The sequence below is a fragment of the Komagataeibacter sp. SM21 genome (assembly GCF_041402665.1).
GTDB lineage: Bacteria > Pseudomonadota > Alphaproteobacteria > Acetobacterales > Acetobacteraceae > Komagataeibacter > Komagataeibacter saccharivorans.
Window position 1 is genome coordinate 56823 of record NZ_JBGLOV010000005.1, and the last position, 112738, is coordinate 169560.

At 64.6% G+C, this 112738-nt stretch carries 112 protein-coding genes and 1 pseudogene (1 of these 113 running past the window's edge); 77 read left to right on the forward strand and 36 right to left on the reverse strand.

Annotated elements, in window-relative coordinates:
- The first annotated feature begins 337 nt into the window (after positions 1 to 337).
- On the forward strand, positions 338 to 1378 hold the full coding sequence (locus tag ACBR42_RS06860; RefSeq protein ID WP_371207566.1) for an NAD-dependent epimerase/dehydratase family protein: 1041 nt from the start codon (positions 338 to 340) through the stop codon (positions 1376 to 1378).
- Positions 1379 to 1458: 80 nt separating this feature from the next.
- Here ACBR42_RS06860 and ACBR42_RS06865 read toward each other — a convergent pair whose 3' ends face one another.
- The 3 genes from ACBR42_RS06865 to ACBR42_RS06875 all read right to left on the reverse strand — a co-directional run bounded on the left by ACBR42_RS06865 (position 1459) and on the right by ACBR42_RS06875 (position 3813).
- Entirely contained in the window at positions 1459 to 2418 is a 960-nt protein-coding gene (locus tag ACBR42_RS06865; RefSeq protein WP_102323833.1) for a DMT family transporter, read from the reverse strand.
- An 88-nt stretch (positions 2419 to 2506) separates the two neighbouring features.
- Entirely contained in the window at positions 2507 to 3004 is a 498-nt protein-coding gene (locus tag ACBR42_RS06870) for a YbaK/EbsC family protein (protein WP_371207657.1), read from the reverse strand.
- 92 nt (positions 3005 to 3096) lie between these two features.
- Positions 3097 to 3813 carry a YoaK family protein gene (locus ACBR42_RS06875; protein ID WP_371207567.1) on the reverse strand — a complete coding sequence of 239 codons (717 nt, stop codon included), beginning with the start codon at positions 3811 to 3813 and terminating at the stop codon, positions 3097 to 3099.
- Positions 3814 to 4012: 199 nt separating this feature from the next.
- Here ACBR42_RS06875 and ACBR42_RS06880 point away from each other — a divergent pair, with 199 nt between their 5' ends.
- The 4 genes from ACBR42_RS06880 to ACBR42_RS06895 all read left to right on the forward strand — a co-directional run bounded on the left by ACBR42_RS06880 (position 4013) and on the right by ACBR42_RS06895 (position 7156).
- Positions 4013 to 4162, forward strand: coding sequence for a hypothetical protein (locus ACBR42_RS06880; RefSeq protein ID WP_371207568.1), 150 nt, complete (start codon positions 4013 to 4015; stop codon positions 4160 to 4162).
- 104 nt (positions 4163 to 4266) lie between these two features.
- Positions 4267 to 5241 carry an isopenicillin N synthase family dioxygenase gene (locus tag ACBR42_RS06885; protein WP_371207569.1) on the forward strand — a complete coding sequence of 325 codons (975 nt, stop codon included), beginning with the start codon at positions 4267 to 4269 and terminating at the stop codon, positions 5239 to 5241.
- Entirely contained in the window at positions 5238 to 6005 is a 768-nt protein-coding gene (locus tag ACBR42_RS06890; protein ID WP_371207570.1) for an alpha/beta fold hydrolase, read from the forward strand. Before ACBR42_RS06885 ends, ACBR42_RS06890 begins: the two co-directional genes overlap by 4 nt.
- Complete coding sequence (locus ACBR42_RS06895; RefSeq protein ID WP_102323828.1) at positions 6002 to 7156, forward strand: BMP family ABC transporter substrate-binding protein; 1155 nt, start codon at positions 6002 to 6004, stop codon at positions 7154 to 7156. The genes ACBR42_RS06890 and ACBR42_RS06895 overlap by 4 nt, the downstream gene beginning before the upstream one ends.
- Before the next feature lie 85 nt (positions 7157 to 7241).
- On the opposite strand, the gene ACBR42_RS06900 is transcribed toward ACBR42_RS06895, so the two are convergent.
- The 5 genes from ACBR42_RS06900 to ACBR42_RS06920 form a co-directional block, all read right to left on the reverse strand.
- On the reverse strand, positions 7242 to 7754 hold the full coding sequence (locus ACBR42_RS06900; RefSeq protein WP_371207571.1) for a DUF1543 domain-containing protein: 513 nt from the start codon (positions 7752 to 7754) through the stop codon (positions 7242 to 7244).
- 148 nt (positions 7755 to 7902) lie between these two features.
- On the reverse strand, positions 7903 to 9282 hold the full coding sequence (locus ACBR42_RS06905) for an amidohydrolase family protein (RefSeq protein WP_371207572.1): 1380 nt from the start codon (positions 9280 to 9282) through the stop codon (positions 7903 to 7905).
- 404 nt (positions 9283 to 9686) lie between these two features.
- On the reverse strand, positions 9687 to 10196 hold the full coding sequence (locus ACBR42_RS06910) for a cupin domain-containing protein (RefSeq protein ID WP_371207658.1): 510 nt from the start codon (positions 10194 to 10196) through the stop codon (positions 9687 to 9689).
- Positions 10197 to 10277: 81 nt separating this feature from the next.
- Positions 10278 to 11372 (reverse strand): sorbosone dehydrogenase family protein, encoded by a 1095-nt coding sequence (locus ACBR42_RS06915; RefSeq protein ID WP_371207659.1) that lies wholly within the window; start codon positions 11370 to 11372, stop codon positions 10278 to 10280.
- A gap of 65 nt (positions 11373 to 11437) precedes the next feature.
- Positions 11438 to 13978: an HWE histidine kinase domain-containing protein gene (locus tag ACBR42_RS06920; protein WP_371207573.1), complete on the reverse strand. Its 2541-nt coding sequence runs from the start codon at positions 13976 to 13978 to the stop codon at positions 11438 to 11440.
- Here ACBR42_RS06920 and ACBR42_RS06925 point away from each other — a divergent pair.
- Complete coding sequence (locus ACBR42_RS06925; protein WP_146220133.1) at positions 13957 to 14199, forward strand: hypothetical protein; 243 nt, start codon at positions 13957 to 13959, stop codon at positions 14197 to 14199. The two genes, ACBR42_RS06920 and ACBR42_RS06925, sit on opposite strands and share 22 nt — an antisense overlap.
- 13 nt (positions 14200 to 14212) lie before the next feature.
- Here ACBR42_RS06925 and ACBR42_RS06930 read toward each other — a convergent pair whose 3' ends face one another.
- On the reverse strand, positions 14213 to 14461 hold the full coding sequence (locus ACBR42_RS06930; protein WP_146220134.1) for a hypothetical protein: 249 nt from the start codon (positions 14459 to 14461) through the stop codon (positions 14213 to 14215).
- A 200-nt stretch (positions 14462 to 14661) separates the two neighbouring features.
- Between ACBR42_RS06930 and ACBR42_RS06935 the strand changes: the two genes are divergently transcribed.
- Both ACBR42_RS06935 and ACBR42_RS06940 read left to right on the forward strand, forming a co-directional pair.
- On the forward strand, positions 14662 to 17217 hold the full coding sequence (locus ACBR42_RS06935; protein ID WP_371207574.1) for an EAL domain-containing protein: 2556 nt from the start codon (positions 14662 to 14664) through the stop codon (positions 17215 to 17217).
- Positions 17218 to 17270: 53 nt separating this feature from the next.
- Positions 17271 to 18374: an N-acetylglucosamine-6-phosphate deacetylase gene (locus ACBR42_RS06940; RefSeq protein WP_371207575.1), complete on the forward strand. Its 1104-nt coding sequence runs from the start codon at positions 17271 to 17273 to the stop codon at positions 18372 to 18374.
- Positions 18375 to 18429: 55 nt separating this feature from the next.
- Here the strand turns inward: ACBR42_RS06940 and ACBR42_RS06945 are convergent, their stop codons facing one another.
- Entirely contained in the window at positions 18430 to 19308 is an 879-nt protein-coding gene (locus tag ACBR42_RS06945) for a DMT family transporter (RefSeq protein ID WP_371207576.1), read from the reverse strand.
- A gap of 368 nt (positions 19309 to 19676) precedes the next feature.
- On the opposite strand from ACBR42_RS06945, the gene ACBR42_RS06950 reads away from it, so the two are divergent.
- The 6 genes from ACBR42_RS06950 to ACBR42_RS06975 all read left to right on the forward strand — a co-directional run bounded on the left by ACBR42_RS06950 (position 19677) and on the right by ACBR42_RS06975 (position 30205).
- Entirely contained in the window at positions 19677 to 21011 is a 1335-nt protein-coding gene (locus ACBR42_RS06950; protein ID WP_371207577.1) for an ATP-dependent RecD-like DNA helicase, read from the forward strand.
- Positions 21012 to 21585: 574 nt separating this feature from the next.
- Complete coding sequence (locus tag ACBR42_RS06955; RefSeq protein ID WP_371207578.1) at positions 21586 to 23793, forward strand: EAL domain-containing protein; 2208 nt, start codon at positions 21586 to 21588, stop codon at positions 23791 to 23793.
- A 35-nt stretch (positions 23794 to 23828) separates the two neighbouring features.
- Entirely contained in the window at positions 23829 to 25574 is a 1746-nt protein-coding gene (locus ACBR42_RS06960; RefSeq protein ID WP_102323816.1) for a bifunctional diguanylate cyclase/phosphodiesterase, read from the forward strand.
- 375 nt (positions 25575 to 25949) lie between these two features.
- The gene (locus ACBR42_RS06965) at positions 25950 to 26408 is read left to right on the forward strand and encodes an Rrf2 family transcriptional regulator (RefSeq protein ID WP_102323815.1); all 459 of its coding nucleotides are present in this window, start codon (positions 25950 to 25952) and stop codon (positions 26406 to 26408) included.
- A gap of 220 nt (positions 26409 to 26628) precedes the next feature.
- Positions 26629 to 28944 carry an FdhF/YdeP family oxidoreductase gene (locus ACBR42_RS06970; protein WP_371207579.1) on the forward strand — a complete coding sequence of 772 codons (2316 nt, stop codon included), beginning with the start codon at positions 26629 to 26631 and terminating at the stop codon, positions 28942 to 28944.
- A gap of 34 nt (positions 28945 to 28978) precedes the next feature.
- A complete protein-coding gene (locus ACBR42_RS06975) occupies positions 28979 to 30205 on the forward strand; it encodes a molybdopterin molybdotransferase MoeA (protein WP_371207580.1) in 1227 nt (408 codons plus the stop codon).
- Between the two features lie 17 nt (positions 30206 to 30222).
- Here ACBR42_RS06975 and mobB read toward each other — a convergent pair whose 3' ends face one another.
- Complete coding sequence (mobB, locus tag ACBR42_RS06980) at positions 30223 to 30753, reverse strand: molybdopterin-guanine dinucleotide biosynthesis protein B (protein ID WP_371207581.1); 531 nt, start codon at positions 30751 to 30753, stop codon at positions 30223 to 30225.
- A gap of 96 nt (positions 30754 to 30849) precedes the next feature.
- On the opposite strand from mobB, the gene mobA reads away from it, so the two are divergent.
- From mobA to ACBR42_RS07005, 5 genes are all read left to right on the forward strand, one after another.
- A complete protein-coding gene (gene mobA / locus ACBR42_RS06985) occupies positions 30850 to 31476 on the forward strand; it encodes a molybdenum cofactor guanylyltransferase (RefSeq protein WP_110548286.1) in 627 nt (208 codons plus the stop codon).
- A 408-nt stretch (positions 31477 to 31884) separates the two neighbouring features.
- Positions 31885 to 32271 (forward strand): glycerol dehydrogenase, encoded by a 387-nt coding sequence (locus ACBR42_RS06990; RefSeq protein ID WP_102323813.1) that lies wholly within the window; start codon positions 31885 to 31887, stop codon positions 32269 to 32271.
- A 14-nt stretch (positions 32272 to 32285) separates the two neighbouring features.
- On the forward strand, positions 32286 to 34469 hold the full coding sequence (locus ACBR42_RS06995; RefSeq protein WP_110548275.1) for a pyrroloquinoline quinone-dependent dehydrogenase: 2184 nt from the start codon (positions 32286 to 32288) through the stop codon (positions 34467 to 34469).
- 183 nt (positions 34470 to 34652) lie between these two features.
- Positions 34653 to 35690 carry an MYG1 family protein gene (locus ACBR42_RS07000; protein ID WP_118963359.1) on the forward strand — a complete coding sequence of 346 codons (1038 nt, stop codon included), beginning with the start codon at positions 34653 to 34655 and terminating at the stop codon, positions 35688 to 35690.
- 9 nt (positions 35691 to 35699) lie between these two features.
- Positions 35700 to 36236, forward strand: coding sequence for a GNAT family N-acetyltransferase (locus ACBR42_RS07005; protein ID WP_371207582.1), 537 nt, complete (start codon positions 35700 to 35702; stop codon positions 36234 to 36236).
- Here ACBR42_RS07005 and ACBR42_RS07010 read toward each other — a convergent pair.
- Positions 36233 to 36712 carry a hypothetical protein gene (locus ACBR42_RS07010; protein ID WP_371207660.1) on the reverse strand — a complete coding sequence of 160 codons (480 nt, stop codon included), beginning with the start codon at positions 36710 to 36712 and terminating at the stop codon, positions 36233 to 36235. The two genes, ACBR42_RS07005 and ACBR42_RS07010, sit on opposite strands and share 4 nt — an antisense overlap.
- Positions 36713 to 36725: 13 nt before the next feature.
- Here ACBR42_RS07010 and ACBR42_RS07015 point away from each other — a divergent pair, with 13 nt between their 5' ends.
- Entirely contained in the window at positions 36726 to 36854 is a 129-nt protein-coding gene (locus ACBR42_RS07015) for a hypothetical protein (protein ID WP_371207583.1), read from the forward strand.
- Positions 36855 to 36915: 61 nt separating this feature from the next.
- Here the strand turns inward: ACBR42_RS07015 and ACBR42_RS07020 are convergent, their stop codons facing one another.
- Positions 36916 to 37980, reverse strand: coding sequence for a Dyp-type peroxidase (locus tag ACBR42_RS07020; RefSeq protein ID WP_371207584.1), 1065 nt, complete (start codon positions 37978 to 37980; stop codon positions 36916 to 36918).
- A 116-nt stretch (positions 37981 to 38096) separates the two neighbouring features.
- Between ACBR42_RS07020 and fdhD the strand changes: the two genes are divergently transcribed.
- The 3 genes from fdhD to ACBR42_RS07035 all read left to right on the forward strand — a co-directional run bounded on the left by fdhD (position 38097) and on the right by ACBR42_RS07035 (position 40328).
- Complete coding sequence (gene fdhD, locus ACBR42_RS07025; protein ID WP_371207585.1) at positions 38097 to 38969, forward strand: formate dehydrogenase accessory sulfurtransferase FdhD; 873 nt, start codon at positions 38097 to 38099, stop codon at positions 38967 to 38969.
- A gap of 76 nt (positions 38970 to 39045) precedes the next feature.
- The gene (locus ACBR42_RS07030) at positions 39046 to 39714 is read left to right on the forward strand and encodes a GIY-YIG nuclease family protein (protein WP_102323806.1); all 669 of its coding nucleotides are present in this window, start codon (positions 39046 to 39048) and stop codon (positions 39712 to 39714) included.
- Positions 39715 to 39776: 62 nt separating this feature from the next.
- Positions 39777 to 40328 carry a DNA-3-methyladenine glycosylase I gene (locus ACBR42_RS07035; RefSeq protein ID WP_371207661.1) on the forward strand — a complete coding sequence of 184 codons (552 nt, stop codon included), beginning with the start codon at positions 39777 to 39779 and terminating at the stop codon, positions 40326 to 40328.
- A 101-nt stretch (positions 40329 to 40429) separates the two neighbouring features.
- Here ACBR42_RS07035 and ACBR42_RS07040 read toward each other — a convergent pair whose 3' ends face one another.
- From ACBR42_RS07040 to ACBR42_RS07060, 5 genes are all read right to left on the reverse strand, one after another.
- Positions 40430 to 40822 carry a hypothetical protein gene (locus ACBR42_RS07040; protein WP_110548280.1) on the reverse strand — a complete coding sequence of 131 codons (393 nt, stop codon included), beginning with the start codon at positions 40820 to 40822 and terminating at the stop codon, positions 40430 to 40432.
- Positions 40823 to 40948: 126 nt separating this feature from the next.
- Positions 40949 to 41134 carry a hypothetical protein gene (locus ACBR42_RS07045; protein WP_371207586.1) on the reverse strand — a complete coding sequence of 62 codons (186 nt, stop codon included), beginning with the start codon at positions 41132 to 41134 and terminating at the stop codon, positions 40949 to 40951.
- A gap of 113 nt (positions 41135 to 41247) precedes the next feature.
- Positions 41248 to 41538: a hypothetical protein gene (locus ACBR42_RS07050; protein WP_132303880.1), complete on the reverse strand. Its 291-nt coding sequence runs from the start codon at positions 41536 to 41538 to the stop codon at positions 41248 to 41250.
- A 52-nt stretch (positions 41539 to 41590) separates the two neighbouring features.
- Positions 41591 to 41881 (reverse strand): hypothetical protein, encoded by a 291-nt coding sequence (locus ACBR42_RS07055; protein ID WP_257997532.1) that lies wholly within the window; start codon positions 41879 to 41881, stop codon positions 41591 to 41593.
- Positions 41836 to 42117 carry a DUF333 domain-containing protein gene (locus ACBR42_RS07060; RefSeq protein ID WP_132303884.1) on the reverse strand — a complete coding sequence of 94 codons (282 nt, stop codon included), beginning with the start codon at positions 42115 to 42117 and terminating at the stop codon, positions 41836 to 41838. Before ACBR42_RS07060 ends, ACBR42_RS07055 begins: the two co-directional genes overlap by 46 nt.
- 155 nt (positions 42118 to 42272) lie before the next feature.
- Here ACBR42_RS07060 and ACBR42_RS07065 point away from each other — a divergent pair, with 155 nt between their 5' ends.
- The 3 genes from ACBR42_RS07065 (at position 42273) to ACBR42_RS07075 (ending at position 46820) form a co-directional block, all read left to right on the forward strand.
- On the forward strand, positions 42273 to 44264 hold the full coding sequence (locus ACBR42_RS07065; RefSeq protein ID WP_371207587.1) for an esterase/lipase family protein: 1992 nt from the start codon (positions 42273 to 42275) through the stop codon (positions 44262 to 44264).
- A gap of 104 nt (positions 44265 to 44368) precedes the next feature.
- Entirely contained in the window at positions 44369 to 45343 is a 975-nt protein-coding gene (locus ACBR42_RS07070; RefSeq protein ID WP_102324236.1) for a DUF4105 domain-containing protein, read from the forward strand.
- A 193-nt stretch (positions 45344 to 45536) separates the two neighbouring features.
- The gene (locus tag ACBR42_RS07075) at positions 45537 to 46820 is read left to right on the forward strand and encodes a DEAD/DEAH box helicase (RefSeq protein WP_371207588.1); all 1284 of its coding nucleotides are present in this window, start codon (positions 45537 to 45539) and stop codon (positions 46818 to 46820) included.
- 181 nt (positions 46821 to 47001) lie between these two features.
- Here the strand turns inward: ACBR42_RS07075 and ACBR42_RS07080 are convergent, their stop codons facing one another.
- The 3 genes from ACBR42_RS07080 to ACBR42_RS07090 form a co-directional block, all read right to left on the reverse strand.
- The gene (locus ACBR42_RS07080) at positions 47002 to 48246 is read right to left on the reverse strand and encodes an alanine--glyoxylate aminotransferase family protein (RefSeq protein ID WP_371207589.1); all 1245 of its coding nucleotides are present in this window, start codon (positions 48244 to 48246) and stop codon (positions 47002 to 47004) included.
- A 137-nt stretch (positions 48247 to 48383) separates the two neighbouring features.
- Positions 48384 to 50729: a TonB-dependent receptor gene (locus ACBR42_RS07085; protein ID WP_371207590.1), complete on the reverse strand. Its 2346-nt coding sequence runs from the start codon at positions 50727 to 50729 to the stop codon at positions 48384 to 48386.
- An 85-nt stretch (positions 50730 to 50814) separates the two neighbouring features.
- Complete coding sequence (locus ACBR42_RS07090; RefSeq protein WP_371207591.1) at positions 50815 to 52083, reverse strand: cation:dicarboxylate symporter family transporter; 1269 nt, start codon at positions 52081 to 52083, stop codon at positions 50815 to 50817.
- Positions 52084 to 52464: 381 nt separating this feature from the next.
- Here ACBR42_RS07090 and ACBR42_RS07095 point away from each other — a divergent pair, with 381 nt between their 5' ends.
- Together ACBR42_RS07095 and ACBR42_RS07100 are read left to right on the forward strand one after the other, a co-directional pair.
- Positions 52465 to 53154, forward strand: a complete 690-nt coding sequence (locus tag ACBR42_RS07095) for a GntR family transcriptional regulator (RefSeq protein WP_102323797.1) — start codon at positions 52465 to 52467, stop codon at positions 53152 to 53154.
- A 147-nt stretch (positions 53155 to 53301) separates the two neighbouring features.
- Positions 53302 to 53910 carry a glutathione S-transferase gene (locus ACBR42_RS07100; protein ID WP_371207592.1) on the forward strand — a complete coding sequence of 203 codons (609 nt, stop codon included), beginning with the start codon at positions 53302 to 53304 and terminating at the stop codon, positions 53908 to 53910.
- A gap of 594 nt (positions 53911 to 54504) precedes the next feature.
- Here the strand turns inward: ACBR42_RS07100 and ACBR42_RS07105 are convergent.
- Positions 54505 to 55158, reverse strand: coding sequence for a MucR family transcriptional regulator (locus tag ACBR42_RS07105; protein WP_371207593.1), 654 nt, complete (start codon positions 55156 to 55158; stop codon positions 54505 to 54507).
- Positions 55159 to 55779: 621 nt separating this feature from the next.
- Between ACBR42_RS07105 and ACBR42_RS07110 the strand changes: the two genes are divergently transcribed.
- The 8 genes from ACBR42_RS07110 (at position 55780) to ACBR42_RS07145 (ending at position 63483) form a co-directional block, all read left to right on the forward strand.
- Positions 55780 to 56799, forward strand: coding sequence for a glycosyltransferase family 2 protein (locus ACBR42_RS07110; RefSeq protein ID WP_165927271.1), 1020 nt, complete (start codon positions 55780 to 55782; stop codon positions 56797 to 56799).
- A gap of 473 nt (positions 56800 to 57272) precedes the next feature.
- Positions 57273 to 58874, forward strand: coding sequence for a flavin monoamine oxidase family protein (locus ACBR42_RS07115; protein ID WP_102323792.1), 1602 nt, complete (start codon positions 57273 to 57275; stop codon positions 58872 to 58874).
- Between the two features lie 5 nt (positions 58875 to 58879).
- The gene (locus tag ACBR42_RS07120) at positions 58880 to 59302 is read left to right on the forward strand and encodes a cytochrome c (RefSeq protein ID WP_371207662.1); all 423 of its coding nucleotides are present in this window, start codon (positions 58880 to 58882) and stop codon (positions 59300 to 59302) included.
- A 4-nt stretch (positions 59303 to 59306) separates the two neighbouring features.
- Positions 59307 to 59828 (forward strand): RidA family protein, encoded by a 522-nt coding sequence (locus tag ACBR42_RS07125; RefSeq protein WP_371207594.1) that lies wholly within the window; start codon positions 59307 to 59309, stop codon positions 59826 to 59828.
- A gap of 180 nt (positions 59829 to 60008) precedes the next feature.
- On the forward strand, positions 60009 to 61073 hold the full coding sequence (locus ACBR42_RS07130) for an alkene reductase (protein WP_371207595.1): 1065 nt from the start codon (positions 60009 to 60011) through the stop codon (positions 61071 to 61073).
- Positions 61074 to 61197: 124 nt separating this feature from the next.
- Positions 61198 to 61644, forward strand: a complete 447-nt coding sequence (locus ACBR42_RS07135; RefSeq protein WP_110547855.1) for a MarR family winged helix-turn-helix transcriptional regulator — start codon at positions 61198 to 61200, stop codon at positions 61642 to 61644.
- Between the two features lie 46 nt (positions 61645 to 61690).
- The gene (locus tag ACBR42_RS07140) at positions 61691 to 62263 is read left to right on the forward strand and encodes an isochorismatase family protein (RefSeq protein WP_110547818.1); all 573 of its coding nucleotides are present in this window, start codon (positions 61691 to 61693) and stop codon (positions 62261 to 62263) included.
- The gene (locus ACBR42_RS07145) at positions 62260 to 63483 is read left to right on the forward strand and encodes an MFS transporter (protein WP_207918738.1); all 1224 of its coding nucleotides are present in this window, start codon (positions 62260 to 62262) and stop codon (positions 63481 to 63483) included. The genes ACBR42_RS07140 and ACBR42_RS07145 overlap by 4 nt, the downstream gene beginning before the upstream one ends.
- Positions 63484 to 63544: 61 nt before the next feature.
- On the opposite strand, the gene ACBR42_RS07150 is transcribed toward ACBR42_RS07145, so the two are convergent.
- Positions 63545 to 63973, reverse strand: coding sequence for a DOPA 4,5-dioxygenase family protein (locus tag ACBR42_RS07150; protein WP_102323788.1), 429 nt, complete (start codon positions 63971 to 63973; stop codon positions 63545 to 63547).
- 232 nt (positions 63974 to 64205) lie between these two features.
- Positions 64206 to 65174 carry a S24 family peptidase gene (locus ACBR42_RS07155; protein ID WP_102324233.1) on the reverse strand — a complete coding sequence of 323 codons (969 nt, stop codon included), beginning with the start codon at positions 65172 to 65174 and terminating at the stop codon, positions 64206 to 64208.
- A gap of 74 nt (positions 65175 to 65248) precedes the next feature.
- Between ACBR42_RS07155 and ACBR42_RS07160 the strand changes: the two genes are divergently transcribed.
- The gene (locus ACBR42_RS07160) at positions 65249 to 66118 is read left to right on the forward strand and encodes a bifunctional DNA primase/polymerase (protein WP_371207596.1); all 870 of its coding nucleotides are present in this window, start codon (positions 65249 to 65251) and stop codon (positions 66116 to 66118) included.
- A gap of 40 nt (positions 66119 to 66158) precedes the next feature.
- Here the strand turns inward: ACBR42_RS07160 and ACBR42_RS07165 are convergent, their stop codons facing one another.
- The gene (locus ACBR42_RS07165; RefSeq protein WP_371207597.1) at positions 66159 to 66512 is read right to left on the reverse strand and encodes a hypothetical protein; all 354 of its coding nucleotides are present in this window, start codon (positions 66510 to 66512) and stop codon (positions 66159 to 66161) included.
- 226 nt (positions 66513 to 66738) lie between these two features.
- Here ACBR42_RS07165 and ACBR42_RS07170 point away from each other — a divergent pair, with 226 nt between their 5' ends.
- The 3 genes from ACBR42_RS07170 to ACBR42_RS07180 all read left to right on the forward strand — a co-directional run bounded on the left by ACBR42_RS07170 (position 66739) and on the right by ACBR42_RS07180 (position 69326).
- Positions 66739 to 68106, forward strand: coding sequence for a VapE domain-containing protein (locus ACBR42_RS07170; protein WP_371207598.1), 1368 nt, complete (start codon positions 66739 to 66741; stop codon positions 68104 to 68106).
- A 244-nt stretch (positions 68107 to 68350) separates the two neighbouring features.
- Positions 68351 to 68710 carry a hypothetical protein gene (locus tag ACBR42_RS07175; RefSeq protein WP_371207599.1) on the forward strand — a complete coding sequence of 120 codons (360 nt, stop codon included), beginning with the start codon at positions 68351 to 68353 and terminating at the stop codon, positions 68708 to 68710.
- 31 nt (positions 68711 to 68741) lie between these two features.
- Positions 68742 to 69326 carry a hypothetical protein gene (locus ACBR42_RS07180; protein ID WP_371207600.1) on the forward strand — a complete coding sequence of 195 codons (585 nt, stop codon included), beginning with the start codon at positions 68742 to 68744 and terminating at the stop codon, positions 69324 to 69326.
- Between the two features lie 105 nt (positions 69327 to 69431).
- Here ACBR42_RS07180 and ACBR42_RS07185 read toward each other — a convergent pair whose 3' ends face one another.
- Positions 69432 to 69620, reverse strand: a complete 189-nt coding sequence (locus ACBR42_RS07185; protein ID WP_371207601.1) for a hypothetical protein — start codon at positions 69618 to 69620, stop codon at positions 69432 to 69434.
- Between the two features lie 72 nt (positions 69621 to 69692).
- On the opposite strand from ACBR42_RS07185, the gene ACBR42_RS07190 reads away from it, so the two are divergent.
- Positions 69693 to 70778: an EamA family transporter gene (locus ACBR42_RS07190; protein WP_371207602.1), complete on the forward strand. Its 1086-nt coding sequence runs from the start codon at positions 69693 to 69695 to the stop codon at positions 70776 to 70778.
- Positions 70779 to 70979: 201 nt separating this feature from the next.
- Here ACBR42_RS07190 and ACBR42_RS07195 read toward each other — a convergent pair whose 3' ends face one another.
- On the reverse strand, positions 70980 to 71750 hold the full coding sequence (locus tag ACBR42_RS07195; protein ID WP_371207603.1) for a CatB-related O-acetyltransferase: 771 nt from the start codon (positions 71748 to 71750) through the stop codon (positions 70980 to 70982).
- A gap of 344 nt (positions 71751 to 72094) precedes the next feature.
- Between ACBR42_RS07195 and ACBR42_RS07200 the strand changes: the two genes are divergently transcribed.
- The 3 genes from ACBR42_RS07200 to ACBR42_RS07210 all read left to right on the forward strand — a co-directional run bounded on the left by ACBR42_RS07200 (position 72095) and on the right by ACBR42_RS07210 (position 75024).
- Positions 72095 to 73165, forward strand: coding sequence for a hypothetical protein (locus ACBR42_RS07200; RefSeq protein WP_371207604.1), 1071 nt, complete (start codon positions 72095 to 72097; stop codon positions 73163 to 73165).
- Between the two features lie 163 nt (positions 73166 to 73328).
- Positions 73329 to 73724 (forward strand): terminase small subunit, encoded by a 396-nt coding sequence (locus tag ACBR42_RS07205; protein WP_102323782.1) that lies wholly within the window; start codon positions 73329 to 73331, stop codon positions 73722 to 73724.
- Entirely contained in the window at positions 73708 to 75024 is a 1317-nt protein-coding gene (locus tag ACBR42_RS07210) for a phage terminase large subunit (protein ID WP_371207605.1), read from the forward strand. Before ACBR42_RS07205 ends, ACBR42_RS07210 begins: the two co-directional genes overlap by 17 nt.
- Here the strand turns inward: ACBR42_RS07210 and ACBR42_RS07215 are convergent.
- Both ACBR42_RS07215 and ACBR42_RS07220 read right to left on the reverse strand, forming a co-directional pair.
- Positions 75021 to 76241, reverse strand: a complete 1221-nt coding sequence (locus ACBR42_RS07215) for a glycosyltransferase family 4 protein (protein ID WP_371207606.1) — start codon at positions 76239 to 76241, stop codon at positions 75021 to 75023. The two genes, ACBR42_RS07210 and ACBR42_RS07215, sit on opposite strands and share 4 nt — an antisense overlap.
- A gap of 87 nt (positions 76242 to 76328) precedes the next feature.
- Entirely contained in the window at positions 76329 to 76922 is a 594-nt protein-coding gene (locus ACBR42_RS07220; protein WP_132303908.1) for a DUF2726 domain-containing protein, read from the reverse strand.
- A 118-nt stretch (positions 76923 to 77040) separates the two neighbouring features.
- Here ACBR42_RS07220 and ACBR42_RS07225 point away from each other — a divergent pair, with 118 nt between their 5' ends.
- The 16 genes and pseudogenes from ACBR42_RS07225 to ACBR42_RS07300 all read left to right on the forward strand — a co-directional run bounded on the left by ACBR42_RS07225 (position 77041) and on the right by ACBR42_RS07300 (position 90550).
- A complete protein-coding gene (locus ACBR42_RS07225; protein WP_371207607.1) occupies positions 77041 to 78453 on the forward strand; it encodes a portal protein in 1413 nt (470 codons plus the stop codon).
- 29 nt (positions 78454 to 78482) lie between these two features.
- The gene (locus ACBR42_RS07230) at positions 78483 to 78983 is read left to right on the forward strand and encodes a hypothetical protein (RefSeq protein WP_162900489.1); all 501 of its coding nucleotides are present in this window, start codon (positions 78483 to 78485) and stop codon (positions 78981 to 78983) included.
- Positions 78984 to 79435: 452 nt separating this feature from the next.
- Positions 79436 to 80788 (forward strand): annotated as a pseudogene (locus ACBR42_RS07235) (DUF4043 domain-containing protein).
- A 131-nt stretch (positions 80789 to 80919) separates the two neighbouring features.
- A complete protein-coding gene (locus ACBR42_RS07240) occupies positions 80920 to 81396 on the forward strand; it encodes a hypothetical protein (protein WP_102323776.1) in 477 nt (158 codons plus the stop codon).
- A complete protein-coding gene (locus ACBR42_RS07245) occupies positions 81396 to 82046 on the forward strand; it encodes a hypothetical protein (RefSeq protein WP_371207608.1) in 651 nt (216 codons plus the stop codon). Before ACBR42_RS07240 ends, ACBR42_RS07245 begins: the two co-directional genes overlap by 1 nt.
- Before the next feature lie 150 nt (positions 82047 to 82196).
- Positions 82197 to 83069 (forward strand): hypothetical protein, encoded by an 873-nt coding sequence (locus ACBR42_RS07250; RefSeq protein ID WP_371207609.1) that lies wholly within the window; start codon positions 82197 to 82199, stop codon positions 83067 to 83069.
- A 63-nt stretch (positions 83070 to 83132) separates the two neighbouring features.
- Positions 83133 to 84620 carry a phage tail protein gene (locus ACBR42_RS07255; protein WP_371207610.1) on the forward strand — a complete coding sequence of 496 codons (1488 nt, stop codon included), beginning with the start codon at positions 83133 to 83135 and terminating at the stop codon, positions 84618 to 84620.
- Positions 84621 to 84695: 75 nt separating this feature from the next.
- Positions 84696 to 85127 (forward strand): hypothetical protein, encoded by a 432-nt coding sequence (locus tag ACBR42_RS07260; protein WP_371207611.1) that lies wholly within the window; start codon positions 84696 to 84698, stop codon positions 85125 to 85127.
- Between the two features lie 26 nt (positions 85128 to 85153).
- Positions 85154 to 85465, forward strand: coding sequence for a hypothetical protein (locus tag ACBR42_RS07265; RefSeq protein ID WP_102323771.1), 312 nt, complete (start codon positions 85154 to 85156; stop codon positions 85463 to 85465).
- A 47-nt stretch (positions 85466 to 85512) separates the two neighbouring features.
- Positions 85513 to 85638: a hypothetical protein gene (locus ACBR42_RS07270; protein ID WP_258373527.1), complete on the forward strand. Its 126-nt coding sequence runs from the start codon at positions 85513 to 85515 to the stop codon at positions 85636 to 85638.
- Positions 85631 to 87016 (forward strand): hypothetical protein, encoded by a 1386-nt coding sequence (locus ACBR42_RS07275; RefSeq protein ID WP_371207612.1) that lies wholly within the window; start codon positions 85631 to 85633, stop codon positions 87014 to 87016. Before ACBR42_RS07270 ends, ACBR42_RS07275 begins: the two co-directional genes overlap by 8 nt.
- A 151-nt stretch (positions 87017 to 87167) precedes the next feature.
- The gene (locus ACBR42_RS07280; protein ID WP_102324228.1) at positions 87168 to 88085 is read left to right on the forward strand and encodes a hypothetical protein; all 918 of its coding nucleotides are present in this window, start codon (positions 87168 to 87170) and stop codon (positions 88083 to 88085) included.
- 17 nt (positions 88086 to 88102) lie between these two features.
- Positions 88103 to 88312 (forward strand): hypothetical protein, encoded by a 210-nt coding sequence (locus tag ACBR42_RS07285; RefSeq protein WP_102323769.1) that lies wholly within the window; start codon positions 88103 to 88105, stop codon positions 88310 to 88312.
- Positions 88309 to 89472: a hypothetical protein gene (locus tag ACBR42_RS07290; RefSeq protein WP_110547832.1), complete on the forward strand. Its 1164-nt coding sequence runs from the start codon at positions 88309 to 88311 to the stop codon at positions 89470 to 89472. The genes ACBR42_RS07285 and ACBR42_RS07290 overlap by 4 nt, the downstream gene beginning before the upstream one ends.
- Positions 89465 to 90142 carry a phage baseplate assembly protein V gene (locus ACBR42_RS07295; protein WP_282759895.1) on the forward strand — a complete coding sequence of 226 codons (678 nt, stop codon included), beginning with the start codon at positions 89465 to 89467 and terminating at the stop codon, positions 90140 to 90142. Before ACBR42_RS07290 ends, ACBR42_RS07295 begins: the two co-directional genes overlap by 8 nt.
- A 45-nt stretch (positions 90143 to 90187) precedes the next feature.
- Complete coding sequence (locus ACBR42_RS07300) at positions 90188 to 90550, forward strand: phage tail protein (protein ID WP_102323766.1); 363 nt, start codon at positions 90188 to 90190, stop codon at positions 90548 to 90550.
- Positions 90551 to 90579: 29 nt separating this feature from the next.
- On the opposite strand, the gene ACBR42_RS07305 is transcribed toward ACBR42_RS07300, so the two are convergent.
- Positions 90580 to 90885 carry a hypothetical protein gene (locus tag ACBR42_RS07305; protein WP_102323765.1) on the reverse strand — a complete coding sequence of 102 codons (306 nt, stop codon included), beginning with the start codon at positions 90883 to 90885 and terminating at the stop codon, positions 90580 to 90582.
- 331 nt (positions 90886 to 91216) lie between these two features.
- On the opposite strand from ACBR42_RS07305, the gene ACBR42_RS07310 reads away from it, so the two are divergent.
- The 11 genes from ACBR42_RS07310 to ACBR42_RS07360 all read left to right on the forward strand — a co-directional run bounded on the left by ACBR42_RS07310 (position 91217) and on the right by ACBR42_RS07360 (position 99699).
- Positions 91217 to 91687, forward strand: coding sequence for an Hsp20/alpha crystallin family protein (locus tag ACBR42_RS07310; RefSeq protein ID WP_243705267.1), 471 nt, complete (start codon positions 91217 to 91219; stop codon positions 91685 to 91687).
- Positions 91688 to 92047: 360 nt separating this feature from the next.
- Positions 92048 to 93172, forward strand: coding sequence for a baseplate J/gp47 family protein (locus ACBR42_RS07315; RefSeq protein ID WP_132303928.1), 1125 nt, complete (start codon positions 92048 to 92050; stop codon positions 93170 to 93172).
- A gap of 1 nt (position 93173) precedes the next feature.
- Positions 93174 to 93830 (forward strand): hypothetical protein, encoded by a 657-nt coding sequence (locus ACBR42_RS07320; RefSeq protein WP_371207663.1) that lies wholly within the window; start codon positions 93174 to 93176, stop codon positions 93828 to 93830.
- Positions 93827 to 95278, forward strand: coding sequence for a hypothetical protein (locus ACBR42_RS07325; RefSeq protein ID WP_118963328.1), 1452 nt, complete (start codon positions 93827 to 93829; stop codon positions 95276 to 95278). Before ACBR42_RS07320 ends, ACBR42_RS07325 begins: the two co-directional genes overlap by 4 nt.
- A 94-nt stretch (positions 95279 to 95372) precedes the next feature.
- Positions 95373 to 97142 carry a hypothetical protein gene (locus ACBR42_RS07330; RefSeq protein ID WP_371207613.1) on the forward strand — a complete coding sequence of 590 codons (1770 nt, stop codon included), beginning with the start codon at positions 95373 to 95375 and terminating at the stop codon, positions 97140 to 97142.
- Between the two features lie 18 nt (positions 97143 to 97160).
- Positions 97161 to 97445 (forward strand): hypothetical protein, encoded by a 285-nt coding sequence (locus ACBR42_RS07335; RefSeq protein WP_102323758.1) that lies wholly within the window; start codon positions 97161 to 97163, stop codon positions 97443 to 97445.
- Between the two features lie 64 nt (positions 97446 to 97509).
- Entirely contained in the window at positions 97510 to 97935 is a 426-nt protein-coding gene (locus tag ACBR42_RS07340) for a hypothetical protein (protein ID WP_102323757.1), read from the forward strand.
- Positions 97932 to 98423, forward strand: coding sequence for a hypothetical protein (locus tag ACBR42_RS07345; RefSeq protein WP_371207614.1), 492 nt, complete (start codon positions 97932 to 97934; stop codon positions 98421 to 98423). The genes ACBR42_RS07340 and ACBR42_RS07345 overlap by 4 nt, the downstream gene beginning before the upstream one ends.
- Position 98424: 1 nt before the next feature.
- On the forward strand, positions 98425 to 98793 hold the full coding sequence (locus tag ACBR42_RS07350) for a hypothetical protein (protein ID WP_371207615.1): 369 nt from the start codon (positions 98425 to 98427) through the stop codon (positions 98791 to 98793).
- Positions 98794 to 98998: 205 nt separating this feature from the next.
- A complete protein-coding gene (locus tag ACBR42_RS07355) occupies positions 98999 to 99568 on the forward strand; it encodes a hypothetical protein (protein ID WP_371207616.1) in 570 nt (189 codons plus the stop codon).
- The gene (locus ACBR42_RS07360) at positions 99565 to 99699 is read left to right on the forward strand and encodes a hypothetical protein (RefSeq protein ID WP_257997525.1); all 135 of its coding nucleotides are present in this window, start codon (positions 99565 to 99567) and stop codon (positions 99697 to 99699) included. Before ACBR42_RS07355 ends, ACBR42_RS07360 begins: the two co-directional genes overlap by 4 nt.
- Before the next feature lie 13 nt (positions 99700 to 99712).
- Here the strand turns inward: ACBR42_RS07360 and ACBR42_RS07365 are convergent, their stop codons facing one another.
- Positions 99713 to 99898, reverse strand: a complete 186-nt coding sequence (locus ACBR42_RS07365; RefSeq protein ID WP_102323753.1) for a hypothetical protein — start codon at positions 99896 to 99898, stop codon at positions 99713 to 99715.
- 59 nt (positions 99899 to 99957) lie between these two features.
- Here ACBR42_RS07365 and ACBR42_RS07370 point away from each other — a divergent pair, with 59 nt between their 5' ends.
- The 4 genes from ACBR42_RS07370 (at position 99958) to ACBR42_RS07385 (ending at position 104804) form a co-directional block, all read left to right on the forward strand.
- The gene (locus tag ACBR42_RS07370; protein WP_371207617.1) at positions 99958 to 100755 is read left to right on the forward strand and encodes a hypothetical protein; all 798 of its coding nucleotides are present in this window, start codon (positions 99958 to 99960) and stop codon (positions 100753 to 100755) included.
- A gap of 53 nt (positions 100756 to 100808) precedes the next feature.
- Positions 100809 to 101441 (forward strand): hypothetical protein, encoded by a 633-nt coding sequence (locus ACBR42_RS07375; RefSeq protein ID WP_371207618.1) that lies wholly within the window; start codon positions 100809 to 100811, stop codon positions 101439 to 101441.
- A 300-nt stretch (positions 101442 to 101741) separates the two neighbouring features.
- Positions 101742 to 103025 carry an NAD(P)/FAD-dependent oxidoreductase gene (locus ACBR42_RS07380; protein WP_102323750.1) on the forward strand — a complete coding sequence of 428 codons (1284 nt, stop codon included), beginning with the start codon at positions 101742 to 101744 and terminating at the stop codon, positions 103023 to 103025.
- Between the two features lie 84 nt (positions 103026 to 103109).
- Positions 103110 to 104804, forward strand: coding sequence for an alginate export family protein (locus tag ACBR42_RS07385; RefSeq protein ID WP_371207619.1), 1695 nt, complete (start codon positions 103110 to 103112; stop codon positions 104802 to 104804).
- Positions 104805 to 104807: 3 nt separating this feature from the next.
- Here ACBR42_RS07385 and ACBR42_RS07390 read toward each other — a convergent pair whose 3' ends face one another.
- Complete coding sequence (locus tag ACBR42_RS07390; protein ID WP_371207620.1) at positions 104808 to 106403, reverse strand: glycosyltransferase family 9 protein; 1596 nt, start codon at positions 106401 to 106403, stop codon at positions 104808 to 104810.
- Between the two features lie 20 nt (positions 106404 to 106423).
- Positions 106424 to 107815 carry an FAD-binding oxidoreductase gene (locus ACBR42_RS07395; protein WP_371207621.1) on the reverse strand — a complete coding sequence of 464 codons (1392 nt, stop codon included), beginning with the start codon at positions 107813 to 107815 and terminating at the stop codon, positions 106424 to 106426.
- 363 nt (positions 107816 to 108178) lie between these two features.
- Between ACBR42_RS07395 and ACBR42_RS07400 the strand changes: the two genes are divergently transcribed.
- The gene (locus ACBR42_RS07400) at positions 108179 to 108721 is read left to right on the forward strand and encodes a thioredoxin family protein (RefSeq protein ID WP_371207622.1); all 543 of its coding nucleotides are present in this window, start codon (positions 108179 to 108181) and stop codon (positions 108719 to 108721) included.
- A gap of 204 nt (positions 108722 to 108925) precedes the next feature.
- Here the strand turns inward: ACBR42_RS07400 and ACBR42_RS07405 are convergent, their stop codons facing one another.
- The 3 genes from ACBR42_RS07405 to ACBR42_RS07415 all read right to left on the reverse strand — a co-directional run bounded on the left by ACBR42_RS07405 (position 108926) and on the right by ACBR42_RS07415 (position 111888).
- Positions 108926 to 109291: a DUF4112 domain-containing protein gene (locus tag ACBR42_RS07405; RefSeq protein WP_371207623.1), complete on the reverse strand. Its 366-nt coding sequence runs from the start codon at positions 109289 to 109291 to the stop codon at positions 108926 to 108928.
- A gap of 68 nt (positions 109292 to 109359) precedes the next feature.
- Positions 109360 to 109680, reverse strand: coding sequence for a SelT/SelW/SelH family protein (locus ACBR42_RS07410; RefSeq protein ID WP_371207624.1), 321 nt, complete (start codon positions 109678 to 109680; stop codon positions 109360 to 109362).
- 105 nt (positions 109681 to 109785) lie between these two features.
- Positions 109786 to 111888 (reverse strand): catalase, encoded by a 2103-nt coding sequence (locus tag ACBR42_RS07415; RefSeq protein ID WP_282759922.1) that lies wholly within the window; start codon positions 111886 to 111888, stop codon positions 109786 to 109788.
- Positions 111889 to 112125: 237 nt separating this feature from the next.
- On the opposite strand from ACBR42_RS07415, the gene ACBR42_RS07420 reads away from it, so the two are divergent.
- Positions 112126 to 112738 carry the 5' portion of a creatininase family protein gene (locus ACBR42_RS07420; protein WP_371207664.1) on the forward strand. The gene runs 176 nt beyond the window's last position, so the window shows 613 of its 789 coding nt (coding positions 1–613); its start codon is at positions 112126 to 112128; its stop codon lies beyond the right edge, outside the window.

The following is a 112738-nucleotide window of genomic DNA, read 5'->3' on the forward strand; positions in this document are numbered from 1 at the left end:
GAAGCTGTCGCCTCATTTGCGATATTTTATGAGTAATGATTTTTTATACTGTTCTGACGATGCCCTTTGAAGACTGTTCCATGCTGGCCCCGACGCACGAAGTAATTTCATGGAACATGGTGTTGAACATCGCATATCATGTTTCCGTGCCGTGCTTTCTATTTTAGGCGCTATCGGAACAGAAAAGGATTGGGCCGTATTTTTGTGAAACAACGGCGCGTCAAAGGCATTTTACAAAATCCCGTCTGGTTCATGCGAAAGGGATTCATCACGAAAATGATAGCCCTGCGCGGAATGCCAGCATGTATTATTCCGCCCCTCACAAGGAGACACGGGCATGGTTTACAAGGCACTGGTGGCAGGGGCTAACGGCATTATCGGCAAGGCCCTGCTTGAAGTCATGGCCACGACACCCGACTGGGAAGGGCGGGGTCTCTCCCGTAGTCATGGGGATGTTCGCGCTGACCTGACCGATGCCGGACAGACGCGAAAGGCGCTGGAAGCCGCAGCGGACTGCACGCACCTGTTTTACGCAGCCTACGGCCCCGGTGGCGGACTGGCCGAGGAGGATGCGCGCAATTCGGTCATGCTGCGGAACCTGCTGGATGGGCTGAAGCATGCGGGCGCGTCGCTGAAGCGTGTTGTCCTCTATCAGGGCGCCAAGGTGTATGGCGTGCATCTCGGCCCGGTTGCAACGCCATTTTATGAAGACGAAAACCCGCGGCCGATCGGCCCAAACTTCTATTTCACCCAGCAGCGCGAATTGCAGGCACGCCATGAAGCCGGTGGCCCGCAATGGACAATCCTGCGCCCCGATGTGGTTGTGGGCGACGCTGCTGGCAACGCGATGAATATTGCTACTGTCATAGGGGCCTACGCTGCGATCTGCGCAGCGGATCAGGCGGCATTCCGGTTTCCGGGGTCATATCGGACATATGACGGGTGTCTGGCGCAGGTCACGGATGCCCATGCGCTGGCGCGGGCAAGCCTGTGGGCGGCAACGTCCGATGCGGCGGCTGGTCAGGCGTTCAACTATGTGCATCCGCCTTTCCGGTGGCGTCGCATATGGGAACGTCTGGCCCGGCATTTCGGCCTTGAGGTGGGCGAGCCTATCCCGTTCTCGCTGGCCGGACACATGCCCGCACTGACCCCGATATGGGATCGGATCGGCAGGGATCTGGTGCAGCCCGATTTCGCCCGGGCCGTTGGCTGGGGATTTGGGGATTTCGTGTTCGGAACGGAAGCCGATGTCGTATCTGACATGACGAAAATCCGGCTGGCCGGATATACGCAGGATGCCGATCCGCTGGCGGTTCTGATCAGTGCGATTGAACGCCAGCAGCAACAGGGCGTGATCCCGCGCATCGGGGCGGGCTAGCGGCCTCTTTCACCACTCGCTCCATATCTCTGGGGTAGGGGGCTACGCCGTCGCGGCGATCCCCGGTCGCCCGCAGCGTGTCAGCTTTTGTCGTAGCGAACGGATGCCGTGCCCGGACTGCCCGAAACCTGCCTGTCCTGTGCCGCGCGGATGCGGGCCTGCCTGCGGTCCGGGTGGCCCCATGTGTTCATGATGATCACGCCCGTCATCACAACCGCACCACCCAGTAGCGTGCGCAGGCCGGGGATCTCACCGGTCAGGATAAAGGCCAGCACCATCGTCACGGGGGGCAGGGTATACAGCAGCGCCGAACCACGCGCCGCCCCCATATGGCCGATTACGAATGTCCACGCCCCGTACCCCAGCGCGGCAGGAAAAACCGCCAGTTCAACCACCGCCGCCGTGCAGGACCACGGGGCGTTCGGCAGGATGGAACATGCCCGGGGCAGCCAGGGCAGCAGCAGTATCGCCCCCGCGATCAGGATGTAGCATATGCCCGGCAGGCCGCCGTAACGCTGGATCACCTGCCGCAGCATGATGATGTAGATGGCCGAACACAGGGCCGCCCCAAGCACGAAGGTTGCCCCCGAACCGAACGCGATGCCACCGGCCTGCCCACCCGCGATCAGGATCACGCCGGAAAAGCTGAGCAGCGATCCAATCCAGCCCCAGCCATTCAGCCGTTCGCCCAGGACCGGCATGGCGATCAGCGCGGTCATCAGTGGCGCGGATGCGATCAGCAGGCTTGCCGCACCGGAGGAAACCGTGACTTCCCCCATGTTGAACAGCACATTGTACAGCGAGATGCCAATCCCCGCGCAGGCCAGAACACGCGGCACGTCGCGCAGCGCCGGGGGCGGGATGCGGTTATATGCCAGCCATGCCCCGGCCAGAAGGGCGGCGAGGGCATAACGTATGGCCGCAAGCGGTACCGGCGGCATGTCCCGCAACGCGATCCGCACGACAGGATAGGCACTGGACCAGGACAGGATGGCCGTCGCGGCGGCAAGGGGCAGCACGCGGGTTGCAAGCTTGTTCATGTCGTCCGCATAGCAGGATTCGAAACGGGACGATAATGGATTTGGCGTGTGGGCCACCACGCTGTCACCCCGGCCCCCGTGGCTGGCCTTATGCGGCAGGGGGCGCGGGCGGGGCTGAAATCTCGGCTACCTGCGCATTCACCACCTTTTGCGCGTCCGCCGGGGCAATGCAGACCACCAGTCCCTGATCGCCCGCGTTGATGTAGACCTGCGGCTGCGCCATGGCGTCGGCTGACAGGACGACGGGCATTTGCTGCGCCTGACCGAACGGGCTGGTGCCGCCGGAGCGGAAACCGGTCAGATCCGCTGACTTTTCGGGGTTCATCATCCGCGCGTTACGACCGCCAAACAGGGCCGCCACCTTCTTGAAATTCACCTTGTGATCCGCAGGCACCACAAGGCAGACGGGCGTGGTGCGATCGACTTCCACCACCAGTGTCTTGAGCACGCAGGCCGGGTCCACACCGATGGAGGACGCAGCCTGCATGCCGATCAGGCCGCCGCCCGGTGCGTATTCATAATCATGCACCGTGAATGCTACGCCGGTGGTGGACAGGAATTCGGTAGCCGAGGTCTGTTTCATGATGCCTCACGCGCGCTGGACGGGTCGCGGGCCATGCCCGCCATTTCTGGCACCAAGGATAAACTGGCACCGCGTGGCATGCAACCGCACGCCCGTCAGTCCCGCCGCAGCGTGCGCACAACCCCGGGCAGCGCTAGCGCAATCAGCATCACACCCATAAGCGGCAGTACCATCACCCCGCACCAGCGGTAAGACAGCGCGCCCGCAATACCCCCCAGTGCGAAGGACAGCACGATTGCCCCATGCAGCCGCAGCCGTTCGCGCACCCGCATGGCCGTTGCATCCGCCCATGGGGTGCGGCGGTGTTCAAGCCACTGGGCCAGTTCTATGCCCAGATCGGTCAGCATGCCGGTCATATGCGTGGTGCGGACCCGCGCGCCGGAAATATGGGTAACGGTGGCGTTCTGCAGGCCCATCAGAAAACTCAGCCCATAGGCCAGCATCCGTGTGGCCTGCCGCGCGGGCAGAAAATCGGCGGTCGCCCCCAGCGCCACCAGCATCATGCCCTCCAGCACGATGCCGCAGGCATAGACCGCATGGAGGTGATGCCTGCGTCCTGCATTGACCAGCAGCGTGGCTGAAATCCCACCCACGACGAATGCGGCGATCAGACCAAGGCAGGACAGGACGGACACCGCCCCGCCACCCAGAACATCAGCAGCCAGCGCCGACAGGTTGCCGGTCATGTTGGCAGAATAGTACCCCACCACAAGAAAGCCGGTCACGTTGATCGCCCCCGCCATCGCCGCCAGTGTGCAGCCCAGCCGCAGGTCGGTACTGATACTGCGTGATGTCCCTTCGTGAACCAGCATTGTCCCTGTCCGCCCGTGCGGGGTGTCGGCATCCGGCCCGCATGGCCATGCCCTCCCGCCGCCGGTTGCGATGTGGCGGCCCCGATACGGATTGTTATCACATCATGCCACGCGCCCGACCCGCGCACAACCGGGGCAGGGCGCGGGTATGGCAGTATAACGGATGTGAAATGCCCCTTAACCTGAATGCCCACACGCCATGTTACCGTCGGGCGGCATGGTGCGGGGCAATAATATCGGAATGGACGGAAGGCTGGATTTCCGGCGTTCCAGTCCCGCAACGACCCTGCCTTACCCCACAATGGCGCATGCCACTATTGTCAAAACCGGCAGGCTGGTGGAAAACTGATGATGACCAGCAGGCGGATATGGCCGCTGGACTGTTGACCTGGGGTGCGCGGTCTGTCTGGGGGGCGGATCGTGCGGCCTGCATATCAAACCGGGGGAATAACAATGTCTGAACAGTCATGTGCAGCGGCATGGCAGGGTCTTCCTGTCATATCGGTTGCGGGCCTGCGCGCGGATGATCCCGCCCGGCGGCAGGAAGTGGGTGCAACCTTGCACGAAGCATGCCGCGACATGGGCTTTTTCTACTGTGTCGACCATGGCGTGCCAGCGGACCTGATTGCCGCGGTATTTGAACAGTCGCGCCAGTTCTTCGCGTTGCCGGAAACCCGCAAGGAAGCACTGAACAAGAACCGCTCGACCTGCAATCGCGGTTATGAACCCCTGCGCGACCAGACGCTGGAACCCGGCACGCCGCCGGACCTGAAAGAAGGGTTCTATATCGGCCCGGAAAAATCACTTTCCGATCCCGCCGTGGTGGCCGGACGCTTCAATCAGGGACCGAACCAGTGGCCGCAGGACATGCCGCGGTTCCGCGCCGTCATGATGGAATACAGCGCGGCCATGACTGCGCTGGGCGAACAGCTCATGCGCGGGATCGCCCTGTCACTGGGGCTGGCGGAAGATTATTTCGCCACTTTCTGTCATGACCCGCTGACCACGCTGCGCCTGCTGCATTATCCGCCTCAGCCCGCCAAGGCCCCGCCGGGACAGAAGGGGGCAGGTGCCCATACCGATTTCGGCGGGCTGACGCTGCTCCTGCAGGATGACAGCGGCGGGTTGCAGGTGCGCGCGCCGGACGGAAACTGGCTGGACGCCACGCCCATTCCCGGCAGCTTCGTCGTCAACCTGGGCGACATGATCTCGCGCTGGACCAATAACCGCTACCGCTCCACCCTGCATCGCGTCATCAACACATCGGGGCGGGAACGGTATTCGGTGCCCTTCTTCCATACCGGCAATCCCGACCAGATGGTCGAGTGCCTGCCCGGCTGTCTTGCCCCCGGTGAAAGCCCGCTCTGGCCGCCGGTAACGGTGGAAGACCATCTGCGGACCATGTATGACCGGACTTACGGTCGATGAAGGACATATCCGGCCCGTCCGCCGTCATCCTGATCCATGGCGCATGGCAGGGAAGCTGGGCCTGGCAGCGTTTCATGGATGTATGGGCGACGCGCACCGCCATTCCCGCCCATGCCGTCGATCTGCCCGGTAATGGTGTGGATGGCACGCCCGCGCGGGATGCCACGCTGGCGCGTTACGTGGCGCATGTGGCGGAACTGATGGACATGATCGGCACGCCCGTCCACCTTGTCGCCCATTCCGGGGGCGGGGTTGTCGCCTCCGCCGTGGCGGAACGCTTTCCCGCGCGCGTGCGCTCCATCGCCTATCTTGCGGGCATGATGCTGCCCGATGGCATGGGCTTCGGGCAGGTGGTGGAACGGATGGTGCCGCAATACCCGGCGGCGACCGGCATCAACCCCTACCTGCGCTGGCCCGAACCCGGCATGGTGTCCGTTGTCCCGCCCGAGGCGGCCGTGGCCATCTTTCTGCAGGACTGTCCGCCCGATGTCGCCATCGCCGCGTCACGCAGGCTGACACCGCAGGGGCTGGGCGGGCTGGACCTGCGCGCATCCCTTACGGCAGCGCGTTTTGGCACGGTTCCCCGCCTGTATGTCGAGGCGACTGGCGACCGTTCGGTCATCCTGCCCGTGCAGCGCCGGATGCAGGCCCTTGTGCCCGGCGCGCAGGTCATTACCATGGATACGGGACACGCCCCGCAGGTTGCGGACCCTGTGGGCACGGTAGACCATCTCCTTCCCTTTATTGAAAGACACGGCGCATGATCCTGCCGCGCAGGCACCTGCTGGCCACGGCCGGGGCTGCCCTTTCCACCGGCCTTGCGCCACGACGGGGCCTTGCCGCCCCATCCGGCCCACAGTCAACGGCGCAGATACTGGCCGATCTTGCCGCCCCCTATGCCAGTATGCCGCCCCTGCCGCCGGTAGCGGAGGAGGACGCCCTGCTGGCCATGGGCTATGTCGGACCGACCAGTGATGGCGGCTGGACCGAAATGCACCATGTCGCCCTGCAGGCGGTGCGCAGGGAATTCCCGCGCCTGCGCACGGTCTATGTGGAAAGCGTGCCCTATTCCGCCGATGCCACCCGCCTTTTGCGTGAATTCGTGGCCGAAGGCGCGCAGATGGTCATGACCGGCGCGGATTATGGCGACTTCCTGACCGATGTTGCCGCCCGCGCGCCCGATACCGCCTTCGTGCAGTGCGACGGGCGGGCCGTGAAACGCAACGTATCATGGTATTATATCGCGCACTGGTATGTCAGCTACGTGATCGGGGTTGCGGCGGGGCTGCTCAGCAAGACGGGCAAGCTGGGCTTTATCGGCGCGTTCCCGCTACCTTCGGCCTATGCCGGGGCCAATGCGGCGCTGATGGGCGCGCGCACGGTCAACCCGGACGCCACGATGCAGGTCATCACCATCAACGCATGGTTCGATCCGCAGGCCGCCATTCAGGCCGCCAACGCACTGGCGGACAAGGGATGCGACTTCCTGTTCGGCATCATGGATGAGGCAGGCTACCTGCATGTGGCGCAGGAACGGGGCCTGTGGGCCGCGATGTGGAACAAGGACATCCGCCAGTTCGGGCCGGATGCGTATGTGGCCTCCGTCGTGCTGGACTTCGCGCAGTTCTACATAGCGCAGGTCCGTGCGCGCCTTGCGGGCACATGGCGGCCCGTACCGCAACTGCTGATGATGGGTCAGGGCGTTGACCGCGACCCGTGGGGCAGGCGCGTGCCACAGGATGTGCGTGATAAGGCCGATGCGGTGCGCAGCCGTATCATGAACGGCTGGTCCCCCTTCGTCGGTCCCCTGCGTGACCAGCACGGCACGCTGCGCCTTGCGCAAGGGGAGGTCATGAACGACCTCGAACTCTATCACTGGAACTGGGCGGTGGACGGCGTAAGCGGTCTGCCATAGCGCCCGCTGCCGCATGCGGGGCCGCCGGTTGTGGCGGCCCGCATGGTCCGGGCGTAAGTTTGCGGCCGGGTTTACCCGTAGCGGGTCAGACCCATATCACGCCCTGAAATATCGCCCTGACCGGCTGGCCGGACGGATTGGGGTTCAGGTGGACGTACTGGCCCTCAAGCGCGTCGATCAGCACGCAGTCATCCACTTCCATCAGATTGTCCTTGTGCTGGTGTTTGTAATCGACCAGCAGCGTGTTCCTCGCCTTGCGTTTGGCGTCTTCCTCATTTTCCGCGACGAAGAAGGCGAACTGGTGATCCTCGCGCAGCCTGCCGGGCAGATAGCCGCCCATGTTTACAAAAAACAGCCTGCTGGAACCCGCAGGCTTCTCGGGGGAGAGGGTTACGTCATGGCCGTCGGCCCAGTCCACGATGCCGTATGCGTCGATATGCAGGCCCTTGCGCGTGCCGTACCATTTTTCGGCCATGATGGGGTAGGCGTCTTCCGGCTTCCTTACGGCGGCGAACTGTACGTCATGCACTTCAATATTCGCGCCCGGCGCCGACCCGCCAAGGTAGAACACGAACAGTTTCGTTTTTTCCCCGTCCATCCGATTGATGCCTTTCGTCGTGCCCCGGTCATCCGGTTGGCATGATTTCCCGTTTTTACGAAATTGTTTCGATATGATTACATGATGCCAGCAACGGCACAATGGCCGTACCGCCGCGTGGCGCCATCATATTGGCCCGATGCCCCGGTCAGTCCGGGGCTGCGTCAGTTCCATGCACCTGCCGTCCCGCGACCCATACGGTGCGGATATTGGGGCGGCCCATGTTGCACAGGATCTGCTGGGCCACATCCTCCGCCGCGCCATCCTCGCCATGGATGGGGGGCAGGATGTTGCTGCCCGGTGCCGTGCGGTCGATTTCGATGGCGTCGAATGCCATGCCGACCTCAAGCTGGCCTGCGGCAATCCCCAGTGCTTGCGCACCCCCGCGCGTGGCCAGCCACAGCCCTTCGGCAAAGCTGATGCGGGAACCGGGCCGCCCCCGTTGTGCCTGCGGGCGTGCGGGATCGTTACCCGTATCCAGCATGCGGGCCGCAGTGACCGCCATGGCGGCATTGACGGCTACGGAAGGCGAGTAACCGCCGGAAATATCCGTGCCCAGGCCCACATGCACGCCTGCCTGCCATGCCGTGCGAAGCGGCAGCACCCCGCCTGCGAAATAGGCATTGGATAGCGGGCAGTGCGCGATGGCCGCCCCGCGCGCCTGCACCAGCGCCATGTCATCCTCGGTCATGAAACACGAATGGGCCAGCACCGTGCCCGGGCGCAGCAGCCCGAAACGGTCCAGCGCAACGGTATCGTTTACTCCCGTGCGCTGGCGCACGTAATCATGTTCCCAGTCGCTTTCCGAACAGTGGGTCTGGATCAGGCAGTCTTCTTCCGCCGCCATGACGCCCAGACCATGCAGCAGCCCGTCCGTGCAGGCGGGAATGAAGCGTGGCGTGACCATGGGGCGCACCAGTCCGCTTTCATTGCCCGGCAGCGCACGCACGGCGTGGATGAAGCGCCGGGTGGCGGCAAGGGCCTGTTCCACGCTGGTATTGCGGTAGCCTTCGGGGCACAGTTCGGGATCGTCCATCGCCACCAGCCCCACATGGGCGCGCAGGCCATGGCGCAGGCAGATGCGTGCAAGCAGCAGGCTGCTGTCTTCATGAATGGTGGCGAAAAAGACCGCCGTGGTTGTGCCGTTGGCCAGCAGGGTGGTGACCATTTCCTCATAGACCGGGCCGGCGAAGTCCGGGTCGGCAAAGCGGGCTTCAAGGGGGAAGGTGCGCTGTTCCAGCCAGTCACGCAGCGGCAGGTCCAGCGCGCGGCCCATCTGCGGCCATTGCGGGGCATGGACGTGCAGGTCGGCAAAACCGGGCATGAGCAGTTGCCCCGGCCCCAGCGTGCGCACCGGTATGCCGCTGCGCGCGGCGTGGGCCAGCAGGTCGGCGGCGGCGGGGGTATCATGTGCATGACGGGCGGCAATGCGGCCATCCGCGGCCACATGCACCACATCGCGGCCCATGCCGACCCGTGTTGCGCTGACCGGCGTAAGAACCGTGCCCTGTATGATGAATTCACCCATTCCCGCACCTCTGCTTTCCTGTATCGCGGGCCGCTCCCGTCCGGGGCCGCCCGCATATGTTTTACAGGTCGTAACAGTATGCCGCGATGGCGGCTGTGCATATGGCCCTGTCAGGGGTAGGGCGCAGAAATCCACACCCATGCGAAAGATCATTGAATTTACAAGATAAATTCAATTCCTAAGGTTTTTTCCACAGGGTTATCTTTCCGACTATCCCCGGAATCTGTGGATAAGAATATGACCGATGGTCAGAACTTCTGCGCTATCCGCTGATAACTGTAGTGGAAGGAAAGGTCAGGTTCGTAATCGTAACGAATTGCGATGCAGGTCTGTCCCTGATTGTCCCGTGTGCTCCGTAATCTGGTGCTTCTACCTCCTCCAACCAACCGGATGGGACTAAGCGCCTAGCGATAACGGCAGGGCTGGTTGATGACCGGGGCGCTGGCGGTCTGGATGACCATAAGGGTAACGGGTCCATCGCCGATATTGCCTGCATCATGGCCCTTGCGGCCACGGTAGGGGCCGGTTTCCATCGGGCGGACGTTCTGGTCTTCTCCGAACAGGATATCGCCGGGGCCCATCTCTACGCGCGTGCCGTCCATGGCGCGCACATACCAACTTCCCTGCAGCGGGATGATCCATTGCGGCCTGGGGTCCGGGTGCCACGCGCCATCCCAGTGGGCGGGCTGGACCGTCATCATGATGGTGGCTACCTGCGGCATCATCGGGTCCTGCCATTGTGGTCCGGCAGGTGGGGACATGCTCTTGAGGAAGAAATTGCTGACCGGACAGGTGGCGATGTGGCTTATGCCTTTGTCATCGGTCCATAAATGTCGATATATGCGCTGCGGTGGCTGCCCGGTCTGGCTGGCGGGGGCAGGGGGCTGCGCCGCATTGGCGGGCAGGGTGGATATGGCCAGCAGGCAGGCGGTGATCAGGGTGGTGCCACGGATCAAGATGGTCCCTCCTTTATGGGTATGACGGGAACGGGCGGATTACTGCGTGGCGGGGGGCGGGCCGTAGGTCAGGCGATAGATCGCGCCTGACAGGTCATCGCTTATCAGCACGCTGTCATCGGGCATGGGCTGCACGTCCACGGGCCTGCCCCATGCCTGCTGCCCCTGCCGGAAGCCACTGACCAGCACGGCGGGCGGCTGGGGCCGGTTATCGGGGCCGAAGCCCACGCTTACGACCTGATACCCCGCAAGCGTGCTGCGGTTCCATGATCCGTGTTCGGCAATCAGCAGGCTGTTGTGATAGGCGGCGGGAAACTGGCTGCCTTCATAAAACCGCAGGCCAAGTGCCGCCACGTGCGCACCCAGCAGCAGGGCGGGCGGGGTGAATTCGCCGCACGCATGCTGGCTGCCGAACTCCGGGTCGGGCACGTTGCCCTGATGGCAGTAGGGATAACCGAAGGACTGTCCCGGCCGGTCCAGCCGGTTCAGTTCGTCCGATGGCATGTCATCGCCCATGTTGTCGCGCCCGTTATCGGTAAACCACAGCGTGCCGGTGCCCGGCTGCCATGTGAAGCCGACCGTGTTGCGGATGCCGAAGGCCACGTCGCGGCGGTCCCCGCCATCGGGGGTCATGCTGATGATACGGCCGAAATCATGTCCCACGTCGCATATGTTGCACGGCGCGCCGATGGGGACGTACAGCCGGTTATCCGGGCCGAAAGCAATGAATTTCCATGAATGGTCGCCCGCGCGGTAGGGCAGGTCGTCGGCTACGATCTGTGGTGCGGGCGGCGTGTCGAGATGGTTTTCGATATCGCGCAGCACCACGATGCGCCGCATGTCGGACACGTAAAGATCCCCGTCATGGAACGCCACCCCCACCGGCAGATCCAGCCCGTGGGCGATGGTGCGCACCTTGACTGGCCCCGGACCATCAAGCCCGCTCAGCGCGTAGACCCGTCCCGCCCCCATGCTGCCCACGAACAGCGTGCCCCGTGCGCCGCGCGTCATTTCCCGCGCGCCGGGCACCTGATCCGATACAAGGCTTATATGAAATCCCGCAGGCACCCGCAGCCGGTCCGCATGCACTGCCGCGCGCGCGGCGGAGGAGGACATGACGCCCAGCGTCAGCATGGCCAGACCGACATGGGTAACGGGGAAACGGGGCAAGGCGGGCACTTCCTTTTCAGCGTCGGGCGTCAGGATATGATCTGGCGGATTTTTTCAGCCAGCGCCGTGGCGGAATAGGGTTTGCGCTCCACCGGCACATCATGCAGTTCGCTGGGGATGAGGGTGCCGTCGGCATAGCCGGTGGCGAAAATGAACGGCACGCCGCGTTCACGCAGGGCACGCGCCACCGCGATCGAACTTTCACCACCCAGATTGACATCCAGTATCGCTACATCGGGCACACGCTCGCTTATCGCGTTCAGCGCCTCGTAAACCGAGGCCACGGTCCGCACCTGCCCGATCCGGGTGTCCTCGATCGCCTGTTCCGCCTCCATCGCGATCAGGAACTGATCCTCGACCAGCAGAATATCCGCATCCAGCACTTTCTTCTCCTTTCCGGTGGCGGGGGATTGGGGTTGGGGCGACGGGTCCGCGTCATCGGCGGCGTCCGGGGCAGGATTGACGTGGCGGGCAGGCAGGTTGAGCGTTACCCGCAACCCGTCCGGCCTGCAGTCGGCATGGGCGCTGCCGCCCAGTTCATGCGGGAACCCGCGTTCGATCAGCACGGAGCCAAAACCCCGCCGCGTGGGGGGCAGGACCGCATTGCCTACGGTCTCGCGCCATGTGATACGCCATTCATCCACCTTCGCATCATATGTCCAGCTTATGTCCAGCCGCCCGCAGGCCTGCCCCAGCGCGCCATATTTGACCGCGTTGGTGGCCAGTTCATGGATCACCAGCGCCAGCACCGAAAGCGCCTGACCCGTCAGCCATATGCGCGGGCCGGAGCATGTAATGAACGAACGTTCCCGGTACGGTGCAAGTTCCGCATCCAGTAGTGCGTAAAGCAGGCCGCCGCCTTCGCTGCGCACCGCCTGATCGTGCGCCAGCGCCAGTGCGCGGATGCGCCCGCGCAGGCGCTGGACATGTTCGGGGGCCGTATCTTCGGGTGCGACGGGCTGGCTGACCAGTGACTGCACGACGGACAGGATGTTCTTGACCCGGTGGTTCAGTTCCTCGTTCAGCATGCGCTGCCGCTGGTCCGCCGCCGCGCGTTCACGCAACTGCAACTGGTGGTATGCGCCCATCACCTCGATCAGGGCGGAGCGCACCAGTGTCGCGGCTTCCACCTCATCCGCCGTCCATGGGAGGCATTCCTGCGTGACCTGCTGGGTCCATATCTCGAAACTGTTGCGCGGGCCGAAATAGCCGTCCTGCACGTCAACGGGATCGTGCGGGTCCGGTGGCGTATCGGGGGAGGCGCCCCATTTCAGGGTCCGCACCACCTCGCGGCGGAAAACCAGCAGATAGTCCCCGACGCGCGAAGAAATCGGGACGATCATCACCCCCGCCGCATCGGCTACATAATGCACCGCGTCCGGTATGAAGGTGCTCAGGCGGTTCGTGTGCCATATCTGCGTCCCCGCCTGTTCGCGCGCCAGTTCCAGCAGGGCGTCCATGGCGTCCGGCGGGGGATGCGCGCCGTTATAGGTCCACCGTCCACCCACCCACAGCGCCGCGCCATCGCACTGCACGAAGGTCAGCATCTCCTTCAGGTGGGCCATGAGATAGGCCGGCATGTCAGAGACCGGGGCCGCCCCCTTGAGGAAGGTTTCGATCAGCGCATGGGTCTGGTGCGTCATGACCAGCCGCTTGGTGCGCAGCAGGTTGGTGATCTGTAGCGACAGGAATTCCCCGAACATGCGGGCCACGACGCGCTCGCTCATGTTCAGCGTGCGCGCGCTGTAATGGTGGCACACGATCATGCCCCACAGCCGCCCGTCCACCATCAGCGATACCGACAGTGATGCGACGACCCCCAGCCCGCGCAGGTAGTCGCGGTGGGTGGGCACCGCCGCGCGCAGGTGGGTATGCAGCAGGTCCGCCGGCGGCAGGTGGGCAGGCGAGATGACAGGCACCGGTTTGGCCGCAAGATCACTGACCGCGCGGATCAGGTTGGTGCTGTACAGCCTGCGGGCCGGGGCAGGGATGTCGCTGGCGGGAAAATGCTGGCCGAGGAAGCTTTCAAGGTCGGGACCGTGATGTTCGGCTTCCACCTTGCCTGACCCGTCCTCGGCGAAGTGGTAGAGCATGACCCGGTCGAAGCGCAGCACCCCGGCCATCAGGCGGACAACAGTGCGGTAAAGACGCTCGAATTCCGTAATCTCGCGGATGCGGTCGATCATGGTGCGCAGCAGCGACAGATAGGCCCCGTCCAGCCCCATACGGGCGGGCGGTTCCCACTCCAGCATGATTTCGTCGCCCGCCGTATGGATCGCGACATCATAAAGACCGCCAGATGGCAGCTCCTGACCGAATACAAGGGCGGGGCGGCGATGGGCTTCGCCATGGGTGGCCAGCGCGTTGCGGATGCTATGGGTTGCCTCGCGCCCGATCACGTCGCGCAGGCCCATTCCGTAAGCCAGTTTCACGTTACCCAGATGTTCCGGCGCGTTGGCCGACCACCGCGTGATGCGCTCCAGCCGCGCATCGCATACCAGCAGCCATCCATGGGGCTGGATGCATTCCGCCCCGACGGACAGGCTGCATGTCCCGTCATGTCCCGCCATTATGCGCCCCATCCACCCCACCGGAAACCGATCCGCGCCACGGTATGCCCGTATGGGACGTGTCCGTGCAATATGCCCCCGCCTGTGCCATTGCGGCTCCTGCCTGTGGGATGATCGTACGCGGCGATCCGGGCTGTCCCGCCCCGCCGCTGGCGCCCGCCCCGATTGCGCCCCTGCGGTCCGTACGCCATGTCGCGCCCGCTACCATACAGTCATCGTGACGGCTGCGCCCGATCACATTTGTGTGGTGGTAAAGACATGGTGCAACCCTTCCTCATAACCATGCAGATGATGCGTCATGACCACCCTTATCCATACATTTCCGGTATAGATAAAGTCATCCGTGGCACTGGCATGCCGTGCCCGCGCATCCTGCCCGGCAATGCGGCGGGGCGTGCGGGTATTGCCAGCGGGGGAGTGGTATCGGGGCGCATATCCTTCCATAGCGCGTGTCAATGCCCGGTAAACGGGGCCATAAGGCATGGCCCGCCTGCAGGAGACAGGTATTACCCGGGCGGTAATTTTGGCCATATACTTTCGATATATGCTTTGTTAATACGACCATGCGCATTAAGGCGCGTACTGGCTGGTCACGCGATATGGTTATCGAAATATTTCAGTATATGTCACATTTCCGTCTCCTCATCCCGCGCGTTGCCGATTAGCAGGAGCCCAGCAGCAAGATGCCCCGAGACGTGATAGACAACACGCCGATTACTGTCCTGCCCGCGCTGGAACAGAGCATTCTCGCCGTCGTGCTGATTGATGAGAAAAACGACATCACCTTCTTCAACAGCGCCGCGGAAAAACTGTGGCGCTGCGCGCGTGAAGACGTGATGGGGCGTAATGTGAGTGTCCTCGTGCCCCGCGCGCTGCGCAGCACGCATGATGACCTGATCCGCCAGAACCGCGATGGCGGGGTCAACCGCATCGTCGGCACCAGCCGCGATGTGGAAGTCGAACGTTTTGACGGCACCACCTTCTGGGCCAACCTGTCGCTGTCGCGCATCGCGGTGGGGGGCAAGGTCGGGTACATGGCGCTGATCCGCGACATATCGCGTGAAGTCGCCGACCGCGAAAAAATCCGCATGCTGTCGCTGGTGGTGCGCGAGACCGACCGTGGCGTCGCCATCCTCGATCCTTCCTTCCGCATCATCTACGTCAACCGCGCCTTCAGCGACCTGTTCGGTTTCACCTTTGAGCAGGTGGTGGGGCAGGGACTGTCCGCCCTGCTGACGGGCGACGCGGCCGATATCGGCATCCTGAACGCCCTGCATGAAAGTGCCCGCAACGCCCGGGGCTTCACGGTTGAAATCCGCGCCCGCCACGCCAGCGGGCGCGATATCTGGGTATCCGCCACCATGAACCCCGTATTCGATGCCGATGGCGGGATCGAGAACATCGTGGTGGTGCTGACCGATATTACCGAACAGTATTTCCTCGACAGCCTTCAGCGCGACACGCTGGAAGCGATTTCAAGCGACCTTGGCCTCAACGAGGTCATGGACTTCATCTGCCGCCGTATCGAACAGCATATCCCCGACGTGATGGTGGCCATCTACCTGATCGGTTCGGATGACCGGCTGAAATGCGTGGGCCGCGCCAGCCTGCCGTCCGAACTGGTCGAACTGTATGACGCGCAGCCCATCGGGCCGGACGCCCCGTGTTCCGGCGTGGCCGCCATTACCGGCACGGTGGCGCAGTCCCCCGCCATCGCAACCGACCCGCGCTGGCGGAACATGCGCGATGCGACGCTGCACCACGGCATCCATACCGCCGTCGCCACCCCCATCATCCTGCGCAACAGCCGCGTGGCCGGGGTCTTCACCTGCTATTCCCGCACCGCCAGCCTGCCCGGTCCCGCCTGCCAGAAGGCGGTGAACGCCAGCCTGCACCTGTGCACCGTGGCCATAGAACGGCACGAGGCGAAGGAACATATCAGCCGCCTGTCGGATTTCGACATGCTGACCGGCCTGCCCAACAGCCGCTGGCTGCGGCAGAACATGGCCCGCCTGCTGCGCCGCCCCGGCCGCGGCAACCTGATGCTGGTTACGGTGGGAATGGACAATTTCAAGCACATCAACGACCTGTTCGGCCATACGGCGGGTGACGAACTGATCGCGCGGGTCAGCAACCAGTTGCGGGAGATCATAAGTCTGGATGATACGCTGGTGCGCAGCGGGGGCGACCAGTTTACCATCGTGACGGCGGGGGAGCAGCAGCATGCCTCCACCCTGAGCGCCACGATCCTGCATCAGCTTGAAGCCCCGGCGCAGATTGGCGATGTCCGCATCGGCCTGTCCGCCAGCCTTGGCGTGGCCGTTTACCCCGAAAACGGGGAAGATGGCGGCACGCTGCTCAAGAATGCCGAAAGCGCCATGTTCCAGGCCAAGGCCAGCGGGGGCGGGCGGTGCTGTTTCTTCAGCCAGAGCATGAACCAGCAGGCCAGCGACCGGCTGATCCTGGCCGCCGCCCTGCGTGACGCCATCGCCAATAACGACCTGCGCCTGTTCTATCAGCCGCAGGTCCATGCCCGCAGCGGCAGGCTGTACGGGGTGGAGGCGCTGTCGCGCTGGACCGATCCGAAACTTGGCTTTGTCTCGCCAGAACGGTTCATTACCGTGGCGGAGGAAACCGGCCAGATCGAGGCTATCGGCAAATGGTCGCTGCGTGTGGCGTGCGAGCAGATGGCCGAGTGGATACGCGATGGCGTGGATGTGCCGATTGTATCGGTCAACCTGTCGGCGCTGCATTTCCGTGATGAAACGCTGCCCGATTTCGTGCGTGACCTGCTGCGCGAGACCGGGATTCCGCCCAACCGGCTGACAATCGAAATTACCGAAACCACCATGATCGACAGCTACGAGCGAACCATCCACATGGTTCAGACGCTGCGTGAAATGGGTGTTGGCATGTCGATGGACGATTTCGGCACCGGTTTTTCCAGCCTGTCCAACCTTGCGGGCCTGCCGGTGAACGAAATGAAGATCGACCGCAGCTTCATGGTGGGTCTGGAAAGCATCGAGAAGGTGCGCGCGGTGGTGATGGCGTCGGTACGCATTGGCCAGAGCCTTGGCATGACCGTGGTGGCCGAAGGTGTCGAGCATGAGCAGCAGCGCCGCCTGCTGGCGGAAATGGACTGCGACGTGCTTCAGGGATACATGTTCTCCAAACCGTTGCCTGCGGACCAGTTCAGGGACTGGTTTGCAGCCTACCGGCCGGAAGAACTGGGCCTGTAACCACCATGCGCCCCGTCACGGTATGACGTGACAGGCGGGGAGAAAGCCGTACCGTGAGCATTGACGGCCACATCGTCCTGCCCGACCGGGTCATGCCCGGCCGTATTGTGTTCGACACGGTCATTACCGGCATGCAGGACCGCAGCGACGTGCCGGATCGCTATATCCTGCCCGGTTTTATTGACGGGCATGTGCATGGCGGCGGCGGGGCCGATACCATGGATGGGGTGGATGCGATCCGCCATCTGTCACGTTTTCATATGCGCCACGGGACCACCACGCTCCTGCCCACCACCATAACCGCGCCATGGGATGATGTGCTGGGCGCGCTGCGGGCGGTGGCGGATGTCATGCGCGATGGCATGGCGGATGGCCCCGACATTCCCGGCGCACATCTGGAAGGGCCATTCATCAGCCCCCACCGGCTTGGCGCGCAGCCACCCTTCGCCCTGCTGCCCACACCCGCGCGGGTTGGCGCGGCACTGGATACCGGGGCGGTGCGGGTGGTGACGCTGGCCCCGGAAATCGATCATGCACAGGCCGCAATGCGCCAGTTCGCGCAGGCGGGCGTGCGGGTCAGTATCGGCCATACGATGGCGGATTACGACTGCACGGAACAGGCCATCGGCTGCATCTGCGCGGCGGGCGGGGTTGCCGGTGGCACGCACCTGTTCAACGCCATGCCGCCGGTCATGGCGCGTGCGCCCGGTCCCGTTACGGCGCTTATGTGTAGCGATGCGGGCTATGGCGAGATGGTGTTCGACACCCATCATGTCCATCCGGCCCTGTTCGGGCTTGCGCATCGTGTGATGGGTGGGCGGCTTGTATTCGTGACCGACGCCATGCGCGCCACCGGCACGGGCGATGGCCCGAGCGAACTGGGCGGGCAGGGGGTCATGGTGGCCGATGGCGTGGCCCGTCTGGCCGATGGCACGCTGGCTGGCAGCGTGCTGACGCTGGATGTGGCGCTGCGCAACGCCGTGCGGGCCGGGGCATCACTGCCGCAGGCGGCCGGACTGGTCAGCACACATGCGGCGAACTGGCTGGGCCTGCCCGATCGCGGCGTGCTCGCACCGGACCACCGTGCCGATTTCGTCGTCATGGACCGGGATCTGAACGTGCAGGAAGTCTGGGTAGCCGGTCGCCGCTGTATATAAAGACAGCTTCAGAAGACGCCGCAGATCATTTCAGGGAATGTCCCACGGGATGGCCCTATGACTCTGCCGCATTGCCACGCATGCACAGCAATCCCCCCGCAAGGGCAAGACACAGCCCGACCGCATAGGCAGGCAGGAACGGTTCGTGAAAGAACATCACCAGCCACAGCGTTGACAGCACGGGGGTCAGGAAAACCAGCGCGGAAATCCGCACCGCGTTGCCGCGTGCCAGCGCCACTATCCAGAATATGTAGGACAGGCCATTGATCGCCACCCCGTTCAGGACCAGCGTGGGCAGGGCCGCCGCCGGTGGCAGGCTGATCCCGCCCGCCGCAGCACCCACCGCCAGCGAGGTAAGGGTGGATGTCACGAACAGCCATACCGTGCCCGCCAGCGCATCGTCCATGTAGTATTTGGACAGGACCGACAGCACCGCGAAACACAGCGCGCCGCCGACCACCAGCCCCAGCGCGCCGGGATGGCCCAGCCCGATATGCAGCGGGTCGCCATGGCTTATGGTGATGATGATGGCCAGCACCCCGCAGGCCAGCCCCATTCCCTGCCGCGCGGTGGGCCGGACGTGAAAGAACACGGCGGACAGCACCACAATCAGCACCGGCCAGCTATACTGCGCGATCAGCACCGCAACCCCGTTACTGATGCGGTAGCCGTGATAGATGCCAAGGTAGAACATGCAGTCCAGCACGCCCGCCATCATCGCCACCTGATTGGTCCGCCGCACGGGCGACAGGCGCGCGAAATTCCCCCGGCACATCACGGCAAATGCCACGCCCACAGCCACGCAGGAAATGACGTTGGAGATGAACAGGAAGTTGTAGAAATTGAGTGATACCAGCGCCAGCTTGGACACCGGGGCGATCAGGCTCCATGCCACGATGGCGGTCATGGCCAGCGCAAGGGGGGAGCGCATCATGCCACCCATCCCGCGCGCGGCGGGGATGATGGCGGCGTCCGGCGCGGGGCGGTCAGTGCGCGGTGGTGACGGCAGGGGTTTTTACGGACGATCATCATGGCATCGCCACTGTGGACCGCACGCGGCGGCTTATCAATACGATTACACAACGATCACGGCAATTGTGCTTTGCGGTTCATGTATGGCGGCAATCGTATTTTCCGTGGTACCGGACCTGTCCGGCCCCTGCGGTCGGGGCAGGGCACGCTTTTCTTCTGGCCGGCTGTCGTGGCGCGGCTTATTAGTCGGGCGGATACGTAACCCGCAGGAAGGAACAGACCCGCCCCGATGCTTCAGGCCCGCGCATCTTCGCCCCGTCCGGTGGTTTCATGTCCCGCACGGTCCTGACCGCGTGCCAGGAACGGGCGCTGGCGGAAATACTCGCCGCGCGCGGGGTCTCGGCCACCCATCTGCTGACCGGCTATGCCGGGACGGGCAAGACCACCCTCATGCAGCAGGTCGCCCGCGCGCTGCGCAAACGCGGGGCGGAAGTGGTGTTCACCGCCGCCACGCACAAGGCGACGGCGGTGCTGCGCGCGCGCGTTGGCAATCTGGCTCCGTGCCGCACCATCCATAATGTGCTGTCGCTGCAACCCGGCGCGCAGGACGGGCGCGAGGTGCTGCAACGCGCCGACCGGCCCGAACCGATCACGGCGGATGTCATCGTCATTGATGAATGTAGCATGGTGGGTTCCGAACTCATGCGCTGGGTGCGCGAACTCGTGCCGGACCGCTTCGTGCTGTTCGTGGGCGACCCGGCGCAGCTTCCCCCGGTGGGGGAGGCCATAAGCCCGTCCTTCGCCATCCGTTCCGCCTCGCACCTCAATACCGTGGTGCGGCAGGCCGCCGATAACCCGCTGGTCGCCGCCGCCACCGCCATACGCGAAAGTCAGGGCGGCCCGCTGGACTGGTCATGGTGCCGCGCCAGCCATCATGACGGGGCGGGCCTGTTCGTGCCGCGCGCGCCGGACGAATGGATGCGGCGGGCCTTTACGTCCGATGAGTTCCGCGCGGACAGCGATGCGTTCCGTTACCTGTGCTGGACCAATGCGCGTGTGGACGCCATCAACCGCATCGTGCGGCGCTGGGTGCATGGGGGGGAGACGCCAACGCCCTTCGTCGCGGGGGAACGTGTGATCGCCCGCACCCCGGTCATGGATGTGGAAGGCCGCCGCGTGATGGTCGCCACCAACGAGGAAGCGGAAGTCGCCGCCATCCGCCCCACGGTGCTGCGCCATGCCTTTCCCGCCACGTCGAAGGTGGCGGGCTGGACAACGGAACTGCCGATCCATGAAGTGGTCCTGCGCACGCTTGCGGGGGATGAAACGCCGGTGCCGATCCTGCGCCCCGGCGCGGATATGGGCGCGATCGAGCGCAGGCTTAAAAACGAGGCGGCGCAGGACCGCGCGCGCTGGCAGCACCGTTTCGTGTTCCGCCGTGGCATAGGCAGGTTGCAGGCGGTCTATGCCATGACGGTGCATACCGCGCAGGGCAGCACGTTCGGGCGCGTATTCGTGGATGTGGGCGACATTGCCCGCCGCGCCAGCGCCAACCTGCTGGAAACGCAGCAACTGCTGTATGTGGCGGCGACACGCCCGTCAAAGGCCATGATCCTGACGGGCCTGCCCGGCCAGCTTGCGGGTGCGCAGGCGCAGGGGGACTGAGCACCACAATACGCCGTACCGGAACCGGCGCAGGAAACGGACCGGCGGGGCATACGTTACAAAACAATATCTCCCCACATGATTTGTATCCATTCATGTTCAGTTATCGTATATTCAATATGCGTATTAATTAATTGTTAAATATTCTCAAATAGGCTGTTTTGTGTTATATCATACAATAACTGGAGCAGAAACCATTTGCGTTAGAGGCATCAATCGCCCGACAGGTCGGATCAATACCTGCCGCATTGGCAATCTGGAACCAGATGAAGTATAAATAGAGAACAGAATTAAAAAATATTACGATTTATGTGCCTTTTATAAATTTCTTATCCGACTGTAACGCCCCCATGGAGAAAACCGACCCGTTGCCCCCACAGACCGCCCCGATCATCCCCCACGCCGCCACCGCAGGCCGCGCCGCTATGGAACGGACCCGGCTGCCTTCCCATATAAAAGGGGGAAGGGGACGCCGCGTGTCCATTCGTGCGGGATGCCGTCCGTATTCCCTGTCCCGGTCGTCGCGGCGATGGGGGCGGATGATGAATGCCAGTGACGAAGGACGGTAATGCAGATGCGCGCGCCCCCAGCCCTGACCGCCGACATCCTGCTTCCCGCCCTTCAGCAGGCCATGGATGGCATCATAATCTTCGATCACAACGATCGTGTCGTCTTCTGCAACCACGCTGCCGAGGGTCTGTGGGGCCTGACGCAGGCTGACATGATGGGCCGTGACGCCACGCTGCTGATCCCCGCCTGCGCGGGTCAGGCGACGCGGACGGGCGGACTGGATGCGCTGGTCGGTGCCGCGCGGGAGATGGCCATTACCCGCGCCGATGGCGATTATGTCTGCGCGGAACTGTCCATATCGAAAGTGCGGGCCGGGAAGGGGGACGCGGCACAGGTCTTTTACATCGCGACCCTGAAGAACGTGACGGAGGAAACCCAGCGCCGCAAGATCCTGATCCTGCAGAATGACGTGGTGCAGGCGCTGACGGGCGATATCGGCATGGCCGAAATCGGCGGCCTGATCTGCCGCAAGGTGGAAGGTTTCGTGCCTGACAGCGTCGGAATCCTGATGGTGCGTGACGATACGCGGCCGGAGTGGCGGGTCATATGCACGTCCGCCCTGCCGCCCCGTATCCGCACGGCGCTGGAAAGCGGGGGGCCGTCCGCTGTCGATCTGGAAAAGCTGGCCGCAACCCCGTCTTATGCCGGGCGGCTGGCATGGGACAGCTACCAGTCCCTGTGCCGTTCACTGGGGCTTCAGTCGTGCTACGCGGCACCTGTCATGGGCGCGGACGGGCAGGTTGGCGGCATTTTCGCGCTGTACCTGCGCGGGGCCAACCATCTTGGCGCATGGCCGCAGCGGCTGGTGGGGGCGTGTGCGCCCTTCTGCGCGCTGGCGATGGAACAGCAGGCGGCACGCACGCGCATTACCCGACTGGCGCGCTTCGACATGCTGACCGGGCTGCTCAACCGCAGCGCGCTGCATCAGGCCCTGACGGACGCCATCGCGCGCTCCGGCAACCGCCGCTTTGCCGTATTCATGCTCGATATCGACCGTTTCCACGATATCAACGACGCGCTGGGCCATATCCATGGCGACGAATTCCTGATGGAAATCGCACGCCGGCTGCGTTCAGTGGCGCAGGATGACTATATCCTCAGCCGCTCCGGCGGGGATGAGTTCGTTATGGTCGTGCCCGACTGCCACGGCGAACGGATCGCCAATGTGGCGGGGGACCTGATCGCGGCCATCAGCCGTCCGTTCCATATCGCCCGCAATATGATCGGCGTGACGTGCTGCATCGGCGTCAGCACCTTTCCCGCCAACGGGCCGGACAGTGAATCCCTGCTCAGCCATGCCGATGCGGCCATGCGGCAGGCGCGGCACGACGGTTGCTGCGGCTTCCATGTCGCCAGCCCCACCAAAAGCCATGCCACGCCCGACCGGCTGCTGCTTGGGGCGGCGCTGCGCGATACGGTGGCCCATCATGGACTGGAACTGCACTACCAGCCGCAGGTCCATACCCATACGCTGGACCTGACGGGGGTGGAGGCACTGGCGCGATGGCATCATCCGCGCCTTGGCAACATCTTTCCCTCCCGCTTCATCGCGGTGGCGGAGGAAACCGGCCAGATCGAGGCCATCGGCCAGTGGGCGCTGCTTGAAGCATGCCGCCAGATCGTGAAATGGGACCGCGACGGCATCCATGTGCCCACGGTGGCCGTGAACCTGTCCGCCGTGCATTTCCGCAACCAGACGCTGCCCGCCTATATCGACGCGCTGCTGAAGGACCACGGCCTCAGCCCCGCGCGGCTGACGGTGGAAATTACCGAAAGTGTGACGATGGACAGCAGCCACGAGACCGAAAGCGTGCTGCATGCCGTGCGCGCGCTGGGCTGCGGGCTGTCGATGGATGATTTCGGCACGGGGTATTCGTCGCTGTCGCGCCTGACACGGCTGCCGCTTACCGAAATCAAGATGGACCGCAGCTTCATCCATAATTTTGAACACGATACCAACGTGCAGGCCGTGACCATGGCGGTCATCGGTATCGGGCGGCGGCTGGGCATGACCGTGGTTGGCGAAGGGGTCGAGACGGCGGAACAGCGCGCGCTGCTGGAAGAACTGGACTGTGACGTGATGCAGGGTTATCTGTTCGCCCGTCCCCTGACCCCACGCAAGATGGAACAGTGGGTGCGCGATGGGGGTGGTCCGGCTGCCATACGCGCGACTGGTGCCGCCTCAGGCCCGCACACATCGGCCACGTCCTGACAGGACCAAGCGGGACCGAGGGGGATTTCCACATAATGCCATTCAAACATGATGACCGCCTGCGCGCGCTGACCCACAAGGATTCCGATTTCTGGGCCGATGTGGTGGACAACGTGCTGATCGTCGCCATTACCGACGTGCGGGGCATCATCACCTATGTCAACGACCGGTTCTGCGAGATCAGCCGCTACTCGCGTGAGGAACTGCTGGGGGCGACGCACCGCATCGTCAATTCCGGCTATCACGACGCGGCGTTCTTCCGGCAGATGTACCGCACCATCCGCGCAGGCGGCATCTGGCGCGGCAATATCTGCAACCGGGCGAAGGATGGCACGCTGTACTGGGTCGGCACCACCATCATGCCCAAGCATAACGCGCTGGGCGCGATCGAAGGTTACGTGGCCACGCGGTTCGAGATAACGGAACTGATGAACGTGCGCGACCGGCTGAAATCGCTGGCCGCGACCGATCCGCTGACCGGCCTGTTCAACCGTGGCGGCTTCAATTCCGTGCTTCAGGCCGCAGTGGAGCGCAAGGCGCAGGACATCGCGCGCGATGCGTTCCTGATGATGTTCGACCTTGACGGCTTCAAGCAGATCAATGACATCCACGGCCACCATGCGGGTGACGTCGTGCTCAAGGTCATGGCGCGTCGCCTTCTGGACCTGATCCACCCCGAAGATGCGGCATGCCGTCTGGGTGGTGACGAATTCGCGCTTATCATAAGCCACACGCTTGACCGCATGCCGCTGCCCGCTCTGCTGGAGCGGCTGCTGTCGGTGCTGGAAACCCCCGTCGAGGTCGGCGGCACCATGGTCAGCGTATCGGGCAGCGTGGGCGTTACCCCCATCGCGGCGCTGGAATGCGCCGAGACATTGCAGAAAAGCGCGGATGTCGCGCTATACGCCGCCAAGCGCGCGGGCGGCAATCAGGCGCGGATGTTCGATATCGCCCTGCACCAGCAGAGCATCGAACGCGCGCAGATCCTGGCCGATGCCCGCCGTGGGGTGGAAGAAGACCAGTTTGAACTGTATTACCAGCCCATCCTGAACCTGCGCACGGGACAGTGCGACCAGATGGAAGCCCTGCTGCGCTGGCATCACCCGCAGCGCGGGCTGCTGGCGGCGGACAGCTTTCGCGATGTGTTTCTGGACGCCGCGCTGGCGCGGATGATGAGCCCGCAGCTTGTCCGTGTCTTTCGTGATGACATGCGGCTGTGGGCCAGCAACCTTGATGCCTGCCCGAGCCTTGCCATCAACCTGTCCCGGCTGGACCTGCTGAATGTCAGTTTCCAGAATGAACTGGAAATCGAGATCAGGCGGCAGGGCGGCAAGGCCGCGAATTATGTGCTGGAAATATCGGAATCCGTCCTGTCCGCCGGGCGTTCGGACCGGATGCTGGAACGGCTGCACGAACTGGCGGCGCAGGGGTTCCAGCTTGCGCTGGATGATTTCGGGCAGGCCATGCTGCCGCTTGAGATCCTGCGCAGCATTCCGTTCTCGATGGTCAAGATTTCCCGTACCCTTGTGGCCGGTATCGAACACAGCCAGCAGGCCCGCGCGGTGATCGCGCATCTGTGCGGCCTTGCCCATGCCTATGGGCTGGATGTGACGGTTGGCGGGGTCGAGAGGGAGGAACAGATGGCCATCCTGCGCGAAATCGGGGTGGACCGGATTCAGGGTTTCTATATCTCCGCCCCCATTTCGGCGGGGAACCTGCTGGTCGTGCTGGAAAAGCATATTCCCGACACGGGGCAGGGCGAAATCCCGCAGGATGCCTGACCCATTGGGCATCCTGCGCGGCTGATCGCCGGGCGGATCATGCCTGCCGGGACGGCTGACGCCATCATTTCATGAAATCACCCATCACCGCACCGGACAGGCAGGTGCCGCGAAAGCGGTGCGGCGGTCGGAAGATGGTATATATGTGTCGTATACAGAAAATTAAAAAATTATAAATATCAATTGTATTGCACTGTTTTCCGGTGGGAATGCACAGTGTTGCGCAACACCGATTGTTCACGATTTATCGGGGCCTATACGCGAATGACAGGAGCATCATGCCCGCCATGTCATGGCCATACAGTTCCAGCCACGGATGCCGCGCATGACCGGCGCTGCTGACGGGCAGGTGTCCCGGCCGGTCCCGCCCGCACCATGCGGCTGACGTTACACACGGATTACGCGCTGCGCGTTCTGCTCCATCTGGGCCAGAACCCCGGCAGGCGCATCCCGATCCAGTATATCGCCGGCCTGCACGGCATTTCCCACAACCATCTGGTGAAAGTGGTCAGCCATCTGGCCCATGACGGGGTCGTCCTTGCGCATCGGGGGCGCAGTGGCGGGGTGGAACTGGCATGCCCGCCGGAAGATGTCGTGATCGGGACCGTCGTGCGGCGGATGGAAGCCAGCCTGCAACCGGTTGCAGCCTGCACGCCCGCCAATGGACAGCAGGACTGCCTGCTGGCGGATATATGCACCCTGCGCCCCATCCTGTCGCGCGCGCTGGACGCATTTCTTGCGGAACTGGACACCGTTACGTTGCGCGATATCCTGCCCCCGCCGGGTCGCCCGCCGCCCGCCGGGCAGGCGGATCTGCCCGATGGCATGCCGTAACCACAGGCGGGTCCAAGGGGATGGCTTTATATGTCTGTATATGCCTATATATAAACAGGGCAGATAATTCGCGGGTTTTTGATAGATTTCAATTATGAAAAGATAAAACTCATTTATCTACAATGTGATATGGGTTTTTCCTGTTGCAATGGCGCAGGCAGGGGGTCTTTCCTTCGGGCAAAGGCCACATGCTGCCAACGCAGAACGATACGGGAAAGCCATGTCCGACAGGCCGCAATACAAGCCCTATACCCATCCCGCCGGTGGCTGGGGGGCGGCGAACGCCACAGCCCGCGTGCTGATGGAACAGAGCGTGCTGGCCAAGGGATCGCGCGCGCTACTGGCGATGAACCACCCCGATGGCTTCAAATGCCCAAGCTGTGCGTGGCCGGACCCGGACCGGGAAAAAACCCTTGAATTCTGCGAAAACGGGGCCAAGGCACTGGCGTTTGAGGCAACGAAGCGCCACATCGGGGCCGAATTCTTCGCCGCCCATACCGTTACCGAACTCATGGCGCGCAGCGATCACTGGCTGGAAGAACAGGGCCGCCTGACCCACCCCATGCGCTATGACGCCGCGACCGACCATTACGTGCCATGCACATGGGATGAGGCATATGCCCTGATTGGCCAGCACCTGCAGGCGCTGGACAGTCCCGATCAGGCCGAATTCTATACCTCCGGCCGCACGTCGAACGAGGCCGCGTTCCTGTATTCCGTATTCGTGCGCGCCTACGGCACCAACAACTTCCCCGACTGTTCCAACATGTGCCACGAGCCGACCAGCCGTGGCCTGCCGCTGTCCATCGGCATTGGCAAGGGCACGGTGCGGATGGAGGATTTCGGCAAAACCGAAGCCATTTTCATCATCGGCCAGAACACCGGCACCAACAGCCCGCGCATGATGACCGAACTGGTCCATGCCCGCAAACGCGGCACGCCCATCGTGGCCGTCAACCCCATGCCTGAACGCGCCCTGATCCGCTTTACCGAGCCACAGGACCCGATCAAGATGGCGACGTTCGGCTCCACCCCCATCGCCAGTGAGTTCTGCCATGTGCGCATCGGCGGGGACGCGGCCTTCCTCAAGGGGGTGATGAAAACCCTGTTCGAACTGGATGCCGAAGCCGCGGCCAGGGGCGAACCTGCTGTTCTGGACCATGCGTTCATTGCCGAACACACATTCGGTTTCGAGGCGCTGAAAGCTGATATCGAAGCCACGCAATGGGCCGACATCGTGGCGGTGTCGGGGCTGACGGAAGAACAGATCCGCCGCGTGGGCGCGATCTATGCCGCATCCAGCGCCACCATCATCTGCTTCGGCATGGGGGTGACGCAGCACCAGCAGGGATCGCGCGTGATCCACCAGATTGCCAACCTGCTCATGCTGCGTGGCAATTTTGGCAAGCCGGGGGCAGGGATATGCCCCGTGCGCGGCCATTCCAACGTGCAGGGTGACCGCACGGTCGGCATTGATGAAAAGCCCAGCCCCGTCTATCTCGACCGGCTTCAGGAAGTATTCGGCTTCAACCCGCCGCGTGAACATGGCCACCATGTGGTTGAATCCGTGCAGGCGATGATTGACGGCACGGCGAAGGTGTTCATCGGCATGGGGGGCAACTTCATCCATGCCATTCCCGACACCCCCGTTGCGTATGCGGCCATGTCGCGGCTGAACCTGACGGTGGGGATCGCAACCAAGCTCAATCGCGGGCATCTGGTGCATGGGCGTGATGCGCTGATCCTGCCGGTCATCGCGCGTTCCGAAATCGACCACCAGAAAACCGGACCGCAATTCGTCACGATCGAGGACGCGATGTCCAACGTCACCGCATCGCGCGGGGTGCTGCATCCCGCCAGTCCCGACCTGCGATCGGAAATCGAGATCGTGTGCCGCATGGCGCGCGCGACCCTGCCGGACAGTAGCATCGCGTGGGAATCATTCATTGATGACTATGACCTGATCCGCGACCGGATCGCGCAGGTCTATCCGGACCTGTACGCCGGTTTCAACACCCGCATCCGCGCCACCAAAGGCTTTGCCCTGCCGGTCCCCCCGCGAGAGCGCCGGTGGAATACCCTGACCGGGCGGGCCAATTTCCTGCTGATCGACGGACTGGACGAGGACACGCCCATTGGCGGCCCCGACATGCTGCGTCTGTCCACCATCCGCTCGCACGATCAGTACAATACCACCATCTACACCAATAATGACCGCTACCGGGGCGTGTACAACACCCGCACCGTCATCTTCATGAACGAGGAGGACATGCGCGAACGCAACCTGAGCGAAGGCACGCTGGCGGATCTTGAAACCATCAGCGGTGACGGGGTCGAACGGCGGTTAAGCGGCTTCATGGTGCTGCCCTATCCCATGCCGCGCGGTTCGATCGCGGGGTACTATCCCGAACTCAACCCGCTTCTGCCGCTATCGCATTTTGACCAGATCAGCGGCACGCCCGCGGCCAAGTCCATTCCCGTGCGCGTCCATGCCGCAGCGACCGCCCCGCAGGCCGAAGCACTGCAACCCGCCTGAACGAAGCAGCCAGATGCATCAGGGCCAGATACAGATGAGCGTGCATGACTTCGCCCGCCGGGTGGATTACGCCACCGCGCTGGGACTGGTACTGGCCCATGCCCGCCAGACGCCGCAGCCCGTGGCGCGGGTGCCCCTTGCCCAGGCCACGGGAAGGATGGCCGCCCATGCGGTGCAGGCCACTTCCCCCCGACCGCCCGCCGATATTTCCGCGCTGGATGGCTATGCCTTCGCCCATGCCGATATGGTGGTACAGGGCGGCCTGCCGGTGGACGGGCGCACGGTGGCGGGGGACAGGCCCGCAGCCCTTGCAGCGGGCCATGCGCGCGCCATCCTGACGGGTGCGCGCATACCGGCGGGCGCGGACTGCGTTATGGCGGTCGAACGGATGACGCAGGGTGCGGGCGACCAGGTGGCCCCGGCCACGGCCCTTGCGCAGGCGGGAGCCAATATCCGCTACCGGGGCGAGGAATTCGGCGCGGGCGATGTGCTGGTACGCGCGGGACAGGTGCTGGACTGGCGGCATGTCGCACTGCTGGCGTCGCAGGGCATGCGGGACGTGGCGGTGGCCCGCAGGCCGCGCGTATGCGTGCTGTCCAACGGGGCCGAACTGGCCGCCGATGCACCGGGGGCGTGCGCGGATTCAAACACGCCCATGCTGGCCGCCATGCTGGGCAGTGCGGGTGCGCGGGTGCGGACGTGCAGTGTCGCGTCCGATGATGTCGCGATGCAGGCCGCCCACCTGCGCGCGGCCTGCACCGGGACGGATGTGGTGGTGACCACGGGGGGCATATCGGTTGGCGGCACCGATCATATGCTGGATATCCTGCTGGCAATGGGCGCGCGGCTCGTTTTCCGTGGGGTTTCCATCCGCCCCGGCAAGCCCTTCACCATGCTGGAACATGATGGGCGGGCGGTGTTCTGCCTGCCCGGCAATCCGGGGGCTGCGGCCATCTGTGCGCTGGCCTTCGTGCAGCCTTACCTGCGCGTGCTGACCGGGGCGCCAGCGGATATGGCGCAGGTCAGCGCCACGGCGGATTTTTCAGCCGACGCCCCGCCCGATACCACCGGGTTCATACCCGTATCCATGCGGCGCGGGCCGCAGGGCTGGCACTTCGTGCGGGTGCCAACGGCTGGCGCGTCGGACATCATCGCGTTTTCCCGCGCCGATGCCCTGCTGGCCGCCAGTGCCGAAAACCCGGTGCGGGCGGGACAGGTGGCGTGGGCCATCCCGCTTCACGCGCCATCCGCGCTGGCCTGACGGCGCGGCATGCCGGGTCAGTCCAGTTGCACGGAACAGGCATGCTCCAGCGCGAACCGCGCCACCGCCGCCGTGTTGTTCACGTCCAGAACCGGCAGGTGCGCGGGCAGGCCGGGGGCACCGGGCGTATCGGTGGCGATGGCGATGATGTTGTCCTGCCGCATGAACAGCGGTTCCTTGCCCAATACGGGGCGATAGACCTCGATACAGGCGGGAACGCTGGCATGGAAACCTTCCACCACCACCAGATCGGTGCGCTGCATGCGCCCCAGCAGTTCCGCAAGGGTGGGGGGAGCATCGGGGCATTCATGTTGCAGGACCCAGCGCCCCGGCGTGGCCAGCATGACCTCGCCCGCGCCCGCATTGCGGTGCAGCCATGAATCCTTGCCGGGACGGTCAATGTCGATATCATGGTGGGTATGCTTGATGGTGGATACGGCCAGCCCGCCTGCGCGCAGCACCGGCAGCAGCCGGGCCAGCAGGTGCGTCTTGCCCGACCCGCTGCGCCCCGTAATACCGATCAGGGCCTGAAGTGCTGGATGGGACATGTGCGCGAAACCTTGTAATCCTGTGGGCTGGCTGTTGCAGCGTATGGCGCGGCAGGCCATGACGCAATGCCACGACATGGCGGGGACCACGCGGCCATGAAGGCTGGCGGGCTGGTCATGGCGGGCGGGGAAGCCCGGCGCATGGGGGGCGTGGACAAGCCGCTCCTGCCGCTGGGCGCGCTGAACTGCATTGAACGGGTGATCGCAACCCTGCGGCGCGACTGCGCGCGGCTGGCCATCAGCGCCAATGGTGACGCCGCACGTTATGCACGGTGGAACCTGCCGGTACTGGCCGACCGGGTTGCCGGGGCGGGGCCGCTGGCGGGCGTGCTGCGTGGGCTGGAATGGGCGCATGACGCGGGGCTGGACGTACTGGTGACGGTGCCGGGGGATACGCCCTTCATCCCGGCGGATCTCGTGCCCCGGCTGCTGCCCGCGCCATCCTTCGCCACCAGTCTTGGCCAGCGGCACAGCCTTGTGGCCGCGTGGCCGGTTGCATGCCGCGACATGCTGGCGGCGCAGCTTGCGGACATCACGCCCGAAAACCGGCGCAGCGCCACGCGTGTCCGCACGCTGGCCGACCGGCTGGATGCGCGCCCGGTCGCTTTCGCGCCGCTGGCCGGTGGGGTGGACCCGTTCTTCAACATCAATACGCCTGATGACCATCAGGCCGCCTGCCAGCATGCCGCCCGCATGGATCAGGCCGGACCCGTCACCCCGTAACGACGCAGCCGTGACCACCGTGGCCGGCACCCCATACGGAAGGAAATGCCGTGTTCATGCGCCGCGTGGATGGATGGGCGGATCGTCATGACAATGCGTGAAAACGGGTTCCCCGCCTGCTGCTGCCGGGCGAGGCGACAGGGTGGCCTGCATGCCCCGGTCTGCCCGGAATCATGACCGCATCGTAATGGTTCCCGCCGGGGCGGGTCCAAGTAAAAAAATATTTTCTTTACCCGTTTATTGCATGTCTGGCGATTATGCCGCACATGACCTTACCCGATTTTTACGAAATGCTAACTTTATCAATACACTCGTAATAAACTTGTTACCAAGATCGCGGTTTCGTTTTTTCGTATTTGTAAAAGCCGGGACTAGCTTCCACCCAACGATACAGAAGGAACATCCATCATGTCTTCTTTCATGAGACCACAGGACGCCGCCGGGTGGGCGACGCTTGTACTGGCGGTCATCATTATCCTGCTGGGTCTGCCGCTTGTTTACATGGGTGCGGAACTCGCTGCCCTTGGCGGGTCATGGTACTACGTGATCTGCGGTCTTGCCGTCACCCTTTCGGGCGTGCTCATGGCGCTTGGCCGCGTGGCCGGGGCGCTGCTTTACCTTGCGGCCTGTGCCTTCACATGGCTGTGGGCGCTGTGGGAAGTGGGGCTGGATGGCTGGGGCCTGCTGCCGCGCGTGTTCGGGCCGAGCCTGATCGCCATTGCCGTGCTGCTGTGTATGCCCGTGCTTAAACGCGCCGAAGCCGCGCATTCACCCTCAGCGCGGAAGGTTGCGTAATGTCTCCCAAACCAATGCTGCGTAACGTCCTGCTGGGCGCCACCATCATCGCGGGCATGACGGCCGCCGCCATCGCGCAGGTGCCCCCCGCCGACCAGCCTCCCGGCACGGGCAACGCCACGCCGCCCGCGGAACAGCCCGCGCCGCCTGCGGACAGTTTTGCCCCCCCGTCGCCCAACGCACCGCAGTCGCCGGGCGTGAACGCCGCCAATATTCCCGACGGCCCGCCCGCCGAACCCAGCGAGGCCACGCCGATGGTCGAGCAGGTCACGGCCAATCCCGCGCATGATGACTGGCCCGGCTATGGCCGCGATGACAGGGCGACCCGCTTTTCGCCGCTGGACCAGATCACGCCATCCAATGTCGGCCACCTGAAGCGCGCCTTCATCTACCACACCGGCAGCAAGCCCGCGCCGGGACAGACCAACAAATGGGCCGCCGAAACCACGCCCATCAAGGTGGGTGACGGGCTGTACATGTGTTCGGCCATGAACGACATGATGCGGATCGATCCGGCCACGGGCAAGGAAGTCTGGCACTTCCATGCCAATGAAAAATACGACAGCATCCCCTATACGGCGGCGTGCAAGGCGGTGGTCTATTACACCTCCTCCACCGTGCCGGAAGGCGAGCACTGCCACCACCGCATCCTTGAAGCCACGCTGGACGAACGCCTGATCGAGGTGGACAGCGAAGACGGCAAGGTGTGCGAAGGCTTCGGCTGGCACGGCATGGTCAACCTGATGAAGGGGATGGGTGAGTCCGTGCCCGGCTTCGTGGCCGAAACCGCGCCGCCGCCGATCGTCAATGGCGCGATCATCACCAATCAGGAAATCCTTGATGGCCAGCGCCGCTGGGCGCCCTCTGGCGTGATCCGTGGCTACGACGCCGAAACCGGGCGCTTCCTGTGGGCATGGGATGTCAACCGCCCCCATGAACATGGCGAGCCGAAGGAAGGCGAGCATTACAGCCGTGGCACCCCCAATTCGTGGGCGGCGATGATTGGCGACAACGCGCTGGGGCTGGTTTACGTGCCCACGGGCAACTCGGCCGCCGATTACTACAGCGCCATGCGTTCGCCGGAGGAAAACAAGGTGTCCTCCGCCGTGGTGGCGATCGACGTGAAAACGGGCGAGCCGCGCTGGGTGTTCCAGACCGTGCATAAGGACGTGTGGGATTACGACATCGGTTCCCAGCCCACGCTCATGGACTTCACCAAACCTGATGGCACGACGGTTCCGGCCCTGATCATGCCGACCAAGCGTGGCCAGACCTTCGTGCTGGACCGTCGCACGGGCGACCCGGTGCTGCCGGTGGAAGAACGGCCCGCGCCTTCGCCGGGCATGGTGCCGGGCGATACGCGCGCGCCCACGCAGCCCTGGTCGGTTGGCATGCCGCGCCTTGGCTTCGCCCCGCTGAAGGAAGCGGACATGTGGGGCATGTCCCCCATCGACCAGCTTTACTGCCGCCTGAAATACCGCCGCGCGCATTACGTGGGCGAGTTCACGCCCCCCAGCATCGACAAGCCCTGGCTGGAATATCCCGGCTATAACGGCGGGTCCGACTGGGGCAGCGTCGCCTATGACGAAAAGACCGGCATCCTGATCGCCAACTGGAACAACACGCCGATGTATGACCAGCTGGTCAACCGCAAGAAGGCGGACCAGCTTGGCCTGATGCCGGTGGACGATCCCAACTACAAGCCCGGCGGCGGCGGGGCCGAAGGTGCGGGTGCGATGGCGGAAACGCCCTATGGCATCGTGGTTTCGCCCTTCTGGGATGAATATACGGGCATGATGTGCAACCGTCCGCCCTATGGCATGATTACCGCCATCGACATGCACACGCAGAAGGTGCTGTGGCAGCACCCGCTGGGCAGCGCGCGCGCCAACGGTCCGTTCGGCCTGCCCACGCATCTGCCGCTTAACATCGGCACGCCCAACAATGGCGGGCCGGTCATTACCGCAGGTGGCCTGATCTTTGTTGCCGCGACGACGGATAACATGATCCATGCCTTCGACATCCATACCGGCAAGGAAGTGTGGAACGATGTCCTGCCCGGTGGCGGACAGGCCACGCCCATGACGTATGAATACAAGGGCAAGCAGTACGTCGCCATCATGGCCGGTGGCCATCACTTCATGATGACGCCGGTTACGGATGACCTTGTGGTCTATGCGCTGGACAACGTGAACTGACGCAACACTGGCCATAGCCAGCACCCTGAACCGGGGCCGCACTGTCGGCCCCGGTTTTTTTATGTCGCCGCCGCCACGGCGGGGCAGGGCGGGGGCATCGACACGGAAGTTTATTGTATGATGGCGGCCTTTGCGGCATGAGGGGCCAACAGATTTCATTCATTTCAGTCAGCAGGTCCGCATATGTCCGAATACACCCCCATTGGTCTTGATAATGGGACCACCCCCATCCGGGCGCTGACCCATTCGGGCAATTTCCATGTGGACGAGACGCTGGGCTACGTCATCCTGCATTACGCGCTGGCGCCACAGGGCGACCTGCGCGGCCGTGTGCTGGGGGATGCGCCCGCCGACCGGCTGACCTTCACCCGCACCCGTTCGCCCGAACGCATCCGTGAAGCGGACATCGTATTTGACGTGGGCGGCGTCTATGACCCCGCCCACGGGCGCTACGACCACCACATGAAGGACAAGCCGCTGCGCGACGATGGCACGCCGTACAGCGCCGCGGGCCTGCTGTGGAAGGATTACGGCATGGCCGCGATCCGCAACCTGCTGAAAGTGCCGCAGGACGACGCCACCCTTGCCGCGATCTGGAAGGCGCTGGACCGTTCGCTGGTCCTGCCCATCGATCAGGATGACAACGGCGTGGTGAAGATGGGCAAGCTGTCGCTGGCCGATATCGTATCGGCATGCAGCGCGCCGTGGGACACGGCGGAACTGTATGGCGCGGATGAAGCCAGGGCGCGTGAATCCCTTGGCTTCGCCAATGCCGCAACGGCGGTCGCGGCGCATCTGGTCAACATGGTCGATCGCGTGCGCGCCAGCCTGAAGGCCACCGGCCGCGTGCTGGAAGCCTATGCCAATGCGCAGGACAAGCGCATCCTGCTGATGGAAACCGGCATGCCGACCGAAAAGGTGATTTTTGAACATGACCTGCCGGTCGTCTATGTCGTCTCCCCCGTGGGGGCCGACCGCTGGAACGTGAAGGCGGTGCCGCCGGTGCGTGGTGATTTCGGGCAGCGTGTCTCCCTGCCTGAAGCATGGCGCGGGCTGGATGGCAGCGCGCTGGCTGCGGTATGTGGCGTGCCGGATGCGGTTTTCGCCCATCCCGCACGTTTCATCTGCGGCGCGGGCAGCCGGGAAGGGGCGCTGAAAATGGCGCGTCTGGCGCTGGAAATTGACGAACGCGAAAACGGCGCCAGGCCCGCCACGGTCTGAGCGGCCACGGTGGAAACACAGCCGTCCCGCCTGTCGCTGGGCCCCGTCCGGCGTGCCGACGGGGCCGAACTGGTGCAGGCCAATCGTGACAGCCGCGATTACCACGCCCCCTTCGCCCATCCCTTCATCACGATGGAGGGGTTCAGCGAATGGTTCGCCACGCTGTGTACCGGCGCGCAGGCCGCCTTTGTCGCGCGGGAGGCCGGGTCAGGCCGGATTGTGGGTGTCACCAGCCTGAGCCAGATTTTCCTTAAGGGATTCCAGAGCGCCTATCTGGGCTATTACGGCATGGTGGCTACCGCCGGGCGTGGCCTGATGACCGAGGCCGTGCGCCAGACGCTGGCCCATGCCTTTACCGAAATCGGGCTGCACCGGGTCGAAGCCAACATCCAGCCCGAAAACCTGCGCTCCATCGCGCTGGTCCGCCGCCTTGGCTTCCGGCTGGAAGGGTTTTCCCCGCGCTACCTGCGTATTGGCGGGCAGTGGCGCGATCATGAACGCTGGGCGCTGCTATGCGATGATCCCCGGCCCGGCGGCATGCCCTAGCCGATCAGGTCGCGTTCCTTCTTTTCGCGTTCGGCCCCGACGCTGTGTTTCTGGTAAATGCCCAGCGCCACGACCATGGCGGTTGCGACCACCAGCAGCACGGCGGGGTAGAGGATGTCCTGCGGGGCCTTGCTGCTGCGCTCGAACACGCCCACCAGCCCTTCGATAAAGACGGCGATGATGATGGTGGTCATGAACTTGGTCAGGCTGATGCGGGCTTCGGCCAGTGACTGCTTGCCCTTGGGGCGCAGGACCTCCTCCTCGATAAAATACTTGGCCACGTCGAACACGGCTATGGCAATGACGACGTAGCTGATGGTCTGGAGGATTTCCTCGCGCCCGTGGTTCAGCGAGACATTAAAGGCCGAAACAAGGCCCACCATGCCAGAGATGAGCAGCAGGACCGCAAGAAGGATGAGAAGGCTGCTTGCCCCGGCAAATGCCCAGCGGGAGAGTATGCCGATCTTATGAATGATCTGGTGCCCTTATGTGACGGATGCCCCTGCGGAAGCGCAATGGCGTATCCTGAACACACGCATCCACCCGGCGATGGTTCCCTTGCGGATTCAGGGTGCTGCCATGCGTTCCGGCGCCGCGATCATGGCGGGGCAGGGGTAGTGATGCCACCCGATGCCGGATAACCGGCGCGACGCTGGCGGTCAGGACGGGAGCGGTCGCGTCAGTCCGCCTGCTTCAGCGAACCGATACCCAGAGAACCCTCCGCCATGACCGGCTGCGCGGGGGCGGGGTTTTCATCCGCCCGGCCCGGCGTGGCCTGTGGCGCGTTTTCAAGGAATGTGGCGGTGGGAATGAAGAACAGCGTGCCCGTAACCGCGCGGCTGACATCCAGCAGCCGGTCGTAATTGCCCGGCGGGCTGCCGATGAACATGTTTTCCAGCATCCGTTCAACCCGGGCAGGCGAACGCGCGTAGCCGATGAAATAGGTCCCGAATTCGCCCCTGCCCACATCGCCAAAGGGCATGTTGTCGCGCAGGATCTGAAGCTGCTGCCCGTTTTCTTCAATATTGGTCAGCACGTTATGGGCGTAGCTGGGCTTGGCTTCATCCGCCAGTTCGATATCGGACAGCTTTCTGCGCCCGATGATCTTTTCCTGCGCCGCGACGGGGATCATGTCCCATTTCTTCAGGTCATGCAGGTATTTCTGCACGATCACGTAGCTGCCCCCGGCGAAGGGCGCGTCCTCCGCCCCGATGATGGTTGCGTCCGTCGCCTCATCGCTGACCGGGTTTTCCGTGCCATCGACAAAACCCAGCAGGTCGCGCGCGTCGAAATACTTGAAGCCATGCACCTCATCAACAACCTGCGCCACGCCTTCAAGGCGGGAGACGATGTGCCGCGCCAGTTCAAAACACAGGTCCATGCGTTCCGCACGGATATGGAACAGCAGGTCGCCCGCCGTGGCGGGGGCGTGGTGAACGCCGTCTATTTCCCGAAACGGGTGCAGTTCCGCCGGACGGGGCACGCCAAAGACCCGGTCCCACGCATCGGACCCGATCCCCATGATGCACGACAGGTCGCCATCGGGCACGCGAAACCCCACGCCACGGCGCAACGCCGCCAGATCCCCGCACAGGTCGCGCACCGTGGCCGCGGCCTGCGCGCCATGGTCAAGGGTCAGGACAAGAAACATCGCCGATCGTGTCAGCGCGGTGTCAACGGGTTGGGGTTTAGCTGGAAACAAGCCGGAATTCCTTAACGATCGGACCGTGCGGCGGCGGGGCATGGCCACCGCATCTGCGCCGACAGCACTACATCATTCGCCCGTAAACTCAAGACTCTACGGGACATGCCACCCGTCGCAGCCCGCGCGGTCGGATGGGCGGATGGTTGCGCGCAGGTATGCGCGGGCCGTATGCTGGCCTGCTCCCGCACGGGCGCGATGCCCCGGCCCCTTCATCCGCATGGACCACCCGCATGACGCGCCCGCTGCCCCCCGCCATCGTCGCCTGCCGCATGCAGTCCCACCGCAACGCCATACCCCCGGCCATTGAAACGCTGGATATTGCGGAAGAAACCCCCGTCAGCCTGACCTTCAACGCCATGCCCCATGGGGTGATGATGGCGACCCCACTGGATCTGGAGGATTTCGTGACCGGCTTCGCCCTGACCGAAGGAATCGTGCCCGACGCAAGCGCGCTGAAAGGCATGACGGTGCGGGTGGAAGCAGAACATATACAGGTTGACGCACGGATTGATGGCCCGTCGTTCCAGCGCCTGCTCCAGCGCGGGCGGCGCGCGATTGCCGGGCGCACCAGTTGCGGCGTATGCGGCACCGATGCCAGCGACGTGCTGCAACGGCCCACCCCGCGCGTGCCCTGCGCCCCGCCGGAACTGGCCGCCGTCCATGCCGCGCTGGGCCGGTTGCGCGGGCGGCAGGTGCTTAACGCGCGCGCCCATATGCTGCATGCCGCCGCATGGTGCGCGCCCGATGGTGAAATCGTGCATGTGCGCGAGGACGTGGGCCGCCATAACGCGCTGGACAAGCTGATCGGGGCGGGGGTGCGCGCGGGCACGGATTTCGGCTGTGGGTTCTGCCTGATTACCAGCCGCTGTTCCTACGAAATGGCGCATAAGGCCATCATGGCGGGCATGCCCGCGCTGGCCGCCATATCCGCACCCACCGCACGCGCCATGCGCGTCGCCGCCCGGTCCGGCCTGACCCTGCTGGCCCCGGTGCGTGAAAACGTGGTGATGGCGCCGCTGTCTGTCTGATGGCAATGCTGCGGTATCCCTGTCATAACCAACTGAAACATTGCCAGCCCTGAGCGGATTCCATTAGGGATTGAACATGGACGCGCAGCAGTCAACCGCACTGACATATTCATCTGATACCGGTTCCGGGGTCGGGATCGTCTATATCCTGACCAATCCGGTCATGCCCGGACTGATCAAGATAGGGATTACCGCCGGGGATTTACCGGCCAGAATGAAGCAGTTGTATACCTGCGGCGTGCCGGTTCCATTTGAATGTGCGTATGCCAAGCGCGTTCAGGATTATGCAAGGGTCGAAGCCACGCTGCATACGGCCTTTGGCGATCACCGGATTAATGAAAACCGCGAATTCTTCCGCATTGATCCCGAACGTGTCAGGGTCATTTTCAATCTGCTGCCGGGCGAGGAAATCGCCATAGGCGAAGATGCAGGGGCGGAAGAAAGCAGTGATATCGCAGCCCTGAAATCAGCGAACAGGCGGGCATCCGTTTTCAATTTTAAAATGGTGGATATCAAGCCGGGCACGATACTGGAATGGATTTATGATCCCGATATTACCTGTCGTGTCGTTGATGACCGAAAGATCGAATTCGAAAATAAAATTACCAGCCTGAGCGCCGCCGCCAGCGAAATCGGGAGCCGGACCGGGATTGATAACGTCGCGTATCAGGGACCACGCTACTGGAAATATCAGGGCAGAACGCTGGTCGAACTGCGTGAGGAAATGGAGCAGGGCGAAGATTGACGGATTCCCCTTTGGTCCCCGATCCCGCCCGCCCGCGCTGTGGCTGGGCGCAGGCGGATGCGATGATGATGGCCTATCATGATGACGAATGGGGCCAGCCGGTGCGTGACAGCCGGATGCTGTGGGAAATGCTGGCGCTGGAAAGTTTTCAGGCCGGTCTGTCATGGCGCACGGTGCTGAAGCGGCGCGCGGGGTTCCGCCGCGCCTTCGCCGGTTTTGATCCCGACCGCGTGGCGGCTTTTAATGATACGGATGTGGAACGCCTGATGGCCGATCCCGGCATCATCCGCGCGCGCGCCAAGATCCTGGCGACCATCGGCAATGCACGCGCCTATATCGCCATGCGGGAAAAGGGGGAGGATTTTGCAACCTTTGCATGGTCGATGGTGCCCGATGCCCCGGTACATAACCACAGCGGGCAGGTGCTGGCGTCGTCCCCGCTGTCGCATGCCATGTCGGCTGCATTGCGGGCGCGGGGGTTCCGTTTTGTCGGTCCCGTCATCGCCTATGCGTGGATGCAGGCGGCGGGCATGGTCAACGATCACGATCCGGCCTGTTTTCGCTACGCTGCATGTGACGGGACGACAAAGCCCGCGCCACCACGCGCCGGATAACAGAAACCCGCCGCGCCGGGTGTCACGCCAGCGGGCGGGTCAGGTGGGGCGGGTGCTGCGTGCATCCCGCCCATGCCGTGCCGGCCGGGGCCGGACAGGCGTTAATGCATGTTGGGCTGCTGCCAGCCTGCGCGGGCGCTCAGGGCGCGGTGGCGTACCGCAATCGGCAGCACCTCGCGCAGGATCTGCATCGCGGCAATGCCCGACAGCCCGGTCTGGGTGGAAAAGCGTTCGATTTCCACGGGTTTGAACAGCGCGTGGATCGTGCTTTCGTCCGCCGGTTCCGGGTTGTCCTGCGCCTGCCATGTGCGGATCAGGGGCAGCATGCCCTGCGTCTCGGCACGGTTTTCCAGCATGCTGGGGTGATCGGGGGCAGGCAGCGGGCCAAGGATATCGTTCAGCACCGAGACCGCGCCGGAACGGTCGCCCAGCGCCCCGGTCAGGAAATCGCCGATACGGGTGGTGATGTCGGATACATTACGGGAAATCGTCATGTTAGGCTCCGTTAACACATCAGGGGGAAACGCCGGGGCACTGGGCCTGTGGCATCCCCTTGTTAGCGGGACTCTGCCTTGTGGTTCCTGCACGGTGTCCCGGCATGCAGGGGCGCGGGCGGCGGTTCAGCGCCGCAGGCGCGGTGCGGGCATGGCCGTATGCGTACGGGCTGGCATGCGGGACCACGGCAGGGTGGTCCGGCGGCCCAGCGCCTGCTGCAACGGCGCAACGGGTGCGTCATGCGCGTGAACGGTGCGCCCGGTCCCCATTCCCATCGTGATGGGCAGGTGGTGGATAAGCGAATGTTGCATCGTCTGTCCTCCCTTTATCCTGTTGGGGTTACGGGGAAGAAACGTGGGAAAGGGGGCGCGGGTTTGCCGTCATTAGGGTGGCTTGCGCGCACGTTTGTGTGAGGTTTGACGGATCAGGCCAGATCGCGTTCGGGTGTGTCGCTCATGCCGCGGCTGGCCGGTTGCGTGCCGGGTGGGGGTGGCACGATCACCCGTTCTTCCCCCGCCTTGCGCGTGACGGGCTTTCCACCCGGAAGCACCTCACCGGCGCAGGTGATGCACGCATCGCGGCCCACCGCGCGACTGCACCCCGACAGCGCCAGTTGCAGGGCCAGCAGCAGGATCGCAAGCAGCGATGCGGAAAGACGGCACACAACGCCCAGCCGGATGGACCGGCGCGGATGGTTTGCATATGCGGTCGGCACGGCTTCCTCCTCCATATACCGCAAAAAACGGGCGGAAGGATTGCCGGTTGCATCAGCCCCGTGGCGGTCTGGCGCGGGGATGGGGCGCGATGGTCCAGCCCGCTACCCTGCCGCCCGGCGGCAGGGTGCATACCCCCACATGGCCACCGCGCAGGACGCGCCATGACCCGCCCCGCTGCGCGCAGTCCTGCGCCGGGGGCAGGTGATGGTGCATGAGCGCATCGTCACACCCCGCCAGCGCCAGCAGGGCCGCCATCATCACCCCCCGGTACGCCGCGTGCGCCAGCGGCAGGGGCATCAGCGGCGGTGCATGGCGGGATGGCCCGCGCGGAACAGTTTCCATTCATCCACCACCGTCCCGTTGGGCAGGTGGCACCACCCGGCGACCCCGGTTGATGTCCGGCGCATTTCCACCCGGCCGCCGCGATTTTCGCAGTATTTCGATGCCGGGTTGGCCATGCCGATGGGGGTGACGGCCAGCACGCTGGCGCACGGCGCGATGGACAGCACGCATGCGGCAAGGGCCGTGGCGCGCAGGGCGCGGATGGCGGGGCGGGACAGGCGGGCAAACGGGTTCATGTCAGGTCAGGCCACTTTCGGTTCAGGGCATGTCATATCGACCTGCTATCAGCAAAGTCCGGCGGGTTCCAGACCACGCGGGCGCGGGTTCATGTCGATTGCCTGTTTCCTGTTATGCGCCAGATGCCTAATCTGGCGTAATGAGACGGATTTCCATGCGCGCGCGCCGCGCTGTTCAACCCCGTGCGGGCATGGCCATGCGCCGTATGGGCGGGTTTATGGCGCTGGTGATGCTGGCGGGATGCGCGGGGCCGGTTACGGTGCGTCAGGTTTCGCTGGTGCAGAGCTACCGCGCCACCAGCCGCAGCGCGCTACAGGGCAACGCGCCGGGTAATGACACCATGATCGTGCTGCGCCGCCGCGGGCTGCTGGCGCTGTGGCGCAATCACCCCGACCGGGCCATAGCCGCGTTGCGCACGCAGGCGGCGGCCATGACGGATGACAGTGCCGACATGCTGTTCGCGCTGGCGGAACTGAGCTACCGGCAGGGGCTGCGCCATCACCATGCGCAGGATTTCCTTGCCGCCGCCGTTTATGCCTACGCCTTCCTGCAGCCGGGGCGCGCGGGTGGCCCCAGCCCGTATGACGAACGCTTCCGGCAGGCATGCGACCTGTACAACCTTGGCCTGACGGCGGCGTTTCCAGCACCCGTAAGCCTTGCAGCGCAGGAACGCGCGCTGCCCTTTGGTACCATCGACCTTGCCGCCGATCCCGCGCAGTTGCGCTGGCAGGGACGGATACTGGAAAACCTGCGCCCGACCGCAACACTGGCGGTGGGCGGCATCGGCAATGTCTACCGCACCCCCGGTCTTGGCGAACCGCTGACCGCGCTGGGCCGCCCGGACCCGGCCTACCCCAACATGGCAGTTCCCCCGTCCACGGCCCGCGCCGCCACGCCAGATGGCGATGATACGGACCGCTTCAGCATATCGGACCGGCTGCGCGTGCCCGCCAGCCTGCTGCTGGAAATCGACGACCCGCGCGCGCAGGTGCTGACGGATCACCTGCACGGGCGGCTGGTGCTGCGGGTGATGGATGACAGCCCCGATACCCGCATCGGTCAGGCCACCGTCCCCGCCGAATACGACCAGACGGCGGCCCGCGCGCTGAGCCTGCGGGATTCCGCGCTGTGGGCGCAGGAATATACCGGCTTCCTGCAGGGCACGACCTTCGACGGCACGCACCCCCATCTGGTGGCCATGACGCCGCACCGGCCGGGCAACATGCCGGTGGTGTTCGTGCACGGCACGGCGTCCAGCCCGTACCGCTGGGCCAGCATGGTCAATGACCTGCTGGAGGACCGGCGCATACGCGACCATTTCGATTTCTGGTTCTACTCCTACGCCACATCCAGCCCCATTCCCTATTCCGCATGGGAACTGCGGCGCGCGATAACGCAGGCGGTGGACAGTCTGGGCGGTGTGAAGGCCGATCCCGCGCTGGGGCACATTACCGTGGTGGGGCACAGCCAGGGCGGACTGCTGGCGCGCATGCTGGTCATCAATCCCGGCGACAGGCTGTGGAATGGCACGGCAGGCCGCCCGCTTTCCACCTTCCGGCTGGACCGCAGGACCCGGCAGATGGTGCGCGAAACCATGTTCCCGACCCCCATGCCTGAAATCCAGCGCGTGGTGTTCATCGCCACGCCGCAGCATGGCAGCTACCTTGCGGGCATGTCGCTGGCGCAGTGGGTGGGCAGCATGGCCAGCCTGCCGCTGCGCGTGAGCGAGACCGCGCGCGAGATCCTGACCGGATCAGGCGACAGCACCCATCTGGCCAGCCGCGTGTTCCGTCTGGGCAGCGTCTATGCCATGTCGCCACGCAGCGCGTTCATGCGCACGCTGCCCACCATTCCCATCATGCCCGATGTGCATGCCCATTCCATCATTCCCGTCTGTGGTAACGGGGAACCGCTGGCGACTGCGGATGATGGCGTCGTGGCCTATGCCAGCGCGCATATACCGGATGTGGATTCCGAACTGGTGGTCCGCCATTCGGAACATTCCACGCAGTCCAACCCCTTCACCATTGCGGAAGTCCGGCGCATCCTGCTGCTGCAACTCGCCGCCAATCCCGATCTTGCCCCGCGTAAGGTGCAGGCCCCGGCATCCCCCACAATCGCCACGCCGCAGGCGCCCCGGCCATGACGGGATGGGCCGCGCGGCTGCGGGCACGGATGCGGCGCAACCCGGATGCGGCGGGCCGCCCCACAGTCCCGCGCAGCCGCCGGGCATGGTGGTGGATTACGCGCATGGCGGGCCTTGCGGGCGTGGCGCTGGGGGCAGGGGGGCTGTATTATTCCACCCTCATGCCCGATGCGCTGCGGCTGGGGCTGACCGGCGGGTTCGTGGTGGTGATGGTGGGGGCACGGTGGCTGCGCCCGGTCTGGCTGGCGCGCGCGGGGCGGGTGGCGGTGCTTGGCGTGTATGCGGCGTGGTACGTAACCGATCCGCCGCGCAATGACCGTGACTGGGCCGAGGAATACGCCATTCCTGCCGATGCGTGGCGTGACGGCGATGTGGTGCATGTGCGCCATGTCCGCAACTTCCGTTACCGGAGCGAGAGCGATTACATACCCGCATGGTATGACGCCACCTATGACCTGAAGCAGCTTGAGCGCGTGGACCTTGTCACATCCTACTGGGCGGGGGACGCGATTGCGCATGTGTTCCTCAGCTTCGGCTTCGCGGATGGGAAACACCTCGCCATCTCGATCGAGACCCGGCGGCAGGCGCGTTTTCCCTATTCCACCCTTGCGGGGTTCTTTCATCATTACGAACTGTTTTTCGTCACCGCCGATGAACGTGACCTGATTGGCGTGCGCACCGACACACGGCGCGAGCGCGTATATCTGTACCGCCTGAACATAACCCCCGCCGTGCGTGAGCGGCTGTTCCTGAGCTATGTCGGCGCGATACATGACATCATCGCCCATCCCGTGTGGTACAACACGCTGACCGATAACTGCACCACCGGCATACTGGCCCGCGCGGGCGCACGGCTGCGCTACCGGCTGGACTGGCGGGTCATCCTGAGCGGGCATACGGCGGCCATGGCCTATGACATGGACCTGCTTGGTCCCTACGACCCGGCGCGCTACCCCGATTTTAACGCGCTGCACGCCGCAAGCCGCATCATCCGCCCGCCCGGCGCCGTAATCGACGCCGATTATTCCAACGAAATCCGCGCAACCCTGCCCCCACCGGAAGGGCCACCCGCGCGGTAGTCCCTGAAAGCCTGCGGCCGGTCTGGCTGGACGGGCGGCCGTTCCTTAATACGGCTGCTTCAGGGCAGGACGTGCCGCCGTCCCGTTGCGTCATATTGACGCAGTTGAACATCCTCCGTAAAAAGCCCTCGTTTTCAACCAGCGAAGCCCGACCAGGCGCAGCCTTACCGAGCGCCGGAGGCGCCGCTTCACCATGTCCATGACTTTCGCCGACCTCTCCCTCGCGGAGCCCGTGCTCCTTGCACTGGCCGACGAAGGGTACGTGAACCCGACACCCATTCAGGCCCGGTCGATCCCGATGCTGCTGGAAGGCCGCGACCTGCTGGGCATGGCCCAGACAGGCACGGGCAAGACGGCTTCCTTCGCGCTACCGCTGCTGCATCGCCTTGCCGCGGACCCCCGTCCGGCGCCCCGGGGCGGTGCCCGCGTCCTTGTCCTTGCGCCGACGCGCGAACTGGTCTCGCAGATCGCGGACGGGTTCGAGAGCTTTGGCCGTCACCTGCCGTTCAGCGTGACAACGATCTTCGGCGGCGTCAGCCAGTTGCATCAGGTCAATGCGCTCAGGGATGGCGTGGATATCATCGTGGCCGCGCCGGGGCGGCTGCTGGACCTGATCGAGCAGGGGCTGTGCGACCTGTCGCAGCTTGAGGCACTGGTGCTGGATGAGGCCGACCAGATGCTCGACATGGGTTTCGCCAGGCCGATCGAGCGCATTGTCGCGACCCTGCCGAAGGATCGCCATACAGTGCTGTTTTCCGCAACGATGCCAAAGTCCATCGCAGCCCTGGTTGAAAGCCTTCTGCGTGATCCGGCCAGGGTGGAAATCGCGCCCCCTTCAACCACCGTGGACCGGATCGAACAGTCGGTCATGTTCCTTGATGCAGCCAACAAGAAAGAAGCCCTCCTCGCGCAACTGAAGGCGCCGGAGATCGGTCAGGCAGTCGTCTTTACCCTGCAGAAGAACATCGCCAACGAAGTCTGCGCCTTTCTGACCGGGGCAGGCATCACGGCCGAGGCCCTGCACGGCAACAGGTCGCAGGGACAGCGGGAACGGGCGCTGAATGCGTTCCGCGATGGCAGCGTGCAGGTGCTGGTGGCGACGGATATTGCGGCGCGCGGCATCGATGTCGATACGGTCACGCATGTTTTCAACCATGACCTGCCCAGCCTGCCCGAAAGCTATGTCCACCGCATAGGCCGCACCGGCCGCGCAGGACGCAGCGGCATCGCCATTACCCTGTGCGATGCCGAGCAGCGTGCGTGGCTGCATGATGTGGAGCGCGAGATCGGACGCAGCCTGACGGTCCACACCGATCATCCGTGGCATTCGGAAGCGGCGCGGAACTCGACCATGCGGGCACCGGTTCTGGGTGGCGGGCCGGTCAAGAAAATCAAGCCGCAGGTCAAGCGCGAGCGCAAGATCTGGACCGAGGAAGAAAAGGAAGCCGCGCGGGCAGCGGCCAGAAAAACAGCCTGATCATGTATGGGTTTTCAGGTCTTGACGCCCAAAGCGGAATAAATATCTGAAAACCCGCTGGTTTGCAGGAAAGCAGGCAGCGGAAGTCACGCCTGTTGCCGGTAACGGGATGTAATCTGGTTTCCGCCATCTGTCATCCTGCCGGCATGGCCGGAAACCCGTCCTGACGTGAGGTTATCGGTCAGGCGGGAACCGTCATGGCGTTGTAAGCTGCAAGCGCCGCATCCACGCCTGCGCCCGCGGTAAAGGCATGGCCCTCCTGACGCAGCACGGCTTCGAGCGCGCCGAGGGTGAGCAGCACCTTCGACTTCTCGGCATTGTAGCCCATGGCCCCGATGCGCCAGACCTTGCCCTGCAGCGGGCCGAAGGCGGTGCCGATCTCGATTTCAAAATCCTCGCGCATGCGGCCGCGCACCCGTTCGCCATCGACGCTGGCGGGAATGTACACGCCCGTCACGTTGGTCATGCGGTGCGCGTCGCTGCCAAACAGTTCCAGACCCATCGCACGCAGCCCCGCGCACATCGCGCGCGATGCGCTGGCATGGCGGGCAAAGCGGTTTTCCAGCCCTTCCTCCACCATGATACGCGCGGCTTCACGCGCGGCGTAGAGCATGCTGGTGGCCTCGGTATGGTGGTTGAGGCGCTTTTCGGACCAGTAATCCATGATCATCGCCAGATCGAGATAGTTCGACGGAATGCGCGCCCGCGCGCCGTCGGTGGTGTCGCTGCCCCGGATACCGGCTTCGACATGGCGGCGCGAGAAGATATGCGCCGCCGCCCGGTCTGATACGGTAATCGGCGCGGAACCCGGCGGTCCGCCCATGCACTTCTGCAGGCCGCCGCTGACCACATCCACACCCCAGCGGTCGGTCGCAACCGCCATGCCGCCCAGCGTCGCCGTGGCATCGACATAGGACAGCACGTCATATTTACGGCACAGCGCGCCCACGCCATCGAGCGGCTGGGCCATGGTGGTGGAGGTATCGCCATGGATGCAGGCCAGCACATGCGGGCGGTGGGTGATGATCGCGTCCTCGATCTGTTCAGGGGTTGCGACCTCGCCCCACGGGATGTCCAGCGTTACGATTTCCGCCCCGATGCGCGCAGCAATTTCGGACAGGAGCAGCCCGAAGCGGCCCGCCCGCACCACAAGAAGCTTCATCCCCGGTTCGACCAGCGAGACCAGCGCCGCCTCGATCCCGGCGCGGGCCGTGCCGTCCACAAGGAAGGTCCAGCGGTTTGCGGTCATGAAAACCTGACGGTAGAGATCCATCGTCTGGTTCATGTAACCCGTCATTTCGGGGTCGAACTGGCCCAGCATGTCGGCCGCCATGGCGCGCAGCACGCGCGGATGCGCGTTGACCGGTCCCGGCCCCATCAGCAGCCGGGCGGGAGGGTTGATCTGGCCGTAAAATGTCTGGGTCATCCGAAACGTCTCTCAAAAAGTCCGATAAAAGTGGTCATCGCGCGCAGGGCTTCGTCCGTATCCGCATGGGCCGGGGAAGGGGCGCGCGATCATGGCGGTGCCTGATGGTGGGGGCGGCCATGTATTCCGGTTACAAATCAGTAGGTGCAGTTGATGCGCGCGCCCACAAAGCGCGGGTTCCCCGGAATGACGGAATAGAATGTGGACTGCGTGCCACCGGACAGCCAGTAATGCCGGTCGGCAAGGTTCTGGCCATATACGGTTACGGACCAGTGCTGCTGGGGGGCGGAGAATGTCAGGAAGCTGTTGACCAGAAAATATGCGGGCGCGCGGTAATATCCGCCATAGCCGATATACTGTGGCTGGGTCTGCGCGCCACGGTAACTGTAATCGACATCGAACGTCATGCGGTAATTGCGCAACAGTTTCCATGTATATGTTGCGGCGCCACTAAGGGTCAGGTTGGCCAGCCCCATGCCCGCACCGTTGTAATTGGTGTTCACCGCCGTCCATTGCCCGGTCGCATTATACAGATCGGTGGTGGCGGATTTGTTGACGCCCTGGTACTGGCTGTACACGCCATGCTGGTAGCCGAAGTTCTGTGACAGGGTCATGCCCCGGAACGGGCGGACCATGGCGTTGAATTCCGCACCGTAAATATAGGAACGCGGCGCGTTTACATATGTGCCTTCCGTGCCGTACTGCGGCACCACGATCGTTCCCAGAAGCTGCTGGTCACGATAGTCATAGTAAAAACCGGCGGCATTGAAACGGATGCGGTCATTCATGAAGGATGTCTTGAAGCCGCCTTCATAACTCATCACCTGTTCAGGCTTGAAGGGGCGTAGCTGCGCGGCAACGCTGGTCATGTTTGCCGAAAAACCGCCCGGTTTGAAACCACGACGGAAATCGACATAGGTCATGATGTCGTGCGTGATCTGGTATTCCAGCCCCACCCGACCCGAAAACTGGTTGGCAAGCGCGCCGCTGGACCCGAATGACTGGACCTTGGGCGCGCCCGTGCCCTCATAGGTCGTGCCCACCAGGTCAATAAGCTGGCGATCATCCGATTCATGGCTGATCGCGCCAATCAGGCGCAACCCGCGAACCAGCCGGTATGAAAGCTGGGCATACTGGTTGAAGGTCTGCTCGTCCTGCCCATAAGCTGTTTTGTAGAAGTATTTGCCGTTATCGCTCGATGCATAGCGGTCGGACATGTCATACCAGAAATTGTCATTCGTCCGGCCACGGTTATAGTACATGCCCACCGCCCATTGCAGCCGGTCCGCCGCATTACTGGATTCCAGCTTTATTTCCTGCGAGAAGAAATTGGTCTGGTTATTACGGTACATATTGCCATAAGCCAGCGCGGTATTGGTCTGGTCCGACAGTTCATGTTCGTCCAGCATCTCGTACGCGCTGGTTGAACTCAGCTTTCCCCACGTGAAATCCTTGGTGAAATGGATGTTCACGCCCCATGACAGGTTGTTTTCACGCGGCTTCTGGTTGGCCGGGTTCACCCCGATGGCATTGGCGAACTGTTTGCTCAGGCCCCAGTTCGTCTGCATCAGGTCGGTGCTGGCGGGTACGCCATAACTGTTCACCATGACCGCGCCCCCGGGGGCGTCGGACTGGTCGGTGCTCCAGTGTCCACCCACGTCCAGACGGGTGGTGTCGTCAATCTGCCATTTCAGCTTGCCACGCAGCGCACCGATATCCGCATTCCCGTAACCGGCACCCTGACTGTTATGCTGGAATCCCCCGCCCGTCATGGACATGCCCGAAATCCGGTATGAAACCGAACGCGATATCGGGCCGGATACGAAACCTTCCACGCGGTTACGGCCGTAACTGGCGATGTCTTCCGTAACGCCCGCGTGGAACTGGGGCGTGGGGTCCGCCGTATGGAAATTGATCTCGCCCCCGGTGGTGGTCATGCCATGGGTAAAGCCGGACTGCCCCGGATTTACCGACACGTTGTCCATGTCGTACATGATGGCCGATGTCATGACCGTAACGGGCAGGGCGACACCATCGACATACGGCATGACCGACGGGATGTTGTTCTGCGTCAGGTCCGCCATGCCCACCCCGCGCAGCACGAAATTCAGGCCCGCGGACCCGTTGGATGGCTGTATGCTCAGGTTCGGCGCCACGCGGATCAGGTCTGTCATGGCGCGCACGTTCCGCTCCACCAGTTCCTTGCCCGAAATATGGGTGGCGGAATCAGGCACATGCTGTTCGCGGCGGAACTGCACGGCACGCGCGGCGCTGACCTTTATGCTTTCGGGCGCGGCGTGGGGTACGGCGGCATGATCTTTCGCCACGCCCTGCCCGGATGCCTGATGGACATGCGCCCTGGCGGGCTTCTGCGCCACCACGGGCGTTGCCGCAGCAAGGGAGGAGACCTGCATCATCGCGGCACAGGAAACCGATGCCGTAAGACCCAGATGCAGTTTGACGAAGAATGGACGGGACGACATGAAGAACCTCGTCTGGTAACGTTAGGTGTTTTCCACACAGATTTAAGAAATACAGATTTCAGCCTGAACTTATATTTTAACTGTTCTACTGCCCTGACCGCGCCGAACGCAGGACACGTTGGGCCGTGGCCACATCCAGCCGGCCTTCCCATTTCGCGACAGCAATGGTTGCGATGCAGTTGCCCATGACATTGCCCAGCGCCCGCGCAATGCCGATAAACCAGTCCACCGCAACCAGAAGCACCAGCCCGACAGGCGGGATTTCCGGCACGACCGCCAGCGTTGCGGCAAGAATGACAATCGCCACCCCCGGCACGCCATGCGCGCCTTTCGATGTGACGAGGGCGGTACCCGTAACCAGGAATATCTGTGTCCAGGTCAGGTGAACCCCCGATGCCTGGGCCAGAAAGAGAACCGCAAGCCCCAGATAGATGGAAAGCGCATCAAGGTTGAAGGAATATCCCGTCGGGATGACAAGCCCCACGACTTCGCGCGGTATGCCGATGGCGGCCAGTTTTTCCATGATCTGGGGCAGCACCGCATCGGATGACGTGGTTGCCAGAACAACCGTCAGTTCCGTGCGCAGGTACCAGATGAAGGAAAAGATGCTGATGCCACACAGCCGCAGCAGCAGCCCGAGCCCGACCAGAACGAACACTGCAACCAGCGCCGAATACAGCGCGACAAACACCCCGAGCTGCCCGAGGGAGCCTGCGCCGAAATGACCGACGGTATAGGCGATCGCCCCCAGAACCCCGATCGGGGCCACCCGGATGACCATGCCCATTATGCGAAACAGGACAGCCGCGACTGAATCAATCAGCGCCGCCGCCGGTTTTCCCTGTTCCCCGGCCATGGACAGCCCGCAGCCGAACAGGATCGCAAACACAAGAACCTGCAACACATCGTTATGCACAAACGCGCTGAGGGGATTCTGGGGCACGAGATGTAAAAGGAAACCCACCAGACCCTCATGGCGCAGGGTCGCCGCACTGTCCCCGAACTGGCCGGGCAGGCTTTGTGTCAGCGCGCCAGCATCGATATTCATCCCGGCCCCCGGCTGGAATATCGCCGCCGCCGCCACACCAAGGCACAGGGCGATGGTGGTTGTGACTTCAAAATAGACCAGCGCCTTCAGGCCGATCCGCCCCACCGTGCGCAGGTTGCCCGCCCCGGCGATGCCCTGCACCACCACGCAGAAAACAAGCGGCCCCACAAGCATGGCGATCAGCCTCAAGAACAGGTCGCTCAGCGGTTTAAGCGACACCGCGATACCCGGCGTCGCAAGGCCCAACGTGACGCCAAGCACGGTCGCCAGCACGATCTGGAAAAACAGCGATCGGCAAAAACGCATTTCGTTACACTCTATACCTTTCCAGATACCGGGGTTTTCCTGCCAGCATCCTTGAACACCAAATGGTCTATCAGGAAACAACCATAACGAATACGATCTTGCATACAAGATGTAATGCACACCGAAACGAGCGCATGTGCGCAGCCGAAACGGTTACGGAAACAGGAATCAGGGTGTTCTGGTATCGTTTTCGCGATATAAACCGTTTTTCATCATATACTTATGTGAAATAAAGCCGGTCCTGCGCCGTTTTGCGTTTTTTGTGTTCTGTTGCCGTTATGAAACACCATGCCCGCGGCGGCGCTGGCCCGCGGCAGCCGGAAACCGGCTGGCACATTGATTGCGTTGCCAAACCCTGTCCGCTTGCGCATACTCGCTGGTATGCAAGAGCAAGACAAAACGGCTGACAGAAATCCTCACATCATCGAGGATCGCATCATCCGGGCGGCCCTGTCGGGTCATATCGCCCCGGGGGAGCGACTGGGCGAAAAAGATCTTTCCCAGATTTTCAATGTCTCCCGCACGCTTGTCCGGGAAGCCATGATGCGCCTGCAGGCCCGTGGCATTGTCGAAGTCTCGCCCCGCCGGGGATGGTTCGTCATCGAGCCATCCGTGGAGGAGGCACGCCACACGATCGACGCCCGGCGCGCGCTGGAAGTGGGGATGCTCGTCACCATCCATGACATCCAGCCCGCGCAGATCCGCACATTGCGCGAGCATGTCCTGTCTGAACAGCAGGCGCTTGCATCGGGCGACCGCGCGCAGCGCAGCTATCTTCTGGGCCATTTCCATGTCTGCCTTGCCGAAACCCTTGGCAATCCCGTGATCGGTTCCCTGTTGCAGGACCTGACGACACGCACGGTGCTGATTGCGGCCCTGTATCAATCCACCCATGACGCGCACGAATCATGCTGCGAACATGGCCAGATCATTGATGCGCTGGAAAAGGGAGACCCGACGGAAGCCGCGCGGTTGATGGATGTCCACCTGCGCCATGTCGAAAAGGCCCTGAACTACCGCCACGTCGCAAACCGGCTGGAACATCTGAAGGCTGCCCTTCAGGGGATCTGATTTCCACCGGCCGCATCCGTGTCGGGGACAGCATGCGCAGGCATGGCGGAATGTTGTCCGTAGGGCAGGGGTGTTCGCCGTGATGAACGCTTCCTATTTGCAGGTCCATGTGCTTCCCTTCACGCGCCTTAACCAAAGGACGGAACGATGAAGCTTTATTATGCTCCGGGTGCGTGTTCCCTTGCCTCGCACATCATTCTTGTTGAAACGGGATTGCCCTACGGTCTGGAACAGGTGGACCTGAAGGCCAAGACAACAGCCGACGGGCGCGATTACCTGAAGATCAACCCGCGTGGCGCCGTGCCCGCGCTGGAGATTTCGCCCGGCGTCGTCCTTACGCAGAACGTGGCGGTGCTGCCCTATATCGGCAGCCGGTCGGAAAACCCGGCGTTCAGGCCCGCGCCGCATTCGCTGGAACATGCCCGCCTGCTGGAAGCACTTGGCTTCTGCGAGGATGTGCATTCAGCCTTCGGTCCCCTGTTTGCCCCCGACCTGCCCGATGTCATGCGCGAGCGGATACTGGCGCTCATTACCCGGCGGATGAAGCAGGTCGAAGCCATCCTGACGGCGGGTGAAAACGGCCATCTCCTGCCCGCAGGCTTTACGCAGGCCGATGCGCTGCTGGCGGTGATCCTGAGCTGGGCGCCCCATGTCAACGTGGATCTTTCCGCCTACCCCCGCGCATGTGCGCTGCGCGACCGGGTTTTTGCCCGTCCCGCCGCCCGCAAGGCCATGACGGAAGAAGGGCTGGCCTGACCCCACGCGCCGCAGGGTTCATGCCGCTTGCTGATAATAAAACGTTCCTGATGCCGCCTTTTTCATAAGGGCGGCATTGGTGAATACTGCCTGAAAAACGCACGATCAGGAAGCACGCAGGCGTCCGAGGCGATTTTTTATCAGGGTGTCTGAAACGCCTGTAGTCAGTGCGTATTTGTTCTGGGAAGAAACCATACCCTTAATCAATTACCTATCTGCCCGCACAATCAGGCAGGTCAGTATCGGGATATGGGTCTGCCTGATAAATCTTCCAGTCATTTCCGTCACGCTGTAACCGGGCATATATGCAAGTGGCCCACCAGCCCCTTGTGGAACAGGCATGCGGAGTTGAATGGCCGAATTATTCCGGCCTGTCCTTACTTCCTTGACCGTCATAAAAGAGGCCCGGCATGAATCAGAATACTGCGTATGGGTGAATAATCCCCGTCTCCAGTAAAATCACCGTACGTCCCGGATTTACAGGCGTGAATGATCTGTTTCATGCCTGCTTCTGGATCAGTAACCGGCTGTCAGATGAAGCCGGACAGGATGGGCCTTGAGTTCAGCCCGCCCTGAGTATGCCGTCATATGGGATCAGGATGATTTTGCCTTGCCGCGCGATGGGGCCTTGCGCGCCGGGCGTGGTCTGGCCGGGGCGGGTGCCGTCCGGGCGGCGGCGCGGCGGGATGGTTTGGACGCGGGCTTTGCGGGGGTCGCTTCGTCGGGTTCGACCTTATCAGGTTCGGTCCGGGCGGCGGCCTGCGTAGCAGCAGGGGCTGCCGTGTCCGGCGCAGGGGGTTCGGGCGCGGATGCGGGTGCTGCGGAATGGGGGACGATCCTGCGGCCCAGACCGGTTTCCCGCGCCACGTCAGCCCGCTTTTTCGCGTAATCGGGGGCGACCAGCGGATAATCACCCGGCAGGCCCCATTTCGCGCGGTACTGCGCGGGGGTCATATGGTAATTCGTCATCAGGTGACGGCGCAGCATCTTGAGCTTCCGCCCGTCTTCCAGACAGACGATATGGTCAGGAAAGACCGACTGGTCCACCGGCACGGCGGGCGGCTGCACCCGGTGGGCGGGTTCCGGTGCGGGTTGTGGCGCTATTTCGCGTATTGCGGCGTAAACATCGCGGATGAAGGCGGGAACATCAGCCGTAGGCACGGATGTATTGGTATTGCCAAGATGCGCCGCAACAATATCGGTCATGGCCATGATGATGGCGGGGGACATGTCATCTGACTGTTCCATAATACGGCCCTTCCTGAAATGGTGATGGTTTAAATTGAAACAACAGCGCGACCGCAGCGGAGTTTCTTTTTGGCGTGACAGAATATCACGTCATAACACAGTCCCGCCGGGTCATGACCTTCCGGCTTTATTTCCTGTCCGCGCCGCGGGATCAGGGGGAATGCAGCCGCGCAAAAGATGGGGCGGGCGCAGGGCGGTTTTTCTGTAACGATAAATAAAATTCATAAAAACCATAAAAAAGACGCGATTAATACTTTATTCATTTCATGAAGGCCCACCCCCGATCCGCCGCGCGAGCGATACGGAAACCCGGCATGGGCAGGGTGCAGGGCAGGGACCGTATTATTTCACGCCATGTCGTGCCCGGTAACAATATGCCACATTCCCCTGCATAGAACGGTTTGATAAACGCGACGTTATGCCCCCGGGCACGCAGCCCGCCGCCCCGGGGGCAGATGACCATGACTTCAGCCCCGCTGGGGGCTTCGATACCCCGGCACGGCACGAAAGATCACCACGGGGCCGGGATCAGGGGCATCCCTGCATCCGGGTGTGCGTGGATATTACAGGAAATACAATCTCTCATCAGGCAGTATAACAAACCTGTCCAGGAGAAAATCCATGGATACAACTGCATCACCAAAAGTAACCGTCATCATCCCGGTATGGAATGGCGGCGACTTCATCGGCAATGCCATCGCATCGGTTCTGGCGCAGACACTGGGCGATTTCGAACTGATCGTGGTTGATGACGCCTCGACCGACAATACGGTCGATGTGGTCGGCGCGATCCACGATCAGGACGCGCGCGTCACTGTGCTCCACCAGCCTGAGCGCATGGGGGTTTCCGCCGCGCGGAACCGGGGGCTGGACATGGCGCGTGGCGCGTTCGTCGCGGTGCTGGATGCTGACGACGTATGGCTGCCGCAGCGACTGGCAATTATGGTGGACGTGCTGGAGCAGCATGGCGTCGATCTGGTGGCGGACCAGCAGACACTGGTTGAATTCGGCACCGGGCGCACACTTGGCCTGACCATGCGCGATGCGTGGATGCAGGGCGGGGCGGATATTCCGCTGTCCGATTTCGTGCTGATGGACTGGCCCGGACGCAAGGACACCCGCAATATCGGGCTGATAAAGGCGGTGATGCGCCGCAGCACCATCGAACGCGCGGGCGTGCGCTATGATGAAACGGTCCATCTGGGCGAAGACTTCCTGTTCTATGCCTGCCTGCTGGTTTCCGGGGCGCGGATGCGGTTCGTTTCCACGCCGCTTTACGCCTACTCGGTCCGCACGCATTCCCTGTCGCAACTGACCACGCCCACGACCGGGCAGATAGAGGTCAACCGCCTGCTGCGTGAATGGCTGTGCGCGCATGGGCGGCAGCGCGCGGATTATGCGCGGGTGCGGATGATTCTGGATTACCGGGAAAAGGCGCTGTGGCTTCAGTATCTGCTATGGTCGTTGCAGACGCGGCATTTCGTGCTGGCGCTGCGCACGCTGCCGCGCATCGGCATTGACGTATGTTTCCTGTGGGTCATGGATTTCGTGCGCCGGAAACTGCATCTGGTCCAGAGCGATTTCAACCCTGCGATCATCGGGAAAATCGAGCGCCGCATGCCCCTGTGCCGACCGCCGTAAACGCCCGCTTTCGTGCCAGATCCCCGTCCGCCCATGCCCCTGCGCCTGCGCCCGGCCCGTGGGCGGACGGGCCGTTTCAGCGTCCCGCCATGGACGAACCGCCTGTCATCCCTGCCAGCAATCTGCGTGCGGTACCTGCCGTGCCACGGCACCGCCTTACGGACCCCTTCATCCCCGACATCCTTCACACCGCGGGCGGGGGCCGTAGCCCGCCTGCGATGCGTTTCCCGTTACATGACGCCCCGTTATCCCGTCCGCACCCAATCGTGAACGATCCCGCGCGACCCGTCGCCCGCGCGGGAATGCCGACCTGTCGCGCTGTCGAAATGACCGGGCGTGGACTGTTGCGTCCAAAGTCGGGGCGGGCTGAATGCTGTCTGCATGCGCAAAGGTACTTTTATATTATAAAATAGTGAGTTATTCGTTTCGAATTGGGGTGAGAAAATAGTCTTCCAGCCGACAGGAGTTTATGGATGCCGGATACCGGACGCAGGGGTCTTCCTACACGCCGACAGCTTTTGACCCGTATCGGCGCGCTTGCGGGCAGTGCGGCGCTTTATCAGGCCATGACCTCCCTCGGCCATGCGCAGGGAACCGACTTTAGCGGCCCACCCGTCCTGACCGGGGCGCGGCGGGGCACGCGCGTACTGGTGCTGGGGGCGGGACTTGCGGGCATGCTGGCGGCCCATGAACTGCGCAAGGCCGGATATCAGGTGCAGGTGCTGGAGTTTCAGGGCCGCAGCGGCGGGCGCAATATCAGCCTGCGCGGCGGCGACACCATTACCGAACTGGGCGGGGCCACGCAGAAGGTCGGCTTCGCGCCCGGCAACTACATCAATCCCGGCCCGTGGCGCATTCCCTACCACCATCAGGGGCTGCTGCATTACTGCCGGGAATTCGGCATCGAGCTTGAGCCGTTTGTGGAACTGAACCACAATTCATGGCTCCATTCCTCATCCGCCTTCAACGGCAGCCCGGTGCGGTATCGGGAGTTTTCTGCCGATTTCCACGGGTTCACCGCGGAACTTCTGGCCAAGGCCATCGACCAGCACCGGCTGGATGACGTGGTTGGCGCGGATGAACACGAATACCTGCGCGCCGCCATGCGCGAATGGGGCAACCTTGATGCCTCCATGGCCTATCGCAAGGGCCGCCTGACATCGGAAACACGCGGGTATGAAAAGGCCGCCGGCGCCGGGCCGGACGGCGCCCCCGTGCCGTCCGGGCTGCTGGCGCGCAAGGACGTGATGCGTTCGGGGCTGTGGACGTGGATGGCCTTTCACGAACATCTTGACATGCAGACCACCATGTTCCAGCCCGTGGGCGGCATGGACATGATCGGCAGGGGGTTCACCCGGCAGGTGCATGACCTGATAACCCTGAACTGCCGCGTCTCGGCCATTCACCAGAATGACAGGGGCGTAAGCGTTACCTATGGCGACATGAACCACGGCGGCGTTGTGCGTGAGGCACAGGCCGATTACTGCGTATGCACCATTCCGCTGCCCGTCCTGTCGCAGCTTGATGTGCAGGTCAGCCCGGCGATGCAGGCGGCCATCATGGCGGTGCCCTATGCGTCCTCCGTCAAGATGGGGCTGGAGTTCCGCCGCCGCTTCTGGGAGGAGGACGAACAGATCTATGGCGGCATTTCCTTCACCGACCAGCCGATCAGCCAGATTTCCTATCCCAGCCACGGCTATCTGTCGCGCGGGCCTGCGGTCCTGCTGGGGGGGTACATGTTCGGTCCCGCCGCCTATGATTTCGCGGGCATGACACCCGCGCAGCGGCTGGAAGCGGCGCTGACGCAGGGGGAAGTGCTGCACCCCCGGCAGTACCGCAAGGAATTTTCCAACGGGATCAGCTTTGCCTGGAGCCGCACGCCATGGACCATGGGCTGCTGTTCCATGTGGAGCGAACAGGCCCGCAAGACACATTACAAGGCATTGTGCACCATGGATAACCGGGTGGTTCTGGCGGGCGAACATGCGTCCTATGTCGGGTGCTGGCAGGAAGGGGCGATCCTGTCCGCCCTGTCCGCCGTCACACAGCTACACCAGCGCGCGCAGGGGGCATGATGATGATGCGCAGGACTGTTTTCGCGGGCGTCATGGCCGCCATGCTGCCGCTGGTGGCGGGCATCGCCGCACACGCCGATACGGCCAGCGGGTTTTCAGGCCCCGTCCAGCCCCTCAATTCAGGGGAGGCGGTCTACCAGCATGTCTGTCAGGGCTGCCACATGCCCGATGGCCGGGGCGCGATGGGGGCCGGGGCGCGTTTCCCCGCCTTTGCCGACAATCCCAAACTGCAGAGCAGCGCCTACCCCGTCTATGTCGTCCTGAACGGGTATGGCGGCATGCCGTGGCTTGGCGGTATCCTCAATGACCAGCAGATTGCCGAAGTCGTCAATTACATCCGCACCCATTTCGGCAACCATTACACGGATGCCATCACCGCCCGGGACGTTGCGACCCAGCGCCCGCCCCACACCCCGGAAGAGGAATAACGCCATGCCCCGCCACACCAGAGCACTTGGCATCCTGACGCTTGTGTCCGCCATGGCCGCAGCACTGCCCGCGGCCCACGGCGCGGATGGCGTCGTGCGCCATCATGAGGGCAAATTCCCCATCGCGTCCGCCATCGAGGTACCGGCAGGGGCCGCCACCATCTATCTTAGCGGCATGGGCGCGCCGGTGGTGGATGCGAAGGCCGACCCGCATTCCATCGCAGCCTATGGCGACACGCAGGCCCAGACGCGCGGCGCGCTGAAACGCATCGAGGACACGCTGAAAACCCTCGGCCTGACCATGGGCGACATCGTGCAGATGCACATCTACATGGCGCAGGACCCCAGTCTGGGCAAACTGGATTTCGATGGCATGATGAAGGGCTATACCCAGTTCTTCGGCACGGCAACGCAGCCGGACCTGCCCACCCGTTCCGCCTTTGGCGTGGCCCATCTGGCCAATCCCGGCTGGCTGGTTGAAATAGAAGTCACCGCCGTCCGTCCGCCCGCGAAAAAGGCGGGCTGAAACAGGGCGTGATTCCACCGGCCCATGCAGGCCGCCGCCATGCGGGGCCGGTGACGCGGATGCAATCGCGGATGCCGCCATGGCGCATGGCTGCCTGTGGCATGGCGTAGGGCGGGGCGTGCTTGCCGCGGGCGGGCGATGGGATCATCATCGCCGCGACAGAACCGTGGAGAGACAGATATGCCAACCCTGTTCACCCCCCTGAAGGTGGGCGCGCTGACGCTGCCCAACCGGATCATCATGGCCCCGCTGACCCGCCTGCGCGCGGGTGCGGGTCATATTCCCAACGATCTCATGGCTACCTATTACGCCCAGCGCGCGCTGGCGGGGCTGATCCTGTCCGAAGCGACGCCCGTTACCCCGCAGGGTATCGGATATGAGGGCGTGCCGGGCATCTGGACGGCCGAACAGGCGGAAGGGTGGAAAAAGATCACATCCGCCGTGCATGAGGTGGGCGGGCGCATTTTCCTGCAACTATGGCATGTGGGGCGGATTTCGGACCCGTATTTCCTTGATGGCCAGCTTCCCGTGGCCCCCAGCGCCATCGCGGCGAAAGGCCATGTCAGCCTGCTGCGGCCAAAGCGCGATTACGTCACCCCCCGCGCGCTGGAAACGGATGAAATACCCGGCATCGTCGCCGCCTTCCGCCGGGGCGCGGAACTGGCGCAGGTGGCCGGTTTCGATGGCGTGGAAATCCATGGGGCCAATGGCTACCTGCTGGACCAGTTCCTGCAGGATTCCACCAACCACCGCACCGACCGCTATGGCGGGTCGATTGAAAACCGCGCCCGGCTGATGCTGGAAGTGACCGACGCCGCCATTGACGTATGGGGCGCGGACCGTGTGGGCATGCACCTCTCGCCGCGCTGCGACCTGCATGACATGGGCGATTCCAGCCCCGCCGCCACCTTTGGCCATGTCGCCACCGAACTGGGGCGGCGCGGCATCGCGTTCATCTGCGCGCGTGAAGCCGAAGGACCGGACAGCCTTGGCCCGCAGCTTAAAAAGCAGTTTGGCGGCGTGTATATCGCCAATGAACGCTTCACCGGCGCCAGTGCCGAAAAGGCGGTTGAGGAAGGCCGGGCCGACGCCGTGGCCTTCGGTCAGGCATTCATCGCCAATCCCGACCTGCCCGAACGCATGCGCGCGGGCGTGGACCTGACCCCGCCCGATCCGTCCACCTTCTATACCCACGGCCCGCAGGGATACGTGGATTATCCAACCGCAGGCGAATCAGGCGACTGACGGCCCGGCCCGGTGCCATGGCCCGTCCGCCGGGGCGGGCCATGGGTGCCCCCGCATCAATATATTAACCTAAACTGATAAGTTATCCTTCACATGCGGGTGCTGCATGTGCCATCATCACGGCATGGACACGCACACACCCCACGGTGCCCGCGCCGCCCGCGTGGCGGAGGACCTGCGCCTGCTGGTCGGAAAGCTCAAGCGCCGCCTGCGTGAGCAGTCCGACGGGGGCGACCTGACCCCATCGCAGACAGCGGTGCTGCTGCGGCTGGAAAAACATGGCCCCGCCACCGCGTCCGCCCTCGCGCGGGCCGAAGCCATGCGCCCGCAATCCATGGGACGGATCATCACGGTGCTGGAATCCCATGGCCTGATCGCGGGCACGCCGGACCCCGCGGATGGGCGGCAGACCCTGCTGGCGCTGACCGATACATGCCGCGAATGGCTGGCCAGGGGCCGTGCCGCGCGTCAGGACTGGCTGTGTACCGCCATCACCACACATCTTGACGCGCATGAGCAGGACGAACTGCTTGCCGCCGTGGCCCTGCTGCGGCGCGTAATCGGGGAGTGACGGTCCGCGCCATCCCCCGCCACCCCTTATCCAAGCCGAGGCCCGCATGACCATAACCACACTGGACCCCAAAACGGCCCTGATCGTCATTGACATGCAGAAGGGGATTGTCGATCTGCCGCTGGTCCATCCCATCAAGCCGATCATCGAACGTACGCAGGACCTGCTGAACACGTTCCGCGCGCGCGGCCTGCCTGTCGTGCTGGCGCGGGTGGTGGGCACCGCGCCGGGGCGCACCGAAAGCCCGCGCTTCGACCCCGATGGCGTGCCCGACGACTTTGCCGATCTGATCCCGGCCCTGAACCAGCAGTCCAGCGACATCGTATGCGCCAAGCGGTCTTGGGGGGCGTTCGCCACCACGGACCTGGAATCCCGGCTGAAGGGCATGGGGGTGACGCAGGTGGTCGTGATCGGCGTCGCCACCGCTACGGGGGTGGAGGCCACGGCGCGACAGGCCTATGAGGCGGGCTTCAACGTCACCCTTGCATCCGACGTGATGACCGACATCCGCGAGGAAGCACATGATTACAGCCTGAAGCACGTCTTTCCCCGGCTGGGGGAAGTCGGCACCACGTCCGACATCATCGGCATGATGGGCCGCGAAAAGCGGGGGCAGTGAACCCCACGCGGCCGGGCGGCATCTGGCGGCCCTTCGGGCATTTCAATTACCGGCTGTGGGCGGCGGGCGCGCTGGTGTCCAATATCGGGACATGGGTGCAGCGCACGGCGCAGGACTGGCTGGTGCTGACCGAACTGTCACGCCACAGCGCATCGGCGGTGGGCGTGGTCATGGCGTTGCAGTTCGGCCCGCAGCTTGTCCTGCTGCCATGGACCGGGGTTGCCGCCGACCGTTATGACCAGCGCAGGCTGCTTATGCTGACACAGGCGGCCATGGGCGGGCTGGCGCTGGTTCTGGGCGTGCTGACGCTCATGCATGTGGTGCGGTTGTGGGAGGTGTGCGTTTTCGCCGCCCTGTTCGGTTCGGCTGCGGCATTTGATTCGCCCGCGCGGCAGACTTTCGTGGGTGAACTGGTGGGGGATGCGGACCTGCCCGCCGCCGTGGCGGTCAATTCCATGTCGTTCAATGGCGCGCGGATGATCGGCCCCGCCATATGCGGGCTGCTGATCGCATGGGTGGGGACGGGATGGGCGTTCATGCTCAATGGCGTGTCGTTCATCGCCGTCCTGATGTCCCTGCGGCTGCTGCGCCGGGGCGACCTGCTGGCCAAGCCGCGTACCCCGCGCGGACGCGGCGCGTTCATGCAGGGGCTGCGCTATGTCTGGGGGCGTCACGACCTGCGCAGCGTGCTGGTGATGCTGTTCCTGATCGGGACGTTCGGGCTGAACTTTCCCATTTTCATCTCCACCATGGCGGTCAAGGTGTTTCATGCCGATGCGCGGCAGTACGGGATGCTGTCCTCCATCATGGCGGCGGGGACGTTCGCCGGGGCGTTCCTGAGCGCACGCAGCACGCGCGACCGTTTCGGGTCCCTGCTGTGGGGGGCGGTGATTTTTGGCATCGGCTGCACGCTGGCGGCGTGCGCGCCGACCTACTGGACATTTGCGGCCGCCCTTATGGTGATCGGGGTTGCGACGCTGCTGTTCACCAGCACGTCCAACAGCCTTATGCAGCTTGCGACCGAACCGGCCATGCGCGGGCGGGTGATGGCGCTGCGCGTGGGCATTGCGCTGGGTGGCACGCCCGTTGGCGCGCCCTTCGTGGGATGGGTGGCGGACAGTTTTGGCGCGCGGGCGGCATTGATGGTGGGGGCGGCATCAGGCTTCGGCGCGGCACTGATCGGCTGGCGTGCCCGGCATGCAGCCGCCACCCGTAATTAGGGCAACACCCGGCGACTTCACAAAACACCACCCGCGCCCATAAGGCGGGCGCGGGCAGGGATCAGATTTCCGCCGCCGGGTCGGGCTGCGTGTTGACCTCGCCAGCCCCGTCGGCTTCGTCGGCATGATCGGGCAGGCGATCGGACAGCAGGGCGCGGGGGCGGCCGATCCACAGCCCGTCGCACAGATGGTCGCGGCGGGGATTGCGCGTATTGGGATGGATCAGGATGTTCAGCCCGCCATGATTGAGCATGAGCCATGGCACAAGCGCCGCGAATACCGGCGTAGCGAAGGCGATCTGGTACATGGGGGCCACATGCGGGCCGACCGGCACGTCATGCCACCGCCCCAGCCGGACGGGAAAACGCGCGGCGATCAGGTCGCGCAGGCGGGTGGCCGTGGCGCGGCCCGTGGCGTCATCGAAATAGACATGGGCATGGTAGCTGGCGATTTCGGCCACGCGGCGGGGGGATGGGCTGGCGTCGGTCATGGGGCGGGTCGGTTCCTGTAAGGGCGTGCGGCGGCGGCCATCGCGCATCGGTGGGCGTATAACGCGCGGCGGGGCGTGGGGGCTGTTTCAAAAAACGGTCAGGACAGCACACCGTCCGCCATGCCCGCCCGCGCGTATGATCCCGCCTGTATCCGGCCCCCCGGTCAATGCGCGCAGGCGAATGACGCCCTGACTGCGCCCGGAATGTGGCACGGGCAGGGCAGGGCGTGCATTATTTCCACACCCACTTGCCAACCACGCGGCCATTGATGACCAGATCGGCGGCGTCGACCTCATCCACGGGGTAGGTGGGATTGACGCTGATGATGCGGATGCGCGGCGGGCGGGAATTGGGCACCAGCATAAGCTGCTTCAGCACCACGCCCATGCCGTTCCACAGCACGTACACCCCGTCGGGCGAGGGCACGCGGTGGCCGGTATCGACCAGCACGCGGTCGCCCGCCATGAATTCCGGCTCCATCGAATTGCCCGCCACGCGGATGATGGCAAGCCCGCCGGTATCGGGCAGGTAGTTGCGGATGAAATCACGCGGGATGCGCCATGAATCCAGCGTGGGATGGCTTTCACCATCGCCGCAGGCCGTGTGATCCACGATCGCGCCCGCCCCGGCCTGTGGCGAGATGTCGTATTCATGCACCGTAACCGCCCCGTCATCATCATGCAGCGGCAGGGTGGCGCGTTCCGCCCGGCGGATGCTTTCGTTCAGGTCGGTTTCCCCCGGCACGATGCCGCACAGCCCCCATATCTCCGCCGGGGCGATGGGCGGGTCGCCCCGGTCCGTCAGCAGCGGGACAAGGCGGCGGACCATGTCAACGGGAATGAAATCCTTCTTCAGCTTGTTTTCATAGAAGGCGTAGCTGGAAAACTTCTCCCCCATGCCCAGATCGCGCGCCAGGCCGCGCACGGTATAGCCCGCGCGTTCACGCAGCGCCTTCAGGCGCTGTGCTGCGGGACTGGCCCCCGATGCGCTGCTGCCGCGCAGCAGGTCGCTGGCGGTGCAGCCCAGAACGGCGGCCACCTTTTCCAGCCGGTCGCCGCCGGGGTGACGCGACTTGCCGCGCAGGATGTCATGCACGTACGTCTCGTTCAGGCCGGCGCGCTCGGCCAGACGTTTCTTGTTCAGGTTGAGCAGCGCCATGCGGCGCTCGATCTCGGCTGCGGCGGGGGAGCGTGTATCCATAATGGGAACTGTCCCATAATCCGGCGGCATGCGGTAGAGGGGACATATCCCATTACCGCTTGACATATTGGGAAATGTCCCATATCTATCCGGCCATGCCCGCACGCCCTTCCACCCCCATCCCGCCCGACCTGCACCGCGTCGCGCGGCTGGGCTGGCATGTCTATCCCGTGCGGCGGGGATCGCGCGCGGCGTGCTTCCGTGGCGCGGTGGATGCCGCCACATGCGATATGGACACCATCGCCACATGGTGCGCGCGCTGGCCCGGCTGTGGCTGGCGGGTGGTGACGGGGCCATCGGGGCTGTTCGCGCTGGATGTGGACCGTCCGGGCACCCATGCCGCCGATGGGGTGGCGGCGCTGGCGGCCCTCGTGCGCCAGCACGGTCCGCTGCCCCCGCGCCCGATGACGCGCACCGGCGGGTCGGGCGGTGCGGTGCTGTTTTTCCGCCATCGTGGCGAATCCCTGCGCGGGCAGTCCGGCTGCCCCGCCCCCGGTCTAGACCCGCACCGGGGGCGGCAGGCCGTCACCATCCCGCCCGCCATCCATGCCGCAACGGGCGGGGTCTATACATGGCGCGTCCCGCCGTGGCAGGTGCCGCCGCCGCCAATCCCGTCATGGCTTGCCCGCCTGCTGGCCCCCACCGATGATACCCTGCCGCCCCCGCCGCGCCGTGTGAACAGCGCGCGGGCGCAGGGGGCGCTGGTGCGCGCGCTGCATGCGGTATGCGACGCGCCCGCGGGTACGGCCAATACCACGCTGAACGCCCGCGCCTACGCGCTGGGCCGATGGTGCGGGGCGGGGCTGCTGGATGTGGCCACGGCGCGCGACACGCTGTTACATGCGGCGGCGCGGCGGCATATTCCTGTAGCCGAGGCACGGGCCACGGTCCGCTCCGGCCTGAATGCGGGCCAGCGCAATCCGCGCATGCCGTTTCATGGGTAATGCGTCCCGTGCGTGCGGAGCAAAACCCTGTCCTGACATGTCAGGGGGTACAAAACCCGCGCCCCCGCATCCCCGATCCATGGCTGCCGCCACCCTGTTTCAGCCCGTGCGCCGTGCCGCGCAGCAATCCCTGCACCCGTGCGGATGGCTGCTGATACGGGCCCCTTTTTACCCGAAAGAGCGGACGCGCCCGCGCCCCGGCGCAGCGCCCTGCCGCCCACAGGGTCGGTCCTGCGTATTCGGCCGGGTGATGGGGTGGACCGCTCTGCTGTTCAGAAAAGCAGCGACGGCGACATTCCGCCATGTCCGGCTCCGTGCCGGAGCGCAGCACCTGTCCCAGCCGCCAGACCGGCTGGTATCGCGCCATCCCCTCCTTACCCGCAAAAGCGGGCACGCCTGCATCCCGTCATGCCCGGCAATGCGCCGGACGGCAGCAGCTATCCTGCCGCCAGCGCAGCCCGTTTTCCGGGGCCTGCGGGATCGATCCTGTCCATTCTCCTTTCCGCCCGCGCAGATCCCATGGGATCTGCGCGGTTCAGCAGGGTCGGGCATGACCGCATCATGTTCGACGCACCGTTTCCACAGCCTGCCTCAGCCAGCCTGTATGCCGGTCATGCGCCGTGGCGGGCGGTGTTACGGGCTGCCCGCCCGTCATGATGACCGGCACAGCCAGCAAAGGCCCCGCCATGTATGACCGCACACCCGCCATGCCATGGGGCATGCCTGCCATGGCGGCGACGCCACCGCCTGCGTGGATGGACCTGCTGGTGCGCGGGCCGCGCGGGGTTGCGCCGTCGCTCAGCAACTGTCTGGTGCTGCTGGGGCACGATCCCGCCCTGCGCGGGCTGGTGGCGTGGGACGAATTCGCCTGCCGCAGCATGGTCACGCGCGCGCCGCCCCCGGCCTTTGACGGCGCGCCCCCGCCGCCGGGTCCATATCCACGCGCGATGGACGACATGGATGTCGCGCTGGTGCAGGCTTACATGCAGCGCGCCTATGGCCTGCCGGTCAGTCGCGCCGTAGCCGAACAGGCCAGCCGCACCGCCGCAGGGCTGTGCCGCCGCCATCCGGTGCGCGAATGGCTCAATGGCCTGCGCTGGGATGGCACGCCGCGCCTTGCGACGTGGCTGCATCATGCGCTGGGCACGGTGGATGATGGCTACCATGCCGCCGTGGGCACGCGTTTCCTTGCCGCCAGCGTGCGCCGGGTGCGCGAACCGGGCTGCAAGTTCGATTACGTGCCGGTTCTGGAGGGGCCGCAGGGCATGGGTAAAAGCCGCCTTCTGGCCGCGCTGTTCAGCCCGCCCTGGTTCAAGGACGACCTGCCGCGCGACCTGGGCGACAAGGACGCGGCGCAGGGCCTGCTGGGGGTATGGTGCGTGGAGCTGGGGGAACTGCAGGCGCTGGGGCGCAGTTCCAGCCGGGACGCCAAGGCGTTTTTCAGCCGCCAGCAGGACCGGTACCGCCCCAGCTACGGCGCATTTGAAGTGACGCGCCCCCGGCAATGCGTGTTCGCAGGCACGACGAACGAGCGTGAATACCTGACTGATCCCACCGGCAACCGCCGCTACTGGCCCATTAGCTGCACCCGCGCGGATATTGACTGGGTTGTGGCATGGCGCGAACAGTTATGGGCGGAAGCGGCGGCGCGTGAGGCCACGGCCCCGATCCCCCTGTGGCTGGAGGACGCGCATCTGCACGCCGCCGCCCGGCAGGCGCAGGATACCCGCATGCACGAAGACCCGTGGCATGATCCCGTCAACGCATGGCTGCGCACCCGTGGCGCGGCCAGCGTGCGAATGGCCGACGTGCTGCATATGGCGCTGGGCCTGCCACGCGACCGGCAGAACCGCGCCAGCCAGAACCGTGCGGCCAGCGTATTGCGCGCGCTGGGCTGGACACGGCGCAAGATCCGCAGCGGCACGGAGACATACTGGGCATGGTCAGCAGCGCCCGAGGGCGATGCAGGCCCACAGCCGGGATCATGATGGCGGTGGGCGGTTGCGGCGTATCGGGACCGTCACGCTTTCGATAGCGGAGTGACGGCAGGGGCCTGACCGGCTCCCGCCCGCGACCACACGCCAGCGGACAGGCGGTGTTCCCCTGTGCCGTTCTGGTCAGTTTCCCGGTTTCCGGCGGCGCGGGCGTCTGTTCCCTCCGTTCCGCAGGGGTGCGGCCATATGTACGGGCTTCGATAACCCTGTATCCCAAAGGGGAGGGAACACAGGGAACATGCCCTGCCTTTCCGCACCACCACATGGCTACAAAGCGCCGCGCAACCGCCCCGGCGTTCTGCACGGTCATTTTCCGGGCACGCGATCCCCGCCAGCCCCGCACCCGTGCCGCCCGTGGGAACAGCCGCGCGCTACCATCCATGGTGTCCGGTCAGGTGACGGGCAGCCGTGCCCCTTTGTTGCACGACGCCGGCTGGCGCAGATGTCCCGGATACATGGCGGCAGGACGGCGTGCCGTTCAGTCAGGGCAGGGGTGGATATATCCCCTTCGGGCAAGGGATGTGGGGATTTCGGGCCGCCGTCCGGCGGGGCGATCGGGTACGGGACGCGCTGCCTGCATGACGAATCGTTAGAATGATCCTGTCGCACACCGTCGCACAGGAAATATCATGGCCGTACCGCATAGCCGCACCCCCGTTGCCCCCACGCCCGCGCGCAATAACCCCGATGGCGTTCCCCACCGTATTGCCGCCCTGCTGCGTGCGGACCGGCGGGCGCGGTTGCTGGCGCGTGACATTGCAGCCGGGCTGAAGCCGGACATGGGCACGGACGGTCCCGCCGCCAGCGCCCGCGTGGTGGAAACTGTCCAGATCGACATGGTGCCGCACACGCGTCCGCACACCGTGCGCCGGTTCAGTGATACCTGCACGCTGGACCGGCTGTTCCACCGCGTCAACGCCGCCCTGACTGCCGACCAGCATGCGGCGGGCCTGCGTTTTCGGGCCTGCTGGCTGCGCAGCACGCGCCATGGCGGACTGGTGCAGCGCTACACGCCCCATACCGGCAGCGGGTCAGGCACCCTGGAGGACACCGAGGCCAGCGTACACGCCCGCCGTGCAATAGATCGCGCGCTGTCCCTGCTGACACCGGCCCGCGCCCGCGTCATCTGTGCGGTATGCGGCATGGACGAAAATCCCGGCACCCGCATCCGCACGCTGCATACGGCGCTGGATATCCTGCACGAACGGTGGTGAGTGAGGGCAGGGAGCGCGTGTGCCCCCATTGTCCATTGTCGGCTGCGTCCGTCTCCGCGCACGGGTCTGGCGGTCAGGCGGCAACGGCGTCATGGGATGGAAATGTCATGACCTGTCTGTGGCCAGCCTGCCACGCGGACTATTGGCACGCACGCCGCCATCGTCCTGTATCCACGGAATCCCGATGGCCTCAACCACAACCAGCCATGCCCGTCTCTGCGTGCCCGCAGGGATTTCGGCAGTTATGCCATGGCATGGGATGTCGTGCCTGTGCTGGCTTCCGGGGCCGGTCATGGGGTCAGGATTGCACGGCTGCTGGCGTATCCGTCGTGGCGCCGATGCGGCGTGGCGTGGTATGGCAAGGGTATGAACAGAACCGGTCTCTGCCTTGCCCTGCTGTCCGCCGTGCTGTTTGGCATCAGCACGCCCTTTGCCAAGCTGCTGCTGGATGGCATGACGCCACAGATGGCGGCGGGGCTGCTGTATCTGGGTTCGGGAACCGGGCTTGCGCTGGTGCTGGCCGCGCGGCGGGCGCTGCGGCTGCCCACGCATGATGAAGCGCCCCTGACGCGCGCCGATGTGCCGTGCCTGCTGGCGGTGATCGCCAGTGGCGGCGTGGCGGGGCCGCTGCTGCTCATGATCGGGCTGGCGCGCACGGATGCGGCCAGTGCGTCGCTGCTGCTGAATCTGGAAAGCATCGCGACACTGCTGATTGCGTGGGTCGTGTTCCGTGAAAACGTGGATCGCAGGCTTATGCTGGGCGCGCTGGCCATCGTGCTGGGCGCGGGCGTGCTGTCGTGGCAGGGGCATGCGACGCTGGCCCCCGGCGCGCTGTATATCGCCGCCGCCTGCCTGTGCTGGGGGATCGACAATAACCTGAGCGGGCGGCTGTCGGCGGCTGACCCGGTGCGGATCGCCATGATAAAGGGCGTGGCGGCGGGCAGCGTGAACCTTCTGGTCGCGCTGCTGGTGCAGCATGCGGGCCTGCCGGGGGCGGGGATTGCCGCCGGGGCCGCCGTGGTGGGCTTTCTGGGCTATGGCGTAAGTCTTGTGCTGTTCATGCTGGGCCTGCGCCACCTTGGGGCGGCGCGGACGGGGGCGTATTTTGCGCTCGCGCCCTTCATGGGGACGGTCATGTCGCTGTTCGTATTCCATACGCATGATATTGCGCGCCTGCTGGTGGCCGGGGTGCTGATGGGGATCGGGCTATGGCTGCACCTGACCGAACGCCATTCCCATTACCATGTGCATGAACCCATGGAGCACACCCATCGCCATACGCACGATGCCCACCACCAGCACACCCATGGCCCCGACGACCCGCCGGGCGAACCGCATACCCACCGGCACGTCCATACCGAACTGGCGCACACCCACGCCCATTACCCGGACCTGCACCATCGGCACGGTCACGATCATGACCATGAATCCGGGCATACCCATGCCGCGTAAGGCCGGACGGGAAGGATGCCCGTAATCGCGCATCCGGCGCGCGACCAGTGATGGATGCGCCCATCAGCCTGTATGGGATGAAGGGCCGGCAGGTGCGGCACTGACCGCTGTAACGACCATGTCGGTCATGCCCGCGCAAGATGCAGGGATGGTTCCCGTAAATGCCTTGCAGGCGGTATCTGTTGTTCTGGATGGCGCTTATCAGTCCCTGAAAATACCGGATCTGTGCAACGCTTTTTCGAGGATGTTCCGCATTTTGGTATCGGATGCCGCTTTCAGGTCGGAAAACTTTATTTTGCTGGGGTGGAACCTGTTTATCCCCTCCACATGGTCTTCAAACATCCGGGTGAATTCCTCCGGGTCCCGCCAGTTCAGCATGTTCAGGTCCCAGTACGCGTAATCCCACCATCTGATCTGAAGCATTTTTTCGATGATTCTGTCATCAAACCGCATCTTTATTATTCTGGCCGGATTGCCGCCAACGATGGCGTAGGGGGGCACATCCTTCGTGACGACCGACCCGGCGGCCACGACCGCGCCGTCATGAATTGTAATGCCGCCCTTGACCATGACCCTGGTGCCGATCCAGCAGTCATTACCAATGACTATTCTGCCATAATCCGTATCGAACGGCAGTATTTTCCAATCCCTGCCGTGCTGATGCGCCAGTTCGCGGTAATAATCATCCGTCGTAACCGGGCTGGAGGTTACGAAATCGACCGGATGAATCTTGCTGAAATCGGTAAAGCCATGGGAAATGGACGAATATCTGCCCACGGATACATCCGCATAGATTTTTGAAAAGGAATAGGAAAACGCCCCGCACTGAAAAAGCGTATTGGTCTTGAACCAGGTATGGCTTTCTATTTCAGCCGATTCATTTTTGCATTGTATGAATATTTTTTTGCTATCGACATTGATATTGTTTTGTTCAAGAGCGTTTATTAGTTCTTTATTTGAAATTATTTTCATCTGATTGATCCCCCCCTTATATCGCTACGATACTGATTCTTCATGTAAAAAACTGTTCAATGATCTTTTTTTCATATAACAGTGAAACAAAATATAGAATTAAAATTTACACCATAAATATCCTGTTTTATCTATCATTCACGCACTTCGGTACATAAAATATCCCCATTTACTAATGAATTCTGGTTATATATGCCATGCTGATACCTGTGTGATAACCAATGCCTGCCCTTTTTTGCAAAATCATGGCAGATACTTCCGCAGGGCGCGCGGATTGACACCATCCCCGCCCCAAACCAACATGTGTGTCCGTAAAGGGCTGTTTCGGGTGCCGGGACTGCCGGATGACGCGAAAGGGTGGCGTGATGGACTGGTACGAAGGCTGGCGTGAAGCAGATCTGCCATCATGGCTGGCGACGCCACGGCAGGATTTTGACCGTCTGGCCGCAGTACTCCTGCCCGAAGCGGGCAATCTGCTGGTAACGCAGGGGGTTTTTGCCCCGCTTGGCGCGGTGCTGGACCAGCGTGGCGGCATCGAACGGGTGGATAATCCGCCCGACACGGCGGATGCGGAAGGCCAGCTTGCCCATGTGCAGGGCCTGCTGCGTGACAGGGTGCGTGCTGGCCCGCGCCGGGCGGCGGCGTGTGTGGTCAACTGCACCGTCATCCTGCCCGGACAGAATGATCCGGGCACGGCGGCCATTGTCATGTGCGCCCATCGTGATGGCACGGCAGCGCAGATCGTGTTTCCCTATGGCTTCATCAACGGACAGGTGAAGTTCGACGCCCCGCTGCTGGAGGACGGGATACAGGACATTTTCCCGCCCATCCGGCTGCGGCCCTACGTCCGCAGCCATCCTGCGCGGGCGGCGGGCTATACCATTGGCGTTTTTGTGGTCCACGGCATTGACCGGGCCGAAGTGCTGCGCCGTTTTGCCATGACCGATAGCGGCGTGGCGGAGGATGCGCGCCCGGCCTGCCGCGCCGTGGCCTCGCTGCCGGGGGGATGGACCGCGCTGTGGTGCAACAGCGCCGACGATGCCCGCGCCCACCTTGCCACCCTGCCGGAACGCGGGGCGGGGGCCACCATCGTCACCTCCTTTATCGACGAACCCGCCTATCGCAGCGCCGCCGCCTGTTACCGCGACGGGGTGGAAATCTGGTCCGTCACCCATGATGGCGCGACAGGCCCGCATGACCTGAACGTAACCGGCACGCCGCCTGCGCAGTTGTCCGACATCATCGCGGATATGGAAAAGGAGGAGGCCGATTGCGGCTATCCGCCCGGCGCGATTGATTTCTGGTTCGACATTCCCGTCGCCCTTGTCCAGTGCGTAACCGGTTTCAGCTACTGCCAGATTGATGAAAACACGCCTGTTTTCAACAAGATAGTCGAAAACGACCTGCCTGCGTAAGATATGGCGGCCCGTGGGCGCATGCGGCCCTGAAATACTGCGTACCGCGCGATGTATTTGCTGCCTGCATGGTTTTTCGACATAAGGATCACATCATGAGACAGCCGCGCCCGGTGGCCGCCAACGCGGTGCCGGGCGCTGGCGTTTACGGAGAAAACCCGCCATGCCCCAGCACCCTGCCACGGCTGCGCGGCGGGGTGGCTATAGCCGGAAACTGGCCGAGGAAATCTGCATCCGTCTGGCGGACGGTCACAGCCTGCGCGCCATATGCGCGGATGCGGGCATGCCGCACCGGGCTACCGTGTTCCGCTGGCTGCGTGACAATGCCAGCTTCCGCGCCCTGTACGCCGCCGCGCGCGAAGCCGCCGCCGATACACTGGCCGAGGAAATCATAGCCATAGCCGACCACGCCACCGGCCGCGATGACGTGCCCGCCATCAAGCTGCGCATGGAAGCGCGCATGTGGGTCGCAACCCGCCTGCGTGCCCCCGCCGAACGCCGGGGGGAAGGCCAGCCCGCCATCACCGTCACGATCACGCCCGATGACGCAGCCCTTTAGCCTGACCGCTGACCAGCACGCCGCCAACCGGCTGATGGGCACGGATGTCACCCATATCCTGCTGCGGGGCGGGGCGCGGTCGGGCAAGACCTTCGTGCTGGTGCGCGCCATTGTCATCCGCGCGCTGAAGGCGGCGGGGACGCGGCACGGCATTTTCCGCCACCGGCTGAACGCGCTGCGGGCGACGGTGGTGGCCGATACGTTTCCCGCCGTCATGCGGCGGTGCTTTCCCACCGTGGAATGGGCGCTGTCACGCACGGACTGGACGGTGGAACTGCCCAACGGCTCCACCATCGTATTCGGCGGACTGGATGATGAGGACCGGACAGAAAAGATACTGGGGCTGGAGTTTGCGACCGTTTACCTGAACGAAGCCAGCCAGATCACCTATGGCGCACGCAACATGCTGCTTACCCGTCTTGCGCAGAAATCACCGCTGGCGCTGAAGGAATATATCGACGCCAACCCGCCCACCACCGCCCACTGGCTGTATCGGGTGTTTGAACAGGGGGTGGAGCCGGTATCGGGCGCGCCGCTGCCCGGTCGGGACCGTTATGCCACCATGCAGCTCAACCCCGATGGCAACCGTGCCAACCTTTCGGCAGGGTATCTGGCGCAGCTTGAGGCCCTGCCGGAACGCGAGCGCAGGCGCTTCATGCTGGGGGAATACCAGCAGGCGGTGGATGGTGCGCTGTGGCGGATGGAGGATTTCCGCCGCGACGCCCCCGTAACCCCCGCCACGCGCTCCGCCGTGGCCGCACGGATGCGGCGCATTGTGGTGGCGGTCGATCCATCGGGCTGTAGCGGGGCGGAAGATACCCGGTCAGATGAAATCGGCATTGTCGTCTGCGGCGTGGACGGGACGGGTATGGGCCATGTGCTGGCCGACCTGTCCCGCCGCGACAGTCCGGCGGGCTGGGCGCGCACGGCGTTGCAGGCGCAGGCCGACTGGGGTGCCGAACGGATCGTGGCGGAACATAATTTTGGCGGCGCGCTGGTGGAAGCAACCCTGCGTGGCCTTAACCCCAACGCCACCCTGCGCATGGTTACGGCCAGCCGGGGCAAGGCCGCGCGGGCCGAACCGGTTGCGGCGTTATATGAACAGGGGCGCGTCACCCACCACGGCGCCCTGTGTGTGCTGGAGGAGCAGTTATGCCAGTTTTCCGCCAGCGGCTATCACGGCGCCCGTTCGCCCGACCGGGCGGATGCGCTGGTCTGGGCATTGAGCGACCTGATGCTGTCCACACCGCCGCCCGCGCCCGCGCGGTGGGTGCCGACGCGGTTCAATATCGGACGTTAGCGCCCGGTTGCGGACAGGCGGGCCAGGTGGGCAAGGAAAGGCGTCATCCGTTCGATCTGCGCGGCGGGGGAGAAACGCTCCGCCTGACTGTGGCCACGCGCCACCATCTGCTGCCACTGCGCGGTGTCCGCCGTCATCCGGTCAAGGGCTGCGATCCCCTGCGTGATGTCGCCGGTGTCCAGGGGATCGACCAGCAGGGCGGCATCCCCCGCGATTTCGCCCGTGGCGCCGCCGCGCGATGTCAGGACGGGCACACCAAGGGCCATGGCCTCGATGATCGGCAGGCCGAAGCCTTCGGCAAGGGAGGGGAACAGCAGGGCGTGCGCGTCGCGCAGCGTGCGCAGCAGGGATTCCCGGCTGCACCACGGAATGCGGATGATCTGCTGCCGGGGCGTGCGGGGGGTGAAATCGGGCTGGTCATCCCCGTCCGGCCCCATGATGACCAGCGGGCGGGCCGTGCCGCTAAGGGCATGCGCGGCCACAAGGCGTTCGATGTTCTTGCGCGCTTCCACCCGCCCGATGAACAGGAAACACCCGGCGGGGGCGATGGCGGGGGTGGCCTCCATCGCGCGGCGTTCGGCATCGGTGATGCTGACGGGCTGGTAGAGGTTGAATATCCTGTCGGCGGGAACGTGAAACATATCCACGATCTGCTGGCGCACCGTTTCGGAAACGGTGACCACCACATCCGCAAGGGCGACCTGCCGGCGCAGCAGCTTTTCCATGAAGGTCCGGTCTATGCCGGTCAGTTCCGGGTGGGTCAGCGGGATCAGGTCATGGATCGTGACCACGTTGATCGCGTCATCCACCAGAAAGGGCAGGGGATATGTCGAATACATGATGGCGGGCGGCTGACCGCCACACAGCCGCAGCGGGCGGTTCCAGATGCGGAAATGCACATTGGCCAGCCGGAACAGGTCCGGCACGAACCAGCACCTCTCCCCCGTATCCGGGCGCTGCCGCCTGCGTACCCGCGTGGGAAAGGGCAGCAGCGCGTGCATGAAGCGCAGCACCTTGCGCGCGGGCGTGTTGGGCGGGGGGGCTGTGGCGTCTGGCGCGCGGTCCCACAGATAGGCCACATCGCAGCCCATCTGCGTAAAACACTGGCGCATGCCCGTGGTGTAGGTCGCAACCCCGGTCCCGCCGGGACGCCCCGTATTGCGGCTGTCGAGCCAGATCCGCAGGGGGGATGTTGAACCCGGATCACGCAACACCATCAGCTTTCCCCATATTCATTGACGACGCGCCACAAGGCGGGTCCACCTATCCCATGAATAGCCGCCCCTGTCATGCCCACCCGCCCGTCAGGCCGGGACGGGGTGGAAATGGCGGGTAACATCCACCCGCGCACCGGGGGCAAGGCGCAGCAGCGGGATGCGGACATGGGCGAAGGCGGCGTTGACCAGCCCGTCGCGGTACTGGCGTTCGGGTCGGGCATGGGTGGCGTCATCCAGTTCAATGCCCAGCACCACCGCGCCGGTGCCTTCGTCCACCACCACGAAATCAATGGATTTGGATGCGATCTTGAAAAACGCCTGCCGGTTCACGGTGCTGTCCGGGCCGCGTGGCACGATGAAATCCGCCATGCGCACCTGCGGGCAGACATGATAGCCGCGCGGCACCTGCATGCGCAGCGTATCCAGCACCCGGCGTTCCCATACCGACAGCAGGGGCCGGGGCTGGTACAGCCGCACCGCCCAGTCGTAATCGGTCATGGATACGGGAACGCTGAACCCTGCATCGCCCGCAAGGTCGGGCGGGACGGGACGCGGGCACCCGGATGCAGGCGGGGGCGGCAGGGATGGCCGCCTGCGCCGCACCACCGCCACAACCGCCGCGATGGCCACAAAAGCCACCCCCAGCCGGATCGGTGTCAGGAACAGGGGACTGATATCCATTAATTTTTTCCTCCCCACGGGGGCCGTGTCGCATGGCGGCCTGTCTATCGCGCTTCCGCCGTGACCGCACCCCCCAGATCACACATCACCCCGCACGCCCTGATACCGGAGAGAGAGCATGGACTGGCAGGAACTGAAAAAAACCTACCCGCGCGACCCGGACCTGCCGCCGCGCGCGCATGATCTTGCCGCACTGGGCCGGGTGCTGGCGGGCACGCAGTACGACGCCATCCCCAATCCCTTCGGCACCGAATATAACGGGGCGGGGGAATACATACCGCTGGCGCGGCGCAGGCCATCGGTGCGGACCAATATGTGCCGCGCGGTGGTGGATGATGCGGTGTCGCTGCTGTTCGGGGCGTCGCACTGGCCCGCAACCGTGGCGTCCGATCCGGCGCTGCCTGCCATCATGGCGCAGATGGCGGCGGAAACGGCGCTGCCCGCCCTGATGACACAGGCGGCGACGCGCGGCAGCGTGGGGTCGGTTGCCGTGCTGGTGGAAGCGGTGGACCGCCACCTGCGTTTTCAGGTGCATGATACGCTGTACCTGACCCCGCAATGGGATGCGGATGGCACGCTGGCCAGCGTTACCGAACGCTACAAGGTGACGGGCGCCATCCTACTGGCGCAGGGCTGGCCCATCGCGCCCGATGACATGGGCAGCGTGTTCTGGTGGCAGCGCCTATGGGACCGGGCGGACTGCCACGTTTACGTCCCGCAGCGCGTCGATGCCGGGCCGCCCGCGCGGGTGGACGCCACGCGTGGCACGCATCACGGTCTGGGCTTCGTGCCGTGGGTGTGGATGGCCAACCTTGCCGCCCCCGGCGTGATGGACGGGCCATGCACGTTCGCGCCCGCCATCGATACGGTGATCGAATGCGATTACCTGCTGTCCCAGGCGGGACGGGGGCTGAAATACAGTGCTGATCCCCGCCTTGTCATCCGTGCGGGGGCGGACCCGTATGCCGATGGCACGCCCGCATCCAGCGGCGGAGCGGCGGCGGCGCTGACCCTGCCGCTGGATGGGGACGCCAAGCTGCTGGAAATCAACGGCGACGCCGCCGGGGCCATGCGTGACCATTACCGCGAACTGCGCGCCAGCGTGATGGAACAGATACACGGCAACCGCGCACAGGCCGACAGCCTGTCCGCCCCCACGTCGGGCCGCGCGATGGAGATGCTGTACCAGCCCCTGCTGTGGCTGGCGGACCGGATGCGCCTGTCCTATGGCGAATACGGGCTGCTGGCGCTGTATCGCATGGCGTGCCGTTTTTCGCAGGTCATCGCGGGCGGCATACGCATCGGCGGGGTGGATTACGCGGGGCTGGACCCTGCGGGCCTTGCGTTGCAGTGGCCGCCCTATTTCCCCGGCACGGAAGCCGAGCTTGCGCAACTGGCGCAGGGGCTGGGGGCGGCGGTGCAGGGTGGTTTCGTCTCACGGCAGACGGCTTGCGCCATTTTCGCCGCCCGCGCCGGATGCCCCGCGCCCCATGCGGAATGGGCGCGCATCGTGACCGAAAGCCAGACCTGACCTTACCCTGAAAAAAACCGAGGTACGACATGACCCGATCCAGCGTTCCCCAGACCCCCGACATGGATACCCTGCGCCATGAACTGGCCGCCCTGCGCGCCGAACGGGATGAAGCCGTAAGCGCCCGCACCGCGCTGGAGGCCGACCTCGCCCGTAGCGCCGAACAGGCCAGCACGGCCCGCACCCGTGCCGATCGCGCCGTCATCCGCGCCGAAGCCCGCGCCCTTGCCGCCCGCATGGGGGCTGTGGAACCCGCCGATGTGGTGCGTCTGGTGGACCTGTCGGGCGTGACGCTGGGCGATGACGGGCTGCCGCAGGGGCTGGACACGATCATGCAGGCCGCGCGTGAAAGCCGCGCCTACCTGTTCACCACGCCGCAGCCCGTATCGGGTGCGGCCACCGGCACCACCGCCGCAGGCCCCGCGCCGCGTGCGGGCGATCCCGCCCCGTTCGATGCCCGCACGGCTGGCGCGCGCGATGTAAGGGCGGCAGCGGGTGCGGCGGGCCTGCGCTGGCCGGTGGCGAACTGAAAAACCGTGCCGGTCCCGCCTGCGGGACCGGCAGACCGGAACACGGATGCAGGGGGCGGGATCGTTACGCAGGTATTGCGTGCCTGCCGCCATCAAGGCTGATTGACAGGACCGGAAGGCATGCGCGGGGGCGGCCCACTGGAACCGTCCCGCGTCTTTCGGTGTTGCTGAAGCCCCGCATGCCCTGACAGGTCAGGATGGAGGGGACATCCGGATCATTACATATTCCGTGCCTGTATCGGCACTGATATCCATATCATTATTGCGTAATACCACCCTTTACCCGTTCCGCGCCCGATGCTGCGCGGAACGGGCAAGGGGTCGTGCGTATCGTGCCCCTTACCTTCCAATCACCCCGGCCCCTACATGACGCCTGCCGTCATGGCCACCCCTGCCGCCGCCCGTGCAGTCCTGCATGGCGGCTTTTTTGTTCTTTCAAGGAAATGAACTTCATGGCCATTGCCAATTTCCCCGCCGCCCTGCAGCCGGTCATCCAGCAGGGGTTCCTGTCGCGTGCGTTTCAGGATGCGCTGCAGTCGCGGCTGGGCTTCCGCTCCATCGCGGACCAGATGGAATTTCCCGCCCGCATCGGCCAGACCATTACCGATACCCGCGCGGGCCTGCTGCCGCCTGCGACCACGCCGCTCAACCCCACCGCCAATACCAGCTTCGACAACGGCATGACGCCCGCCGAATGGTCGGTGGAACAGTACACGCTGACCATAAACCAGTAAGGCAACACCATGGACCTGAACCAGGTGACGGAAGGTGTCGGCATCGCCAACCAGTTCCTGGCCAACGCATCGCGCCTTGGCATCAATGCGCGGCAGACGCTGGACCGGCTGGCGCGCAATGCGCTGTTCGGCGGGGCGCAGAACGGGGTGGGCGGCTATCTGGGCGGCAATACGCGCGTCACCGCCACGCTGGGTTCGGCGGGGACGGACGTTGCGGTGGACGACATCCGGGGTTTCCAGAACATCCTTTCCGCCGAGGGGCAGGTGGTGTCCGTTGGCGCATCCGCCGGCATGACCGTCACCATCGGGGCAGGGTCCTATACGCTGGTGGGCGTGACGGCTGACGCCACCAATACCTCCACCGCGCCGGAAGGGATTTCGGGCACGCTTACGCTGGGCACCAGCGTATCGGTATCCAATGGCACGGCAGGCAATGCGGTGGTGGCCGCCACCGCCCCGCTGGTGCTGCGGCCCAATGCGCGCGCCACCACGGCGGCCCTTGCAACGGGCGACCTGCTGACGGTGCAGTCGATCCTTGGCGCGCTGGCGGTGCTGCGTGACAACAACGTGCCCACGCCGGAAGGCGGCGTCTATCACTGCTATCTGGACAATGCGCAGTTGCTTGGCCTGTTCCGTGATGACGACTTCAAGCTGCTGTATCGCGGGCAGTACGGGTCCGACACGTACCAGACCGGCCAGATCTTCGACCTGCTGGGCGTGCGCTTCATCCCCACGACGGAGGCCCCGCAGCAGGCATCGCTGGGGGCGGGGGCGATCCACCGCGCCATCATCTGCGGTCAGGGCGCGCTGATCGAAGGCGATTACGCCAATATCGGCACGCATTACGCCCCGCTTCTGGATGGCGGCGAACTGACGGATGTGGAGGGCGTGTGCATGATCACCCGCCCGGCGCTGGACCGTCTGGCGCAGATCATCGCGCAGTCGTGGTCGTGGATCGGTGGCTTCGCGCTGCCCACGGACCTGACCGCCAATACCACGGTCATTCCCACCGCCACCAACAGCTACCTCAAGCGCGGGGTGGTGATCGAAAGCCTTGGCGCGGGGGCCTGAGGGGGCTGACGGGGCGCGGGCGGGTTGCCCGTGCCCCTTTCTCCCGCCCGGCACGCAACCGGCCGGTGGGGTGACCCTGCAATCCCGCATTCCCCCGCAAAACGGCGCTGACAGGAAACGGAGGCGACAGCATGACAGACACCCCCTGCGGCGCGGACACCACCACGCCGGTCTCATCCCCGCCCGCCACCTGCGCGCCGGTTGCGGTGCCGGTTGCCGGTGCCATGGCGGACACGCCACTGGTGGATACGGAACTGGCGCAGGCGCGGCGCTACATGGGTTATCCTGCCATGGGCGGACAGGATGGCGGCATGCAGTCATGGCGGTTTTTCCGCGTTTACGGGTTCAATGAATGGCGGCTGCGTAACCTCGCACCCGAAGAATGTGCGCAGGCGCGCGCGTTCCTGACCCAGTGCCAGATGCTGGAAAGCGCGATCATGGCCGCCACCGCCAATCTTGATACCGACCGCGCCGCCGTGTGGACCCGCAACCGTAGCGAAGTGCCTGACCGCTTCATGCTGTACACGCGCTGGCGGGTGCAGTTGTGCAATTTCATGGGCGTGCCGCCGGGGCCGGGCCTGCGCGGGACGGGGGAAATCATCATCTGATGGACCAGACAGCCCTGAACAGCCTTGCCGCGCGTGGCTTCGCGCGCGCGGCCTGCCATGTGGGCGCGCCCGCCACGCAGTTCCGCCCCACCGATGCGCTCGCCCCCTGCGCCAGTCCTTATGCACGGGTCATGGTGGCCTTCAGCGCCGAGCGGGATTTCACTTTCTCCGGCCCGGCATTGTGGGATGTGCCGTTCGTCTACGCGCTGATGGATACGCGCGACGTGCGGGCGGGCGACATTCTTGCCTGCGGCGCGGATACTGCCTTCATCGCCCGGTGCGTGCCCTTCCGGCCCCCCTTATGCGTGTTGTGCGGCACGACGATAACACTGACCGGCACCACGGCGCAGGGGACGGATCAGGCCGATCCGGGCGGCTACGCCACATCGGGTGATGTCGGGGCGCAGGTGACATTTGCCACGGGCTGGCCCGCCATGATCCGCGCGGGCGGGGGCGCTACGGTGCCCGGACCGGCACAGTCCGGCGCAATCCATGGTGGCGGGATGGAAATGTTCGTGCCCGCCATTCCGGGCATCATGGTGCAGCCCGCCATGTGGGTCACGGACGGGGACGGCACGCGCTACACCATCGGCGGCACGCATACAGGGCCGTGGGGCACGCGCTGCCAGATCCAGCAGCAGCAGGTTTAGGCCCCGTCAGTCGGCCCCGGTGAAACGGGGCGGGCGGGGAACCGGCTTTTCCAACCTCTTGGCAGAACCGGCCCGAAACCGTGCCCGTCCATGACGGATGCGGGGCAGGGCGGCTGCCTATCCACCACAGGGAGCAGGAGCGGACAGGCCATGGCCGATATCGCCACCATTTCCACCGCCATCGCAGGCGTGCTGGCCGCCGCCATCTGCCCCGATGGCACGACCGGCAGCGCCGTAACGGGGCGGCCCGTCATCATCCGCCGTGGCGGGCTGACGCAGGCCGACCTTGGCGGCATGGTGCGGACAGTGCAGCAGGGGTGCGACTTCATTGGCATTGCCGACGTGCCGGATTCATGGGCGCGGCTGGACGAACCGCTGGGCCGCCCGTGGCGGATGGATACGGCACGCGCGCCCACGGCCACCATCGGGGCGACGGGCGTGACCGCCGTGGTCACGCTCACACCGGGGGTAGCGCCCTGCGGCACGCTGGGGCTGCGGGTGACGGGCCTGCCCGGTTACGGCGGGGCCGCATGCGTGCTGCATGTCGCCACGGCGGATGATACGGCGGACAGCATCGCTGCGGCCCTTGCCGCACCGCTACCGGGCGCCGTGGCGACGGGCGGCGCCATCACCATACCGGGGGCGGCCAGCGTGCAGGCGCTGAATGAGGGGGTCGTGACCACGCGCTGCATCGCGCGCAGGCAGGAACAGATGTTCATCATCACCACATGGTCCGCCACACCCGCCGCGCGTGACGCGCTGGGGCAGGCGGCAAGTGACGCGCTGGCCCTGAATGACTGGCTGACGGATGCGGACGGCTCCACCTTCCGTATCGAGGCGCGCGCCGCCAGCAATGACGACACCGCCATGAACCGCGGCCTTTTCTCACGCCCCGCGCACTACCTGGTCACGTTCGATACGGATCTGACCCGTCCGGCCCCGGTCATGCTGGCGGGCGGCATCGGCCTGCCCGGCGGCGCGATCGAAGGCGATGTGCTGCTGGGGCCTGCCGCCCCGGCCTGATCCGCCCACCACACCAAACCGGTTTCCACGCGGCATGCCGCGCAACAGGGAAAGACAGACGCAATGACCATCTACCAGTCCGGGCAGCTCAATACCAACAGCCTGAATGTGCCCGACCTGTATGTACAGATCCTCCAGCCACAGACGCTGGCGCTCAACGGTGTCGCCACCGGGCGCATCGGCATCGTCGGCACCGCTGCATGGGGGGCCGTGGCGACGCCCGTCATCGTGGGCGGCATGGGCGACTGTCTCGGCGCCTTTGGCCCCAGGCAGGCGATGGCAACCGACATCGGCACGGCGGTCAACATCGCGCTGCTGCAGGGCGCATCCGATTTTCGCTGCGTGCGGGTAAGCGACGGGACGGACGCCGCCGCCACGGGCGAACTGGCGGGGGTTACACTGACCGCCATCCATACCGGCAGCGCGGGTAACGCCATTACCGCGACGCTGGTGCAGGATGCGATCATCACCACCGCCTATACCCTGAACATCAGCCATGCCGTGCTGGGCAGCCGCACCTATCGCGGCGCGACATGGACGGCGCTGGCCACGGCCCTTGCGGCCGATGGCGCTGCGCTGGTCCGCGCCACGGTTCCCGCCACAGTGCCGGTGCTGGCAGCGGGGTCCGTTACGCTTGCGGGCGGTGCGGATGGCGGTGTTCCGGCCACGGCGGCGTTCCTTGGCACCGACGGGGCCAGCCGCACCGGGATGTACGCCCTGCGCGGGCAGGGCTGCGCGCTGGGCCTGCTGCATGGGATCAGCGACAGCACGTCATGGACCACGCAGGCGGCCTTCGGGCTGGAGGAAGGCGGGTACATGATCGCCACCGGCCCCGCAGGCGACACGATCGCCAGTGCTGCGGCGCAGAAGGCGGCAGCCGGGGTGGACAGCTACGCCATCAAGCTGATGCTGGGTGACTGGCTGTGGTGGGATGACGACGCCAATGGCGACATGCTGGTGCCGCCGCAGGCCTTCGCTGCCGGTATCCTTGGCGGCCTGTCGCCCGAACAGTCCAGCCTGAACAAGCCGCTTTCGGGCGTGATCGGCAGCCAGAAGGCGGGACTGGTTTCCAGCGGTATGGCCGCGACCTATTCCACCGCCGAACTGTCCGCGCTGTTCGGCGCGGGGATCGACGTGATCTGCAATCCAGCGCCCGGCGGGGCCTACTGGGCGGTGCGCGGCGGGATCAATACATCGTCCGATGCCGACACGGCGGACGACACCTATACCCGCCTGACCAACTACATTGCCGAAACCATCAATGCGGGCATGGGCGCGTTCGTGGGTGAGGTCATCAGTCCCACGCTGTTTGGCGATATCCGCGCCGTGCTGCTGGGCACACTGTCCGGCATGGCGGGCAGCGGCATCCTTGCGGACAGCACGTCGTATGCCGTGGTGTGCGACAGCACCAACAACCCGCAGTCGCGCACGGCGCTGGGTTATGTCCGCGCGGACGTGCAGGTGCGCTACCAGGGCATCAACCGCTTCTTCATCGTCAACCTTCAGGGCGGGGCGAGCGTGACCGTCGCCACCGGCACGTCCGCCACCTGACGAAACGGGCTGCCGCCAACAGAAATACTTCACGGGCCGCCCGCCGGGTGGCCCATCTTCCTTACGGAGCGATGAATGTCCGCCAAGCCTTTCAATATCGGCCGCGACTGCCGCGTGGTGCTGGTCTATAACGGCAGCCGCATCGACCTGCCCACCGTTACCGGGTTTCAGGCCCAGCAGCGCACCAGCGCGATTTCGTCCAGCCCGCTCAACGACATGCCCATGTTCTATGACGTGCCGAACGGCTGGAATGGCCACTTTTCCTTCCAGCGCGACAGTTCCGGCGCGGATGACCTGTTCGCCGCAATCGAAAGCGGGTTCTGGGCCGCGGGCACGGTGCTGCTGGGCAGCATTTACCAGTACGTGACCGAATGCGACGGATCGCTGAGCACGTATGAATATGTCGGCGCGTCGATCCAGTTGTCCGATGCGGGGCACTACCAGTCCGAAATGCTGGTCATGCAGGCCATAAGCTTCAGCGCCCGCGCGCGCAACCGCGTTTCCTGATCCCGCCACGAACCGAAAGTCATGCCATGACAGACAGAACAGTAAAGACCAGCGATGGCCGCACCATCACCTACCGCGAACGCGGACCGGGAGACGTGCTGGCGTTGCTGGAACTGGGCCCGGCCACGCCATCGACGGCGTGGATGGAATACGCGCTGATGGTCACATCGGTCGAGGCGATCGACACCGTGCCCGTCATCCGCCCGCAGACGCGCGTGCAGCTTGAACAGCTTGCCAACCAGATCGGCCATACGGGGATCGAGGCCCTGTCCACCGCCCTGTTTGGCGCGGACGGACAGGCGGCGGCGCAGGCCGAGGGCACAGCGGCAAAAAACTGAGCCGGCACCCCGCCCTGATCGAGGTCGCGGCCCTGATCAGGAACGGGGTGCCGTGGGATGTCGCCATGGCCATGCCGCGCGTGCGGCGCATGGCGTTTCTTGTCGCGTTTGGGGAACTGGCAGGCGGGCGGTATGACTGGAACACCCAGCAATGGGAACAGCCCGATGGCTGATTTCCCTTACATGACGGCGGTGCATGCGGTGCGGGTATCGGCACGGACCGGGCGGGTTACGGGGCTTGCGCGCGTCATGGCGCGTGGGGGCGGTGTGCCTGGTCGCGTCATCGCGCGACTGCGGAGCGGAACGGGCCTGACCGGCATGCTGGCGCGCATCATCCAGCGCATCGCCGCAGGGGGCGCGGGACGGGTGGGGTTCATGCCGTTCATCCCGCGCCCCCATGGCGGGAAGGGGGATGATGGGGGCGTAATGACCGCCCTGCCACCCGCGCCGCCCATCGCAGCACTGGCCGCCAGCATTCCCCATACGCACCCGGTGGCCGGTGTGTCCCGCGTCGGGGCGCCTTTCCTTTTCCCCATGCAGGGAAATGCGCGCACCGCACTTCCCGCCGCCGTCACGTCTGCCGCGCCGTCATTGTGGCGTGGCGGAAACGCTGCGGGCCCCGTCGTGCAGGATGGCGTGCAGCCCGTCGCGGCAATGCGCCATGCCCGCCCGGTCTGGATGCCGATGGCGCGGGAAGAAGTGTCCGGTTACGGGAATACGCTGTCCCCTGCGCGCCGTTCCGTGGCGCAGGGGGCTGTGATGGCCGGGCCTGTGTCCCGCCTGACGTCTGCCGTCCTCATGCCTGCCCGTGTGGTGGGGACCAACCTGCCCCACGATGTCGGTATAACAGGGGGCGGAACGGATCGGGTGGCGGCCCCTGCGCTGCCTGTCGCCACGGCTATTGCGGCGGGGACCACGGATGGCGGTGGGGCGTGGCTGCGCGCATCCGGTCCTGCTGCGCATGTGGTCATGCCGCCCCGTATGGTGCGCCCGGCGGGGCATGGGGGGGATTATGCCCGTGCCGTCTGGCCTGTCTCTGCATGGATTCAGGCCGGGCGGGATGTGCATGGAACGGTGGCGTTGCCGCCCGCGCGTGAACCGCGCAGCGGGCCGGTGATGACGCCGGTTTGTCGGCCATGGCTTCCATCGGGCGGCACGCCCGTGGCAGGCGTGCCTTATGCCCCGAAGGGGTATCCGGTCCAGCAGGCCGTGTTCGTGCCCACGGGTGCGGGGACGGTCGGGTCGGTCGTGCCCCGGTCTGGCGTGCCCCAGCCGGTCCGCTCTGTCTGGCCCACGCAGGGCAGGCCGCCCTTCATCGCGCCCGCCGTCCCGGTTGCGCGTCGGGAAGGGGATGCTGCCCCCGTGGCGGCACGCAACATCCCGCCGCCCGCAATTCAGGTCACCATACCGGTAACGCTGGACCACCACGTACTGGGGCAGGCCGTCGCCCGTATCGACACCAGCCGCGCGCGGCATGAACACCGCGCCACCGGCACCGCGCCCGATGGCGTGCGCCATGCGCAGTTACCGGGCCGTTCCATCGGGCTGTAACCACCACCAGCACCCGTGGGCCGCATAAAGCGTCCTTCCCGCCTGCACGATCTGGCGTTAGACAGTAGCCATGATGGCATAGCCGCGTAAGGCGGTGCGGCGGGATCATGCAACCATAATACTGCACCGCATCCGTGCAGCGGAAACCATCATGTCCCTGACCCTTGAGAACACGGAAACCGCAATCGGTTCCATCGGGCGGCTGTGGGCGTCCGCCCCCGTCACCATTGGCGGCCTGACGCTGACCGGCATGGAAGTGCCACAGGTCATACGCGATGGCGGCACGCAGCAGGTCGCCATACACCGCCTGCCCGGTGGCAACCGGATTATCGACGCGGTGGGAAACGATCCCGACCGGCTGGAACTGCAGGGCACCTTTGTCGGACCCACCGCCATCGAACGCGCCATGGTGCTCAAGCAGATGCGCATTGCGGGGGTACCCGTTGCCTTCGCCGGGGCGGGGCTGTCGCTTATGGTGCGTATTGTCCAGTACGCCTTCGATTACGCGCATAAGGGCGTTGTGATCCCGTACCGGCTGGTGCTGGAACAGCCGCCGCAGGTTGCGGCTGCATCGGGCGGTGTGTCCGGCCTGTCCGCGCTGGTGGGCAGTGATGCGGCATCGGCGCTGTCGGGCCTGAGCGGGACGCTGGCTGATGTGGCCAGTGTTGCGGGTGATGTGACCGGGCAGCTCGCCACCGTCATGGGGCAGGTGACGCCCATTGCGGACATGACCGGCGCGGGTGGCGTGTTCGCGGGCGTGCAGGACCAGCTTGGCATGGTCGGTGGTCTGTCGGGGGCGGGGGTCAATCTGGCCTCGGTCCCCGGCAGCGTGACCGGCGTGCTGTCCGGGCTGGAGGCGGCGGGCAGCGGACTGACCACCGCCATAAGCCAGACCGGGGCGAATATCGACGCAATCAGCCCGGACAATGCAGCCAGCCTGTCCACCCTGACCGCGAATGCCGCGCTGCATGCCACCGCCGCCACATCCGGCGCGCTGGTCAACCGGGCCTACGCCAACACCATAACCGCAACGGGCGGCGCACGGAACGGACCGCCCGTCACCGCGTAGAGGCAGGATCATTTCCCATGGCGAATACACTCAAGGTCACGGCGGCGGACATATCGCTTTATCATGTGGCCGCACGCCAGCTTGGCGATGCGACGCAGTGGTGGCGGATCGCGCGGCTGAATGGTCTGGATGATCCGGATCTGGGTGGTTTTGCAACGCCGGTGGTGCTGACGCTGCCCCCCGTTGACGCCACGCAGGACAGTGGGGTGGCGGGAGTATCGTCATGAGCGAAAGCATGACCGTAACCGCCAGCCGTGGCCATCCGCCGTGGCGCATGCCGCGCGCGCGGCTGCTGGTCAACGGGGCGACGCGGCCTGAAACCGGGCTGGAACGCTTCAGCCTTGCCCGCACGCGCTACAGCCGCGCCGACACGCTGGACCTGACGCTGGCGCTGGACCGGACGCAGGTGCCGGGCACCGGGCTGTGGTTCGACCTGGCGGACCCGGCGGCGGGCAGCGTTCTGTCCGAAATCGACATCGAACTGCAGATGCGTGACGAAGCGCAGTCCGGCGCGCAGTGGACCACCATGTTCCGTGGCCTTGTCGATCATGTCGCATTCAGCCCGGCGGAAACATCCGTCCATGTCCAGTGCCGCGACTATCTGGCGCGACTGCTGGACATGCGGGTTGTCGACGGGTGGATGAACATGACCGGGGCCGGGGTGGTCCGCGCCATGATCGCCGCAGCCGGGCTGACGCCGCAGGTCAGCATGGATGACGCGATGGTGGGACAGTTCTGGCAGGTCGAGCACAAGCGCGTATCCGCCGCCAGCCACTGCCGTTTCCAGACCGCGTTCGACCTTGCCAGCCATCTGGCCGTCCTGTCCGGCTGCGACCTGTATGCTGATGGAACCACCATCATCTGCGCGCCCCGTCCGGCGGCGGACGCCACCAATACGCATCATCTGGACTATACCGATACGGGACCGGACAGCCCGGTTGCGATGGGGGCCAGCTTCCTGCGCTTCAGCCGGGATTACCAGATTGCGCGCGGCGTGATCGTACACGTCACGGCGTGGGACAGCAGGCAGCGTACGCGGGTGGATTATTACTGGTCCGCCGCCGGTGGATCGCCCGCAAACCCCGGCGGCACCGGCACGCTGCACAGCTTCACCGCCCCCGGCGCGCGGCTGGATGACGTAAAACGCATTGCATGGTGCAAATATAACCAGATCGTGGCCCATGCCCGCACCGTAAGCGGCACCATACCGGGCCGCATCGCATTGCAGCCGCGCCAGTTCATGCAGGTCAGCGGCACGGGCACGACATGGGATGGCACGCTGGACATTGATGCGGTCGAGAGCAGTTTTTCGTGGGATGGCGGCTTTTCGCAGCAGCTTGTCCTGCGCCTGCGCGATGTGACGAAGGATGAGAACAGTGATGACTGACCCGCGCATGATCGCCGCAGGCATGGCGCATGGGCTGGCGCAGCCCGGTTTCGGGCTGGTCAGCGCGGTGGACCCGGTCAACCACGCGGTCAAGGTCACGCTCCAGCCTTCGGGCGTGGAAAGCGGCTGGGTGCCCTATGGCGCGATGCAGGTGGGCAGCCTGCGCATCGCCTGCATGCCCGATACCGGTACGCATGTGCTTGTCACGCCCATCGAGGGCGACGCCGAACATGCGGTCATCGCCTGTCCGGTTTATGACGCGGTGATGATGCCGCCCCTTTCACCCGCCACGGGGCAGGTGGCCCAGCCGGGGGAAGTGCTGATCGTAAGCGGCTGCGCCCCGCCACCGGCGCAGGCTGGTGGCGTACCCGGTTCGCCGGGCCAGAACGCCCCGTGGTGGCACATGACGAAAACCGCAATCCATGCCGGGGCGGGGGATGCGACCGCAACCCTGAACGCCAGCGGGCTGACATGGGCGGTAGGCGGCGTGACGATGGCGCTGACGGCGGATGGCCTGGCCATGCGTGGCGGCAGCATCACGACCGACCGGGACATGACGGCGCAGGGTACGGTTACGGGACAGGCGGACGTGAAGGCCGCTGGCGTTTCAGGCCGCGAACATACCCACCCGGTCGGCAGCGCACCGGGTGTTACGGGCACGCCGCAATGATGCGGCGATCCGTAACATATCATACACCACCATGGCGGGGCAGGAATGAGTGCATTATCCCACATTGCGGGCGGTGATCTGGCGCTGTCCGCCACGGGCGGCCTGTCCGTCGTAACGGGGGCGGAGCAGACAAGGCAGGCGCTGCTGCGCAGGCTTTGCACCAATCCCGGCGCGTATATCTGGCAGCCCGGTTATGGCGCCGGACTGCCCGCGAAGGTTGGCGCGGTCATGGACGAAGCAGCCATCCGCGCGCTTGTGCTGGCCCAGACGCAGGCCGAAGCCGGGGTGGACCAGACACGGCCCGTAACGGTCACGCTGACCACACCGAAGGCCGGGGCCTGCCTGCTGGCCATATCCTACACCGATGCCACCACCGGCACGGTGCAGGAACTGACGCTGACAGGCTGAACGCAGCGCGGATGGCTGTTCCGGCCAGTTTACGCGACGCGCAGCGTGACCTTGTGCAGCTCCTTTTGCACGCTGGCGTCCGGGTGGCCGACATGGAAGGCTTCACCGGGCAGCAGGCGGATGTCGCTGATGCCGGACAGCGGCAGGACGCTCCATTCCCCCGTAGGGGGCACGCGTTTTTCGTGCGCGTCCTCGCCACGATAGATCAGGACCTGCGCCGTGCCGTCACGCTCGCCCAGCGCGTGGGGCGAACCGATGTAATTCCTGGCGCTGAAGGTAAAGCCGACCACGGTTTTTTTCTCGATGGCGTCACGAAGCGTCTTTTCAACGGACATGTCTTTTTCCCAATCTGCGCGACCCCGATGCGGGGCGCCGCGTGTTATAACGAGTCTGTCAGACTATATCCGTTCCGCCCGCACATAGAAGCGGGCATGGGAGTTTATTATTGCAATACTGACCTGCATTACGCCGTTTCTGGATGTTGATGGCAGGTTGTGTGGTTTTCTTTGTTTCGGAACAGTAAAAGTCATTCCAGACCATAATGAAGCGCATGACAGGATTGATCTGCGTCACGGCGGGCGGGGATCTCTGGCCGCAGCATCCGTCATGCAGGGCGGACATTACCCGGAACAGACCGCTCCGGTTATGTATTTGAGGAGAATGACCATGATTGCGCGACCGACATTTGTTGCGACACCAGTACGCACAGCCACGGCGCGGGTGGCGGACCCGTTTGCGGTGCTTCAGCGCCAGGTGGGCAGGCTGATTGATGATTACCGCGCGCCTGATACCTTCGGTTCGGGCCGTATCGGGGCCACGGATATTACCGAGGACGCGGCAGGCTACCACATCTATATCGAAGTGCCCGGCTGTTCGGACAGGGACATCACGCTTAACGCCAGCAATGGTGTGCTGAGCATTTCGGGCGAGAAGAAAAGCCCGCTGGCCGAAGGCGACCACAAGCAGCACGTATCCACCCGCAGCTTCGGCGCCTTTGCCGAACATTTCAGCCTGCCCGAAGGCGTGGATGAGGACCGGATCACCGCCCGCATCAAGGATGGCGTGCTGCATGTCACCCTGCCGCGCCGCGAACCGGCAAAGCCGAGCGAACGCAGGATCGAAATCCAGCCCGGCTGACCGGCCTGCACGTTTCATATTTCTTAAGGGGCTGAAATGGCCCCGATCCGGTTTTACAGCCGCATGCCCCGTGCATGCGGCTGTATGCGTCTGGGGACAGGGATGCCGCACCCTGTTTCCCCCTTTTCGCTCCCACCATGTCGTGCCTGTCCGCATGGCCGCCCGGCGGGGTGTGTTCCCGTGGCTTTTATGGGGCGTCCGTTCCCTGCGCTGGCCGTGGCCCGTCGGGGCCGTTTCATGCCGTAGCGCAATGCACGCATCAGCACTGGCGATGTCGCAGCCTGCGCCGGTATTGCGCGCCGTCAGCGCGGGTTTTCTGAAAAAACAGGATTAATCACCCTAACCAAGACGGAGGGCCGCGTGGCCATCACGTTCCAATCCTTCAAGACCACGCTGGGCAATATGGTGGCCAGCGCGCAGGGCGCGTGTCCCGCGCTGCTGGACCTGAATGTGGGGTCCGCCGGTCGCGCCATGCTGGAAGCGGTTGCGGGGCTGGGGCTGTGGTTCCAGTTCATCGCGCTGCAGATCCTATCCCGCACGCGGCTGGCGACATCCACCGGCGCGGACGTGGACAGCTTCGTGCAGGATTTCGGCCTGTCCCGCCTGCCGGGCACCACCGCCACGGGCATGGTCACCTTCACATCCTTTTCCCCCGCCAGCCAGTCGGCCACCATCGCGGCTGGCGATACGGTCAAGACGGCATCCAGCCTTGTTTATGACGTGGTTGAAGACAGCACGAACCCGGCATGGTCAGCGGCGCAGAACGCCTATATCCGCCCCGCCGGGACAGCATCCATCACGGTGCCCGTGCAGTGCGAAACCACCGGCGCGGCGGGCAACGTGGCGGCGGGTGCGGTCTGCCTGCTGGGCACGGCCATTTCCGGCATCGACACCGTCACCAACACCGCCGCCCTGACCAATGGTAGCGACGGGGAGACGGATGCAGCCCTGCGCACGCGGTTTGTCGCCTATATCAACAGCCGGTCCAAGGCCACGATGGCCGCGATCGAGAACGCGGTGACGGATGTATCCGCCGACCTGATCTATCAGGTGGTGGAGAACATCGACACATCCGGCGCGGCACTGCCGGGCAATGTGGTGGTATATGTCGATGACGGGTCGGGCGATGTGGCCGATGCGGTCATCGTGCAGGTCTACACATCGGTCGATGCGGTGCGGCCCGCTGCCGTATCCGTTCAGGTGGTACGCCCCGATGTGGTGCGCCCGGCGGTGGCCATGACGGTCAGCGTGAACGGCACCGGCGACCTTGCCACGGTGGACGCCACGATCAGCACCAACATTGCAACCTACCTCAACGGTCTGGCTATCGGCGATGCCGCCAGCTATTCGCGCCTGATCCAGATCGCCTACGCCGCCAGCACATCCGTTACAAACGTGACCGGCGTGACGCTGGCCGGTGGCGTTGTGGACCTGCCTGCGACAACCGGCACGGCCTATCGGGCCGGGGCGGTGGATTTTGGCTGATGTGACCCCCAATGGCTTCGCCCTGCGCATCCGCGCACTGCTGCCATCCGGCTGGTTCCCCGCGCCACCCGCCACGGGGCAGGTGGAGGCCGCACCCGTCCTCAATGCCGTGTTGCAGGGTTTCGGCAATCTGTCTGCGTGGGTGTGGGCCCTTCTTGCGGGCACGAATGACCAGACACGGCTTGCCAGCATGAGCGGGGCGTTTCTGGACATGTTCGCCGCCGACTTTTTCGGCACCACCCTGACCCGCGCCGCAGGCGAGGGTGATGACGCCCTGCGCACCCGCATTGAGGAAGCGCTGTTCCCCTCGCTGGGCACGCGGCCTGATGTGGTGAATGTGCTGGCCGATGAACTCGGCATGGCCGGGCGCGTGATCGAGCCACGCAGCGCCACCGACTGCAAGGGGCTGGGCAGCGTCACCAGCCCGGCCACCGGCGGGGGATATGGTTACGGGACACCGGGGCTGAGATACGGGTCGCGCCATGCCCCGTTCCGGCTTTTCGCCCAGTTGCCGACAGGGAGCACGGACGCACCGTCCCCACAGACGATGGCCAGGATTGCAGCGGTGCTGCCAGCGGGCACGATTGCATGGGTACAATGCACGCCTGTCGCGATAGAAGCTGAAGTCAATAATGATTTCGGTGGAGATATTTCATGAGAAACGTTTTCCTTGCGACCGCACTGTGCGCGCTGCCCGTTGCGGCCGGGGCGCAGTCCATGCCGGACTGGCAGTCCTATCAGGCGACGGGAAACCCCGGTGCGATGGTCCGTTCCGCCGGAACAGCGGACAGCGTTGCGGCATGGATGGGGAAAAAGGTCGATGTAAATAGCGGCAGGATCAATGCGCCTGTCCTCAATGGCGGGAATGAAACCTTTGAACCAAAGGATATTCCGGGCGCCAGCGGCACCGCCATTCCCAACACGTTCTGGGTCGACAGGTATTACAGCCCGAAATCATGGTTCATAACCGCGAATACGACATGGAACGTATGTGCATCGGGCTGCCCCTACACCAATCCGCTTGATGCATGGAATGCGGCCCTGCATGCCACGTTCCTCAATGGCGCATGGCTTACGATCAGCATTGCGGACGGCACCTACAACATCAGCAACCAGTTCTTCACCAACGTCACGCGGACACAGTCCGTGCAGGTTGTGGGGGACACCGCCAACCCGGCGAAGGTGGTGCTGAATTTCACGGGCACGAAGGGCACCAACACAGGGGGCTTCACGGCCTATGATGGCGGCAGGATCGGCCTGATAGACGGCGTGACCATTCAGGCCCCGACCGATGGCAGCGCATCGCTGGCGTCCACGGACCCGGCAGGACGGCATATCTGGAATTCGCAGAGCTACGGCGGCGGCATACAGGCATATGGCGGCGGGTCGAACATCCATGTCGGCAGCCATGTGGTGATCCGCAACTTCTACTATTCCATGGTGGCGGACAATAATGGCGTCCTCAACGCGCCCAACGGGGGTGTGACCATGTCCGTGGCGGGCGATGTCAACGCCATGGCGCGTGGCGGCGGCGTGATCGTATGCACGCCGTGTTCGGCAACCGATGCCAGCGATTACAGCTATCCCGCCATCACGCTGGGGTCCAATTACGATGCCGAACGCGGTGGCTCGCTTTACATCGACGGGTCCACCGGGTCGAAATCACTCGTATCGGGCGTTGTCGGCCTGACGGGCGGCCATATCTGGGCGCACAACATGACGCTGAGCGGCGCGCTGATCGCAACGCAGGGGCAGGGGGCGTGGATTACCGGCAATGCATCGGCCGAATTCAGCGGGTCGAACATTTCGGGCTACAATATCGGCGTCAATGCGGTTAACGGCGGCTATGCCAGCGTAGACAGCACCAGTATCCACAATAACAGGCTTGCTGGCATTACCGCCGATGGCGGGCGCGTGACGGGTGGTTCCGCAACCATCACGAACAACACGACATACGGCATACAGGCCCTGCATCAGGGTTCGGTCGTGCTGTTTGGCAGTTACGCCCGGATGAGCGGCAACGGGACGAATTTTTCCGTGCAGCCCGCTGGCATCCAGAACGTGTCCGGCACGGCCTATTCGGCTTCCAGCATAGATGTCCAGTGACGTGATTGCGTGTGGGGGTGGCTGACCGCCGGTCATCCGCCCGCCCCGCTGGCACATCTGTTCGCGCACCATATTTGTGAAAGGCTTCGAGGTAATGGATAGGCAGATCGTGTACCCTGCCCAGATTCCGATGGACAGTGACCAGTTGAATGCCCAGCGTAACGCATATGTTGGCATGGGGCACCTGGCTGGCATGGCGTATGGTCAGGCCACTGTCGCGGCATCCGGCTTCGCCTGCGCACCGGGAACTGGTCTGGCGCTGATCATGGCGCCCGGATCGCTGATTGCGCCGGGCGTTGTCGATGCGTCGTCTTACGGCACGCTGGCGGCAGTCCCGAGTACGCTCGTGCGCCAGTACGTCAGCCGCGACCCGGTCACGCTGGATGTGCCGGGGGCCGGGGCTGTCCATACCGTGTATGTCACCCCCGTTACGCAGGATGCGGACGATACGGTGCTGCCGTTCTACAATGCGGCAAACCCGTCCGTGACCTATGCGGGGTCGGATAACAGCGGGGCCACTGCGCCCACCGTGCGGCAGGATCTGGCGCAACTGGGGATTGGCGCATCCGTTCCCGCTGGCGCATACCCGCTGTGGACCGTGACGGTGCCCGCGGGGGCTTCGGCCATTACGGCGGATATGCTTACGCAGGCGGCGGGCGCGCCGTTTTACGACACCATCCCGCAGCTACAGGCCGCCAAGCAGGACGCGCTTGGCTTCACCCCGGTCCAGCAGGGCGGCGGGCCGGATCAGACCGGCGACAAGATCAGTCTGGGGCAGGACGCCAGCTATCCGGGGATAATGCGCGTCAGCGTCAACGGGGGTGATGCGGGTGGCCTGCTGTCGGGAACGTATGGCAAAAGCGCCCCCGACTACCAGATGCTGGGGCTTTACCAGCAGTCCACCACCGGGCGTCCGGTCGCGGTGTTCAATAACGGCACGACGACCGTTTACAATGGCATCGCCAACTACACCGACGTAACGGGCGAGGCATCAGCCCGGCAGGATGCCGATACGGCGATCCAGACAAACCTGACCACGGCGATCGGCAACCAGTCGGACATGAACTGCACCCTGTCGTCTGACATCAGTAACTGCGTTTCCGGGATATATGGAAAAGGGACCAGCGATTACCAGATACTGGGTCTTTATTTCCAGACCAGCACGGGACGCCCCATTGCCGTATTCAGCAACGGCACGGCGAACGTGTTCAATGGCATTGCGAACTATACTGATGTCACCACGCTCCAGACCAACCTGACATCATTCCAGACACAGCAGGCCGATACGAACAGCGTATTCGCCAGCGGGATTGCATCGCGTGTCCCGACAAACGCTGAAAATGACGGGGTGAACGCACCCATCACGCTGTTCAACTATTTCGTGGGCGACGGCACCCCGTGGGCCAGTGCGAACGGGGTCAGTTTCTCGCTGGTAAAAAGCGCGCCGGGGACGGGGTTCAACAAGGTCCTGAACATCAGCACCGATGGCGCGGGCAACCTTGTCGTGCCCGACGGTTCCGGCAGGACCAGCACATATGCCCCATGCAGTGCCGCGATAACATCGGGTACGGTGTCGGTTACGAAGATCGGTGATCTGGTTATCCAGACGTTTCAGGCCTCGATCGCCAATCCGAATAATGGCGGCGCGGGCTGCGTGAGCGTTACCCTGCCGCAGGCCCTGACGCAGTCCATCCAGTTTTCAAAGGGCAATGCCCTTGGCGGGACGCAGGGCGGCACGCTGTGGATTCCGTCCGTCAATGTCGTTCCGTCCTCCCTTACCGAAGTCACCATTTACGCCGATAACCTGCAGGACCTGAACTGGACCGCCGCCGTCACGGTTCAGGTGCTGGTCATCGGTTCGTAGCAACTCAAGGAATATCCCATGTCAGGAACGACCACGTCTGCCGGCAGTGCCGCCTCCGGGTATCAGAACTACATCCTCTACCGCACTGTCGCCAGAACCTATCAGCCCGCATCCTATATCGGACCGGACGGCAAGACGGTAACGCCCGCCGCCATTACGGCGCAGCCCGTGGGCTATGTCGTGGCCACGCAGCTTCTGTCCAGCCTGTCGGGCATTACGGTGCCGGCCGGATTTGCCTATGCGCCCGATGCCGCAGGCACATATCCCGTGGGCAGCACCTATACGCCGCCTGCCGCGTCCTGATCCCTTTTTGCCGATCCTGCGCCCGCCCGACCGCCCCTGAGGCGGTTTTTTTATGAGAAAATACATGAGCGAAACCACCACAGTACCGCCGGTCGCCGCACCATCCATGCGCTGCGCCACGGTCGAGGATCTGGCGCGGGTGCGCGAACGGCTGGCGAAAGTCGAAGGCGGCCACGACAACCTGCGCGACGGGCTGAATGTGCTGTCCGTCCAGTTTTCCGACCTGCGGCGCGACCTGACCCGCTCCGTGGCTGACAACGCGGCCCAGACCCGGCGCGAGGTCATGGCCCGCGTGGACGTGATGGCCGGAAACGCTGCCGAACGCGACACCGAAATATCAGGCCGCCTGTCCAGCATCGAAGGCGGCCTGAAGCTGACGTCATGGATGACCATGACCTTCATCGTGCTGGCCACCGGCCTGCTGGGCTGGGGGCAGGTGGGCGATGCGGCATGGTCGTTGTGCCGCCGCGCTTTGGGCTACGGGCCATGACCGGCCTGTGCCCAGTGCAGGTCCGGCGCGAGATTGTAACACCCGTGCTGGAGCTGATCGGGCTGGGCGGTGATGCGGCGGGCAGCCTGCTGACCGGCACGGCGCTGGCCGAAACGGGCCTGGCGTATATCCGGCAGGTAACGGATGGCGGACCCGGTCCCGCGCTGGGGCTGTGGCAGATGGAACCGTTCACCCATGACGACATCTGGGCGACATTCCTGCCCGCCCCACGGCTGGCGGGGCTGCGGCGTCACCTGCTGCTGCTGCGCGGGCAGTGGCCGGCGGGGGCGGCGCAGATGGCGTCCAACATGGCCTATGCCTGCGCCATGGCGCGCGTGAAGTATTACCGCGCGCCCGACCCACTGCCCGCCGCCACCGATGCCGTGGCCATGTGCCGGATGTGGAAGCGTATCTACAACACCAGTCTGGGGGCAGGGGAGGCGGACCCGCGACACGTCGCCCTGTTCCAGCAAGCCATCGGGACATGACATGAATACAACCGCCAGACTGGGCGGCCTTGGAGCCGTCTTCGCGCTGCTGCTGACCGAAGTGCCGGAGCAGTACACATTCTACGCCGCCATGCTCGTCATCGCCTGCGGCACCATCGCGGCCACGGTGCCGCCCCCTGTGGCGGGCGGCCGGTGGGCTGCGGTCTATCATGTCATTTCGGCGATCGGGCTGAATATCGGCTGGGCCGAAAGCCGCCTGAAGCCGGGCGTATCGGGCATTCCCGTATCGCGGGGTGACGAAGCGGCGGCACGGCAGGCGGTGCATGATGCGGGCATACCCGTCCTGCCCGGACGCGGGCAGGCCGTCCGTTCGCCGGAGGCGACGCGGGAACCACCGCTGGGCAGGTGACTGTGCGGGGAGAAGACCACCTGCCCAGACGGGGCTGCCAGCCGCGGGGGCTGACGCGGTCGGGGCCCAGGTGGATGGCCGATAGCCCCGACCGTTCCCGCATGAAAGTCCCGTGGCGTAACACCCGTATGGCAGCGCCGAAACAGTGCCGTGCAAACAGTAACAAACCATCACCGCCCGACCGGCGGCCTTACCGGAGCGCCAGATGAACCCTTCATCCCGGCGCGCTTTCCTGCGCGCATCATGTATCCTTGCCAGCGGCTTCCCGCTGGCGGCCTGTTCCACCACCACGACCGGCCACGTCACCACCATCACCCTGAATGTCGCGGAAGTGGAGGATTACGGCACCGCCATCCTGTCCTTCGCCACCACGGCCCTGACCATTCCGTTCGTGGCGACGGCCATGGGTCCGGCCAGCGTGGCGCTGGCGGGCACGGTGATTGCGGGACTGAAATCCGCACTGGACTCTTTTCGTACCGCGGCGGGGACCAGCACATCCGTCACCTGCGACAACAGCAGCGTGAAGGCGGCGTTTGACAGTCTGCTGTCCGATGTGACGCAGATCGATACGCTGGTGGTCCAGACCATTACCGCCGCATCCGTCACCGCCACCGGTTCGGTCGCATCCGATGCACGGACTGCGGCAGGGGCCGCAGCCACGCTGATCGCCCTGCTGCGCGCCATGGTGAACAGCGCCACGGCCATGACGCGTCCGCCCCCGCCGGGACGCGGCGCGATCGCCACCATCAACCGCTTTGTCGCAGGCCGGGCATGAACGGCTTCGCGGCGGGCGTGATGACGGGCGCGGGCGGCATGGTCGTGCTGATCGGGCTGCTGGTGATCGTGCCGATCCGGGTCCATGCCTGCCTTATGGCCGCGCGGCTGCGCGCACGCGGGCTGGAATAAGGCGCGCCGCCGCCTAGTAGCGCATGCGCATGAGGTCGGCCAGCGCGTCCAGCTTGTCCGCCAGTGCCGCGGTGCTTGAGCGCAGGGCGTCCGTAATCGCGCCGTCCTGGTCCATGGCGGTGGACAGGCGCTCCACGTCCGAACGGATTTCATCCAGCAGGGTGGCCCGCTCGGTCAGGATTCCGTCTTCGTCGCGCATGTGATTCTCCCCTTTTCGCATCCGTACCAACGATGCGCATATTTGCAGGGTTTCCACAAATGATACGCAGACTTGGCTGCCACCCGGCCCGGCCCCGTCCCGGTCAGCCGCGCCTTGCGGCCATGCGCGGCTTCATCGCCCGTCCGGCCCCGCCACGGCTTGACCGCAGCCGGATCGACCCGCGCCCGGCCATGCTGGGCAATGACACGCTGGGCGACTGCACGGCGGCGGGCATTGGCAATCACCTGCACGCCACGGCGGCGCTGGCGGGGTTTTGCATTGGCGTCGATACGTCTGATGCGGTGCGGTTCTATGCCCGTTCCACCGGCTATGTGCCGGGCGATCCCGCCACGGATGGCGGGGGTGTCGAGGTCGATGTGCTGACCACGGCCCTGCGCGATGGCTACGCGCTGGCGGACCAGACGCTGTTTCCCCTGTGGGGGAGTGCCGATCCGTCCGACCTGAACGGGGTGCGCAACATCACCGCCGGCCTGTCCGCCGCCTATCTGGGCGTGCAGCTTGCGCAGGCGGATATGTGGGAAGATGAAGCCGGCAACCTGTCCCCCGTATGGGATACGCACGGCCCGCCGGGCCACGGCGACCCCACGCCGGGCAGCGCAGGCGGGCACTGCCTGCTGCTATGGGACTACGCGGGCACGGATGACACCGATCTTGTAACGCTGCTGACATGGGGCACCACGCAGAAGGCGACGTGGCGCTGGGTACGATCGCGCATCATGGAAGCGCATGGCCTGGCATGGCGGCAGTTACACGCGCCCGGAAGCCTGTATCCCGTGGGCGATGACTGGGCGGCGCTGGTCGCGGCGAACGACGCCTATCTGGCCGGGACGGGATGAGGTCCGTGCAGCCTTATCCGCTTTCTCCTTCCATTAAACAGGGATCACGTTGCATGCGTAATCGCCGGGGCAGCGCCGTTTCCATCATCTGTGTCCTGCTGGCCCTGTCGGGCTGCGGGGTGTATCCTGATGGCGTGCGGACCACCATTCCCGCCGCCATGGCGGGTATCCAGTCCTCCCTCGCGCAGGCGGGGGTGGTGTCGGTATCGCATGCGGATGCGTGGACACCGCAGCAGGACGCCCGCTTCACCCGCAACGTGCAGGCCATCCAGTGCGCCCAGCACACGCCCGACCCGGTGGTGGGCACGATCGCCGGTGACGTGACGGTGCAGTTAAGCGGCACGTTCACGCAGGGCGGCCAGTTCAGCGTCGGGGCGACGCCTGCCGCGCCAACCGTGGCGTTTGGGGGCAATGCCACGCGCATGCGCGGCCAGACGCTGGGGGTAAGCGTATCCTATGCGCCGTTATCGGCCATGCCGGATATCGAAATGGGGCGGCAGATGGGGTATGAAACCGCGCTGCTGGGCCAGAACGATGCCATCCGCCATGCCGAAAGCACACGCCTGCTGGCCGGGCGTGACGCGCTGGCGGCGAAGGTGCGCGGGCTTGTTACCGGCTGGCGGGCAGGGGCCTGCGCTGCTTCCGCGCCCGAAGCGGCCTTTGTCGGGGGTAGGCGGGGCGGGTAAGCTTCGTCCTGTTCAGCGCGGCGGGTGTCCTGTATGAACGGGCGGACGCCACGGGTGCGGACAGATCGGCTTTTTTTGATCGCCCGCTTTCACCCGCCGGTTTTTCCCGCCATGGAGGGAAAAAACCGCATGGCCGGGATCGACCGTTACGCATTGGTGTGCGAATTCGGGCCTGTGCCGGTTTCAGGCACGCGATGCATCCCCTATGGTCGCGGGCGGCAGAGTTGACACGAACAAGGCGTATCGGGGTTCCCATGCGGAACCGGGACGCCGTGCAAGCGGGTTTGGAGCATTATTGAAATGGCACAGAAGTTTCGGATCGTGATTGTTGGCGGTGGTGTGGCGGGGCTTGCGCTTGCCACGCGGCTGGGCAATTCGGTCGGACGCGCGGGGCGTGCGGAAATCACCCTGGTGGACAAAAGCTTCGCCCATGTATGGAAACCCATGCTGCACTGCTTCGCCGCAGGCACGGCCGCGAACGAAAATGACCGCATAAGCTTCATGTCGCAGGCCAGCCGCCACCATTTCGAGTTCTGGCCCGGCGAGATCACGGCAGTAGACCGCAGCGCGAAAACGCTGGCCCTCGCCCCCATCCGCGACCCTGCGAACGGGGAACTGGTGGTCGATGCCCGCACGCTGGAATATGACGCGCTGGTACTGTGCATCGGCAGCCGGGCGAATGATTTCGGCACGCCCGGTGTTGCCGAACACTGCATGTTCATTGACAATCTGGTGGATGCCAACGGCTTTAACGACCGGTTCCGCATGGAACTGCTGCGCGCCTTCGCCAATCATCAGGCGCTGGACATCGCCATCGTGGGCGGGGGGGCGACCGGCACCCAGCTTGCCGCCGAACTGCACAAGGCGCTGGATATCGCATCCCTGTACAGTTTTGGCGAAAAGCCGCCCAAGCTGCGCATCACCCTGCTGGAAGCAGGCCCACGCATCCTGCCTGCCTTCCCCGAGGCGGTATCGGACGCGGCAGTCAGGCAGCTTGAGGCGATTGGCGTCAGTGTCCGTACATCCGCCATGGTCAGCGGCGCGGATGAAAACGGCTTTGTGCTGAAGGACGGCAGCCGCGTTCCCGCGACGCTGCGTGTATGGGCGGCGGGGGTCAAGGCCCCGGACGTGACCAGCCATTTCGGCGGACTGAAACTGTCACGTTCCGGCCAGCTTGAAGTCCGTCCCACCCTGCAGGTGATGGAGGACGACAACGTCTTCGCCATGGGGGACTGCGCCTTCATCGCCGAAAAGCCCGTCGCCCCCACGGCGCAGGCCGCCCGCCAGCAGGCCCACCATCTGGCGCGCTACCTGCCACAGTGGATGAATGGCAAGCCGCTGCCTGCCTTCACCTTCCGCAACAAGGGCGCGGTCGTGGCGCTGGGTGATTATAATGGCTGGGGCACGTTCCCCGGTGGCACCGTGTTCGGCGGGGGCTGGCTGCATGGCCTGTCCGCGCGGATGGTTCACCTCATGCTGTATCGCCAGCATCAGTTTGAACTGTACGGGCCGGTGCGCGGCACGATTTCGTGCCTTGTGGACTGGCTGGACGTGTTTGTCCGCCCGTCTGTCCGGCTGGACTGAAACGGGACGCGGGCAACCACAGCGGATGCAGGCCTCCTGCCCATAACAGGCAGGGGCCGCGTTCGGGGTATCGTATCCTTCATCATGAGCCGTATCAGGCACAGCCGCGCCCTGCGGACGGGCACGGCCATCCCTTTTCTGGCCGCAGCCATTGGCGTGGCCTACGGGGTGGCCGCGCGCGCCGCTGATGGCGTGCAGGCGGATGGCAGACAGGCCACCACCACCGCGCCGGAAAACATCACGGTGCATGTGCGCCCGCGCCCGCCCATCCAGATCTATCCCCACGCCAACCCCATCGGCCAGCCCTACCGGCTGAGTGGCGCGGAAAACCGCAAGAACGGCCATCCCTATGACTGGGGCGTATTCAACCGCGACAATGGCGAGGCCGCGGGCTTCGGCCCCATTGGCCGCTACGGCGTGGCCCCATGGGCGGAAGACTGGAGCAACCTGCGCGACCACCCGAAGCACGACGACCCGTTCGACGTGCTGAAATACATTCCCCTTACCCGTAGCGGGTCGGTCTGGATCAGCTTTTCGGGTGAGACGCGGGCGCGGAACTGGTTTGAAAGCCGCCCGATGCTGGGTACGCAGAAACCATCGGATTCCGGCCGTTTCACCATACGCAACCTGTATGGGGCGGACCTGCATATCGGGCCGCATCTGCGGTTTTTCGGGCAACTGGTCAACGCGGATGCGGGCGGCTGGGGCGGGTATGGCTATGGTTCGACCTACCGCAAGCGGCTGGACGCGCAGCAGGCCTTTGTCGAGACGCGATGGACCATGCTGGGGGCGAAAAGCGGCTTCATGTTTGGCCGCCAGCAGTTTCTCGATGCGCCGTCCTACATCATATATAACCGTGATACGCCCAGCGTGCCGCTTTCGTGGAACGGGTTCCGCGCCTACATGATCTGGTCGCGCATCCGTATCGACGGCTGGGACTTCGTGCAGACCTACGACAATGAACGCGCGATGTTTCACGATACGGAAAACTACGCATCCCGGCTGTACGGTTTCAATGCGACATGGGCGCCGCCCGATTTCACCTTCATGGGGCAGAAGGGCTATTCCTTCGTCGATGCGTTCTATATCGGCTACAAGCTGGCAGGGGCGGCGGGCGTGATCGCGGGGCCGGACGGGGCGGTTACGGGGTCAAACACGCGCAATACCTTTGGCACGCGCTGGCATGGCGTGGCGGGGCCGGTCGAATTCTCGCTTGGCGGCGTGTGGCAGGGCGGGGTGTTCCGTCCGGCGGCCACCAGCACGGCGCGCGGGGTCAGCGCGTATGCCATCAACGCCACGCTGGGCTACCGGCTGCCCGATCCGGTGCTGCACAGCTTTGCCGGGATTCAGGCCGATGTCTATTCGGGCGGGGATGCCGCGCGGCGCAGTGGCACGATCGGCACCTATACCGCGCCGTTCAGTCCACAGACCGGCTATCTCGACACCACCACTTACATGAACCCGTCCAACCTGATCGGCTTTGCGCCGCTGGTGCGCATCACGCCGTGCAGTTCGGTCAGCATCCAGTTGAAATACCCGCTGTTCTGGCGCGACAGCGTGCGCGACCCGATCTATCGCTCAACGGGGTATTACAGCTTCGCGCAGACATTCCATGGCCGGTTCATCGGCATGGCCCCGCAGGCATCCCTTGCATGGCAGATCAATACACACCTGTCATGGACGCAGTATGTCTCGCGCTTCATGACCTCACGCGGGCTGGACGCGGCGGGCGGGTCCAGCGGCACGTATTACCAGTCCAATTTCGCCTTCCGTTTCTGATCATCAGGGCCGGACCGTCGTGGCGGATGGGGGCAGGTCACGCGCGGCCAGCATGCTGCACAGGCGGCGGACAACATCATCCCACTGTCCCGCGCGAAGCTGGCGTATGATCCGCAGGTTGGGATACCACGGGCTGTCCGTCCGGCCTGAAAGCCACCGCCAGCAGTTGTCGAAACGGTCCAGCAGGATGACGGGACACCCCATGGCCCCCGCCAGATGGGCGATGGCCGTATCGACCGACACCACCACATCCAGCCCGGCGATCAGCGCGGCCGTGTCATCCATGTCGCGCACGCTTTCCATCGGGTCATACAGCCGCATGCCAGCGGGCATGTCGCGCATCTGCGTGGCATAGGTGCCCATCTGCAGGCTGACCAGATTGACCCCCGCCATGCCCGCCAGCGGCGCAAGCGCGCGCAGGGGGATGGAACGGCGACGGTCCATGGCGTGGGCCGCGGGCACGTCCGGGCGGCTGGCCCCGCCCCATACCAGTCCCACGCGCAGGCCGTTGCCGGTGGGCAGGAACGGCGCCCAGTACTGCACCAGTGCCGGTTCGGCCCGCAGGTAGGGCACGCTGCATCCCGCATGACCCGCTGTCCGGCGCAGCGCGCGCGGCAGGCTGAGGAACGGACAGTGCCAGTCATGGGCAGGCGGGGGGCGGCGATCATCGAACACGCGGCGGACACAGCCCATGCGCCGGATCAGGCCATGCAGCGTAAGGGGGGCCTGCACATAAACACGCGCGCCCATATCCGCCAGCACCGGCACGAAGCGCAGCATCATGAGCATATCGCCCAGGCCCCCTTCGCGCGTGATCAGCACACTACGCCCGCGCAGGTCCGCATCGGGTTCCAGAACGGGCAGCAGTCCCGCCGATGGCAGCCGCAGGCGACCGGGCAGGCGGTGCCGCCATTCATATTCATCCCACCCTTCATCCATCCGCCCGGTCTTGAGCAGGGTCAGCGCGTGGTTCATGCGTAGCTGCGGATCATCGGGGCGCAGCGCCAGCGCGCGGCCATGGGCCTCCAGCGCCGCATCCGTGCGGTTCCATGCCGCCAGCAGGTGCGCAAGGTTGGCATGCGTCATCGCGCTGTCGGGGTGGTGGTTGAGGATGTAGCGCAGCAGGTCATGGCCTGCGGCGAATTCCCCCTGTTCCATGAAACACACGGCCATGAGGTTGCCGGTGGTCAGTTGCGCGGGCGACAGGCTGAGGCCGTCCGCAAGCACCGCCTGCGCCTCTGCCGTTCTGCCGCGTTGCAGCAGCAGTTCGCCCAGCAGGTCATGCGTGCGGATGTCGCGGCCCGCGCGCTGGCGCACGGCGCGCAGCACGGCTTCGGCTTCCTCCACCCGGTCATGCGGCAGCAGCAGGTCCAGCATGTCGCGTGCTGGGTGGCGCGCGCCAGGATTGGCATGGGCCTGACGGCACAGCAGCCGGGCGGCTTCATGCACGCGGTTGCAGCCCGCATGGGCATGGGCCAGCAGGATTTCCACGCGCGGGCCGGGGGGACAGACCTCCAGCACGGCGCGGGCATGGGCGAACTGGCCCCGGCGCAGCAGGTCCAGCGCATGCGCAAGCGCGGTATCGGTCGGGACGGACATGGTGGCTCCTGCCTGCGGGTTCAGGCCAGCGCGGGCGGCAGCATCTTGCCGGGGTTGAGGATGTTATACGGGTCCAGCGCATGCTTGATCGCATGCATGACGCCAAGGGCGGGCGCGCCGTGTTCAGCTTCCATGAACTCGATCTTGCCGGTGCCGATGCCATGTTCCCCGCTGCATGATCCGCCCAGCGCCAGCGCGCGGCGCACGATGCGGCGGTCCAGTTCCAGCGCGCGTTCGTATCCGCCTTCCTCCGGCGGGACGAGGATGACGGTATGGAAATTGCCGTCCCCCACATGCCCCACGATCGGCGCGCACAGGCCGGATCTGCCGATATCCTCCTTCACGCCGGTCATGAGTTCGGTCAGGGCGGATATGGGCACGATGGCGTCCGTCGCCAGCCCGTGATGGCCGGGACGGTAGGCAAGGGCCGCCCAGTAGGCGGCGTGGCGGGCTTTCCACAGACGGGTGCGCTCTTCCTGGCTTTCGCTCCATGTAAAACCGAGGCCCGCATTGTCGCCTGCGATTTCCTCCACCATTGCAATCTGTTCGCGCACGCTGGCGGGGGAACCCTGAAATTCAAAGAACAGCGTGGTCAGCCGCTGGTAGCCTTCCAGCGCGGAATAGCGGATGCACGCATCCATCTGCACATCGTCCAGCAGTTCAAGCCGGCCGATGGGCACGCCCATCTGCATGATCGCAACCGCCGTGCGCACCGCGTCATCCAGCGTGGGAAACTGGCACACGGCGGCGGCCATGGTTTCGGGAATGCCATGCAGGCGAAGCTGGATTTCGGTTATGACGCCCAGTGTGCCTTCCGAACCGACCAGCAGCCCGGTCAGGTCGTAGCCGGTGGAGGATTTACGCACCCGTCCCCCGGTATCAACCACCGTTCCGTCCGCCATGACGGCGCGCAGGCCCATGACGTTTTCGCGCATCGTGCCGAAGCGCACCGCCGCCGTGCCCGATGCGCGGGTGGCGCACATGCCGCCGATTGTTGCTTCCCCGCCCGGATCGACGGGAAAGAACAGTCCCATGTCGCGCAGATGTGCATTGAGCGCCTGCCGCGTCACACCGGCCTGCACGCGGCAGTCCAGATCATCGGCATTGACCTGTAGTATGTCGGTCATCTGCGACAGGTCGAGGCTGATCGCGCCGGGCGGCGGGGTAACATGCCCTTCAACCGACGTGCCCGCGCCGAAGGGGACCAGCGGCACCCGATGGGCATGGCACTGCGCCACGATGGCGGAGACTTCCTGCGTCGTGCGGGCGAACAGTACCGCTTCGGGCATGTTGGCGCGCATCCAGCCTTCGCCGTGGCTGTGCTGGGTACGGATGGAATCATTATGCGTAATCCGCTCGCCCAGCAGGGGCGTAAGGGCGGCAATGACCTGTTGCAGGGGGGAATGGGTCATGGTGGGCAGTTCTTCCAAATGGCATGCGGCAAGGCGCGGCGCAGTTTAACGGCCACGCCCCTGACGTCTAGGGGCCGTGACGGGGCGGGTGCCCTGCGGGCGTGAAGGGGCGCTGCACGTCCATTATACATTATTAATAGTTATTTAAAAACAACGCGATTTTCCGTGATATTTTATTGACCGGCCAGCCGGTTCTCCCTATATCCGAAAGGAACTGGTCCGGCCCATGCGGCACAATTCAAGGCATATGACCGCATGCCACGGACCACATCAAATCACGGACGGGATCTGTATTTTTCTCCCGCACGGTCCCGTCACAGATGGTCCGGCACCGGATCATTAACCCGAGGAAAGTGGCCTGCCATGAAACCCGGTTCCCTTGCACTGGCCCTGCTGCTGGCCACAGTCCCGGTACCGCTTGCTTCCGCCTGCATGGCCGCCGGATCGCTGCCACAGATAGGCGATGCCAGCGTCAAACCCGTGACAGCCCCCTATGGCCCGGCGGAAGGCGCGCAGCAGGCAGTGGACGCGGCCTTCGCGCTTGCACGCCAGACGGGACGCAGGGTGCTGCTAGATTTCGGGGCCAACTGGTGCCCGGACTGCCGCATATTCGCGGGCGTGCTGACACAGCCGGATGTGGCGCCATGGGTCGAAAAGAACTTCGTGGTCGTTCCCATAAACGTCAACCGTGACAAAAACGCGCCACGCAATGGGGAACGCTACAACAGCAATGCGGACATAGCGCGGAAATATGGCGTGGTTATCGAAGCCATTCCGGCGGTTCTGGTCTTCACCCCTGATGGACAGCTTGTGAACCGGGACGATGCCCTCGTACTGGGTGACGCCCGCAGCCTGACGCCGCAGGCCATGATCAACCAGCTTGATAAATGGGCGCCGCCTTCCTGATCCGCCGATAGGCAGCCCGGTATCTGCAGGGGCCTGACCGAAAATAAATTGGGGAATTTCGGTCAGTTATGATTCATGTGCCTGCGACATCCTGATGAAATCATGATGGGCTGGACCGAGATTGCCCCTGCGCCATATCGCCACACCGAATGGACCGCGCCATTACCGGCGCACCGATCCGGGACAGCCTGTTTAAACAATCCGTTAGAACGAACCCAGACCCAGATGCTGTTCCAGCAGGGCGACATTGCGCAGGTTGGCCTTGAACGCGACATCGAATACATCGCCCACTACCGGCACCAGATCGGCTGCGGTCTCCACCGCGACATTGGCCAGCATGCGCCCCAGCACCGCGCCGCGTACCCCCAGTTTCCAGCTTTTCCATACGATATAGAGCGACGGCAGCAGCATCACCGTCGTCCCGCCTACCGGCAGCAGCCCGATCAGCGCATCAAGCCCCCAGCGGGCTTTCGTGCCGGGAATGCGGAAGGCGGCGTCCAGCACCGTGGCAAGCTGGCGCAGGCGCTGCACTTCCCGGTGGATATGGGCGCGATCGGCATGTGGGGGCATGGTTTTCATACCCTTGATTATGGGATGGGGCAGGGGCCGTTACAATGTGCCCGCTACGGCTGGCGTGGTCAGGGGGCCGCGTCGCCATCGGGCGTGGATTTGCGGTCGATATGGCCCATGTCGCGTTCGGGCGCGATCACGTCGCGCACGCGCTGCTTGAGTTCCTTGGGGCCGGGAAAGCCGCCGTCGCGCTTGCGTTCCCACACCACATGACCGTCAACCGTGATTTCAAAACATCCACCATCGCCCGGCACAAGGGTCACACCCCCCAGTTCCATGCCGAAGGTGGAAAGCAGTTCCTGCGCCATCCACGCCGCACGCAGCAGCCAGTTGCAGCGCGTGCAGTACAGGATGGATATCTGGGGGCGGGGCGTGTTTTCCTGCGTCATGGATCAGCTTCTTGCGATGGTCCCGGACCGGGCGGGAGCGCCCGGCAGCCCGCATTGTGGGGAGGAATGCCCCACGGATGCAAGAGCCACCGGGTAAGGGTCAGCTCAGATGCTATGAACCCGCCCTTCGCGTGCCCACAGGCGCAGCGCGCCGCAGGTCTGGATGAACGTGTCCGCATCCGATGCGGATTCCAGCGCGATCACCCCTTCATCACGCATTTTGGGGTGCAGGCCCGCCGCCGCCAGAAGCAGTTCGGCGGCATCGTTATGGGCGATGAACTTGGCATGGGCGAAGGCATCCGCGATGAAGTCGCGCATCGTCGCCTCATGCCGCAGGGCGTTGGCGCCTTCCACCGTGGGCAGCAGGGCCACCGCGTCATACAGGACCGACGGGCCGCCATTGATGCGCTGCTGCGCTACAAGCGGGTTGCCCGCGCTGTCCTTCAGTCCGCCCACGGTCGGCGCGATCAGTTCTACGGTGCCATTCACCGCCGCCACGGCATCCTGTAGCGCGCCAAGCAGTTCATGATCTACGCCATTGGTAATCACGATACCCAGCTTGCGGCCCGTAAAACTGCCTGGACCGTTTTCAAGGATGCTCAGCGCGGGTGAGGGTTCCAGCCCGGCCACGACCGGGCGGGCGGCCTGCGCCGGGGCGGGCAGGGGCGACAGACCCAGTCCCTTTGCCACCGCTTCGGCCAGTTCCTTGTCCACATGCAGCAGGTGGCTGACCATGCGCGCGCGGATGGCGGGGGTTTCGACCTTGCTCAGTTCAAATATGAACGCATCGCGCATGTGGGTCTGTTCCACCGGCGTCTGGCTGATAAAGAACTGGCGGGCCTGACTGTAGTGATCGGCGAAGGATTCCGAACGCTGGCGCAGCTTGGGGCCGGACACGTCCGCGGCGAAGGTCTGGAAGTCCTCCCCCGTTTCCCGCGGGCCGCCCGTGGGCTGGGACCACGAATTGGGTTCGTAGTTGGCCCGCCCCTTCGGGTTGTGCATGGCCATGTGCCCGTCCTGCTGGAAATTGTGGAAGGGGCACTTGGGCGCGTTTATGGGGATATGCGTGAAGTTGGGACCGCCAAGGCGCTTGGTCTGGGTATCGAGATAGGAGAAATTGCGCCCCTGCAACAGCGGGTCGTTGGTAAAATCGACGCCGGGCACGATGTTCTGCGTACAGAAGGCGACCTGTTCGGTTTCGGCAAAGAAATTGTCCACCATCCGGTCCAGCACCAGACGGCCCACGCGGCGTACGGGCACCAGTTCCTCGGGGATCAGCTTGGTCGGGTCGAGGATGTCGAAGGGGAAGCTGTCGGCAAACGCATCATCAAAAAGCTGCACGCCCAGTTCCCATTCGGGAAAATTCCCGCTGGTAATGGCCTGCCACAGGTCGCGGCGGTGGAAATCGGGGTCAGCGCCGTTGATTTTCAGCGCCTCGTTCCATGCGACGGACTGCAGGCCCAGCCTGGGCTTCCAGTGGAACTTGACGTAAGTGGAGCGGCCCTGCGCATCGATCAGGCGGAAGGTATGGACGCCAAACCCTTCCATGAAGCGGAAGGAGCGCGGAATGGCCCGGTCCGACATGGCCCAGCAGACCATATGCGTCGCTTCGGGGGAGAGGGAGACGAAATCCCAGAAATTGTCATGCGCCGTCTGCGCCTGCGGGAAGTCGCGGTCCGGGGCCTGCTTGGCCGCATGCACGAAATCGGGGAACTTGATCGCGTCCTGAATGAAAAAGACAGGGATGTTGTTGCCAACCAGATCCCAGTTGCCCTGCTTGGTATAGAACTTGACGGCGAAGCCCCGCACGTCACGCACCACGTCCGCCGAACCCTTGTTGCCCGCCACGGTGGAAAACCGCACGAATACCGGGGTGCGTTCGCCCTCGCGCTGGAAAATATCGGCCTTGCTGACATCGCTCAGGCTGTCGGTCAGTTCAAAAAAGCCATGCGCGCCGTAGCCACGGGCATGGACCACGCGCTCGGGTATGCGTTCATGGTCGAAATGGAAGATTTTTTCGCGGAAATGGAAATCCTCCATCAACGCAGGACCGTTCGCGCCCGCGCGCAGCGTATTCTGGTCATCGGCCACCGGCACGCCCTGCTGGGTGGTCATGACCGGCGTGTCGCCCCCCGCGACTTGATGGGTTTCCCCGCCGGGGCCGGTATGGGTGGCGGGGGATGCGGATGGGTGCGGTGTCTTTGTCATGAGATGTTCGCGTGTCCCTGATGGTCATGGTGATAAGGGGCAGCGGGCGTGCTGGAATGCCGTGCTGCGTAGGATCGGGATTTCCAACGGACGGGGATGGAGCGGGTTTCATGCCTTCACGCAGGGCACGGTTGCCAAGCGCGCAAGGGCAGGGCACAGGTGCGCAGTCGAACACCTGCCGCCAAGGACCGCAGCCGCATGCGTAACCGTTTCCGTATTCTGGCCATTGCGCCGATCATGCTGGCGCTGTGGGGGGGCGCGCCCGCCCATGCCGCCGCCCCGGACAGCGTCGATTTCGCGGACCTGACATGGACCGAAATCCGCGATGCCATCCGCAATGGCACGACCACCGCCATCATTCCCGTGGGCGGCACGGAACAGAGCGGACCCTATATCGCAGTGGGCAAGCATGACGTGCGGGCCATGATCCTTGCGCGGCGCATCGCACGCCAGACGGGGCATACGCTGGTCGCCCCCGTCATGGCCTACGTGCCTGAAGGCAGCACGACCCCACGCACGTCGCACATGCGTTTTCCCGGCACGCTCAGCCTTTCCCCCTCCACCTTCCGCGCCGTTCTGACCGATGCGGCGGAAAGCCTGCGCGTGCAGGGCTTTACCCGCGTGGTGCTGATCGGGGATCACGGCGGCTACCAGCGCGACCTGCGCGCGGTGGCGGACATGCTGAACTGGCGCTGGCAGCGCAACGGGGCGCATGTGCTGTACATCCCCGCCTATTATGACGTGATACCGGGCGCTTACGCCACATGGCTGCGCCAGCATGGCCACGGGTCGGAAGTGGGGCAGCATGCCGACCTGTCCGATACGGCGCTGATGCTGGCGCTGGACCCGG

What these genes read in the sequence shown, in the direction of transcription:
- ACBR42_RS06860 (WP_371207566.1), top strand. Translation starts at nt 338, where the DNA reads ATGGTTTACAAGGCACTGGTGGCAGGGGCTAACGGCATTATCGGCAAG.
- ACBR42_RS06865 (WP_102323833.1), bottom strand. Translation starts at nt 2,418, where the DNA reads ATGAACAAGCTTGCAACCCGCGTGCTGCCCCTTGCCGCCGCGACGGCC.
- ACBR42_RS06875 (WP_371207567.1), bottom strand. Translation starts at nt 3,813, where the DNA reads ATGCTGGTTCACGAAGGGACATCACGCAGTATCAGTACCGACCTGCGG.
- ACBR42_RS06880 (WP_371207568.1), top strand. Translation starts at nt 4,013, where the DNA reads ATGTTACCGTCGGGCGGCATGGTGCGGGGCAATAATATCGGAATGGAC.
- ACBR42_RS06885 (WP_371207569.1), top strand. Translation starts at nt 4,267, where the DNA reads ATGTCTGAACAGTCATGTGCAGCGGCATGGCAGGGTCTTCCTGTCATA.
- ACBR42_RS06890 (WP_371207570.1), top strand. Translation starts at nt 5,238, where the DNA reads ATGAAGGACATATCCGGCCCGTCCGCCGTCATCCTGATCCATGGCGCA.
- ACBR42_RS06895 (WP_102323828.1), top strand. Translation starts at nt 6,002, where the DNA reads ATGATCCTGCCGCGCAGGCACCTGCTGGCCACGGCCGGGGCTGCCCTT.
- ACBR42_RS06900 (WP_371207571.1), bottom strand. Translation starts at nt 7,754, where the DNA reads ATGGACGGGGAAAAAACGAAACTGTTCGTGTTCTACCTTGGCGGGTCG.
- ACBR42_RS06905 (WP_371207572.1), bottom strand. Translation starts at nt 9,282, where the DNA reads ATGGGTGAATTCATCATACAGGGCACGGTTCTTACGCCGGTCAGCGCA.
- ACBR42_RS06915 (WP_371207659.1), bottom strand. Translation starts at nt 11,372, where the DNA reads ATGCTGACGCTGGGCGTCATGTCCTCCTCCGCCGCGCGCGCGGCAGTG.
- ACBR42_RS06925 (WP_146220133.1), top strand. Translation starts at nt 13,957, where the DNA reads ATGTCCCGTCATGTCCCGCCATTATGCGCCCCATCCACCCCACCGGAA.
- ACBR42_RS06920 (WP_371207573.1), bottom strand. Translation starts at nt 13,978, where the DNA reads ATGGCGGGACATGACGGGACATGCAGCCTGTCCGTCGGGGCGGAATGC.
- ACBR42_RS06930 (WP_146220134.1), bottom strand. Translation starts at nt 14,461, where the DNA reads ATGCCTTATGGCCCCGTTTACCGGGCATTGACACGCGCTATGGAAGGA.
- ACBR42_RS06935 (WP_371207574.1), top strand. Translation starts at nt 14,662, where the DNA reads ATGCCCCGAGACGTGATAGACAACACGCCGATTACTGTCCTGCCCGCG.
- ACBR42_RS06945 (WP_371207576.1), bottom strand. Translation starts at nt 19,308, where the DNA reads ATGATGCGCTCCCCCCTTGCGCTGGCCATGACCGCCATCGTGGCATGG.
- ACBR42_RS06950 (WP_371207577.1), top strand. Translation starts at nt 19,677, where the DNA reads ATGTCCCGCACGGTCCTGACCGCGTGCCAGGAACGGGCGCTGGCGGAA.
- ACBR42_RS06955 (WP_371207578.1), top strand. Translation starts at nt 21,586, where the DNA reads ATGCGCGCGCCCCCAGCCCTGACCGCCGACATCCTGCTTCCCGCCCTT.
- ACBR42_RS06960 (WP_102323816.1), top strand. Translation starts at nt 23,829, where the DNA reads ATGCCATTCAAACATGATGACCGCCTGCGCGCGCTGACCCACAAGGAT.
- ACBR42_RS06965 (WP_102323815.1), top strand. Translation starts at nt 25,950, where the DNA reads ATGCGGCTGACGTTACACACGGATTACGCGCTGCGCGTTCTGCTCCAT.
- ACBR42_RS06970 (WP_371207579.1), top strand. Translation starts at nt 26,629, where the DNA reads ATGTCCGACAGGCCGCAATACAAGCCCTATACCCATCCCGCCGGTGGC.
- ACBR42_RS06975 (WP_371207580.1), top strand. Translation starts at nt 28,979, where the DNA reads ATGAGCGTGCATGACTTCGCCCGCCGGGTGGATTACGCCACCGCGCTG.
- mobB (WP_371207581.1), bottom strand. Translation starts at nt 30,753, where the DNA reads ATGTCCCATCCAGCACTTCAGGCCCTGATCGGTATTACGGGGCGCAGC.
- mobA (WP_110548286.1), top strand. Translation starts at nt 30,850, where the DNA reads ATGAAGGCTGGCGGGCTGGTCATGGCGGGCGGGGAAGCCCGGCGCATG.
- ACBR42_RS06990 (WP_102323813.1), top strand. Translation starts at nt 31,885, where the DNA reads ATGTCTTCTTTCATGAGACCACAGGACGCCGCCGGGTGGGCGACGCTT.
- ACBR42_RS06995 (WP_110548275.1), top strand. Translation starts at nt 32,286, where the DNA reads ATGCTGCGTAACGTCCTGCTGGGCGCCACCATCATCGCGGGCATGACG.
- ACBR42_RS07000 (WP_118963359.1), top strand. Translation starts at nt 34,653, where the DNA reads ATGTCCGAATACACCCCCATTGGTCTTGATAATGGGACCACCCCCATC.
- ACBR42_RS07020 (WP_371207584.1), bottom strand. Translation starts at nt 37,980, where the DNA reads ATGCCCCGCCGCCGCACGGTCCGATCGTTAAGGAATTCCGGCTTGTTT.
- fdhD (WP_371207585.1), top strand. Translation starts at nt 38,097, where the DNA reads ATGCGCGGGCCGTATGCTGGCCTGCTCCCGCACGGGCGCGATGCCCCG.
- ACBR42_RS07030 (WP_102323806.1), top strand. Translation starts at nt 39,046, where the DNA reads ATGGACGCGCAGCAGTCAACCGCACTGACATATTCATCTGATACCGGT.
- ACBR42_RS07035 (WP_371207661.1), top strand. Translation starts at nt 39,777, where the DNA reads ATGATGATGGCCTATCATGATGACGAATGGGGCCAGCCGGTGCGTGAC.
- ACBR42_RS07040 (WP_110548280.1), bottom strand. Translation starts at nt 40,822, where the DNA reads ATGACGATTTCCCGTAATGTATCCGACATCACCACCCGTATCGGCGAT.
- ACBR42_RS07045 (WP_371207586.1), bottom strand. Translation starts at nt 41,134, where the DNA reads ATGCAACATTCGCTTATCCACCACCTGCCCATCACGATGGGAATGGGG.
- ACBR42_RS07055 (WP_257997532.1), bottom strand. Translation starts at nt 41,881, where the DNA reads ATGGAAACTGTTCCGCGCGGGCCATCCCGCCATGCACCGCCGCTGATG.
- ACBR42_RS07060 (WP_132303884.1), bottom strand. Translation starts at nt 42,117, where the DNA reads ATGAACCCGTTTGCCCGCCTGTCCCGCCCCGCCATCCGCGCCCTGCGC.
- ACBR42_RS07065 (WP_371207587.1), top strand. Translation starts at nt 42,273, where the DNA reads ATGCGCGCGCGCCGCGCTGTTCAACCCCGTGCGGGCATGGCCATGCGC.
- ACBR42_RS07070 (WP_102324236.1), top strand. Translation starts at nt 44,369, where the DNA reads ATGGCGGGCCTTGCGGGCGTGGCGCTGGGGGCAGGGGGGCTGTATTAT.
- ACBR42_RS07075 (WP_371207588.1), top strand. Translation starts at nt 45,537, where the DNA reads ATGTCCATGACTTTCGCCGACCTCTCCCTCGCGGAGCCCGTGCTCCTT.
- ACBR42_RS07080 (WP_371207589.1), bottom strand. Translation starts at nt 48,246, where the DNA reads ATGACCCAGACATTTTACGGCCAGATCAACCCTCCCGCCCGGCTGCTG.
- ACBR42_RS07085 (WP_371207590.1), bottom strand. Translation starts at nt 50,729, where the DNA reads ATGTCGTCCCGTCCATTCTTCGTCAAACTGCATCTGGGTCTTACGGCA.
- ACBR42_RS07090 (WP_371207591.1), bottom strand. Translation starts at nt 52,083, where the DNA reads ATGCGTTTTTGCCGATCGCTGTTTTTCCAGATCGTGCTGGCGACCGTG.
- ACBR42_RS07095 (WP_102323797.1), top strand. Translation starts at nt 52,465, where the DNA reads ATGCAAGAGCAAGACAAAACGGCTGACAGAAATCCTCACATCATCGAG.
- ACBR42_RS07100 (WP_371207592.1), top strand. Translation starts at nt 53,302, where the DNA reads ATGAAGCTTTATTATGCTCCGGGTGCGTGTTCCCTTGCCTCGCACATC.
- ACBR42_RS07105 (WP_371207593.1), bottom strand. Translation starts at nt 55,158, where the DNA reads ATGGAACAGTCAGATGACATGTCCCCCGCCATCATCATGGCCATGACC.
- ACBR42_RS07110 (WP_165927271.1), top strand. Translation starts at nt 55,780, where the DNA reads ATGGATACAACTGCATCACCAAAAGTAACCGTCATCATCCCGGTATGG.
- ACBR42_RS07115 (WP_102323792.1), top strand. Translation starts at nt 57,273, where the DNA reads ATGCCGGATACCGGACGCAGGGGTCTTCCTACACGCCGACAGCTTTTG.
- ACBR42_RS07120 (WP_371207662.1), top strand. Translation starts at nt 58,880, where the DNA reads ATGCGCAGGACTGTTTTCGCGGGCGTCATGGCCGCCATGCTGCCGCTG.
- ACBR42_RS07125 (WP_371207594.1), top strand. Translation starts at nt 59,307, where the DNA reads ATGCCCCGCCACACCAGAGCACTTGGCATCCTGACGCTTGTGTCCGCC.
- ACBR42_RS07130 (WP_371207595.1), top strand. Translation starts at nt 60,009, where the DNA reads ATGCCAACCCTGTTCACCCCCCTGAAGGTGGGCGCGCTGACGCTGCCC.
- ACBR42_RS07135 (WP_110547855.1), top strand. Translation starts at nt 61,198, where the DNA reads ATGGACACGCACACACCCCACGGTGCCCGCGCCGCCCGCGTGGCGGAG.
- ACBR42_RS07140 (WP_110547818.1), top strand. Translation starts at nt 61,691, where the DNA reads ATGACCATAACCACACTGGACCCCAAAACGGCCCTGATCGTCATTGAC.
- ACBR42_RS07150 (WP_102323788.1), bottom strand. Translation starts at nt 63,973, where the DNA reads ATGACCGACGCCAGCCCATCCCCCCGCCGCGTGGCCGAAATCGCCAGC.
- ACBR42_RS07155 (WP_102324233.1), bottom strand. Translation starts at nt 65,174, where the DNA reads ATGGATACACGCTCCCCCGCCGCAGCCGAGATCGAGCGCCGCATGGCG.
- ACBR42_RS07160 (WP_371207596.1), top strand. Translation starts at nt 65,249, where the DNA reads ATGTCCCATATCTATCCGGCCATGCCCGCACGCCCTTCCACCCCCATC.
- ACBR42_RS07175 (WP_371207599.1), top strand. Translation starts at nt 68,351, where the DNA reads ATGCCCTGCCTTTCCGCACCACCACATGGCTACAAAGCGCCGCGCAAC.
- ACBR42_RS07180 (WP_371207600.1), top strand. Translation starts at nt 68,742, where the DNA reads ATGGCCGTACCGCATAGCCGCACCCCCGTTGCCCCCACGCCCGCGCGC.
- ACBR42_RS07185 (WP_371207601.1), bottom strand. Translation starts at nt 69,620, where the DNA reads ATGACCGGCCCCGGAAGCCAGCACAGGCACGACATCCCATGCCATGGC.
- ACBR42_RS07190 (WP_371207602.1), top strand. Translation starts at nt 69,693, where the DNA reads ATGAACAGAACCGGTCTCTGCCTTGCCCTGCTGTCCGCCGTGCTGTTT.
- ACBR42_RS07195 (WP_371207603.1), bottom strand. Translation starts at nt 71,750, where the DNA reads ATGAAAATAATTTCAAATAAAGAACTAATAAACGCTCTTGAACAAAAC.
- ACBR42_RS07200 (WP_371207604.1), top strand. Translation starts at nt 72,095, where the DNA reads ATGACGCGAAAGGGTGGCGTGATGGACTGGTACGAAGGCTGGCGTGAA.
- ACBR42_RS07205 (WP_102323782.1), top strand. Translation starts at nt 73,329, where the DNA reads ATGCCCCAGCACCCTGCCACGGCTGCGCGGCGGGGTGGCTATAGCCGG.
- ACBR42_RS07210 (WP_371207605.1), top strand. Translation starts at nt 73,708, where the DNA reads ATGACGCAGCCCTTTAGCCTGACCGCTGACCAGCACGCCGCCAACCGG.
- ACBR42_RS07215 (WP_371207606.1), bottom strand. Translation starts at nt 76,241, where the DNA reads ATGGTGTTGCGTGATCCGGGTTCAACATCCCCCCTGCGGATCTGGCTC.
- ACBR42_RS07220 (WP_132303908.1), bottom strand. Translation starts at nt 76,922, where the DNA reads ATGGATATCAGTCCCCTGTTCCTGACACCGATCCGGCTGGGGGTGGCT.
- ACBR42_RS07225 (WP_371207607.1), top strand. Translation starts at nt 77,041, where the DNA reads ATGGACTGGCAGGAACTGAAAAAAACCTACCCGCGCGACCCGGACCTG.
- ACBR42_RS07230 (WP_162900489.1), top strand. Translation starts at nt 78,483, where the DNA reads ATGACCCGATCCAGCGTTCCCCAGACCCCCGACATGGATACCCTGCGC.
- ACBR42_RS07240 (WP_102323776.1), top strand. Translation starts at nt 80,920, where the DNA reads ATGACAGACACCCCCTGCGGCGCGGACACCACCACGCCGGTCTCATCC.
- ACBR42_RS07245 (WP_371207608.1), top strand. Translation starts at nt 81,396, where the DNA reads ATGGACCAGACAGCCCTGAACAGCCTTGCCGCGCGTGGCTTCGCGCGC.
- ACBR42_RS07250 (WP_371207609.1), top strand. Translation starts at nt 82,197, where the DNA reads ATGGCCGATATCGCCACCATTTCCACCGCCATCGCAGGCGTGCTGGCC.
- ACBR42_RS07255 (WP_371207610.1), top strand. Translation starts at nt 83,133, where the DNA reads ATGACCATCTACCAGTCCGGGCAGCTCAATACCAACAGCCTGAATGTG.
- ACBR42_RS07260 (WP_371207611.1), top strand. Translation starts at nt 84,696, where the DNA reads ATGTCCGCCAAGCCTTTCAATATCGGCCGCGACTGCCGCGTGGTGCTG.
- ACBR42_RS07265 (WP_102323771.1), top strand. Translation starts at nt 85,154, where the DNA reads ATGACAGACAGAACAGTAAAGACCAGCGATGGCCGCACCATCACCTAC.
- ACBR42_RS07275 (WP_371207612.1), top strand. Translation starts at nt 85,631, where the DNA reads ATGGCTGATTTCCCTTACATGACGGCGGTGCATGCGGTGCGGGTATCG.
- ACBR42_RS07280 (WP_102324228.1), top strand. Translation starts at nt 87,168, where the DNA reads ATGTCCCTGACCCTTGAGAACACGGAAACCGCAATCGGTTCCATCGGG.
- ACBR42_RS07285 (WP_102323769.1), top strand. Translation starts at nt 88,103, where the DNA reads ATGGCGAATACACTCAAGGTCACGGCGGCGGACATATCGCTTTATCAT.
- ACBR42_RS07290 (WP_110547832.1), top strand. Translation starts at nt 88,309, where the DNA reads ATGAGCGAAAGCATGACCGTAACCGCCAGCCGTGGCCATCCGCCGTGG.
- ACBR42_RS07295 (WP_282759895.1), top strand. Translation starts at nt 89,465, where the DNA reads ATGACTGACCCGCGCATGATCGCCGCAGGCATGGCGCATGGGCTGGCG.
- ACBR42_RS07300 (WP_102323766.1), top strand. Translation starts at nt 90,188, where the DNA reads ATGAGTGCATTATCCCACATTGCGGGCGGTGATCTGGCGCTGTCCGCC.
- ACBR42_RS07305 (WP_102323765.1), bottom strand. Translation starts at nt 90,885, where the DNA reads ATGTCCGTTGAAAAGACGCTTCGTGACGCCATCGAGAAAAAAACCGTG.
- ACBR42_RS07310 (WP_243705267.1), top strand. Translation starts at nt 91,217, where the DNA reads ATGATTGCGCGACCGACATTTGTTGCGACACCAGTACGCACAGCCACG.
- ACBR42_RS07325 (WP_118963328.1), top strand. Translation starts at nt 93,827, where the DNA reads ATGAGAAACGTTTTCCTTGCGACCGCACTGTGCGCGCTGCCCGTTGCG.
- ACBR42_RS07330 (WP_371207613.1), top strand. Translation starts at nt 95,373, where the DNA reads ATGGATAGGCAGATCGTGTACCCTGCCCAGATTCCGATGGACAGTGAC.
- ACBR42_RS07335 (WP_102323758.1), top strand. Translation starts at nt 97,161, where the DNA reads ATGTCAGGAACGACCACGTCTGCCGGCAGTGCCGCCTCCGGGTATCAG.
- ACBR42_RS07340 (WP_102323757.1), top strand. Translation starts at nt 97,510, where the DNA reads ATGAGCGAAACCACCACAGTACCGCCGGTCGCCGCACCATCCATGCGC.
- ACBR42_RS07345 (WP_371207614.1), top strand. Translation starts at nt 97,932, where the DNA reads ATGACCGGCCTGTGCCCAGTGCAGGTCCGGCGCGAGATTGTAACACCC.
- ACBR42_RS07350 (WP_371207615.1), top strand. Translation starts at nt 98,425, where the DNA reads ATGAATACAACCGCCAGACTGGGCGGCCTTGGAGCCGTCTTCGCGCTG.
- ACBR42_RS07355 (WP_371207616.1), top strand. Translation starts at nt 98,999, where the DNA reads ATGAACCCTTCATCCCGGCGCGCTTTCCTGCGCGCATCATGTATCCTT.
- ACBR42_RS07360 (WP_257997525.1), top strand. Translation starts at nt 99,565, where the DNA reads ATGAACGGCTTCGCGGCGGGCGTGATGACGGGCGCGGGCGGCATGGTC.
- ACBR42_RS07365 (WP_102323753.1), bottom strand. Translation starts at nt 99,898, where the DNA reads ATGCGCGACGAAGACGGAATCCTGACCGAGCGGGCCACCCTGCTGGAT.
- ACBR42_RS07370 (WP_371207617.1), top strand. Translation starts at nt 99,958, where the DNA reads ATGATACGCAGACTTGGCTGCCACCCGGCCCGGCCCCGTCCCGGTCAG.
- ACBR42_RS07375 (WP_371207618.1), top strand. Translation starts at nt 100,809, where the DNA reads ATGCGTAATCGCCGGGGCAGCGCCGTTTCCATCATCTGTGTCCTGCTG.
- ACBR42_RS07380 (WP_102323750.1), top strand. Translation starts at nt 101,742, where the DNA reads ATGGCACAGAAGTTTCGGATCGTGATTGTTGGCGGTGGTGTGGCGGGG.
- ACBR42_RS07385 (WP_371207619.1), top strand. Translation starts at nt 103,110, where the DNA reads ATGAGCCGTATCAGGCACAGCCGCGCCCTGCGGACGGGCACGGCCATC.
- ACBR42_RS07390 (WP_371207620.1), bottom strand. Translation starts at nt 106,403, where the DNA reads ATGTCCGTCCCGACCGATACCGCGCTTGCGCATGCGCTGGACCTGCTG.
- ACBR42_RS07395 (WP_371207621.1), bottom strand. Translation starts at nt 107,815, where the DNA reads ATGACCCATTCCCCCCTGCAACAGGTCATTGCCGCCCTTACGCCCCTG.
- ACBR42_RS07400 (WP_371207622.1), top strand. Translation starts at nt 108,179, where the DNA reads ATGAAACCCGGTTCCCTTGCACTGGCCCTGCTGCTGGCCACAGTCCCG.
- ACBR42_RS07405 (WP_371207623.1), bottom strand. Translation starts at nt 109,291, where the DNA reads ATGCCCCCACATGCCGATCGCGCCCATATCCACCGGGAAGTGCAGCGC.
- ACBR42_RS07410 (WP_371207624.1), bottom strand. Translation starts at nt 109,680, where the DNA reads ATGACGCAGGAAAACACGCCCCGCCCCCAGATATCCATCCTGTACTGC.
- ACBR42_RS07415 (WP_282759922.1), bottom strand. Translation starts at nt 111,888, where the DNA reads ATGACAAAGACACCGCACCCATCCGCATCCCCCGCCACCCATACCGGC.